This is a genomic window from Rhizobium sp. BK312, assembly GCF_014193605.1.
Classification (GTDB): Bacteria; Pseudomonadota; Alphaproteobacteria; order Rhizobiales; family Rhizobiaceae; genus Rhizobium.
This window is the reverse complement of the sequence record NZ_JACHZP010000001.1, coordinates 680674-793502: the sequence shown is the minus strand read 5'-3', so window position 1 is coordinate 793502 and position 112829 is coordinate 680674. Positions and strand designations below refer to the sequence as shown.

The following is a 112829-nucleotide window of genomic DNA, read 5'->3' as shown; positions in this document are numbered from 1 at the left end:
AGCAGGCGGCACCCATGTCATAGGCTGCGAGCGACGGCCGCACACCGTCTTCGGCGACGGCAACCGCGACGCGGCTTGCGAGCGATGGCGTGGCGATGTCAGGCGTGCCGGTGGCGGCGATCACCAGATCGACATCGTGGATCGACATCTGGTTCTGCCTGAGGAGATCGCGCGCCGCCTTGGTGGCAAGGCTCAACGTGCCTTCGTCGGGTCCGATCCAGAAGCGGCTCTTGATGCCCGTCAGCGCGAGGATTTCGTCGGCCCGGCGGTTCGGCCAATTGTGGATGATTTCTTCGTTGGTGACGCGGCGGGCACCGGTCGCGATGCCAATGCCGTTGATGACGACTTCCGAGAAGCTACCGGTATGGCGGCGCAGCGCCGGGATGACATGCGATTTCAGCCGCCGCAGCACGAATTTATTTTGGATTTCAGAGGCGAGCGCGAAATTCTGCTCGCTCAGATCGCGATTGGCATCGACGGTCAGAAGCGGGCTGTCCGTGGCGATCTGGTCGCCGATCTTGGCGAAGACTTCCTGCACGACGCCGCCGATATTGGCGCAGATTTCGACCGAGGCTTTCGTCGCCTCGACGACGGCCACCAGCTGGCCGACTTCGATCTTGTCGCCGGGCTTGACGAGCATATCGGTCACGAGGACGTTCTCGTCGGCGGGGCCGGAGCCGATCGCCTTGATCGCTGCCGTCGGGCCGCTGTCATCCTCTTCGTGCCAGGTGACCTCGCATTCGAGGACCTCTGCCATCAGGTCCACCAGCTTGCGATAGGAGGGCAGGGTCTCGAGCTGATTGCGGAAATTGAAGGGAATGTGAGCGTCCGAGCGGGCAAGCCGGCGCACGACGACCGGGACATCGGTCTTTTCGGTGACGGTCGCGATGATTTCCGCACCCATGCCGACAGTGCGGTTGTCTTCATGCACGACGATCAGGCGGCGGGTGCGCCGCGCGCTCGCCAACACTTCCTTCTCGTCCCAGGGCGAGATCGAGCGCAGATCGATCACCTCGACGGAGAAGCCCTGAGCCTCGAAAGCGCTTGCGGCATTGGCGCAGAGCGAAACGGTGTTGCCGTAGCTGACGAGGGTAATGTCGCGACCGCGGGTAACATGGCGCGACAGGCCGGGATGGACGAAATGCTTGTGCAGATCCTCGGAGGTGCGGCCGTCGGAATTGTTGAGTACGGCCTTCGGATAGAGGAAGACCGTCGGACGTCGCGACTCGAAGGCGGCATTCAGCAGACCGGCAGCATCGCCGGCGCTGGAGGGCATGACGACATCAATGCCGGGCGTATGCGCCAGCATTCCCTCGAAGCTCTGGGCGTGGAAGGGGCCGAGGCCGGGCTTGTAGCCGCCGCAGCTCACCATCAGGATGACGGGTGCTTCCCAGGCGCCATTGCTGCGCCAGAACATGCTGCCCATTTCCGAGACGATCTGGTTATAGGCAAGCGGCAGGAAATCTGCGAACTGCAGGAAGGCGACCGGGCGCTGGCCGGCCAATGCTCGGCCGACGGCAGTGCCGACGATTGTCGATTCGGTGAGGGCGGCGTTGCGCACACGGTCGGGATATTTCGTGCTGAGGCCGCGAGTGACGCCGAAAACGTCGCCCTTCGGATCCTCGATATCCTGGCCGAACAGGACGATGTCGGGATTTGCGGCCAGCTGCTTGTCGAGAACGACATTCAGCGCCTCGCGCATCGTCAGTGTCGATGCGTTCTCGTTGCCGCGATATTCCGCCTTGCCATTGAACGATGCGGGGTAGGGAGCCTTAGCTTCCGGCTCCACCTTTGGAGCGTCTTCCTTGCGGGCAAGGGCGGCTTCCGCCTGCACTTCCGCAATCAGTTCCTGTTCGATCTTCTGTAGCGCATCGGCGTCGACACCGGCTTTGTGCAGCATTGCCCGCAGGTTCGGCAGCGGATCGCGCGAAGAGCCTGCCTCGATTTCGAGCAGGGTGCGATAGGTCTTCTGATCGTCGGCGTTGGTATGATCGGAGAGGCGCTCGACGTTCAAAAGCACGATGCTGGGCGTGCGGTTGTTGCGGCTATGGCGCACGGCCTTGTGGAAGGCGTCGCGCGATGCGGTGAGATCGTCGCCATCCGTGCGGATGATATCGATGCCGTAGAAAGAGGAGGCGGGGCCGGCGGGCAGATCGAAGAAGGTCTGCTTGCCTGTGCGTGTCGAGATGGAGAAGCTGTTGTCCTCGATGATGAAGACGACAGGATATTGGCTGCGCACGGCTTCGGCCACGGCTTCGAGGAATTCGCCCTGCTGCGTGGTGCCGTCGCCAACGCAACAGATGGCGATCGGCATTCCCGGCTTGTGCTTCAGGGATGCTGCGACGCCAACGGCATGCAGAGCATTGTTGCCGACCGGTCCGACGATCGATGTGATATTGAGGGCGCGGGAGGAAAGATGCGCGCTCATCTGCCGGCCGGCGGAATGGGAATTGGCTGTCGCAAGCAGGCTGGAGAAGAACTCACGAATGGGCATGCCGCGTGCCAGCATGAGGGCTTTGTCGCGATAATGCAGATGCAGCCAGTCGTCGTCCTGAAGGAATTCGTTGAGAAGCGCCGTGGACTCGTGTCCGGCGCCGGAAACATGGAAATGTGCTATGCCCTGCTTGATGAATTCTCGCTCAAGACGGTCTATTTCTCTGGAAACGAAAAATATTCTGTGAAGTTGCTTGAGGTATTCTGTTGTAAACCTCCCTTCCATCTCAATGATTTTCCTAATCTTTCGTCTAAAACCGCTGGAGGGACCTAGGTAGACCCCTAGGCTGCCTTTTTCAATACACGTTAAATGACAATATTTTCTCGGTTTGAAACGGAAATAAGTGAATTATCAGGCTGCAAATTTTCGCGATGTTTCTATCCGTGGCCACGCGCCCGTAAACGCACCGTCGGCGCGCCGCGCGATTGGCACGTTTATCGAAAGCGATCCTAGCCTGATTTGCGGATCCTAGCGTTGGCGTTCCGCCTTGCCGCAGCGGCCTTTGCGGCCTGTTCTTCCTGAAGGATCAATTCCTTCGGCTTCTTGCCGATGATCTCCTTGCGGCCTTTCCGGGAGAAGGGTTGCGCGAGTTGAGCGAGGAAGCCCTTGGCGACCTTGCCGGTGATGCCGATATCCGTGGAGGAGGGACGCGGCGGGTTATGGAAGGTGCCGAGAAGCTGATCCCAGATCACGAGGTTTTCCCCATAATTCGTATTGCCTTCAGCAAGCACCTTGGAATGATGCCAGCGATGCAGGCGGGGAGTCGAGAATATGAGATCGAGCGGGCCGGTGCGCATATCGACATTGCAATGCGTCAAGAGGCCGATGAAGGCCGTGACCGCGCCGATCCAGAGGAAGATCGGTAACGGCGCACCGAGCAAATAAAGCGGGATCTGGCCGAGCGCGATCTTGAAGAGCGTATCGATGAAGTGGAAACGGCCGGTGTTGATGACCCAAAGACGCTCGACGCTGTGATGAAGGGCATGGAAGCGCCACAGCGACAGATGCTCATGCGCCAGGCGGTGCGCCATATAGAGACCGAACTCCGCAATTACGAGGCCGAGCACCACCTGGAAGGCCATAGGCCATTGATCCGGCCAGAAATGCGAATGGTAGCTGAGCGCCGGCTGCGCGACCGTCGCGACGGCCATCGGGAAGGAGGTCCCGATCGCAGCGGCGATCTGCACGCCGCCCTTGCTTAGTAGCGTATGGGCGATATCGTTGAAGGTCTCGCCATCGCGCTTCTGCCAAGTCTTCTCGTAAGGCATCAACCGCTCGAAGAGGGCGATGATGGCTACCGTCGAAAGATAGACGACATTGAACCAGAGAAGATGCATATCCGACCGGAAGGCGAAATAGGCTCCCGTTAGTCCACCGCATAGGATGGCTGGCCACAACAGGGAGGAAACAGCAGCGTAAAGACGCGAACTGCTTTGAAATGTCATTCCATCATCCTCAGATTCTGATCGGCGAAATAGCGCGTGAATATGCGCGATATGTAGCGCGATGATTGTGGAGTCGAAAGCGAAATTTTTCCGTTGGCCGGCAACAGGCAGTTGGATAGGAGATCGAGACATGCGCATAGAGCAGGCGGCAGACGAACATCTGGAGGCGTGGGCGCGGTTGCGCTTCGAACTTTGGCCCCATAGTTCGCTCGAACATCATCGGGCGGAACTGGCGCAATTTCGCGCTCATGAAAATGCTTCTGCGTTTGTCACGATCGATTCTGCCGGTCATGTCGTCGGTTTTGCCGAAGCGACATTGCGGCACGATTACGTCAATGGCTGCGAGACTTCGTCGGTCTTGTTCCTGGAGGGCATCTATGTGCGTCCCGAAGATCGGCGCGGAGGGGCGGCGCGGGCGCTTTGCCAGGCTGTCGCCGCATGGGGGCGGGAGGCTGGCTGCACTGAGTTTGCCTCGGATGCACTGATCGGCAATCTTGCGAGCCACGCCTTTCATGCCGCGCTCGGTTTCGTCGAAACCAGGCGCGTGGTCTACTTCCGAAAGCTGCTTTAGGCCGAAGCTGCAGGACTGTGCCTAGCCGAATGTCAATTTCGTCTTCTGCTGGCCAGCCTCGTCGAAATTCTCCGGGCTCAGCCAGCGCTCGTAGCCGGCCTTAAGGCGCGGCCAGTCGGCGTCGATCATGGCGAACCAGGCGGTGTCGCGGTTCTGGCCCTTGGCGACCATGTGCTGTCGGAAAATGCCTTCGTAAACGAAGCCGAAACGCTCGGCTGCCCGCTTCGAAGGTTCATTGAGATTGTTGCATTTCCATTCAAAGCGGCGATAGCCGAGCGTGTCGAAGACGTAGGATGCGAACAGATAGAGCGTTTCGGTCGTCACGCGGCTGCGGGCAATGGCAGGTCCCCACAGGATGCTGCCGATTTCGATGACGCCATGCACGTTGTCGATGCGCATCAATGCCTGCCGGCCCTCGGCGCGTCCGGTCCGCTTGTCGATCGTCGCGAAGAAGAGCGGATCGGCGCTGGATACGGCTTTCTCGAGCCAGGGCGAAAAGGCGGCGCGATCGGCCGGGGCATCCTCGAAAAGATAGCGAAAGCGATCTTCCGCGCCGGGTGCGCGGGCCGAGGCAAGGAGATCGTCGCCATGACGGGCCGCGTCGAGCGGCTCGATCCGGGTGTAGCGGCCTTCAAGGGTGATGCGCTCGGGGCGGGCGACGCCCTTCCAGTTCGTCAGATCCATATCAAAATCCTTTGGTCATCAAATGTAGTTCAGCGAAGCCGGCCGGATTGTATCAGGTCCGCAAGGGATTGTGGCAGTTCCATTCCATCGCGCAAGCCGGGAGCGGGCTGTGGTGATACCAGGCGGCTTTCGATGGGCAGAACGCCAGCCCAGACGGGATGATCCGCTTCGTCCATATCGCCCGGCGGCCCATTGCGGATCTTGGCGGAGGCCTCGTCGATTTTCATCCGCATGACCGAAGTCGCCTTGACCTCCTGCTTGGTCATTGGCCTGAGGCTATCCCAGCGGCCGGGAAACAGGTCTTCGATCAGGCGGCGCAGTGCATCGGTCTTTTCCTCGATATCATCGACGAGACGGGCCGTTCCGAAGACCATGGCTGAGCGATAGTTGACCGAATGGTTGAAGGCCGAGCGGGCGAGCACATAGCCATCGATGATGCTGCAGGTCAGACAGACCGGCATGTCTTCGGCGGCGCGCAGGAAGCGGCTGGCAGACGAGCCGTGCCAATAGACGTGGTCGCCCTCGCGCCAATGCAGGGTCGGCGTTACATAGGGCGCGCCGTTAATGACATAGCCGACGTGACAGAGCGGGGAGGCATCCAGAATGGCGTGGACATCGGCATGGGCGTGGCTGCCGCGCTTCGGGCTGCGCCGCACGCGGGTGCGCTCGGTGGTCGGGTAGTTGCTGGTATCAGGCGGATAGTGATCGGCCATGTCTTCCTCACAGATCGGGCGTTGATCTCTGCCAGCAAAGAGGTAGGCTATAAACAGCCAGTTTTTTGATTTTTAGCAGACCAGTTGAGGTTTCATGACATCGGTGGCGCAGTGGCCAGCACTGGACCGGTCTTCGGGCGATCTGGAGGGGCAAGTCTACCGCCTGATGCGCGATCGTATCCTGCGCGGGCAGATGCCGGCAGGGCAGCGCGTGCCGTCGACGCGGGTAATGGCCGTCTCGTTCGGCGTTGCGCGCTCGACCGTGGTCAACGCCTATGATCGGCTCAAGGCGGAAGGCTATCTTCACTCGACATCTGGCGCGGCGACACGCGTCGCGGCATTCCCGATGACGCCATTGTCGGGGCAGGCCGTACCACCGCCGCCAAATCTGCCGCGCGTTACGGAATTCAAAAGGGGAGGATTGTTCGAGCCGGGAGTGCCCGATGTCTCGACCTTTCCCCATGCCGCCTGGGCGCGCTGTCTTGGTGCTCGGGGTCGATCGCTGCGGGTGCATGATCTCGGCTACAGCGATCATGGCGGCATTCGCGAGTTGCGCGAGGCGATCCTCGAACACATCTCGGCGACGCGTGGCGTGGTCGCCCGGCCTGAGCAGATCGTGATCGTGCCGTCGACGGGGGCTGCAATCGGGCTGCTAGCGAGCGTATTGCTTCAGCCGGATCATCGGGGTGACATCGCCTGGATGGAGGACCCCGGCTATGCCAGCGCGCAGGCGATCCTGCGGATGGCCGGCGCCAGCCTCGTGCCGGTGTCTTGCGACGCCGAGGGTGTCGATATCGCGCAAGGGGCCGGGCCACCGCCGCGCCTGATCTATGTCACGCCCTCGCATCAATATCCGACCGGCGTGACCATGAGCCTGCAGCGTCGTCTCGCCTTGCTGGAATTTGCCCGCGCCAATGGCGCGATCGTGCTGGAAGACGACTATGACAGCGAGTTCCAATATGCGTCGCGCTCGATCGCCGCCCTGCAGGGCATCGATCACGGTGAAGTGGTCGCCTATATCGGCACCTTTTCGAAGACTCTCGCGCCCGGTCTGCGCGTCGCTTACGCCGTCATTCCCTCGCGGCTTCTGGCGGCGACGGAAGCGGCGCAGCGGCTGAGAGGCGCCGTCGTGCCCGTTCATATGCAGGCGGCTTTGGCCGATTTCATGCGTGAGGGGCGGTTTCGTGCTCATCTGAGGCAGATGAACGCCATTTATGCGGAGCGCATGGCAGCAACCGTTGAGGCGCTTCGTCGCCATTGCGGCGATTGGCTGGAGGTTGGAGTGGGTGGCGGCGGGTTGCAGCTGGCCAGCTGGTTCCACGACGGAAAGACCGATGATGTCGCCCTCGCGCGCGCAATTAACTCCAACGGTTTCGCCGTGCGGCCGATATCGGCGCTGTATCTGGGACCTGCTCGACCCGGGCTGCTGCTTGGTATCGCGCGCGTGGAGGCTCAGGCCGCGGATGCTGCAGCGGCAAGTATTGCCAGGCTGCTTGCGACGATGCTCGTCAACGCCTGAGGAACATTGCCCGATATTCGCGCGGTGTCATGCCTTTCAGCACCCTGAATTGCCTGTTGAAATTGGCAAGCGAGAGATAGCCGACGGCATCGCTGATATGATGGATCGCCTGGTCGGTAGAGGAGAGGCGAGCGCAGGCGTCGCCGATACGCATGCGCATGAGATAGTCCGATATCGTTCCGCCGGTATGGCGGCGAAACATGCGGTGCAGACCGGAGACGCTGAGTGCCGCGATATCGGCCAGCTCATCGAGGCTGATCGCACGGGCATAGTGAAGATGCATATGCGTCAGCACGCGGTCGATGCGCTCGCGGCTTTCCTTGAGATCCGGTGCTTGCGCCGGCGCGCTTGCGAGCGGCGTCGCCTGCCGATCCTCCGCGACCCTCACCAGAATGCCGAGCAAAGCCAGAAGGCGCTCGACGGGTGGCTTTTCGAAAATGGTTTCGAACGAGGAGCGGACGGCGGCCGAGGTCGTCTGCGAAAAGCGAAGGCCGTTGTCTCCACGCTGCAGCATCGCTTCGATGGATCGGAATTCGACGGCGCCGCCTGTTATCTGCAACAGCCAGTCGCGATTGAACCAGAGAACCAAGGCAATATGCGGCTTTTCTTCCTCGATCTTGGCGCGCGAAACCCAGCTATGCGGCAGGTTGGGGCCGACGAGAACGAGATCGCCGTCACCATAGTCGCCACTGTGATCGCCGATGAAGCGCTGGCCGATGGAATTCAGCGTCAGCGTCAGCTCGAATTCCGGATGGTGATGCCACTGGAACGGAATGCAGTCGTCAAGCCTGCGGTTGAGCATGCTCCAGGAGGCTTCCGGCGAACGGGGCAGAACTTCGAGATAGGGCCTCATGGGGCGTCCGCAACATCATTGATGCCAGAATAGTAACAGAATTAGCCAAAGGTGGGCAACATGGAAACTCTGGTTAGAGCTACAACTTCCCCCGTCACCCGAAACCAAAGGGGCCAGCGAGATGGAGGAAACTTATGCAGCCTGCCTTGAAACGAGACGCGCACCCGACCGCGTCAGCAGTCACAACGCAATTGAAGGATATCCAGAAGACATTGCCGCTCAGGGTGCTGTCGAAGGAAGATTGGCAGCATTGGATCACGAAAGGCTATGTGATCGTGCGGCAGGCTGTGCCGGCAGCGAATGTCGAGCGGCTTGTCGACCTTTTGTGGCGTTTTGACGAGAAGGACCCGAACGATCCCTCCACCTGGTATGCGCCGCAGCGGCGCGAGCACAAGATGAAGGAGCTCAACAATACCGGCATGCTGGAGATCTACAATCACCAATACCTCTGGGACAACCGGATGGAGAAGCGGATCTATGATGTCTTCGTCGACATCTGGGATCGGGAGGATCTCTGGGTCACGATCGATCGCGCCAATCTCAATCCGCCGAAGAAGGTGAAGGGCAACCCAAATGGCTTCATTCATTGGGATGTCGACACCTCGATCCGTCCGCTGCCGATCGGCGTCCAGGGTGTTTTGAGCCTGAAGAAGCAGGACGGCGACGTCGGCGGATTCCAGTGCGTGCCGGAGCTCTTCGAGCATTTCGAGGAATGGGAAAAGACGCAGCCGGCCGATCGCGATCCCATGCATCCCGACATGACCGGCCTCTCGGTCGTCAATATCGATATGGAGCCGGGTGATCTAATGATCTTCAATTCGCTGCTGGCGCATGGCGTCCGCCCCAACCATTCGGATAACCGCGTTCGCATGGCGCAATATATCTCCATGCATCCCGCCGAATACGACAATGTCGGCGAGCGCGAGGAACGTATCCGCCTATGGCGGGAGCTAGACTCTCCGAAGCGCGACGCCTTTCCTGGCGATCCCCGTGAATGGGAAAAGCACAACGCCACGACGGCCAAACTCACGCCGCTCGGTGAAAAGCTGCTGGGTCTCAAGCGCTGGTGAGCGACCGCAACTAACCTCTCAAAAAATATCGAGCGGCTTGTGGCCGCTCGATTCGGTTATGCCGATGCGAGGATCAGTGCGCGGCCGTCAGATTTCGTTCCAGCGGCGGATGACCGGCTCGGTCAGGTCGTGCTCATAACCAAGCACGCTGATGCTCGTGGTATCGAGAACCAGATGCGCGCCACCTTCCGGCGGCAGGCCGACCCAGCGGGCGGCGAAGACGCGCAGGAAATGGGCGCTGGAGAAGATCAGGACGGAGCCGTCGATGCCGCGAAGTTCGCCGATGATCCGGTCGGCACGCGCGCCGACATCGGCGGCATATTCGCCGTTCGGGCAGCCGTCGCGAAAGACCTGCCAGCCGGGGCGTTCGGCAAGGATCGCCTTCGTGGTGATGCCCTCATAGGCGCCATAATCCCACTCCGCCAAATCGTCCTTGACGACGCGGCGGTCGCCGAAGCCAGCCAGCGCGCAGGTGTTTTGCGCGCGCTGCGAGGGGCTCGACCAGACGGCGGCGAAATCGATGAGGGGTAGGCGGCCCGCGAGTTTGCGGGCGGCTTCCTCGCCTGCAGCGGTCAGGGGAATATCGGTCCGGCCGGTATGCCTGCCGGAGAGGCTCCACTCCGTCTGTCCGTGGCGTACCAGATAGACTTCGGGATAGGCGCTGCTCATGCCGTTTCTCCTTTTCGCTACAGCATCGGCCTGAAAATCGGGATCGCCTTTCGGAAAGCCTGATGCGCAGATTCAAACATTGAGAGCGTCCATTGTGCGTCCGTACGGACGCACGGCGCTCTCGCGTGCGAAATTCTTCGCATCTGCGAAGGGTTCTGTCGAGAGTTAAGGCTGTTCAGTAAGTGTCGCGACAACCCTCTGCAAATCCAAGCTCTTGCAGAGAGTTGTGAATCTCATCGTTTCACGGCGCGGCGGACACTGTAGAGCAGAATGGCGAGGCAGCCGATCAGCAGGAGAAGGCCACCTGCGAGCGGTGGCAAGGCGAGAAACTCCACCGCTCCGGCAATGACGAGAATGAGGATGAGGCAGAGCGTGGCGAGACTGCCATCATCGATGAACATGCCGATAAGCTCGGAGAGGGCGATGCGCAGGACGGTCATTGGGCTGCCTTTGCTGTTGGGTTGCCGCGCATGGCGCGGATGATGGCGTAGGAGGCGAGCGAGACGATCGCGAAGATGGCGATCAGTGCGAGGTCCTCGCCCGGCCAGTGCGCGCCGATGCCTTCACCGGTCCAGAAGATGCCGAAGCTTGTCAGCATCAGGCCGACGACGAATTTGAGTGTGTTTTCGGGCACGGTGGCGAGTGGGCGATGGACCAGCAGCCCGATCAGCATGACCAGCACGAAGGCGGCAAGGGCGCCGAGACCGGCATAGAGCGTCAGGCCATGGGCACCGCCGACGGCAATCACGATGAAGACCACTTCGACACCTTCGAGCAGCACCGCCTTGAAGGCGGCAAGGCCGGCGAGATAATCGGCCCGGCGGTCGGTGGACTGCGCCTGCAAGGCGGCCGTCTCCTTCGAGAAGGCCGCTTCCTCGTCGTGCAGGGCGATGACGCCGAGCGACCGGAGGATGGCTTTGCGCAGCCAGCGCATGCCGAACAGGATGAGGAGAACGCCGACGACGAACTGCAGGATTTCGATCGGTATCAGCGCCAGCAGCGGTCCGAAGATGAGAACGAGGGCCGCCAGCACGGCAAGCGCAAGCGCAGCACCCGTGAGGGCCGGGCGCCAGCTTCGCGTGATGCCGACGGCAAGAACGATGGTGAAGGCTTCCACGACTTCGACAAACGAGCCGAGGAAAGATGCCGTCACGGTGGAAAGAATGGGCGTGAGGCTGTTCATGAATTGATTCCCGAATGACGGTTAGGGCGTTGAATGCGAATGGTATTTTCCGGACGATTATTCTTCATGTCTTGGATGAGCCGAGGCTTGGTCATATGCCGATATTGCGTGCGCGCTGCACTTCGCCGTCGTTCACTTGCGTTTCCTCGTGCCGCGCTTGCTCCATGTCTTGTCGATGGCACCGCGCAGCTGGCTGAGCTGATCGAGGCTATTGATGGCGGAATCCTTGGCCTTCGCGGCAAGCGCGACGATCAAGGATTCGATCAGAACCAGCGTGCCGGCATGCATGGCGAGGTGACCGGCGTTGCCGCGCGGCACGGGCAGGACTTCGGCCACCTTGTCGGTCGTGAGCGGGCCGAGATCGTCGCTGATGAGGATGACCGGAACGCCATGTTTGCCCGCATGGTCGAGAAGCACTTCGACTTCACGATAGAGTGGCGCATAGGCCATAACCAGTACCGCATCACCTTTGCCGATCCAGAGCATGCGATCCGCAAGCGCTATGCCAGATGCCGAGAGCGCGCTGCTCGGCAGGCCGATGCGGTTGAACTGCAGGCTGGCATAATCCGCCATGGCGCCCGAGGGGCCGATGCCGAAGACATGACGTCGGGCTGCCTTGGCAAGAATATCGACACAGCGCTCGAAACTTACGGCAAATTCCTCGCGCCGCAGAACATCCAAAGCCTGCTCGTGCATACCGATGACATGGTGAAGCACATCGCCGGCCTGGCTGCCCGTTTCAGCCAGCGTGCGTTGCATCCGCATTCCGGGTGATGGTGCTCCGGTCAGCTCCTCAAGCAGCGCGGCCCGCAACGTCGACAGGCTTTCGAAGCCGAGGTTGCGCGCCGTGCGGACGACCGTCGCGTCGCTGGTGCCGGCGAGCTGCGCGATCTGAGCGGCCGAATTCAACAGTGCGGCCTGCTTCTGATCGACGAAGAAACGCGCGATGCGTTGCTCGGCCGGTGCCAGCGTTTCGATCACATCGAGAACGCGGTCTTCGAAAGCGCGAGGTTTCTGCGTCGTTTCTGCCATCGGGGATGCCTTTCGTAGTGAATGCTACCAATTTCATTATCTGTAGCATTTGCTGCAAAAGAATGACAGCACAAAACAAAGGGCGCTTCGCTGTATTGCGAAGCGCCCTTTTTGATCACGTTGAAAGGCAAGCGCGAGAGCTTGCTGTGACTATGCCGCCAATGCCGCGCGCACCGCCGGGATCACCTTCTGGCCGTAGAGTTCGATACAACGCAGCATCTTCTCGTGGCCGAGCGCGCCGGCGCTGTATTTCAGCTGGAAGCGGCTGATGCCGAGTGTCTTGACCACTGGAGCAAGCTTGGTCGCGACCGTTTCCGGCGAGCCGACATAGAGCGAACCCTTTTCGATCTCGTTGTCGAATTCCGCGCGCGTCATGGGCGGCCAGCCGCGCTCGCGGCCGATGCGGTCGCGCATTGCCTTGAAGCAGGGCCACAGCTCCTCGCGGGCCTGTTCGTCCGTTTCGGCGATATAGCCCGGTGAGTGGATGCCGATGGGCCGCACGGGCTTGCCGAGCTGTTCGAAGGCGCGGTGATAGAGGTCGACATAGGGCTGGAAGCGATAGGGGCTTCCGCCAATGATCGCCAGCATCAGCGGCAGATCGTAGTGCGCGGCACGCACCACCGATTCCGGGCTGCCGCCGACGCCGATCCAGGTCTTCAGCTGGCCGCTTTCGATGGTCGGGAAGACCTTCTGGTTGCGCAGCGGCGGGCGGATGCTGCCCTCCCAGTTCACAGGCTCGTTTTTAAGGAGAGCCGCGAATAGATCGAGCTTTTCCTCGAAGAGCTGCTCGTATTGCGACAGCTCGAAACCGAACAGTGGAAAGGACTCCGTAAACGAGCCACGGCCGAGAATGACCTCGGCGCGGCCGTTCGAAACCGCGTTCAGGCTGGAGAAGCGCTGAAATACGCGGATCGGATCGTCCGAGCTCAGCACGGTAACGGCGGATCCCAGATGGATTTTTGATGTGCGGCTGGCGATGGCGGCCAGGATCGTCTCGGGCGAGGAGACGGCGAAATCCTCGCGGTGATGCTCGCCTATGCCGAAGAAGTCGATGCCGAGCTGATCGGCAAGGACGCCTTCCTCGACGACATTGCGCAGCACCTGCGCATGCGGCAGCGGCGTGCCCTTGTCGTCAAAGGTCACGTCGCCGAAAGTATCCAGGCCGAATTCGACATTGTTTGTCGTCATGATTTTTCCTGTCATGTGTCGAAATGATAATGTTGAGACAGCATGTAGTGCCGCTCCCGACCATCCACTACCCGGAAAGTTTCGGCTGAAATCTTCGAAGAATTCGATATGCCGATGGCAACCGGCGATATTCGGCAACGCCGCCGTTGCGATCAGTGGCACTCAATCCGATATTACTTCAACGTCAGCACAGTCGGATCAGGAGAGGAAACACATGGTCGCACTGAAAAAGGTCAATCTTACCAAAGCCTTTGCAGCCTTCGATGAGACATGGAGTCCGCGCGTCGGCGGCGATATCAACGATTTCCAGGTGAAGCTCACGAAGCTGGAGGGCGCCTTCCATTGGCACCATCATGAAGAGGAGGACGAGCTCTTCCTGGTCGTCAAAGGCACGCTGCGCATGAAGCTGCGCGAGGAAAACGGCGGTGACGTCGTGCTCGGGCCGGGCGAATACATCATTGTTCCGCATGGGGTAGAACATTGTCCGGTCGCCGAGCCGACCTGCGAAGTCGTGCTGTTCGAGCGCAATACGACGCTCAATACCGGCAATGTCGAAAACGAGCGGACGATCCGCGAGCCCAAGCGTCTTTGAGCGATCCTGATGCTCCGGCGACCCTTAAAAAAGGCCGCCGGACATCATCTAGCCCATCATTTCAGCGCCAGCTTGTTCGACGGCGTGCGGCAGGTGGCGAAAACATCCAGCTTCGGATCATAGACCTTCGTCGAGACATCCATCATGCCAAGAACGCTGTGGAAGATGTTGTCGTGAGAGTAGGTACCCTCGGCGGCCTGCTTGGCGAGGCAGGCCATATCGAAACCGGCGACCTTGGCGAGATCGTCAGCCATCCATACCAGCATCGGCACATGCGTCTGCTGTGAAGGGGCGATGATATAGGGCGTGCCGTGCAGATAGATGCCGTTTTCGCCGAGCGACTCGCCGTGATCGGAGAAATAGAGCACGGAGCCGGATATCGAGTTCGAGCGCTGCTTCAGCTTGTCGATAACCATGGCGACGATGTGATCCGTGTAGAGGATCGTATTGTCATAGGCGTTGGTGATCTCCTCCTGCGAACAGGAGCTGAAGTCGTTGGAGCGGCAATCCGGCTGGAACCGGCGGAATTCTTCCGGGTAGCGCTGATAGTAGGCCGGGCCATGGCTGCCGAGCTGGTGTAGCACCAGCACGCTGTCGCCCTTCACCTTGTCCAGCCAGCCGTCAACCTTATCGACGAGGATCTCGTCCTTGCATTCGCCGTCCTGGCAGAAGCGCGGATCGGCAGAGTGTGGCAGGAAGGTGTATGAAACGCGATTGGTGACGTCATAGCTGCCTGTGTCGTTGTCGAGCCAGGTCACATCGACCTTGGCGTGGGTCAGCACATCGAGCAGATTTTCCGTCTCCAGCCCCTTGCGATGGCTATATTGTTGGCGCGTGTAGACCGAGAACAGGCAAGGTATCGAGGTGGCCGTCGCGGTACCGCAGCTGCTCGTATTCGGGAAATAGACGACGTTGCGCTTTGCCAGCTCCGGATTGGTCATCTTGGCATAGCCGCCAAGCGAGAAGTTCTGGGCGCGGGCCGTCTCTCCGGCAACGATGATCGTCACACGCGGCTTGCCGTTGTCGACGGCGCCGACCCTGCGGGCATCCGTGCCCAGTGGCTCAGCCACGACATTTGCATTCCTTTGCGCATCGATGACGTACCGCACCGCGCTTGTGATCGGCATCACAGGATTGAGGGTATCCATCATGTCTCGGTGAGCGCGGCCGATGCCGGCATAGGTCTTGTAGAACGTCGTTCCGGCGGCGACGAAGATCGCCGAACAGGCAAGGATGACGGCAGTATTGTAGGCAAGCTTCTTGAGGATCGGGCGATGGACGATCCGAATCCACACGATGACCAGAGACGGCAAGATACCCGTCAGCAAAACATAGGTGATGAAGCGCGTCGTGATCAGATGGCTGCTTTCCGCGCCTGTCGAAACAGCCGCGTTGCGGATCATCTCCTTGTCGATAATGACGCCGAACTGGTCGTTGAACCAGGAAGATACCGAAGCCACCAGCACGAAGAAGATAAGAACCGGCTTCGTGACGTATTTGGCGGAGAAGAACGTGAAGAGCGCCATGATCGCCGCGGAGATACCAATGACGAAAGCGGCAAAGGCGGCCGGCTCGGCGATGAAATAGCCGTAAGCCTTGGTCCAGAACATCCGGTTTGTCACAAGGAGTACATAAAGCGTCGCTACAAGGCATAGCGTGATGCTGCCGATTGCTGGCGCGAACTTTTGTCGGCCAGGTGCTATTTTTTCGTTGGTCAATGATTGTCTCCGAGGCATGGGCTGGCGGCTGACGCAGAAAAGCCCATCACTACAGGTGTGCTTTGGCGGTCAAAGCACGCCACCATGGTGATCAATCCTGACATTTACCTGAACGGCGATTTGCCGAGCGGAGCCGGTTTGGCTCGAATTCAAGCTGTCTTTCCTTTTTGTCGATGTTGTGTCGAAAGTTCAGGTTGTCGTCAGAAATACGTCCCATAGGTTCCCGATTGCAACTGGGGATGCAATCGTGCGGCTTCTATTGGTCGAAGACAACACACTGATAGGCAATGCCGTGCAGGATCATCTGAATGCGGACGGCTGGTCGGTGGACTGGTCCGTGGATTTGGAATCCGCCAAGCTTGCCGCTGCAGCCGAAGCCCACGACGTGATGCTTCTCGATCTTCGATTGCCCGATGGCAGCGGCCTCGATCTGCTCAAGCTCATGGAAGCGCGCGGGGATAGAACCCCCATCATTGTCATGTCGGCCTATGATCAGCTGTCGGATCAGATGACGGCCATGAATATCGGTGCCGTCGATTATCTGGTGAAGCCTTTTGCACTGAGCGAAATGGCGGTTCGTGTGCGCAAGGCGGCAAGGCGCGGCCGCTTGATCCGGATGCGCACTGCCAGCTGAACCGAGCCAGCTTCAGGATCAGGCCCGCGTTCCCGACCGCAGGAAATCGACGGTCGCCATCGCCGCGGCAAAGACCACCAGAGACAAAAGCCAGCCAAGTACTGCGTCCGAGAGGTAATGGGCTCCCGTCATCACGCGCATAGTCGGCATCATGATCGAGATGATGGCGAGCGGGATACCAACGGAGAAGCGCAGCCGCGGCGGCAGAAGCAGCACAAGGCAAAGCAGCCAGCCGCCAGACGACGCTTCGCCCGAGACGAAGGAACAGTTTGCAAGACATCGACCGGCGAACGAACCTGCTTGAACGAAATCCAGCGAACCGCCGAAGAGATCCGTGCTGCGCGGTCTTGGCCTGCCGCCATAGGTTTTGAGCAGCGCGTTGACGATGAGGCCGCAGCCGACGCCAAGCGATATCAGTGCGGCGATATACCGATCCGCTTTCAATGTCCGCCAGCCTGCGCCGTATTTATACCGAGATGAAATCAGGGCGGCGAACAGGACAAGAATGGCGATGTATGGCAGGGCGAGCGTCACGTTTCGCACCATGCGAAGGAGAGGATTTTTGGCGAGGGCAAAGGTACCGCAGACGTTGCCGACGGGGGAGGTCGATGCACAAGGCTCCGCCGTGAAGACGCTTTTTGCAACGGCGAGATCGATGCCCGGAAATCGATAGAAGACAAACAGCAGTGTCCACCAAAGCACGAACAGCGCAAGAAACACAAAAAAGTATCTGCTTACCGGAGCGTTCCGTTTTGTGTAGGCAATGGAGTTGTCGTACATCTAAAAGTCGGCCGCTGTCTGAACACGTTCAAAGTGGATGCCCGCCCGCGTTGTGAAGGCGTCAGGAAACCACAATCGAGCGACTATTATGACAGAAGCCTTAAGCCAGGCTGAAAGGCAATGATCGGTAAGGCCTATCAAGGCCGCACAACCGCGCCGGATGCATGCGGCAAAGTGTTTGCGTTCTCTTTTGTCCCGGGCGGCGATCTATTCGCCGGTCTTGAAATAGGCCTCCAGCCGATAGCCGTCGGGATCGATGACGAAGGCGGCATAGTAGAATTGGCTATAGTCCGGCCTGATGCCCGGCTTGCCGTTGTCTTCGCCGCCATTGGCGATGCCTGCTGCATAGAAGGCGTCGACGGCTGCCTGGCTCGGGGCCACGAAACAGAAATGCAGCCCGGAGCCGCGATCGGCCGGCACGGGACGTTCCACCTCGCTCACCCAGAATTGCGCGCGTTCCGCGCCATATCCGACCGTACCGTCGAAGTTGGTGACGCGCTCATAGCCGAGAGGAGAAAGGGCCGCGTCATAAAATTTCTGCGCCCGCGCCAGATCTTTGACGCCGATCGAAATATGGTCGAACATGAAACAAGCTCCTGCCGTGTTGTCTGCGAAGCTTTACGGAAGGCCCGCTCCTGGGGAAGCGTCGGCTTTCGAAACTCCGCGGATCGATTTCGTCTCACCATCTTGCAACGATCATGGGAAGTCAACAAAACGAAGGGAGGGTTTGTCTGGTCGCTTGATCCGGCTGCTTCTTCTATAAAGCGGTCCGGTGCCGCCGCGCCGCCGAGATAAACGGATGGGTGTCGAATTTACGGCTGTGCGGCTGCGATCTGATTTTTTTGCAACGACTGTCGATTTCCAGAGCGCTGCTTCGTCGTCAATATGAGCGGGTTTGTTGAGCGGCAATGGTGCCGGCACCTCGCTTCCGGAGGAATTTTCCTATGCGTTTCATGTCTATCGTCACTGCCAAGGATTTCATGCATCCGACGCCGGAGCTTGCCGAGGCCATTCACAAGATCGCCGATCGGGAAATCAAGGCCGGCCGTATGATCGATACGGCGGGGCTGATGCCGCTTGCGACGGGCGCCCGCGTCACGATCAAGGATGGTAAGTTGAGCGTGGTCGACGGCCCCTTCGTCGAGGCCAAGGAGGTTGTCGGCGGCTATGCCATCTTCGAGCTGCAAAGCAAGGAAGAGGCCGTAGCGCTCGCGGTCGAGTTCATGCAATTGCACAAGGATTTCATGCCAGGCTGGGAAGGCACATGTGAAGTACGCGCCTACTTCGAGCCAAATGCCGAGGGTGTATGCGACCCGCTCGCCGAAGCAAGGGCATAATGCTTTCGATCTGTCATCGGGGCGGGCGGCCTTGAAAGCCGCCGGCGCCCATCAGGCGATCCTGGCCGTCTGGCGGATCGAACAGCCGCGGCTGATCACCAGTCTCGCACGGTTGCTACGCGACGTGCCGCTGGCTGAAGATCTGACGCAGGAAGCGTTGATTGTCGCCTTGGAACGATGGCCGAAGACGGGCATCCCCGAGCGACCTGGTGCGTGGCTTATGACCACAGCTAAGCGCCGGGCGCTCGACCATTTGCGGCGGCGTCGGATGCTGGACCAGAAACACGAAATGATCGTTCGGGAGATGGAGGAGGACGAGCAGATCATGCCCGATCTAGATACTCCTCTCGACGACGATATCGGTGATGAAATGCTGCGCTTGATCTTCACGGCATGCCATCCGCTGATCTCGCGCGAGGCACGGGTGGCGCTTGCCCTGCGAATGATCTGCGGCTTGACGACCGAGGAAATCGCCCGGGCGTTTCTGGTGTCTGAGGCAACGATTGCCCAGCGCATCGTCCGCGCCAAGAAGACCTTGTCGGAATCCGGACTTTCCTACGAGACGCCGCACGGCGAGGAGCTCTCGCAGCGCCTCGCCTCGGTGTTGGAGGTCGTCTATCTGATCTTCAACGAGGGATATACGGCTGCGCGCGGCGAGAATTGGATGCGGCTGCAATTGTGCGGCGAGGCGCTGCGGCTCGGGCGAATATTGACGTCTGTGGCACCGCAGGAGCCGGAGGCACATGCTTTGCTGGCGCTGATGGAGATGAATGCGTCCCGAGCGGCGGCTAGGACGGACGCCGACGGTAATCCGATTTTGCTGCTCGATCAAAATCGTGACCGCTGGGATCGGCTGCAGATCCAGCGCGGCCTGAAAGCGCTGATGCGGGTGCATGAACTCGGCGGTGCCGGTGGAGTTTACGCGTTGCAAGCCGCGATCATCGCATGTCACGCAAAAGCGGGAACGGCCGATGAAACCGACTGGAGGCGGATTGCCGATCTCTATGCGAAGCTTGCCTTGCTTGTTCCTTCCCCGATCGTCGAACTCAATCGCGCTGTCGCGGTCGGCATGGCCGACGGTCCTGAGATGGCATTGGAGATCATCGATGATCTCCGCGATGAGCCTGCATTGAAGGATTATCATCTTCTGCCGAGCGTTCGCGGCGATCTTCTTTACAAGCTCGGCCGATATGATGAAGCGCGGCAAGCCTTCGAGACGGCAGCCGCGCTTGCTGAAAATCAGAGGGAGCGTGATCTCCTCCTGCGCCGCGTCGCCGAAGCCGCTGGCGCCGAGAAGAATTGACCCGCCGGAGAGGCGGGTCATCTTGCTTCGAGCTATTCCGCAGCCTGATAATTTGCGGCCTTGGCGGCCGACGAACGCGGGCCGACCGCTGCGAGCAGCGTGATGGCGGTAGCAAGGATCGTCACGAAACCGATGCCAGCGACATAGGGATTCCAGCCGAAGTTCGGAGCTGCACTGAAGACGGCTGATGCAGCCGCCAGGATGATGCCGCCGCCGATCTGGAAGGAGGCAAACAGCATGCCCGAAGCCAGGCCGGATTCGTCGTCGCCGACGTCAGAAAGGGCCGCGACCTGGATCGACGGATAGGTCATGGCATAACCGACGCCGAGCAGGAGCTGCGAGATGGCGACGAGCACTATCGTATCAATATGCCCAGCCGACAGCACCCAGAAGAGATAGCTGATAGCCTGCAGTCCAACGCCGAAGGTCATGAGAAGTGTCGTGCCGCGGTTCTGGCCTATCGTCGCAAAGCGTGGTGCCAGGAACATGACGCAGGTGCCACCGATGGCGAAAGCGAAGCCGGTGGCGAAGGCCGACCAGCCGACGACGGTCTGGTAGTAGAGCGTCGCAATGAACTGGAAGCCGACATAGGCTCCCTGATACAGCGCAGCGATGGCATTGGCATGGCTCAGCTTGGTGCGGCGGAACATGGCAAGCGGCACCATCGGATCATGATGGCGCGATTCCACGATCAGGAACAGCACGATCAGGATCAATGCGGCGAGGAGCGAACCCCAGGTCGCGAAGGCCTGCCAGCCATCGGCGGCGGCATTGGTGACGCCGAAGACGAAGAGCAGCAGGCCGGGCGTGATCGTCAGGGCGCCGGCCCAATCGAAGCGGCCTCGAGGGCCGGTACGCTTATGGTCCGCAGGCAGGACGAAGGGGGCGATGATCAGCGCCAGGATAGCGACGGGAGCCCCCATGACGAGCGTCGCGCGCCAGCTGATGAGCGTTGCCGCTCCGCCCAGCACCATGCCGAGCACGAAGCCGGCAGCACCGGTGGAGGAGAAGACGCCTAGGGCCTTCGCGCGAGCATTGCCTTCTCCAAAGACGGAGAGAAGGAGGGCCAGCGCCGCCGGCGCGGTGAAGGCCGCGGCAATGCCCTTGATCAGACGAGCGGCGATCAGGGTCGGGGCGCTGTCGACGAAACCGCCGGCAATACTGGCGGCGGCGAAGACGCCGAGCGACCAGAGGAAGACGCGGCGGTGGCCGAAGAGATCGGCAACACGGCCGCCGAGCAGCAGGAAGCCGCCATAGCCGAGCACATAGGCGCTGACGGCCCACTGCAGCGAGGTCGCCTGCATACCTAGCTCTTTCTGGATTGCGGGCAGGGCCACGCCAATGGTGGAGACGTCCATGGCGTCGAGGAAATTGGCGGCGCATAGCAGCAGCAACGCCAATCCCGCCCCGCTTCGGGTTTGGGAAGAAGTCATCGGGATCGTTCCTTTCTAGGCTGCCACCTCTTGGGAGGGTGAAAGCGGCAGGGAACGAGAAAATGTACATCTTCAAACCCTATTGCAAATTGATAGTAACCATGTCAGGTATTACTCATAATGATGAATGATGCCACGCTTCGAAAAATCGATCTCAATCTGCTGCTCGCCTTCTCCGTGCTGATGCAGGAGCGGAATGTGAGCCGTGCGGCCGAGCGGCTGCTGCTCGGTCAGCCTGGTCTTTCCGCCGCACTTAAGCGCCTACGCGAGACACTGGATGATGAATTGTTCGTGCGCGTCGGACGCGGCTTGCAGCCTACGCCGCGGGCGCTATCCATCGCGCCGGCGATCGAGGATGCGCTCTCCGGCATCGAGCGCGCCATTCGCCCGCCGGCAGCCTTCGATCCTGAAAACTGGCACGGCGAGTTCCGCATCGGGCTCTGCGACAATCTCGAATCGTCCTTCTTCGGACCGCTGGTGGCGCGGTTGCGTCAGCTTGCGCCGAATGCGCGGCTGACCAGTGTGGCGTTCGACCGGCGCGACGCCGTGCGTCTGTTGGACGAGGGCGTCTTCGACTTCAGCATCTCGGTGCATGACGAACCGGCCTCCTGGCATGTTCGCGCGCCGCTGTTCCAACAGGCGTCGCTCTGCATCTACGACGGCCGGCATCTGAAATGCGCTGCGCCGCTGAGCCTGAAGCATTTCGCCAACGCGCCGCATGTCACCGTTTCGCTTGAGGGTGCCATATCCACCAGTGTCGATGTCGCTCTCTCGCGGCTCGGCCATCGCCGGCAAGTCGTGGCGACTGTTCCTCGTTTTTCCGCACTGCCGTCGACGTTGCGAGCGATCCCTGCCATTGCGACGGTTCCCGAAGCCATTGCCCGCTGCATGGCGCAACTGCACGACTTGACGATTTCGGAGCCGCCGTTCGAACTGCCGGCCGACCCGGTGACGATGCTCTATCGCCGCGTCGATCAGGCCGACAGCCGCTCGGTATGGTTCCGCCGGCTTTTCGTTGAGGTTGTCAAGGAAGCGCTCGAGGCCAGCGGGTGCCGCATAGGCGTTTCCACGGATGCTTGCTGCTACGATCCGCCTGAACTCGCAGAAGCTGTGTGACCCTTCGAGCGGAGGCGCCATGATCCGTCGTACCTCACGCCTTTCCTTGCGGAAGCCGGAAGAGGGGGACATCGGCTTCCTCACAGCCTTGTTCTTACGGCCGGAACTGGTCGCCCATAGGCCTGATCCCAAACCGGATTCTCCCGAAGAGAGTGCTCGGCGTCTGGCTCGTGACCGGACGCATTGGCGCCTGCATGGATTCGGGCGCTGGGCGATCGAAGCGGAGGGGCAGCTGATCGGTTTCGGAGGCGTTACCGTTTCAACGGAATTTGAGGGGCTCAATCTCTCCTATCATTTGCATCCTGATTATTGGGGAAAGGGCTATGCGACAGAACTGGTAACCGAGGCGCTGGCTTTCGCCCGCGGCGATCTGCAGGCAAAGCGCGTCATCGGACTTGTCCGGCCCGTCAATATCGCCTCCCGGCGCGTGCTGGAAAAGTGCGGTTTCGGTTTCGAGCGGGAAGTCATGCTCCATGGAGCGCCGACTCATCTGCTTTCCTATCGGATGGCAGCGGCTGACATCGACCGGCCGGCTTAGCCGTCCGGATAGGGCATGCCATCCTTGTGCACGAAACGCCCATCCGTGCTGGAGCTCATCATATCGACATCGGAACAGGTGATGAGGTCGGTCGGAGAGCGCGTTCCGACCTCGAGATAAACAGCCGTCCTAGTGGATTTGTTGATCATATGATGCCCGTTACCCGAGCTTTTCGGGAAGGCGGCGCAATCGCCTGCGCGCAGCACGGTTTCGCCGTCGTCTTCTATCAGCGTCAGTTCGCCCTCCAGCACATAGACGAACTCATCCTCCTCCGAATGCCAGTGCCGTTGGCTCGACCAATTGCCCGGCGGCAGCCGCATGAGGTTGATACCGAAATCCCTGAGGCCTCCCGCATCACCCAGCCGCTGGCGTATGCGTTCAGCGCAAGGGTCGCTGAAGGGAGCCGGATAACGTGTACCCTTGATTTCGGGTATGGCTGCAATATCGATCTTCGGCATGACGATCCTGCCTGCGATTTGCTAGGGAAGGATGAGCTGCTTATCGTTGGAAGTCTAGCAAGACTCATCGCTATCAGTCCAGCAATGTATCTCGGCAGAGCATGGCAAACGGGGCTTAGCTGCCTGTTTTTGTCATCTAGTTGTCACTCGGTTGTCATCGTTCATGCGCATGTGCGTCGTTTGCGCAACACGCCATATGAAGCTGCTGTCATATATGTTTGCGGCCTCTCTAAACCCTTGTCAGAACAAAATAGTAAATGCAGCTTACTAATCGAAGTGAAGCTTATGCTTCGAATTAGGCACTGGAACTTGATGTCGAGCGACCCCCAGGTTCGTCCATCGCGCAAGTTCATTTGACGGATGGAGTTACCATGAACATCAAGAGCTTGCTTATCGGTTCTGCTGCTGCGCTATGCGTCGTATCCGGCGCGCATGCTGCCGATGCTATCGTTGCCGCAGAACCGGAGCCGCTGGAATATGTGCGCATCTGCGATGCGTTCGGCGCCGGCTACTTCTTCATTCCCGGTACGGAGACCTGCTTGCGCGTCGGCGGCAAGGTCCGCACGGAGGGCCAGTGGAAGGATCCCTACAATCGCGACAGCAACTTCGGGACCAAGTGGCACACCCGCGCCGAGCTCAACCTTAATACGGCGACCGACACCGAATATGGTCCGCTGAAGACCGAAACCATCGTTCGTTGGGACTGGAACGACGGTGGCTCCACCGGCACGAACCTGCTGTGGGCCTACATCACCCTCGGCGGCTTCAGTGTGGGTAAGACGGACTCGCAGTACAACCAGTTCATCGGCTATGCCGGCGACGTGATCCAGGACGACGTCATCTATGACGGTCCGTATGAACTGAACCAGCTCACCTATAACTACGACAGTGGAACAGGCTTTACTGGTGTCATCTCGCTCGAAGACAGCAACTCCGGAACCACCACCAGCGCGTATGGCGGAAGCTGGCAGCTTTCCAAGAGCGATCATTACGCTCCGAACGTTGTTGCCGGTCTCGGCTACAAGGCCGGCGCCTGGCAGTTCCGCGTGGTCGGCGGTTATGACTCCATCGTCGAAGAGGGTGCCATCAAGGCGCGTATCGACGCCGATTTCGGCGTCTTCTCCGCCTTCCTGATGGGTGGCTGGAACACCGACGGCGACAAGCTCAACCAGTATGCCGGCTCGAACCAGAACGTCTCGGCCTGCACGACTTCCGACGGCGTCGTTCACGGCGCGGATTGCGGCTGGGGCGACTGGGCAGTCTGGGGCGGCGTCGGCGTTCCGATCAACGACAAGCTGAAGTGGAACCTGCAGCTCGCCTATACCGACTCGAAGATCTTCGAAGCGACCACGAACGTCAAATTCAATCCGGTCAAGAATCTGCTGGTCGAGCCGGAATTCACCTACGTTCACTACGATCTGCCGAGCGACGATACCTTCTCGGGTATCCTGCGCTTCGAGCGGACCTTCTGAGGCTTCTGGTCTCGGCTGATCTTCACAGAAATGAGGCCCGGTCTTCATATCGGGCCCTATCTGGCGTGACGGACGATTTCTAAATCTCCGTTCGCACCGCATCCTGCCGACAGGCACCATGCGGTGCTTAATGACCTCCAGCGCAATCGTACCCAAACGGGCGCCAGGTCACCCTTGGCAGTGGTCAAACAGCCGATAAAGGGAAGTCGGTTCACTGTCACAAATCCAATGCTAATCAACGACTATCTCATTTTCGATAGCGCCCTTCGGCGCGACCAAAGGAAGCCCCATGAAGACGATCATCATACTTGCCGCAATCGGAATGTTCTCCACGAACGCGATGGCCATGTCGGCCTATAATTCCAAGTCGATGACCTGCGCGGCCGTGCATGAAAAGATGGCTCAGGAAGGGTCGATCGTGCTGCGATATCCCTCACACCATCCGGGTCTGATGATGTACCATCGGACCGTTTCGAATTCGATGGCTTGCCTGGGTCAGGGCTCGATGGCCAGCGCCAGCGTGCCTACGAGCGACGATCCTAGCTGCAAGATCAAGACCTGCAGCTTTGCGACCGGCAAGGGGCCGAACAAGAACCATTAGGTTGAGGAAAAGCCGCCTCCCTTTCGAGACCAAATACCGGTTTGGCGGAAGGTTTTCTGCTGGCCGGCGTGGCGCCGGTGGTGACAAGCGTGCGCATGGTGGTCCACATAGTCTTGATCCGATCACGACCTCTCGGGTGCTCGGGAAGGTCAGTCAAAGATTGCATGTGCGTCGCGAAAGGTATTTAATCCGCTTAAGAGTGGACCACTGCAATGGCCCACTCCCTCGCGCGGTTGCAGTAGCCTGCATACCCGTACCAAGGCCGAGGTGCGACGTCGCAGTGTTCGTGAGACACGGTCGTTGCCTCGGCCTTTTACTATCAGAACCGAAAATTCAACAAAATCAACGATGAATTTTACACAAAATTAAGAGGCGTCCATTGACTCGGGACAACGTTTTTGACTCTTACAAGCGCTCCAAAAAAGAATTGCTGTTAGATCAAAGATCTGTAGGCGCAACCGTTTTGTGACTGCTTTCAGAATAAAATAAATAAAAAATCCCTAGCGAATGCTGAAAAGCCAAAATCAGCGATTCGCTGCACCCAATCTCAACGGTATGTGTAAAGTCTTTGTCTGTACATTTAACGGATCTGCAACCGATTACGCCGACATTGTTTCTTTTAGCAATGTACCAACGCATCTTCCGCCACCTGGGATAGCGGATTAGAGCAGCGCAGGCCATTTGAGAGACCTGTAGCGACCCGGTAGCATCTGCTCCATCTTTTAAGCAAAAAGGGATAGGCGCCCGAAGTGGACGCCTATCAAAGCTCACTTAATTGAAATCTGCATGGTCAAACGCCCGCGCCTCGCCTATCGCGAAGCGGAAATTCTGCGTATTTCCACGTTGAGAGTTTTGGAAAATGCTTCCGACGCCTTCTCCGCGACTTCCTTAGCAGCCTCTTCTATCTGGCGCTTTTGAACGACGAGGGGCAAACGTGAATCTGATGGTTCCCTGCGTCCAGTAATAACTTCCCTTTGATCAAGCGTTGCCATTGCTGTCTCCATGTGGCTGGTTTTTCCCATACTCAGAAAAATATCCACTTACAAATCGTATGTTACGATCCGCCGAAAAATAATGCTTCCGCTTTACCCATATGAACCCATCTCCCTTGGATATGACGGCCACATCAATCGCTCCACCAACAGTCTCAATTTGACGCGACACGCGCCTCTGTAACGAAGTAAGACTCACAAGGGCCTCTGCAAGATGGGCAAGTTCATCTTTCGGCAGGCTCATAGTCATATCAATGATTGGTTGTGCGAAACGTTCCCACTGAATGCCCTTATCCGCTTGCCAGAACGCTTTCATCGACTCTTCCACAGCGGCCGCAAATGCAGGCCCGAGCGCTGTTATTTCTTGGTCAGAATGGCCTAGAGCCTTAGCCGTATCAACTATGGTTCGGTTTAACATCACCGTGATGTTTTCTGCCAATTGAACCGCGTAATCGGGATCAACGCCTGACATAAACCTATGAACCATGTCGCTTTGGGCAAAGGGCTGTATTAGGCCATGATTTTGGCGAGTCGCGTCAAACTTGCTATTCTCGATGCATTTCAGATTTCCTGCAAGAACCCCGTCGATCTCGAAAGCTATCAGAGACGGGAGCAGCTCGTCTTCCCCAAAACCGGCGACAACCAGCCCAGAATGGGATGGCGAAGAAACATTTTTGCGAACGGATAGTTCGACAAGCCTTTCTAAACGCTCCGAAAGTCCGGCAATGTCGTCCAAGTAACCGTTCTTTGCTATCGACTGTACTATCCCATCAAACTGCTGAATCATGGTGGCCCAATTGTCAGCACTAAGGAAATCTTCTGCAGTTTCAAGGTTCGCGAGGTGAAGGTCAACTTCCTCGATCAAGCCAGCGAAAATCTCCTCGCTATTCAGGCCCCTCTGCAAAAATGCGAAGTAGCGACGGGTGATCTGCTCGACTGCCGTGCCGCCTACGCGCCGTATCATGCGCTCATCATCTTCGGGGTTAAAGGGGAAAAAAGAGATGAGGAAGGTTTTTAAGTCGGCAGCCCAATCGAATATCGTTGAAAAGACCTTCGTTGGATTGCGACGCCGATATTCCTTAAGAATAGTTTCCCAGGGGAAACCCATGAAATCAGCGCTGCCATAGATCATTGCGCCGACGGGTTCAGTCTTTGAAAGAGAGAAAATTTTATCGACGGTATCGTACGTCTTTTGCTGGCCGCCATTGGATAGCGTAACCTTACTATCCGCAGCAAGTGCTATGGCTGTTTTGTTCGCTATGGCAATTTCAGCTGTCATAGAATCACGCCCTCCACCACGTCTCTCATGATAAACTTAAGATTTAGTTTGTCAGGAGTTTTTCAAACTCGTTTGGGAGTTTCTGGCGAATTTAAGAGTACTGTGGAGAGGCCATGTTCGAACGCCTGCTTCCCATGCGCTTCCCACGCAAAAAAGCTCCAAGTCAATGAGGCTAGGTGATTGAAATTATTGGCGCACCCGACAGGATTCGAACCTGTGACCTTTGGAATCGGAATCCAACACTCTATCCAGCTGAGCTACGGGTGCATGCCGTGGCGATATGAATCGCCTGTCCGATGGCTGGTTCTTAGCCCAGGAAAGGCTTGGCTTCAATGCGGAAAATTCAGGAAAGCGTGAGATCGGACGTTTTGTTTGGATAAGGCCGCGGGCTTTGAGCGCGCGGCCTTGGTGTCATCGGCCGTTCCGGCTCATTCCTTCATCGCGCCAGGGCCGGGGATGGCTTTGGGCGGCACCTTGCCGAGGATGATCATGCCAAGCACTTCGTCCTTGGTGACGTCTTCGGTGCGGGCGTGGCCGACGACCTGGCCGTTCTTCATGACCGAGACGCGGTCGGCGAGGTCGAAGACGTCATGGATGTCGTGGCTGATGAGGAAGATGCCGATGCCTTCCTTCTTCAACTGTTTAATGAGTTCGCCGACCTGCGCGGTCTCCTGGGGCCCGAGAGCTGCGGTCGGCTCGTCCATGATCAGGATGCGGGCGTCGAAGAGAATGGCGCGGGCGATCGCCACCGACTGGCGCTGGCCGCCGGAAAGCGCCTTCACCGGCTCCTTGAAGCGCTTGAAGTTGGGGTTGAGGCGTCCCATCACTTCTCGTGCCTTGGCCTCCATCGCGACGTCGTCGAGCGTACCCCAGCGGGTCTGCAGTTCGCGGCCAAGATAGAGGTTGGCGGCGGCGTCGACATTGTCGGCGACGGCGAGCGTCTGGTAGATCGTCTCGATGCCGTATTTCTTGGCGTCGCGCGGGGTGCGGATATCGGCGGGCTCGCCGTTGATCAGGATATCGCCGCTGTCGCGCTTGTAGGCGCCGGAGAGAATCTTGATCAGCGTCGATTTGCCGGCGCCGTTATGGCCGAGAAGGGCGACAACTTCGCCGGGGTAGAGGTCCACCGAGGCGTTGTCGACCGCGTGGATGCCGCCGAAGGAGATGGAAATGTTCTTCATTTCCACAAGCGGAGTAGTTTGATCCGTCATGGTTCAGAATTCCTTTTACTTGGCGCGCGAGCGGTAGACGATGTCGAGCCAGACGGCGACCACCAAGACCACCCCGACGACGACGTTTTGAATCGGTGTGTCGACATTGGCGAGCCCCATGCCCGATTGCAGCGACTGCATGACCAGCGCGCCAAGCATGGCGCCGGCGACCGTGCCGCTGCCGCCGGCGAGCGACGTGCCGCCGATAACCGCAGCAGCGATGGTGAAGAGTTCGTAGGTGGTTCCCTGTGAGTTCACAGCCGAATTGAGGCGAGCGGTCGAAATCGCGGCTGCGACGGCGGCGAGCAGGCCCATCAGCGCGAAGATCTTCACGATGACCCAGCGGGTCTTGATGCCGGCAAGCTCTGCCGCTTCCGGGTTGCCGCCGATCGCGAAGACATAACGGCCGAAGCGCAGGCGGGTCGCGATGAAAGTCATCGCGATGCCGATGAGAACGGCGATGAGGACCGGCACCGCGATCCCGTAAGGGATATCGAGGCCGTTCTCGGGCCACGTGATATTGTGTTCGGTGGCGTAGCGCTTGGCGATGCCGACCGGCCAGTCATAACTGTTGAAGAGATAGACGGTACCGAGGACGAGCAGGGAGCCGAGGCCGGCAAGGAAGTATTCCGCCCAGAGCGGGCGGCGCGGAAAGTGGAAGCGCTTTCTTTGCTGGCGTGAGCCGACGATGCCGACAATGATCAGCAGGCAGGAAATCACGCCGACCACCCAGCTCCAGGTGGCGCCGATCGAGCCGGTGGCGCCGCTGCCGCCCATGATGACGAAGGTGGAATCCATCGGCGCCACGGTCTGACCGCTGGTGACGTACCACGCAAGGCCGCGCCAGACGAGAAGGCCGCCAAGCGTCACGATGAAGGAGGGAACGTTCATGAAGGCGATGATCGCGCCCTGGAAGGTGCCGATGGCCGTGCCAATCGCCAGGCCGCAGAGGAGGGTGATGATCCACGTCCAGGAGCTGTCGAAGCCGAGATATTGCGGCAGCCATTTTGCCTGCATGACGCCCATGATCATGGCGACGAAACCGAGCACGGAGCCTACCGACAGGTCGATGTTGCGCGTGACGATGACCAGTACCATGCCCGTGGCGAGAACCGCGATTTCGCAGGTCTGCACCGAAAGGTTCCAAAGGTTTCTCGCCGTCAGAAATTCCCGGCCGTCGAAGACCCTGAGATAGAGATCGAAGCCGATCCAGATGATCAGTAGCGCTCCTATCATGCCGAGCAGGCGGGTATCGATTTCCGTGGCGCGCAGAAACCGGGTGATCGCGCCGGCATCCGCGTTCCTAGGCCCGCTCGATGTGGTGGACTGTGTCATGTCGGCCATCGCTTTGCCGTTCTCCCTCTGTCGGGCGCGGCCGGCGACGCATTCTGGCAATCGCTGGCAATCGCGCCAATCTCAAAAATGTCTGCCATCGCCTGCAACCCGGCCTTTATCCGGTCCCGATGACCGCCGTCCGACGGACCATGGGATGCGGCGGCATACCACACTGCGGGGAAGCTCGGCCTCCAGCTGCAAGGGAGGGTTGTCTGCTTCCAATCCGCATTCGACGCCGCAACGGTGTGCCGCTGCGGCGTCGCTCTTTCGATGAGTAAGCTCGTTCTAAAGTCGGTTTATTTGCAGGCCGCGACAGCGCCTGCCTTGACACCCTGGCAGGCTTCAGCCTTGGAAATCCAGCCGGCGTCGATGACGACGTTCAGATTGTCCTTGGTGATAGCAACCGGGGTCAGGAAGACCGACTTCATGGCGACGTGCTTCGGGCCGCCGTTGAAGGTCTGAACGCCGGAGATCTCGTCGAGCTTCTTGCCCTTGGCGAGGTCGATGGCGATTTCAGCGGCGCGCTTGCCGAGTTCACGCGAGTCCTTCCAGATGGAAACGGTCTGCGTGCCAAGCGCGATGCGGTTCAAGGCTGCCTTGTCGGCATCCTGGCCTGAAACCGGAACGGAACCGGCAAGGCCCTGGGCGTCGAGAGCGGCAACAGCGCCGCCGGCGGTGCCGTCGTTGGAGGCGACGACCGCGTCAACCTTGTTGTTGTTGGCGGTCAGGAACTGCTCCATGTTGCGCTGCGCATTCTGCGGCAGCCAGCCGTCCGTATAGGCTTCGCCGACGTTCTTGATCTTGCCGGCGTCGATGGAAGGCTTCAGCACTTCCATCTGGCCGGAGAAGAGAAAGTCGGCGTTCGGATCGGACGACGAGCCCTTGATGAAGACGTAGTTGCCAGCCGGCTTTGCCTTCAGGACTTCGCGAGCCTGCATGCGGCCCACTTCCTTGTTATCGAAGGTGATGTAGAAGGCTGCCGGATTTTCGATCAGGCGGTCATAGCCGACCACCGGAATGCCTTCGTCGGCAGCCTTTTCAACGGCCGGGCCGATGGCATCGGAATCCTGGGCGAGAATGATGAGGGCGTTGGCACCCTGCGAAATCAGCGACTCGACGTCGGTCAGCTGCTTGGAAGCGGACGACTGGGCGTCGGCGGAAATGTATTTGGCCCCGACGGCTGCCAGAGCCTTCTTGATGGCTGCCTCATCGGTCTTCCAACGTTCTTCCTGGAAATTCGACCAGGAAACGCCGACGACGAGATCCTTGGCGAAGGCGGCCGTCTGCATGGTCAAAACGATGGCCGCGCCCGCAGCCAGCTTGATGAAAGCTTTCATGTGATCCTCCCGAGTGAATGCGACCGCACGTATCCTGAACTCCCGTCGGCCGCGGCGAAATGCTGACAAGAAAAGTCTTGGACTTTTTTCTCGACAGTCGAGAAATTTAGTGTCAGAGATTTTTTCAGCTGTCAACACCCGCGCCGCTAGGTTTCATCGGTCGTCCGAAAAAGCTATCAGGGGCTGCGCAGGAGGAGGGTTGAATGAGCAGGGAGTTTGCCAATGCTGGCCAAATCGAGCACCGAATTGGTCCGTCAGAAGAACAGCGCCTTGGTCTTGTCGGCGCTGCGCCGGCACGGCCCGCTCGCCCATACCGAGCTCTCTGATTTCACTAGGCTCTCTTCCGCGACCGTATCGGTCATCACTGCCGATCTTGAGCGGGCGCAGATCATCGAAAAGGCGGAGCAGCAGCCGGCCAGCGGCCGTGGGCGGCCGCGTGTTTTGTTTTCGCAGCGGCGCGATTGCGGCTATCTCATCGTCGTCGTCATCTCGTCGGATGCCGTGCAATATTCTCTCGTCGATTATACCGGCCGCCTGATCGACCGCTTTACCGAGGACAGGCAGCAGAACGTTGCGGGCGTCGAGCGCTTCGTGGCAGCCTTGCGCGATGCCTTGAACCGCATTGTCATCCGATCGCGATTGCCGCGCGACAAGGTGCTGATGATCTCGATCAGCAGCAAGGGGCTCGTCGATATTTCAGCGCCGGTGCTGCGCTGGTCTCCGATCTTCGGGCGCGACGAGATCGATTTCGCTGACGTGCTGCGCGATGAATGGCCCGCGCAAGTCATTCTCGGCAACGAAACCCTGCTTGTGGCTGCAGCGCTTGGGCGGCAGGAGGAAATCAACACCCGCGGCGACTTCCGCTCGCTGGCGGCGCTGTCGCTCGGCCATAGTATCGGGCTTGGCATCGTGCGCCGGGAACATGAAGGCGGCCATCATATATCGGCGCCCAATTTCGGGCATATGATGCATGTGCCCGGCGGCGGTCTTTGCCGCTGCGGCGCGCGGGGATGTATCGAGGCCTATGCCGGTTTCTACGCGATGCTGCGGACGGCCTTCGACGTGCCGCTGGACACGATTCCGGCGAAGTTCGTGCCGATTGCCGAGCTCGACAAGATCGCTACGAGTGCGCGCCAGGGCGGGCGCCGCAACGTACTGGCCTTCCGCCAGGCGGGCCTGGCGCTCGGCAATGGCCTTTCGCGTGTCTTGAGTCTGCACGAGCGGATGCCGATCGTCATCACCGGTCCTGGCGTGAGGTACTACGATCTGCTGATCGAGGGCATAACCGAGGGCCTGGCGGAATCGCATGTCGTGCGCATGGAGGGCATGCCGGAGCTGCGCGTCATCGCCGACGAGCCGACGCTCGTTTTCGAAGGGCATCTGAACCGCGCATTTTCGATCATCGACAATGACATCGTGAAGAGGGGAGCCTCGGTCGTCGAGCTGCGCGACCAGGCGGGTTGAGAGGCGAGGGCGCCGCAAGCTGTGGCCCTGCGCTTGGCCGCAGGATTGTCATCTCAATCAATCCGCCAAGCCCAAAGGCTGTTCGTCTTCGCGGACCTGAAGAATACGGTCGATCAGCCCCCATTCCAGAGCCTCTTCCGCCGTCATGAAGTGATCGCGGTCCATGGCGCGTTCGAACTCCTCATAGGAGCGTCCGCAATGCTCGGCATAAAGCCGCGTCATGCGATGCTTCGTTCGTCTCATTTCTTCGGCGTGGATAAAGATGTCCGATGCCTGTCCCTGGAAACCGCCCAATGGCTGGTGAATATGGATGCTGGCATTTGGAAGCGCAGTGCGCTCACCCGGCTGACCAGACATCAAGAGGAAGGAGCCCATCGAACGGGCCGTTCCCATGCAAAGCGTATGCACCGGCGCACGAACGTAACGCATGGTGTCATACATCGCGAGACCGCTGGTTACGACGCCACCGGGCGAATTGATATAAAGGTGGATCGGTCTCTTTGGATTTTCGGCCTCGAGAAACAGCAGTTGCGCGCAGACGAGGGCCGAGACGTCGTCGTTCACCTCACCATTCAGGAAGATGATTCTCTCGCGCAGCAGGCGGGAGTAGATGTCGAAAGATCGTTCCCCTCTGCTAGACTGCTCAACGACCATAGGGACGAGCTGCATCGCTTCGCGCATCGGCGAACTCCCATATTCTTGAGATTTGATGTGTAGCCGATGCCGTCAGGCGGCGCGCATGACGGTCAGGCGGTTATTGTTTGCTGCAGTTCTTTCCGTTTCGCGAAGCCGAACGTCATCGAGCTCGTGGATGATCCGCAGGCTGGTGCCGCCGTTTGCATTCGAAGATATTTTGAAAGTCACGGTGCTTTCGAGGAAGGGCGCTGCATCGTCCCGCAGCCTGTAGGTGACTTCCTTGCCCGGCGTGACCGATATAGCCTCGGGATTGGCCAAGGCCTCCTGCGGCAGCCAGTTTTGGCGAAGCTCAGGGGTGCTGATTGCACGCCAAACTTTTTGCGGCGGTTCGTCGAGCTGGTATTCCAGCTCGATGCCGTTCTTTCGCTCGGGGATCTTGGGATTGTTCATTGATCCATATCCTTCAGCAACACCTTGAGAGCTTCGATACGAGCAGGCCAATATGCGCGGTATTTCGCCAGCCATTGGGCGATGAGGGCAAGCCCTTCCGGATCGACTTCGTAGTTCACGAAACGCCCCTGTCGTTCTTCCCTGACCAGCCCGGCGCTCCGCAGAACTGCGAGATGCTGGGACATGGCCGGCTGGCTGATGTCGATACCGTCTCGCAGGGCGCTGGCATTCATGCCGCCTGTCGCCAGCTTCTCGAAGATGGCGCGGCGGGTCGGATCGGCCAAAGCCCGGAATATCTCATTCTCTACCATGACGACAGATAAGCATGTACTTATGTGATTCGCAAGAGGTTTTTATCGAAGCCTCTTCGTGAGCTCTGGATCGCGCCAAAGAAATCGCGCCAAAGAAAAAGTCCGCCGCGAATGGAGATCGCGGCGGACTTTTGGGAGGATCGCATTCCTGGAGGAATGGAGACGGCTCAGTTAATCTTGACGAGGCGGCCTTCCTTGACCGACTGCAAGGCGGCATCCGCCAGCTTCAGTGCAGCAAGACCATCGGCGCCCGATGGTGTGATGGCGGCGCCCTTTTCGATCGCGGCGATGAAGCTTGCGATCTCGTTGGCATAGGCTTCGGTGTAGCGCGTCATGAAGAAATCATGCAGCGGCGGGCGGGTGTAGCCATCGCCGTTGGCGACTTCGATGGAGAAGGGGCGTTGGTTTTCAGCCGAAACCAGACCCTTCGAGCCATGGATTTCGATCCGCTGATCGTAGCCGTAAGTGGCGCGGCGCGAATTGGAGATGATCGCCTGCTTGCCCGATGCCGTCTGGAGGATGACCGAAACGCTGTCGTAATCGCCGGCTTCGCCGATCGCCTTGTCAACGAGAACAGCAGCAGTCGCGGTGACGGCAACCGGTTCTTCGCCGAGCAGGAAGCGCGCCATGTCGAAGTCGTGGATCGTCATGTCGCGGAAGATGCCGCCGGAGCGCTTGATGTAATCGACCGGCGGGGCGCCCGGATCGCGCGAGGTGATCGTCACCATTTCGACCGTGCCGATGCGGCCTTCGTCGATGGCTTTCTTGACAGCCATGAAATGTGGGTCGAAGCGGCGGTTGAAGCCGACCATCAGCTTGCCCTTGGTCTCATTGACAACCTTGATGCAGGCCTGAACGCGCGCGACGTCGAGATCGACAGGCTTTTCGCAGAAGATGGCCTTGCCGGCGCGGGAGAAGCGCTCGATCAGATCGGCATGGGTATCCGTCGGCGTGCAGATGACGACGGCATCGATATCCTTAGCGGCTTCGATCGCTTCGATGGTGCGGACTTCGCAGCCATAGGCGGCCGAGATTGCTTCCGCAGCCGCCGGAAAGGCATCCGCGACGGCGACGAGCTTGGCGTTGGCATCGCCGCTGACGGCTTTCGCATGCACCTTGCCGATGCGTCCGGCGCCGAGCAGACCAAATCTGACAGTCATTATTACCTCCCTGAATTCGGAATAAATGGACCGAATATCAATTGCTATGGAATTTTCATTCCATTTTCCGGCGGCGGCGTCAAGCCGCCTGGACTTCACAATTCTGAAAAATTCCGGCTCTCGGCTTAGCCGAAATCCGGACGTGAAACCTTATTTTATGCGGACGACTTCACAATTTTCCTGAGGATGCGCTAAAGACATGTCTTCTTAAACAGGCAAAAGTGACCCATGCAACTGATCGATCCCAGCCATCCCATCTACAAGCCGCTTTGGGTGCGCATTCTCATCGTGGCTGTCTGCTTTGGCTGGGCAGCCGTCGAAACGCTGGGCTCGCAGCCGTTCTGGGCAATGCTGTCTGGCGCGCTCGGCGCCTATTCGGCGTGGATGCTGCTCTTGAATTTCAAGCCGCAACCGCCCGCGGCGACTAGCGATGCGCCAGTGCAGGACGATGCTGCCGAGGATGATGAGCCGCCCTCCGAAGACAAGAAATAATCATCGTCTGAGGCGGCGTATGGCTTCGTCGATCAGCTGATTGGCGAGCGTCATGCGGATTGTCGCCTGTTCGCGAAAGAGGGCTGCGACGCTGTCGGGGTGATTGGCCTTGGCAAAACTGCGGCGTTTTTCCTGCAGGGCTTCGCGCGTGAGGTCAGAGGTGATTGCGAGCTCAGTGGCGACTTCTTCCCGCGATGTTCGTGCCAGATGCTCGGGCATGACCGGCAGTACCGGTTCTTGCGGGGCGGGTTCGGGTTCCGGCAGAATGTTAGGGTCGCCGAGATTGTCGCGGTAGGCTTCGTCCGGCCGATGGGCGTCCGGCGTCTCGCCGCCCAGCACCGTTGCGGCAAAGCTGACGTTCAGGCCGCGGATGCGGTGCGCGGCTTCTTCCTGTTCCGCAGGCTCCTCTTCGCTATCGAGGCGATCGAGCACGGATTGAAACAATGATTGCTTGAACAGCATGCGTGGTCTCCACGCCAAGCTTCATAGGAGCGCAAGTTGGCGTGGAGCTTATGGCGGCAACGGTTCTCCGCTCATGTCGGCGAGAGATGCCGGCTCTCTTCCAGGATCATGTCATGCAGCAGCCGCGCGCTCGGCGGCATGGCGCGTTCGCGGGCGGTGATGAGGCTATAGGGCCTGACGTCGATATCGAAATCGATCGGCAGGATGGAGGATTCGCCTGCCTGGGACGTCTGCCCGCAGATGAATTGCGCCATGTCGAGCGCAATCGGCGCGATCGCGTCCGTCTTGCAGACCACCGCCAGCGTCAGCAGCAAGGATGAGGTGTTGACGACATTTTCCGGCAGGGGCACGCCAGCAGCGAGGAAAATGTCTTCCACCTTGCGGCGAAGCAATGTGCCCGGCGGTTGGAATACCCAGTCGTAACCGGCCAGATCGTGCAGGCCGGCTACACCTCTTTCAAGCAGCGGATGGCCGTTGCGAACCACCAGGCAGGCCTTTTCGACACCGATCTCATGGGCCGTGAACAGACGCGGATCGAGATCGTCCGGGATGCGGCTGATGATGAAGTCATGGCGGGCCGCCAGCAGCTCGCGCGCGAGCACATTGCTGTTCTCGACTTCGATATTGATCTCTATACCGGGATAGGTGCGCGTCACGCGCTGGATCGCCGGGACGACAAGGCTGATTGCCGGCGCGGTCACCGCCCCCAGAAAGACCGAGCCACCCCTGCCGGTTCGCAAGGCGCCAAGCTCCCGGCCTGCCTCGCGCAGCTCCAGCAGGATCTTGCGTGCTCGCTTGGCCAAAGCGAGCCCGAAAGGGGTCAAAACGACGCCCCTGGCGACGCGCTCGTAAAGCGGGCTTTTGACAATCGACTCCATTTCTGAGAGCATGCGTGAAGCCGCAGGTTGTGACATGTTCATGGACTCAGCGGCCGCGGAAATTTGCCCGTGATCCTCGATCGTGACGATCATCCGCAGGTGATTGAGCTTCAAACCGGCTTTCAACAACGCATCGTCGCGAAAATTATCGGAATGAATCTCGATGCCTTCGCTCAAATAATCGTTATATATTTTCTCCATAACGGCCATTTTTCCCCTTCGCCGGCAAAAAAGTACTATTTTTTAACATTATACCAAAGTTGGTATATGTTTAGCCAGTTATTCTATTTGACAGTTATACGAAATCGTACGAGTTTGCCGATTGTGGGCTGGGTACAGCTCATAAACCGTGAGAGCGTGGAGGAGACCTACTTCGTTTCTCACAATTAGAAGTAAATCATTCCTTCTACGGAACCTGCCGCAGTTTCGGGCGGGCATTTTTTGTCCGCCGCATTTAACAACAAGGGAGAGAGTAATGAAATCCATTATCTCATTGATGGCCGGCGCTGCGTTCGGCGTCGCTACGCTGGTGGTACCTGCCTTCGCGGCGGATAAGGGCACGGTAGGCATCGCCATGCCGACCAAGGCTTCGGCGCGCTGGATCGACGACGGCAACAACATCGTCAAGCAGCTCCAGGCTGCTGGTTACGGCACCGACCTTCAGTATGGCGACGACGATATCCCGAACCAGCTCTCGCAGATCGAGAACATGGTCACCAAGGGCGATAAGGTCCTCGTCATCGCTTCGATCGACGGCACCACGCTGTCCGACGTCCTGCAGAAGGCTCACGATGCCGGCATCAAGGTCATCGCCTATGACCGTCTGATCCGCAACAGCGGCAACGTCGACTATTATGCGACGTTCGACAACTTCAAGGTCGGCGTTCTGCAGGCAAACTCGATCGTCGACGCCCTCGGCCTCAAGGACGGCAAGGGCCCGTTCAACATCGAGCTGTTCGGCGGTTCTCCGGACGACAACAACGCCTTCTTCTTCTATGACGGCGCAATGTCGGTCCTGAAGCCCTACATCGACAGCGGCAAGCTGGTCGTAAAGTCCGGCCAGATGGGCATGGACAAGGTCGGTACGCTGCGTTGGGATCCGGCAACGGCCCAAGCCCGCATGGACAACCTGCTGTCGGCCTACTACACCGACAGCCACGTCGACGCCGTTCTGTCTCCGTATGACGGCCTGTCGATCGGCATCCTCTCGGCGCTCAAGGGCGTCGGCTATGGTTCCGGCGGCGTAAAGCTCCCGATCGTTACCGGTCAGGACTCCGAAATCCCGTCCGTGAAGTCGATCATCGCTGGCGAGCAGCACTCGACGATCTTCAAGGACACCCGTGACCTCGCAAAGGTCACAGTCGGCATGGTCAACGCGCTGATGGAAGGCAAGACGCCCGAAGTCAACGACACGAAGACCTACGACAACGGTGTGAAGGTTGTTCCGTCCTACCTGCTGACCCCGGTCGCAGTCGACAAGACCAACTACGAGAAGGTCCTCGTCGAGGGCGGTTACTACAAGGCTGATCAGCTGAAGTAATCTTCCGACATAGCGGTCAGGGCTCGCTCAATGCGAGCCCTGGCTTTGATATTTAAGACGATCGCGTGGTCTGCTATGTTTGATCGCGGCGTTGGATACGGACAATGGACAATACCATTCTCGAAATGCGGAACATAACCAAGTCGTTCCCCGGTGTGAACGCCTTGGAAAATGTGAATTTGAAAGTCCGTCAGGGCGAGATTCATGCTTTGGTCGGTGAAAACGGAGCCGGCAAATCCACCCTCATGAAGGTGCTGTCGGGTGTCTATCCGGCCGGCACGTACGACGGCGATATCTACTACGATGGCGCGGTTCGTCAGTTCAAGACCATCAGGGATTCCGAAGATATCGGCATCATCATCATTCACCAGGAGCTGGCGCTCGTTCCGCTTCTGTCGATCGCTGAAAATATCTTCCTCGGCAATGAAGTTGTCGCCAATGGCATGATCAATTGGCAGGAAACCTTCAGCCGAACCAAACAGCTTCTTTCCAAAGTGGGCCTCAAGGAATCTCCGAACACGCTCGTGACCGACATCGGTGTCGGCAAGCAGCAGCTCGTCGAGATCGCCAAGGCTCTGTCGAAGAGCGTCAAGCTGCTTATTCTCGACGAGCCGACGGCTTCGCTGAATGAAAACGACTCCGACGCTCTGCTCAATCTCCTCATGGAGTTCCGCAACCAAGGCATCACCTCGATCATCATCACGCACAAGCTCAACGAAGTGCGGAAGGTGGCCGACCAGATCACTGTGTTGCGCGACGGCATGACGGTGAAGGCGCTGGACTGTCATGAGGAAGAGATCAGCGAAGACATCATCATTCGCAACATGGTCGGCCGTGAGCTGGCGGATCGCTATCCGCCGCGCTCGGTGCCGATCGGCGAGACGATCTTCCAAGTGAAGAACTGGAATGCCTTCCACCAGCAGCATCGCGATCGTCAGGTGCTGCACGATATCAACATCAATGTGCGCAAAGGCGAGGTGGTCGGCATTGCCGGCCTGATGGGCGCAGGCCGTACCGAGTTCGCTATGAGCGTCTTCGGCAAGTCCTATGGCCACAAGATCAGCGGCGAAGTCTTCCTTGACGGCAAGCTGGTCGATACCAGCACGGTGCGCAAGGCGATCGATGCCGGTCTTGCTTATGTGACCGAAGACCGCAAGCAGCTTGGCCTGGTTCTGACCAACAGCATCCTGCACAACACGACGCTTGCCAATCTGCTTGGCGTTTCCAAGGCGACCGTCATTGATGACGTGCGGGAACTGCAGGTGGCGACGAACTATCGTTCCAAGCTGCGTATCCGTTCGGCCGGCGTCTTCCAGGAAGCGGGCAATCTTTCCGGCGGCAACCAGCAGAAGGTAGTGCTGTCGAAATGGCTGTTCTCGGATCCGGAAGTGCTGATCCTCGATGAGCCGACGCGCGGTATCGACGTCGGCGCCAAATACGAAATCTATTCCATCATCAACCAGCTTGCCGCCGACGGAAAGGGCGTTCTGATGATTTCATCGGAAATGCCCGAGCTTCTCGGCACCTGCGACCGCATCTACGTCATGAACGAAGGTCGCATCGTCGCCGAACTGCCGAAGGCAGAGGCAAGCCAGGAGAGCATCATGCGCGCTATCATGCGCTCAGGGGAGAAACAACAATGAGTTCGGCCAACCCAGCCACAGAAAGCAGCCACGTGGTTTCCATCGGCGACCACATCCGCAACAACATCCGCGAATATGGCATGTTGATCGCGCTCGTGGTCATCATGTTGCTGTTCCAGTACCTGACGAACGGCGTTCTGTTCAGGCCGCAGAACCTGACCAACATCGTGCTGCAGAACTCGTTCATCGTCATCATGGCGCTCGGCATGCTGCTTGTTATTGTGGCCGGCCATATCGATCTTTCCGTCGGCTCCGTCGTCGGTTTCGTCGGCGCGGTCGCCGGCGTTCTTGTCGTGCAAATGCATATGAATCTCGCACTCGCGACGGTCATTTGTCTGCTGATGGGTGCCGCGGTCGGCGCCTGGCATGGATATTTCATCGCCTATCACCGCATTCCGTCATTCATCGTGACATTGTCGGGCATGCTGGTTTTCCGCGGCCTGACCTATACCATCATCAATACGACCGGCAACGGCAGCAGCATCGGTCCGTTCCCGCCGGCGTTCCAGATCGTCGCAACGGGCTTCATTCCGGATTTCGTCGATATGGGCGGTATCCATTCGACATCGATGTTGCTGACGGTCGCCATCCCGATCATCATGTTCTTCCTGTCATGGCGTCGCCGCAGTGTGAACGAGAAGCACGGTATCGATGTCGAGCCGTTCAGCTTCTTCGTCGCCCAGAATCTGGTGGTTGCTGCCGCCGCCATCTTCATCGGCTATCAGATCTCCTCCTACAGGGGCTTGCCGAACGTTCTGGTTCTTATGCTGCTTTTGATCGCGCTCTACAGCTTCGCCACACAGCGCACGACGATCGGCCGCCGCATCTATGCCATGGGCGGCAATGAGAAGGCGACGAAGCTTTCGGGTATCGATACCCGCCGCCTGACCTTCTACACCTTCATCAACATGGGTATCCTGGCGAGCATCGCCGGCATCATCATCGCGACGCGCCTGAATTCGGCAACCGCAAAGGGCGGTGACGGCCTCGAACTCGACGTCATCGCGGCCTGCTTCATCGGCGGCGCTTCGGCCTCCGGCGGCGTCGGCAAGGTAACGGGTGCCGTCATCGGCGCCTTGATCATGGGTGTCTTGAACCAGGGCATGTCGATCCTCGGCTACCAGACGGACTCCCAGAAGATGATCAAGGGTGCGGTGCTGCTCGCTGCCGTGTTCATCGACGTCTACAACAAGAACAAGGGTTGATCGTCTAGCGATCAACCCAGCTTTTAAAACCAAATCCATGACAGAGTCCGGCTTTCGCTGAGAGCCGGAACGGTAGAACGCATCCGATCTCTGTCTGTTAGGAAAGGATGAAAGACATGCTCATCTCGCAGATCAAGGGTTCGAACGGCGAGATCGTCGTTGCGGTCCGCAATGGACCCGGCGAAGCTGCCAAGGCCGTCGTCAATGGCGGCAGCGTCTACAAGCTTGCGATCGAAGCCGCCGATAGCGGCAAGTCGCTGGCATCGGTCATCGAGGCCCATGGTCTCGGCGAGTCAATCGATCTCGAAAAAGCCTATGCCCAAGGCCACTTCCTGCCGCCGATCACGCATCCCGACGCAGCTCACCTGCACCTGACAGGCACCGGCCTGACGCATCTTGGCTCCGCTGCCACGCGCGATTCCATGCACAAGAAGACGACGGAAGCCGCCGAGGAGACGCTGACCGACTCCATGAAGATGTTCAAGATGGGCATCGAGGGCGGCAAGCCGAAGGCGGGCGAGAAGGGCGTGCAGCCAGAGTGGTTCTACAAGGGCAATGGCTACGGCGCTGCGGCCCCGGGTGCGGCACTCGTGTCTCCATCCTTCGCGCTCGACGGTGGCGAAGAGCCCGAAATGGCCGGCATCTATGTCATCGCCAAGGACGGCACGCCGTTCCGTATCGGCTTTGCACTCTCGAACGAATTTTCCGATCACGTCACCGAGCGGATCAACTATCTTTATCTCGCCCATTCCAAGCTCCGTCCGGCAAGCTTCGGCCCGGAAATCCGCGTTGGTGTGGCGCCGGAAGATATTCGCGGCACGTCGCGCATCAAGCGCGGCGACAAGGTAATCTTCGAAAAGCCGTTCCTATCGGGCGAAGCGAACATGTCGCACACCTTTGCGAACCTTGAATATCACCACTTCAAGTACGGCATCTTCCGTGTTCCCGGCGATGTGCACGTGCACATGTTCGGCACGGCGACGCTTTCCTTCGCGGAAGGCATCAAGCCCGAAGTCGGCGACGTCTTTGAAATCGAAGTTGGCGAATTCGGCCTGCCGCTGCGCAATCCGCTGGCGATCGATGCCGAGGAAGAAGTGGCTGTTCGCCAGCTGTAATGCATCGAGCCCGGCCGCAAGGGATCGGCCGGGATTTCCAATACGATCCAGGAAGGCATGACGCCATGACCATTCATCAGAACTTGATCGCCGGGGAGTGGACGGGGACGAACGGCACCGAGAACATCAACCCGTCGGATACGAACGAGGTCGTCGGCCTCTATGCGAGCGCAAGCGCGCAGGATGTCACGGACGCGATCGCTGCCGCCAAGGCCGCTTTTCCAGCCTGGTCGCGTTCTGGTATTCTGGAGCGCCACACGATCCTGAAGAAGGCCGGCGACGAGATCCTGGCACGCAAGGATGAACTCGGCGCGCTGCTCGCCCGCGAAGAGGGCAAGACGCTGCCGGAAGCGATCGGCGAGACCATCCGCGCCGCGCAGATCTTCGAATTCTTCGCCGGCGAGGCGTTGCGCCTGGCAGGCGAGGTACTTCCTTCCGTGCGCCCGAACATCGGTGTCGAGATCACCCGCGAGCCGCTTGGCGTTATCGGCGTCATCACCCCCTGGAACTTCCCGATCGCCATTCCTGCCTGGAAGATCGCGCCGGCGCTCTGCTACGGCAACACCATCGTCTTCAAGCCGGCCGATCTCGTGCCCGGCTGCTCGTGGGCAATCGTCGATATTCTGAATCGCGCCGGTCTGCCGAAGGGTGTGTTGAACCTCGTCATGGGCAAGGGCTCGGTCGTCGGTCAGGCGATGCTCGACAGCCCGGTTCTTTCGGGTATCACCTTCACCGGCTCGGTCGGCACCGGCAAGCGCGTAGCGCTTTCCTCCGTCGAGCACGGTCGTAAGTACCAGCTCGAAATGGGCGGCAAGAACCCGATGGTCGTGCTTGACGATGCCGATCTGACGGTCGCCGTCGAAGCGGCTGCCAATTCCGCCTTCTTCTCGACCGGCCAGCGCTGTACAGCCTCGTCGCGCCTGATCGTCACCGAAGGCATTCACGACAGGTTCGTGGCGGCGCTGACGGAAAAGCTGAAGACGCTCAACGTCGATAACGCCATGAAGTCCGGCACGCATATCGGCCCCGTCGTCGATGCCAAGCAGCTGAAGACGGATACGGACTATATCGAGATCGGCCGCCAAGAAGGCGCCAAGCTTGCCTTCGGTGGCGAACTCGTCAGCCGCGACACGCCCGGCTTCTACCTGCAGCCGACGCTGTTCACGGAAGCGACGAACCAGATGCGCATCAGCCGCGAAGAGATCTTCGGCCCGGTTGCTTCCGTCATCCGCGTCAAGGATTACGAAGAAGCCTTGGCAACAGCCAATGACACGCCGTTCGGCCTGTCCTCGGGCATTGCCACGACGAGCCTGAAGCATGCGACGCATTTCAAGCGCAATGCGGAAGCGGGTATGGTGATGGTCAACCTACCGACGGCCGGCGTCGACTTCCATGTGCCGTTCGGCGGCCGCAAGGGTTCGTCCTTCGGTCCGCGCGAGCAGGGCAAATATGCCGCCGAATTCTTCACCACCGTCAAGACGGCTTACACGCTCGCCTGATCATCGATTTTAAAGTCCAGGCGCGAACGAGGCGGCCTGGGCGACGCAAAGGGTACTGAGACATGAAAAAGAAAGCTGAATGGCCGCGCAAGCTGCGCTCCTACGATTGGTTCGGCGGCACCGGCAAGAATGCGATCATGCATCGCTCCTGGATGAAGAACCAGGGCCTGCCGGCCGATACGTTCGACGGCCGTCCGATCATCGGCATCTGTAACACCTGGTCGGAACTGACGCCCTGCAACGCGCATCTGCGCGATCTTGCAGAGCGTGTGAAGCGCGGTGTCTACGAGGCGGGCGGTTTCCCCGTGGAGTTCCCGGTCTTCTCCGTCGGCGAAAGCACGCTGCGCCCGACGGCCATGATGTTCCGCAACCTCGCTGCCATGGACGTGGAAGAAGCGATCCGCGGCAATCCGGTCGATGGCGTCGTGCTGCTCGGCGGCTGCGACAAGACCACGCCGAGCCTGCTGATGGGCGCGGCTTCCGTCGACATTCCGGTCATCCTCGTCTCCGGCGGCCCGATGCTGAACGGCAAGTGGCGGGGCAAGGATGTCGGCTCCGGCACGGCGATCTGGCAGTTCTCGGAAATGGTGAAGTCCGGCGAGATGTCGCTGGATGAATTCATGGATGCAGAGCAGGGCATGGCCCGCTCGGCCGGTAGTTGCATGACGATGGGTACGGCCTCCACCATGGCGTCGATGGCCGAAGCGCTCGGCATGACCTTGCCCGGTAATGCCGCCATTCCGGCTGTCGATGCGCGCCGTCGTGTTATCTCGCAACTGTCAGGCCGCCGCATCGTCGACATGGTCAAGGAAGACCTGAAACCATCGGACATTCTGACCAAGGAAGCCTTCGAAAACGCTATCCGCGTCAACGGCGCCGTCGGCGGCTCGACCAACGCCGTTCTGCACCTGCTGGCGCTCGCGGGCCGCATCGGCGTCGACCTGTCGCTTGACGATTGGGATCGTCTGGGCCGCGAAGTGCCGACCATCGTCAACCTGCAGCCTTCGGGCAAGCACCTGATGGAAGAGTTCTACTATGCCGGCGGTCTGCCCGTTGTCATCAAGGCAGTCGGCGAAATGGGCCTGCTCCACAAGGACGCCATCACGGTCACGGGCGACACGATCTGGGCAGGCGTCAAGGACGTCGTCAACTACAATGACGACGTTATCGTCCCGCGCGAAAAGGCACTGACGCAGTCGGGCGGCATCGCTGTTCTGCGCGGCAATCTCGCGCCGAAGGGTGCCGTCTTGAAGCCATCGGCCGCTTCGCCGCATCTGATGCAGCACAAGGGCCGCGCCGTTGTCTTCGAAAGCATCGAGGACTACCACGCCCGCATCAACCGCGACGATCTTGATATCGACGAGAACTGCATCATGGTGCTGAAGTATTGCGGTCCGAAGGGTTATCCGGGCATGGCCGAAGTCGGCAACATGGGCCTTCCGCCGAAGGTACTGAAGAAGGGCATCACCGACATGATCCGCATTTCCGATGCGCGCATGTCCGGCACCGCTTACGGCACCGTTATCCTGCACACGGCTCCGGAAGCAGCCGATGGCGGCCCGCTGGCGCTGGTTCAGAACGGCGACATCATTGCCGTCGACGTTCCCGCCCGCACCATCCAGCTCGAAGTTTCGGATGAGGAGCTGGCAAAGCGCCGCGCTGCCTGGGTTTCCCCGGTCAAGCCGCTCACCGGCGGTTACGGCGGTCTCTATGTGAAGTCGGTCATGCAGGCCGACACCGGCGCCGACCTGGACTTCCTTGTCGGCCCGCGCGGCTCGGAAATCCCGAACAATCGCGACAGCCACTAAGATTTGTGTTTTGAATTAAGAATGGGGGCGGGGCGAAAGCTCCGCCCTTTTTCTTCTGTGAGCCGCTAACTCTGGCTCTGGCTTTGACTCTGCCCTTGGGTCGCGACTGTTACCTTGACCATAAGGGTTTCGCCCGGCGTGCCGATCCGCATGCCGGACACGGGAGCGGCGTCGCGATAGCAGAGGCCGGTCGCGATGCGGACGTAGCGGGCGTCGGGGCAGACGTCGTTGGCCGGATCGAAGCCGACCCAGCCAAGGCCGGCAATATGCGCCTCTGCCCAGGCATGGGTAGCAGCCTGCTCGTTCTTGCCTTCCATCATCAGGTAGCCGGAGACGTAACGGGCAGGGATCTGCAATGCACGGGCGCCGGCTAGAAAGATGTGCGCATGGTCCTGGCAGACGCCGCTCTTTGCCTCCAGTGCCTGTTCCGCCGTTGTCTCCGTATTGCTTGTGCCTGGCTTGTATTCCACGGTCTCGTGGATCGCTTTCATCAGCGCATGCATCTTGCCGAGTTCGTTGTCGCCTGAAACGCTGCGTAGCAGTTCCTTCGTCAGCTTACCCGCCTTGGTGCGCGGCGATTCCCGCAGGAAGAGCCAGAGCGGGCTGAAGCCCTGATGCGGCCCGACAACGCCGTTGAGGTCCTGCGTCTCGACTTCGCCTGAGGCAATGATCTTCGTTGCGTCCTGCTGCCCGTCGAGGGAAACCAGCGTGGCGCGATTGCCGAACTGGTCGTCATATTCCACTTCCGGCTTGGCGCCTTCGACCGAAAGCTTCCAGTCGATAACCGTCTGTCCGACGCCCGTCAGCGGCGTCAGGTGAAGCCGTTGCAGGGAAAACTGCGCCGGCTCGTCGTAGCGATATTCCGTGATATGGCTGATCGTCAGTCTCATGATATCGCCCGCCTATTCGTAGAACCGGTAGCCGTCGGAGATCTCGGCGCCCAGCTTGTTGTTGTGGGCGACGAAATCCTCGAGGAACTCATGCAGGCCCTGGTCCATGATGCGCTTGATCGTCAGCTTCTGCAGCGACTGGCGGATGGCCTCCGCGGTATCGTGCGCCGGCAGCCGTTTTTCATGTTCGGCGCTGAGATAGCCGATATTGCTGACGATCTTCTCATAGCAATAGGCAAGCGAGCGCGGCATTTGCCCGTTGAGGATCAGGAAGTCGGCAATGTTGGCCGGCTTATATTCGGGATCGTAAGCCCATTTATAGGCCCGGTGCGCGGAGACCGATCGTAGGATCGACTCCCATTGCGCATTGTCGAGCGAGGAGCCGACATGCGAGACGGATGGCAGCAGCACGTAATATTTGACATCGAGGATGCGGGCCGTGTTATCGGCGCGCTCGATGAAGGTGCCGATGCGGGCGAAATTATAGAGTTCGTTGCGCAGCATCGAGCCGTGGAAGGCGCCGCGGATCAAGCCGGCGCGCCGCTTGATGACGTCGATCGTCTCCGGTAGCTCTGCCGTCTTCAGCTTCTTGCCGAGCAGCGATTTCAGCTCGATCCAGCATTCGTTGGTCGCTTCCCAGGTGTCGCGGGTCAGCGCCGTACGCACCATGCGGGCATTGTTGCGGCCATATTCGATGCAGGACATGACGCTCGATGGATTGGAGCGGTCGCGCATCAGATAATCGATCGCGTCGGTCCCGGTCAGCTTGTCGTGCACCTCATCGTAGGCTTCGCGCACTCCGGCGCTTTGCAGGACGCCGTCCCAGTCATCATCGACGGCGTCGCTGCGGGTCAGCGACATGCGCTGGCCGGCGTCGACCAGGCGGGCTATGTTTTCGGCGCGCTCGATGTAACGGAACATCCAGTAGAGGCCATTCGCGGTTCTTCCCAGCATGTCCGATCAGTCCTCCAGAACCCAGGTGTCTTTGGTGCCGCCGCCCTGGCTGGAGTTGACCACCAGCGAGCCTTCCTTCAGCGCCACGCGGGTCAACCCGCCGGGGATGATCCGCACCTTGTCGGAGACGAGGACATAGGGCCGCAGATCGACATGCCTCGGCGCAATGCCCTTGTTGACCAGGATCGGCACGGTCGAGAGCGAAAGGGTCGGCTGCGCGATGTAGTTGTTCGGCTTGCTCTTGAGCTTTTCGGCAAAGGCCGTCCGCTCCTTCTTGCTGGCGGTCGGTCCCACAAGCATGCCGTAGCCGCCGGAGCCGTGGACTTCCTTGACGACGAGATCGGCAAGGTTATCGAGCACATATTGCAGGCTGTCGGGCTCGGAACAGCGCCATGTCGGCACGTTCTCGAGGATCGGCTTGCGGCCGGTGTAGAATTCGACGATTTCAGGCATGTAGGAGTAGATCGCCTTGTCGTCGGAAATGCCGGTGCCGGGCGCATTGGCGATGGTGATGTTGCCCGCGCGGTAGACGTCCATGATGCCGGGAATACCGAGCGCGGACTCCGGACGGAAGGTGAGGGGATCGAGGAAATCGTCGTCGACGCGGCGGTAGAGCACGTCGATCGCCTCATAGCCACGTGTCGTGCGCATCTTCACCTTGCCGTCGATGACGCGCAGATCGGAGCCTTCCACCAGCTCCACGCCCATCATGTCGGCGAGGAAGGAATGCTCGTAATAGGCGGAGTTATAGATGCCCGGCGTCAGCACGGCGACACGCGGCTTGCCCTTGCATCCGGGAGGGGCGAGCGATGCCAGGCTCTGGCGTAGCAGTAGCGGATAGTCCTCGACGCGCTGCACCTTGTTCTGGTGAAACAGTTCGGGGAACATCTGCATCATCGTTTCGCGGTTTTCCAGCATGTAGCTGACGCCGGAAGGCGTGCGGGCATTGTCCTCGAGCACATAGAATTGGTCTTCGCCGGTGCGCACGATGTCGGTGCCGACGATATGGGTGTAGACACCGCCCGGCGGACGAAAGCCGATCATTTCAGGCAGGAAGGCGTCGTTCTTTTCGATCAGCTCGCGCGGGATGCGGCCGGCGCGGATGATTTCCTGCTTGTGGTAGATGTCGTCGAGGAAGGCGTTGAGGGCGACGACCCGCTGTTCGATGCCCTGGGCGAGCTTGCGCCATTCGCGGCCTGATATGATGCGGGGGATGATGTCGAAGGGAATGAGCTTTTCGGAGGAGTCTGCGTGTCCGTAGACCGCGAAGGTAATGCCCGTTTTTCGGAAGATGGTTTCCGCATCGCGGGATTTGGCAATGAGGTGGCCCCTGTCCTGGCCTGAGTACCACTCGAAGTATTTCTCGTAAGGCGCGCGCGGACTTTCATCCGCAGTAATCATTTCATCAAATGCCAAAGGTGCGGTCCCCGTGTTTTTACCCATTTGAATACAACGGTTTTTACAATGCAAGAACTATGCGCAATTGCCATCGCGAATTTCTGAATATCGAAAAATGCCGGATTTACAGGCATTTAAGAGTAATGGCGCTGTTGCCTGCCGGCTCTTGTCGCAATGTTCGGATCAAAATTTAAGCATCTGCTTCTTTTGCGGACTGAGCGCCTGCGTGGTGGCTGAGGCTTCTGAAACCAGGGCGGTAGCTCGCCGGACGTGAAGAAAAATTGATTGCTGTGTTCAGCAGATCGATTTTGACCGCTCCACCGCCATCGGCTATCAGCCTTCAACCCCTCCGCGCGACACCCCGAGTTCGACCAGGATTCCGGCTCCGAAGCGCCAAATATATCGGTCCGATTTTCATGTCCCTCGATAAACTCGCGCCGGCGATTTTTGTCCTTCTCTGGTCCACTGGCTGGATCGTCGCCAAATATGCCTCGCAGCATGCGGGCCCCTTCACCTTCCTGATGATCCGCTACAGCCTTTCGGTTCTCGCCTTCGTGTTGCTCTGTTCGATCGTCGGCGCGAAATGGCCGCGCGATTGGTCGAGCGTGTTCCGGGCCGTCTATTCCGGAATTTTTCTGCATGGCATCTATCTGGCGGGCCTTTGGTGGGCGATTGCCGAGGGCGTGCCGGCCGGCATTGCCGGCGTCATTGCGGCGCTGCAGCCGCTGATGACCGCCATGGCCGCACCGCTTCTCGTCGGTGAGCGGCTGGGGCCGATCCAGAAGGTCGGCCTGCTGCTCGGCTTCTTGGGCATTGCCATCGCGATCTCGCCGAAACTTCTAGCGACGGATACGGCCAATCTCTGGCAATCGGCGGCGCCACTCGTCGTCAATCTGTTGGCTATGGTTTCTGTGACTTACGGTACGCTCTACCAGAAGCGGCACCTGCAGACCGGCGACCTCAGAACCATTGCGACCTTGCAATATGTCGGCGCGCTGATCGTCACCGTGCCGCTCGCCTTCATTTTCGAAGGCCTGCGCTTCGACGGCACACAGACGGCGATCCTGTCGCTGCTCTGGTCGGTTTTCGGCCTGTCCATGGGCGCCGTCGGTCTGCTTCTCTATCTCATCCGCCGCGGGCAGGTGTCGCGCGCCGCGTCGCTCATCTACCTGATGCCGCCCGCTGTCGCCATCGAGGCGGCACTCGCCTTCGGCGAGCCGCTGACACTGCCGATTGTTGTCGGCACGGTGATTGTGGTGATCGGTGTTTACCTCACCAACCGGCGTCAGGTGGAAATCGTGCCGGAATAGATCTGCATCATTCTGAAAAAAGGGGGCCGGTAGGCCCCCTTAACTCTATCAGGCACGTTCGCGGCGCTGGCCGCCATTGCCTGGGCCACGACGCTTCATGCGGCCATTGCCGCCATTGCGCTGTTCGCCCTGGGCGCCGCGCTCTTCGTTGTGGCGGCCTGCGGGACGGCCATGGGAGTGGCGTTGGCCGCGATGGGCTCCGCCCTCATGCGCGGCACCGTTGCCGTTGGACTGGCCGTTGTGCTGCTTGCGAGCGGGACGGAAGTCCGAGGTCGAGGCGAGGTCGTTGTCGGGTTCCGGACGCGGCGTCGGTTCGTTGCGACGCTGGCCACGAAAATCGGCATTGCGATTGTTTTCACGCTGCGGGCGATCGTTGCGCGGGCGGCGTTCCTGGCGTTCGCCAGCCTCAGCACGAGCCTCGCCGTTTTCCTTGTCGAAGAACGGACGGCGGGCCGGACGAGCCGGGCGACCTTCGGCGCGACCCTGGCCTGCGCCACGGCCTTGGCCCTGACCCTGACCACCGCGACCCTTACCGCGAACGGGGCGACCGCGATCGGCGGGCGCTTCGCCACTGGCAACTGCGATTTCGATGCCCATCAGGCGCTCGATGTCGCGCAGCAGGCGGATTTCATCGGGCGCGCAGAAGGCGATGGCGATGCCGTCGCGGCCGGCGCGGGCGGTACGGCCGATGCGGTGAACGTAGGCGTCGGGCACTTCGGGCAGATCGAAGTTGTAGACATGGGAAACGCCAGGAATGTCGATGCCGCGGGCGGCGACGTCGGTTGCGACGAGAACGCGGACGTCACCATCACGGAAGCCCTTGAGCGCTCGCTCGCGCTGGCCCTGGCTCTTGTTGCCGTGAATGGAGGCAGCGGCGAAGCCGACGTGATCGAGGTGCTTCATCAGCTTCTCGGCGCCATGCTTGGTGCGCAGGAAGACGATGGCGCGGCCATCCGGATTGGCCGAGATCGTTTCCTTGAGGATTTCGGTCTTGTGGTTCTGGCCGGCAACGAAGTGGACATATTGCTCTACCTTGTCGGCCGCCTTGCCCGGAGGCGAGACTTCGACCTTGACCGGATTGGTCAGGTAGTCGGATGCGAGGTCAGCGATCGCCTTCGGCATGGTGGCCGAGAAAAGCAGGGTCTGGCGCTTGGCCGGAACCATCTTGGCGATCTTGCGCAGGTCGTGGATGAAGCCGAGATCGAGCATCTGGTCGGCTTCGTCGAGGACGAGGTGGGTGACATGGCCGAGCGAGAGGGCGCGGCGGTTGATGAGATCGAGGAGGCGGCCGGGCGTTGCGACTAGAATATCGGTGCCGCGCTCGAGTTGAAGCTGCTGTTTGTTGATCGACGCGCCGCCTACCACGAGGTTGATCCGCAGCTGCGTCTTGCGCATGAAGAGACGGAGGTTATCAGCGATCTGGTTTACCAGTTCGCGGGTCGGAGCGAGGATCAGCGTGCGGACGGTGCGATTGTCGGGACGCTTGGCTTCCTTCAGCAGCATCTCGATGATCGGCAGGCCGAAAGCGGCCGTCTTGCCGGTGCCGGTTTGGGCGAGGCCGATGAGATCACGGCCCTGGAGAACGAGCGGGATGGCCTGAGCCTGGATGGGCGTTGGCGTCGCAAAGTTGTTCTGCGACAGTGTATCGACGATCTGCTTGGAGAGACCAAGCGAGTGAAAATCGGTCAATTCAATACCTTTCGGGGCGCCAAAGCAAATAGGCCGGATCGCACCATGCGGTCCGGTCTGTCTCTGGCGTCAAGAACCCCGCGTGAAGTGGGAACTTGTAAGTTGGAAATAGCTTTCCCAGCGCATCGGCCGCAGCGCTTGGCGCGGCCTCATTCATAAAAGCGCTTTTGTCCTTCTCTTGCGTACAGATTGTCCCGCAGGGCACGCTCACGCGGCGGCCGGAAGGTGAAAGCTGAGGCGCATTTGGTCTTAAACGTGAGGAATGTCAAGAGGTGTAAGCGAAAGCTTTTCATTAGGCGTACAAAAATGCCGCCGAAATCCGGCGGCATCCGAGATCCGATAAGGGCGATGCGCTCAATGCGGAGATTGCTGATCCTAGCGGCAAACCTCGACGCGATAAGGACGGCCCCAGCCATCGTGACGCCATGCCCAGTAGCAGCTGGGATAGGGGCGTATATAGACGCGCTCGTAAACCGGGCCGTCGTAGTAGGCCGGATATGCCGGATAATATGCGGGGTAGGCGGGTCGCGCAGCCCCGGCTATCAAGGCGCCGCCCACAACACCGGCGGCAAGACCACCAAAGAAGGCGCCGCGGCCGGACGCGTTGGCGGAAGTGGCGGTTGCGGTGGCGGCGCTGCCAAGCGTCAGCGCGATCAAACCGGCCGTCGTTAATGTGCGAAGCACAGACATTGACATCCCTTTCCCAAAAATACGGGCTAGGCTCCTAGCCTAAGCCGAGTTTGACGTTGTGCAGGAAAGGGGGCGAAGTCGCGGCCAAAAAGAGGTTCGCGACATTAAATTTCGTCCATGATTTGAGGCGTAAAGCCTTTGTTTTCAATTAGAAATCTGTGGGAACGCCGCCCTCTGCCTTGCGCTTAGCGACAAAGGCATCGAGTTCCTCCTCGATTGCGGGATCGAGCGGGGGCCGTTCATAACGCTCGAGCGTTTCCTTATAGACGCGGTTGGCGTGATCGTAAGTCGTAGGGCTCCCGGCTTCCATCCATGTCTCGTTGTTTCGCCAGTCCGACAGGATCGGCGAATAGAAGGCGGTTTCGTAGCGGGCAAGCGTGTGCGCCGTGCCGAAATAGTGGCCGCCGGGGCCGACATCGCGCACGGCATCCAGCGCCAGGGCGTCGGCGCTGACATCGAGCGGCTTAAGGAATTCCGCGACCATCTGCAGCATGTCGACATCGAGGATGAATTTCTCGAAGGAGGCGGTCAGCCCGCCCTCGCTCCAGCCGGCCGCATGCAGCACGAAATTGCCGCCGCCCTGGGTCAATGCCCACAATGACAGCGCTGATTCGTAGGCGGCCTGCGCATCGAGCGTGTTCGAGGCGTTGGTGTTCGAAGTGCGGTAGGGGATGCCGTAGCGGCGGGCGAGCTGGCCGCCCGCGATGACCGCCTTCATATATTCCGGCGTGCCGAAGGCGGGTGCGCCCGTCTTCATGTCGACGTTCGAGGTGAAGCCGCCATACATGACCGGTGCGCCCTTGCGCACCATCTGCGTGAAGGCGAGGCCGCAGAGCGCCTCGGCATTCTGCTGCACCAGCGCACCGGCGATCGTCACCGGCGCCATGGCGCCTGCCAGCGTGAACGGGGTGACTACCACGACTTGGCCGCGCGAGGACATTTCGATGATGCCCTGCAGCATCGGCCCGTCGAGACGCAGCGGCGAGGAGGAGTTGATGATGGTAAAGAGCGAGGGTTCGCGCTCCATCTGTTCCATGCTGATGCCGCGGCCGATGCGGGCGATCTCGATCGCGTCGAGATTGCGCTGCTGGCCGAGCGAATAGCAATGAAAGGCCTTGTCGGTGAGCTTCACGATGTCGGAAAGGCAATCGAGATGGCGCACCGAGGCATGGATATCGATGGGTTCGACCGGATAGCCGCCGGTCATATGGATGATATCGAAGGACTGTGCGAGCTTGATGAGCTTGCGAAAATCCTCCTGATTGCCGGCTCTCCTGCCGCCGTCGCGGTCGGCGACGAAGGGGGCGGAGGCAACCTGCGCGAAGACGAGATTGCGGCCGCCGATCTCTACGTTTCTCATTGGGTTGCGGGCATGCAACGTGAAGTTCGAGGGGATCGAAGCGATCAGCTCCATGATCATGTTGCGGTCGAAACGAACGCGTTCCCTGCCGGGCGTAACGTCCGCGCCGGCAGCCTTCATGCGCTCGCGCGCTTCCGGCAGAATGATATCCATGCCGATCTCTTCGAGAATGGTCAGCGATGCCTCGTGGATATCGTCGAGCGCTTCGGGCGACAGCAGTTCCGTGCGAGCGAGATTGTTGACGAGGTTGAGGTATTTCGTGCCGCTCGGTTTGCGGCTGCGCTCGGCCCCACGTCCTCCAGCCCGCCGCCGCCGTTCGCCCGTTGCCGTTGCGATCTGCGCTTCGTTCAAGGTCAGGCTTTCTTCGTCGCTCATGGCGCTCGCTCCCAATGATCCGTTGACGGATTCTTGGCAGAGTTTCCCCCGGTATGCCGCCGTCGTTTGCGACCAAGGCGTGACCGTTATAGGACAGTGCATGGTCTGAACGCGACGTCGGCGCGATGGTTTAAACATGGTTAACGCCTTGTTAAAGCCAATTGTGCTAGAGCGTCGTTCCATGAACTATCATGCGCGGTGAAAAGAGAGGCTCCGTTTGACTTTGGACGGTGAACTGCTCGACATAGCGTGCCGCCGGATCGCCAGTCTGGACAGGCCCGCCTACATCAAGAACAGCGAGCTTCGTTACGTTGCCGTCAACGATGCCTATGCGCGGTTCTTCGGGCACGATATCTCTGATTTCATCGGCAATCGCAGTCACGATCTTCTCGATGCCGGGGAGAGCGCCGACAGGGAAGATAGGGAGCGCCGGGCACTGGTCTTCGGTTCGGAAGAGGTGGCACTCTGTTTCGACGCATCTGGCCGTGAGCGATCGCGCATTCAGATCGAGAGTTTTTCTCCATCGGAAGACCGCGTCTATATTTTCGGTGTGTTTCTGGAAGCGCCTGCGAGGAGACTGCATCAGGATCTCGACAATATTCTTCGCTCGATGCCGATCGGTGTTCTGATCCATGACAGCGGCTACGTTGTCGAATACGTGAATGATGCCTTCTATGACATTTTCGAATTTTCGAAGGACGAGCGCTTCGAAGGCCGCCCCTATCGGGATCTCATCGCCAAACATTATGAGCTGGCGCGTTTCGATTCCGACGGTCGTAGCATCGACGACATTTATCAGGCGCGCCTGGCGGCACTGCGCAAGGCTGGCGAGCATCTGCAAACGGAAGTGAATTTTACCGACGGCAAATCCGTCATCATCGATGCGCGCCGCATCGCCAATGGGCGGACGCTGATGTCTTATACGGACATCTCCGCCGTCAAGCAGCAATTCCGCGAGATCACCGAAGCCCGGCTGGCGCTGGAGCGCCTCGGCGAGCTGATGGCGGATGCCATGCAGGCCATGTCCCAAGGCCTGCTGATCGTTCAGGACGGTACGATCATGCTGGCCAACGACCGGCTGAAGGATATGCTAAAGCTGCCAGCCGATTTCTTCGAGGTCGGTAAAAACTGGTCTGCGGCGTTCGATTATTGCGCGCAACGCGGAGACTTCGGTGAGGATGCCGAGGTGTTGCGGGCGTCCTGGGGGGAAAGCATTGCTGGCGGCAAGCCGATCTCCTGTGTATTCCAGATCAAAGGCGACCGCTGGATGCAGCTCGATGCCGCCCTCGGCGAGCATCGCCGCTGGACCGTGGCGCTGACTGATGTCACCGAGATGAAGGAGCGCGAGGCGGATTTGCAGCTGCTCCTGGCGCGCAGCAATGCCGCCGATCGCGCGAAATCCGAATTCCTGACCCATATGAGCCATGAAATCCGCACGCCGATGAACGGCGTTCTCGGCATGGCGGAACTGCTTGGCAAGACCGATCTCGATGCGAGGCAGAAGACCTTCGTCGATATCATCGTCAAGTCGGGCAATGCGCTGCTGACCGTCATCAACGACATTCTCGATTTTTCCCGCATCGATACCGGCGAAATGCATCTGCGCAAGATGGCATTCGATCCCGCCGAGGCTGTCGAAGATATCGCGACCCTGTTGGCTGCGGCCGCATCGGAGAAAAATATCGAGCTGATGGTGCGCATCGCTCCCGGTGTGCCGGCGGCGATACTCGGCGATGCCGGTCGTTTTCGGCAGATCGTGACCAATCTCGTCGGCAATGCGATCAAGTTCACAGAGCGCGGTCATGTGCTGGTCGAGCTGGATAGCCAGCCCTCATCGGACGACAACATATTGCTCATGCTGCGTGTCGAAGATACCGGGATCGGCATACCGGAAGAAAAGCTCGATACGATCTTCGACAAATTTTCATTGGCGGATTCGTCTTTTGCGCGGCGGCTTGAGGGCTCGGGTCTTGGTCTCGCCATCACGGACGGTCTCGTCGATCTGTTCGGCGGTTCGCTGTCGGTGGAGAGCGAATGGGGCAAGGGATCGGTTTTTACCGTCCATCTGCCGATGCCGCTGGTTGCCGCGCGCGGCAAAGTCGCGGAGCTGCCGGCCAATGTCAGGGATGCCCGCGTCCTGATCGTGGAAGACGACGCGATCCATCGGCGCATCTTGAGCGAACAGTTGCTGCAATGGGGTTTCGACGGGCATGTCGCCGAGGATGGCAGGACCGCGCTCGCCATTCTGGAAGCTGCCTTCGATATGGGCGTGTCGGTCGATGCGATTATCGTCGACTACAGCATGCCCGGCATGAATGGCTATCAGATCGCGAGCGCATTGCGTGCCGATCCGCGTTTTTGCGCTCTGCCGATCGTGTTCCTGACGTCGATGGGCGTCGCCGGTGGCGATAGGGAATTCGCCGCCGTCAACGGCCAGGCACATCTTATGAAGCCTGTGAGGGCCAATGTGCTGCGCGGCACGATCATCGATGTCGTGCGCGCGTCGCGGCGGAAGAAACTGGGGGAGCGATTGGCCCCGGTTGAACGCCGGCTACCGATAGAGACGGAAGCCGCAGCCGCGATCGAGGCCACCGATCGGATGACGTCGGCCAAGTCAGGTAATGCCATCGACGTCCTCGTCGCCGAGGATAATGAGGTGAACCAGATCGTCTTCACGCAGATCCTGCAGGCGACCGGCCTGCGGTTTCTCGTCGTGGAGAATGGCCAGGCGGCCGTGGACGCATGGCGCCAGCTCCGGCCGTCGCTGATCCTCATGGATGTGTCCATGCCGGTCATGAACGGTCATCAGGCGACCCGCATGATCCGGCAGTTCGAGACGCAGGCCGGGCAGGGATGGCATGTTCCCATCGTCGGGGTGACCGCGCAGGCCCTGGACGTCGATCGCATGATGTGCATGCAGTCGGGCATGGACGATTGCATATCCAAGCCGATCAGCCCCGAACTCCTTGAGACGAAGATCCAGCAATATCTCGGTGATATCGTTTTCCGGGAGGATCGGTCCAAGAACTAGGGTTTCGATCTTTAGACTTGAGCGCATGGCTGGATGCGGCCTTTGTGCAATCGCAACCGTCGCAGCCATCAGCCATCGGTGCAAACGGTAACGGCCTTCCAGGCTTCGATCTCCTGCTTGAGGCGCTCGATCCTGTCCGACACAAGTCCAAGAGCATCGCTGCCCAGCAGGAGTTGCGGTGGGGGCGTGTCGGACTCGATCAAGTCCAGAACGGCAGCCGCAAGCTTGTCGGGATCGCCGAGCTGCTTACCGCTTTTGGATTGCCGCGCCTGCCGGATTGGATCGAACAGCGCGTCATAATCCGCGATTGATCGTTCGGTCCGGACCATCGAGCGCCCGGCCCAGTCGGTCCGGAAGGAGCCGGGGCAGAGGGCGGTCACCCGAACGCCGAATGGTGCCATCTCCGCTCGCATGACCTCCGAGATGCCCTGAAGGGCGAACTTGCTTCCGCAATAATAGGCGATGCCGGGCATGGTCATCATGCCGCCCATGGAGGTGACGTTGACGATGAAGCCGCTGCGCCTTTCGCGGAAGCGCGGCAGGAAGGCCTTGGCGACCGCAACGGCGCCGAAGACGTTCACGTCGAACTGGCGGCGCATTTCCTCGAGAGGCGACTCCTCAAGAATTCCCTCGTGGCCGTAGCCGGCATTGTTGATCAGTACGTCGACCGGTCCATAAGTTTCCTCCGCCTGGCGAACGACATCCGCTATGCGGTCGAACTCCGTCACATCGCATAGGATGGGCCGCACTGCCGGCAAGCGCTCCGCCAGGGCCATCCGCGACTGTTCCGAGCGGATGGTGCCAATAACCTTGTGGCCATTCCGGATCGCGGCGGCTGCGATTGCGAAACCGAAGCCCGAGTTCGCTCCGGTGATGAAAAAAGTCTTCTGTGACATGGTCGAAATCTCGTCTTGATTGCTTGATGCCTATGACAGATAATCTTCGAAATCATCGCCTGCGATTGCAAAAGCTATGGATATCTTGCCAAATCCTATGAAACCGAGCGATGAGGGTTCAAGGCGCCGGGAGTTGGTAGAGCTGGCAGGCCTTCTTGCTCCCAGCCAAGGATACAACCCCACGGCACTTGGCGGTGTCCGCATTCTCAGGACCGAAGCGATCCTTCATGATGTTCCCGTGCTCTACAAACCTGGCGCGGTCTTCGTCCTGCAGGGCCGAAAGCAGGGCGTGCTTGAAGGCGAGGTCTATCTCTACGATGAGGAGCATTATCTGGCCGTGTCGGTGCCCATTCCGTTCCGGATGGAATCGTCAGCCAGCGTAGAATGCCCTTTGCTTGCCGTTTATCTCGAGTTCGACATGCTTCTCGCTGCGGAGATCGCCTCGGACGTAGGCGCGAGACAGTCCGGAGTAGCGACCGGCAAAGTGAGAAGCCTGATATCGAGCAGAATGGAGCCGATGATCGAGGATGTCTTGCTGCGTTTGCTGCGGGCGCTCAGCGATCCTATGGAACTTGCAATTCTGGGAAGAGGCATCCTGCGCGAGCTCCACTACCGGGTTCTGGTCGGCCCGCAAGGCGGAGCGATGATCTCAGCTCTTCAGCAACAGGGCATTTCCGGGAAGATCGTGCGAAGTCTGACCCGATTGCGCGAAGCCTACAATTCCGAGATTTCGGTTGCCGCGCTGGCGCGTGAGGCGGGGATGAGCGTTCCCTCTTACCACGTCCATTTCAAAGCCCTGACGGGCAGCAGTCCGATGCAATATGTGAAGGCGATGCGGCTCCACGAGGCGCGGTTGATGATCGCGCGTCACGACAAAACGATTGCGGAGGTGGCTGCATCGGTCGGCTATGCCAGTCCTGCTCAGTTCAGCCGAGACTTCAAACGGCACTTCCGGCGGACGGCCTCGGAAGAGGCCAAGTGGGTTCGCCAGCATCTTGGCGAGCTCATCTGAATCTCACGAAATGGTTGCCGCCTGGCCTGTACATCGGCCTCAGGCCGGCTTGATGCCGCAGAGCATTTCGCGCTTGCCGGCGAAGCCTTGGCGTCGTTCCACCACAAATCCTGCCGCCCGCAGGTTTCGTCGCACGAAGCCAGCCGCCGCATAGGTGGCGAAGGTGCCGTTCGGAACCGTCTTATCGTGGAGCGTCCGCATCAGTTCCGGCGACCACATGTCGGCATTGCGGGAGGGCGCGAAACCGTCGAGATACCAGGCGTCAAAGCCCTGTTCGGCGCGGCTGACACCTTCGAGAGCCGGACCGCAGACGACGCTGAGGCGCGTATGCGCATCTAGCCTCAGGGACACGGCACCCTGCGGCTTGTCCGGCCACGCGGCGGCAAGCGCCTGGCGCTCCCTGTTAATCTCGGGCCAGTGCGACAAGGCACGGTCGATTTCCTCGGCCCGCATCGGATAGAGTTCGAAGGACATGAAGTGCAGGTTCGAACCGGGGGCAGCCTTCTGCTGCCACTGGCGCCAGGTTTCGCAGAAATTCAGGCCGGTGCCGAAACCGAGTTCACCGATGAGAAAATCCTGCCGTCCCTGCCAGCGGCCGGGAAGGCCATTGCCGGCCAGGAAGACATGGCCGCATTCCAGCCGGCCGTCGGTCTGGCAATAAAAATGGTCGCCAAATGCAGTCGAATAGGGCATATCGCCGTCGCGCCATTCGAGCTCCGGGCTTGCCACATTGGTTTCGGACGCCTTGGTCCGATCGGAAACTGGATCTGTCATGGAAAGAGCGGATAATCCTCCAAGACCTGCCGGTCAATCGTTCGTCGATCTGCTGATCGTCGGTGGCGGCATCATGGGGTTATGGGCAGCTGTTCATGCCGAGCGTCTTGGTATCCAAGCGCTGCTCGTCGAAGCGGGCCGTCTCGGGCAGGGGGCGAGCGGTGGCCTGCTTGGCGCGCTGATGCCGCACATGCCGGATAAATGGTCGGACAAGAAGCAGTTTCAGTTCGATGCGCTTGTCGCACTTGAGGAAGATATCTCGGCCCTGGAAGCGGAGACCGGGCTTTCGGCTGGTTATCGCCGCGCCGGCCGGTTGATTCCGCTGCCGAAACCGCATCTGAGGCAGATCGCGCTTGGCCATTCCCGGGATGCGGAGGTGCATTGGCACCATGGGGAGCGGCAGTTTCATTGGCACGTGATCGATGCGGCACCTGTTGAAGGCTGGATCGAACCTTCAGCCGGAGAAAGCGGATTTGTCCACGATACACTGGCGGCCCGCGTCGCGCCGCGCGCGTTTCTGGAGGTCCTGCGGAGGTTTCTCGCAGCGGCACGACATGTTCGGCTTTGCGAGGGCGTTACCGTCGAGAATATCGATCCGGAGCGGGGCATTGCGCGTTCAAGCGATGGCGACATTCGCTTCGGCCGTTGCATCCTTTCTGCCGGTTTTCGCTCGTTTCCGATCCTTGATGAATTAACGGAGGGACGCAAAGCCTCGCTCGGCCAACCGGTCAAAGGGCAAGCGGCGATGCTCAAGGCTGATGTCGACGGCGACATGCCTGTTATCTTCCGCGATGGCCTCTACATCGTTCCGCATGAGAATGGATTGGTCGCGGTCGGCAGCACGAGCGAGAACCGATTTGACGATCCCTTATCGACGGACGGGCAGCTCGATAACTTGCTCAATGCGGCGCGCATCATGGCGCCGCTGCTGGCTGGCGCGGACGTCGTTGAGCGTTGGGCGGGCTTGCGTCCGAAGGCTGCGGATCGTGATCCGATGGTGGGCGCGCATCCCGATCATCCCTCGCTGATTGCCCTGACTGGTGGCTTCAAGGTGAGCTTTGGGCTGGCGCATAGGCTCGCGGAGGCGGCGGTGCGTGAGGCGGTGGGCACACCCGGTTGCTTCAACTTGCCGCCGAGTTTCACTTTAGCGAGTCATATTTCAGTCATATCACATAAAACGTGAATTCAAGCCTCTTTCGGGTCGTCAATCTGTCACGCAAATCACCTATCTCCTTGGCCATCGGTGCCGGTTCGGTCTGCCTGACGTTACGCCCTGGAGGAATTTTATGCGGTATGCCATTTGCTTCACACCGTCTGCGAGCGATCCGCTGACGCTTGTGGCGGCGAATTGGCTCGGCCGCAACGTCTATTCCGGCGAGATGGTCGATCCGCCGGCGGTCCGTGGGCTTGGTATCCATGAGATCGCCTTCTACACCGCGGTTCCGCGCCGCTATGGCTTCATGGGAATTTTAAAGGCGCCGTTCCGGTTGGCCGAGGATATGTCCGAGGCGGGGTTGCTGCGCGATCTGATGCGGTTCTCCGGCACGGTCGCGCCCTTCGAAATCCCGAGGCTTGAGGTCGCGCGGCTCGGCGGCGCGCTGGGCCTCGTTCCCTCCGCTCCAAGCCAGCAGATGCATTTCCTGGCGGCATCGCTGGTGCAGACCTTCGATCAATACAGGGCCCCTTTGAGCGAAGCGGAGATCGAACGCATCGATCCGGATGGCCTGTCGGCGACGCAATTTGCCAATCTGCATCGCTGGGGGCATCCGCACGTCATGGACGAGTTCCGCTTTCAGATGATGCTGACGGGTACGGTAAGCCCCGCCGATATGGCGCGCATCGAGCGTGCGCTGCGCGATTTTTTCGAGCCCGCCTTGGCTGCGCCTATCCCCGTTTCCAACATTGCGCTCATGATGGAAGAAGGCGCCGGCGGTCCCTTCCGGGTACACTCGCTGCATCCTATGGGAAAGGTCAGCGCCCGCAAGATCGCCTAGATTAGCGGATGGCGTTCACGCCAATACCCCGCTTTGAAGCGAAAGTGATTTTCCCACTTTCCGTCTCGACTTTCGCGGCGTGGATGCTACCGTTCCGCGATCAGAGAAGGTGCTTCAATGTCGGAAATCTATCCCCGTAATCTTATCGGCTACGGCCGCCACACGCCGGATCCGAAATGGCCTGGCGATGCCCGCATCGCGGTGCAGTTCGTGATCAATTATGAGGAGGGCGGGGAAAGCTGCATTCTCGACGGTGATCCTGGGTCGGAAAACCTGCTGTCCGAGATCGTTGGCGCGGCCTCCTGGCCGAACCAGCGTAATCTCAATATGGAATCGATCTACGAATATGGCTCGCGTGCCGGCTTCTGGCGGCTGTGGCGCATGTTCACCGAACTCAAGGTTCAGGCGACGGTCTATGGCGTGACGCTGGCCATGGCGCGCAATCCGGAAGCGGTTGCCGCGATGAAGGAAGCCGGCTGGGAAATCGCCAGCCACGGCTATCGCTGGCTGGAATACAAGGATTTCTCCGAGGATCTGGAGCGCAAGCACATTCTCGAAGCCGTTCGGCTGCATACCGAACTCACCGGCGAGCGGCCCTACGGGATGTACCAAGGCAAGCCGTCCGACAATACGCTGCGGCTCGTCATGGAGGAGGGCGGTTTCCTCTATTCCTCCGATTCCTATGCCGACGATCTACCCTTCTGGGTCGATGGTCTCAACGGCAAGCCGTTCCTGATCATCCCCTATACGCTTGAGACCAACGACATGCGCTTTGCGACGCCGCAGGGCTTCAATTCCGGTGACCAGTTCTTCACCTATCTCAAGGATGCCTTCGACACGCTCTATGAAGAGGGCAAGCATGGTAGCCCGAAGATGATGTCCGTCGGCCTGCATTGCCGTCTCGTCGGCCGCCCCGGTCGCGCCGCGGCCCTGCGCCGGTTCATCGAATATGTGCAGAAGCACGACAAGGTCTGGATCCCGAAGCGCATCGAGATCGCCAACCATTGGTATGAGAATCACCTTCCCGGGGGCGCGCGCTGATATGATCTCGCGGGACGATTTTGTCGGCCGCTTCGGCGGTGTCTTCGAACATTCGCCTTTCGTTGCCGAGCGCGCCTATGATGCCGGCGCCATAGTCGGGCCGCTGACCTCCGGCGGCGTGCATGCCGCGCTGGTGCGGGCCTTCCGTGCCGCCAGCGAGGCGGAGCGACTTGGCGTGCTGCGGGCACACCCCGATCTCGCCGGCCGGCTGGCGATTGCCGGCCAGCTGACCGAGGATAGCCGCAAGGAACAGGCCGGTGCCGGGCTCGACCGGCTGAGCCCCGAGGAGCACGCCCGGTTTACCGAACTCAATGCTGCCTATGTGACGAAATTCGGCTTTCCGTTCATCATCGCGGTCAAGGGGCTCGGCAAGGACGATATTCTTGCCGCCTTCGAGACGCGGATCGACAATAGCAGGGATGCGGAGTTTGCGACCGCAGCAGCGCAGGTCGAAAAGATCGCTCTCTTGCGTCTGCAATCCATGCTGCCTGAAGCCTGACGCTTGGTCTCAGGACCGTGATCCTTCCTGATCATGTCCCTGGGCTGATTTCCCGTCGAGATACGCGCTATTTTTCGGTCTACTCATGGCTTAGTATCCGCTTGGCAGGATACTGAGCCATGGGGCCACGGAACGCATTGGACAGAGATAGAAGCGGATGGATGATTGGTGACGCCAAAAGGCGCGTCATCGCACCGGAATCGGGTATTGCTGGCGGAGGAAAGCCAGCATGAGCCTGGATCGACTGATTACCTACCTCGAACGCATGCAGCATGCTGCATCCGAAACTGGCCATTTCCTCAGGGAAACCAATCAAGCGACATTCTCAAAGAATGCCGAGAAACAGCGCGCCGTCGGCATGAATCTTCTGCTTATCGGCGAGGTCGCCGCACGCATTGCCGAGGACTATCCGGAGTTTGTCGTTGACCATCCTGACGTGCCTTGGCATGTGATGAGCGACTTCCGGAATCGGATTGCGCAAGGGTATGTCGACATCGAGTTGGTGGCCCTGTGGGATATCGCTCACAAATCTCTTCCGGAGTTGCTCCTGCAACTGGACTCCATTCGCCACTGGCGAGCGGAAGGCGAATAATCATTCAATGACACAGCATCTCGATATCAATCCTTTGACAAAGGTCGCATTCGCGCCGTTCGGCGATGTCATCGAGGCCGATCCAGCAACCATGCGGTACATTAATGGCGGCACGACAGAGCGTTTCCATGCGTTGTCCAGCGCCGAGGCTATCGGAGAGGGAGCGCGGGTTATCCTGAACCTCTTTCGCGGCCAGCCGCGGGCTTTTCCCTTCTCGATCGACATGATGGAGCGCCATCCGTTCGGCAGCCAATGCTTCGTGCCGCTGAACGGCCGTCCGTTCCTCGTCGTTGTCGCAGAGGATGAGAGCGGCAAGCCGGGCAGGCCGAAGGTTTTCCTGGCGCGTGGCGACCAGGGCGTGAACTATCGGGCCAACGTCTGGCATTATCCGTTAATGGCACTCGACGAGCCGAGCGATTTCCTTATCGTGGATCGCGATGGGCCTGGAAACAACTTGGAAGAGTATTTCTTCGACACGCCCTTCATCATCGGAGCACCGACGCTATGACCGGACTGACCACCCACGTGCTCGATACCGCTCTCGGCAAGCCGGCCGAAGGCCTGGTGATCGATCTCTTTAGGATCGAGGGCAATGTCCGCAGGCATGTGAAGACGGTCACGACCAATTCGGATGGCCGCGTGGATGGTGGTCCAATCCTCATCGGCGAAAGCTTCGTTGCAGGCACCTATGAGCTGCTGTTTCGGGCCGGGGACTATCTGCGTGCCACTGGCGCCAAGCTGCCGGAGCCGGCTTTCCTCGATCTCGTACCAATCCGCTTCGGCATCGCCGATACGACGGCGCATTACCACGTGCCGCTGCTGATCTCGCCCTACGGCTATTCCACCTATCGCGGGAGCTGAGACATGCGCTTTGCAGCCATTGCGGACATCCACGGCAATCATTTAGCGCTCGAGGCAGTGCTTGCCGATATCCGCAGGCAGGGCATCACTGAGATCGTCAATCTCGGCGACTGCTTCAGCGGGCCGCTTACGGCGGGCAAGACGGCGGACATGTTGCTGGAATTGAATGCGCCGACGGTGCGCGGCAATCACGACCGCTATCTGATCGAGCTGGCGCCCGAAGCGATGCATGTTTCAGATCGGGCAGCGCATTCTGAATTGACGGAACGTCACCTTGAATGGCTGCGCGCCTTGCCGGTCAGCACAGTTTATCTGGATGAGGCTTATCTCTGCCACGCGACACCGGCTGATGACAATGTCTATTGGCTCGAATCCGTCTCTACGGACGGTCAGGTCTATCTGAAGCCTCTGGAAGAGATCGAGGCGCTGGCTGCCGGCATCGATTTTCCGGTTATCCTGTGCGGGCATACCCATATTCCGCGTGCCGTCAGGCTTTCCGATGGGCGCCTGATCGTCAATCCCGGCAGCGTCGGCTGCCCGGCCTATGACGATGATCTGCCCAATTTTCATAAGGTGGAAGCCGGCCATCCCTTTGCTTCTTACGCCATTCTGGAAAAGACTGGTGATCATTGGCTGCCGGTCTTCCGGCAGGTCGTCTATGATCACTTGGCGATGGCGAAGCTCGCGGCGCAGAACGGCCGCGAGGAGTGGGCGAGCGGTCTTGCGACGGGCTGGCTGCGTTAGAAATCAGCTAGAATCGACCGATCCACGGCCTTGATGTCCCGCTTGCCGCAGAGGGCCATGGAAATATCCAGCTCCTTGCGGATGATCTCGAGTGCGAGCGTCACCCCTTCCTTGCCCATGGCGCCGAGGCCATAGAGGAAGGGGCGGCCGATGAAGGTGCCCTTGGCGCCGAGTGCTACGGCCTTGAGCACGTCCTGACCTGAGCGTACGCCGCCATCCATATGCACCTCGATCTTGTCGCCGACGGCATCGACGATCCGCGGCAGCATGCTGATGGAGGAATGGGCGCCGTCAAGTTGCCGGCCACCGTGATTGGAGACGATGATGGCATCGGCGCCAGTATCGACGGCTGCTTTTGCGTCCTCGACATCGAGAATGCCCTTGATGATCAGCGGGCCACCCCATTGCTCCTTGATCCAGGCGACGTCGCTCCAGGAGAGCTTGGGGTCGAACTGCGAATGCGTCCAGTGCGACAGCGTCGTCATGTCGGAAATATCCTTGGCATGGCCGATGATATTGCCGAAGGAGCGGCGCTTGGTCTTCAGCATACCCATGCACCAGCCCGGCCGCGTGGCCATCTGCCAGATGTTCCTTGCGGTCATTTTCGGCGGTGCCGACAATCCGTTGCGGATATCGTTATGGCGCTGGCCGAGGATCTGCAGGTCGGCCGTCAGCACAAGCGCCGAGCATTTTGCCGCCTTGGCGCGATGGATGAGATCGAGGACGAAATCGCGATCCTTCATCACGTAGAGCTGAAACCAGAAGGGCTGCTTCGTCACCGAGGCGATGTCCTCGATCGAGCAAATGCTCATGGTTGAAAGCGTAAAAGGAATGCCGAATTCCTCGGCCGCGCGCGCGGCTAGCATTTCGCCGTCGGCGTGCTGCATGCCGGTCATCCCTGTCGGCGCCAGCGCCACCGGCATCGAGGCCTTTTGGCCGACCATCGTGGTCGCCAGCGACCGGTCGGAAATGTCGACGAGCACGCGCTGGCGCAGCTTGATCTTGGCGAAATCCGCCTCGTTCGCCTCATAAGTCGACTCCGTCCACGAACCGGAATCGGCATATTGGAAGAACATTTTCGGCACGCGCCGCTGCGCAAGCGTCTTCAGTTCGGCGATGGTCAGCGGCGCGGTCATGGCTCTTTGCCTTCTGAATAGTTATACGGAGGTGGGTTCGGATTGCCTCATGGCAGGGTCGATTTCATCGGCTTTCCGGCGACATAGGTTTCGAGGATGGCGCGGTCGTCACCCATGGTCTGCAGCAGGAACAGTTCTTCGGTGAGGCTCTTCGTCACCTCCATCTTCAGCGCCATGGCCGGGGTTGCGGCTGCGTTGAGGACGATCAGATCGGCTTCGGTTCCGGCGTCGAGCGTGCCGATCTTATCGACGAGGGAGAGAGACTCGGCATTCCCACGGGTCATGTAATAAAAGCTCTCCAACGGGTTCAGCCGCTCGCCGAGCAGTTGCTGAATTTTGTAGGCCTCGTCCATGGTGCGCAGCATGGAATAGCTGGAGCCGCCGCCGATATCGGTGGCGACACCGATGCGAACGGGTTTCTCGCGGCGGGCCAGCGCCTTCAGCGGGAAGAGGCCGGAGCCGAGGAAGAGGTTCGAGGTCGGGCAATGCACGGCGACGGCACCGGCTTCGCTCATCGCGTCGGCTTCGCGCTCGGAAAGATGGATCGCATGGCCGAACAGGCTCTTGGGACCGAGCAGTCCGTAGCGGGCATAGATGTCGGTATAGTCGATCGCGTCCGGATAGAGTTCGCAGGTGAACTTGATCTCGTCGTGGTTCTCGGAAAGATGTGTCTGGATATGTAGATCCGGGAATTCGCGGGCAAGCGCGGCCGTTGCCTCCATCTGCGCCGGTGTGGAGGTGATGGCGAAGCGCGGAGTGATGGCGACATGGTTGCGGCCCTTGCCGTGCCAGTCAGCGATCACCTGCCGGGTCTCGTCATAGCCCATCTCGGGCGTATCGAGCAGGCCCTGCGGGGCATGGCGATCCATCATCACCTTGCCTCCTACCATGCGCATGTTGCGGCGCATAGCTTCGGCAAAATAGGCGTCGGCGGAGGTTTTATGGACCGAGCAGTAGGCGACGGCCGTCGTTGTGCCGTGGCGGATCATCTCGTCATAGAAATGCGTGGCGATACGCTCCGCATGCGCACTTTCCACGAAGCGACATTCCTCGGGGAATGTATAGGTGTTCAGCCATTCCAGAAGGTTGGCGGCGTAGGAGGCGATCACCTGCATCTGCGGGAAATGCAGGTGCATGTCGATGAGGCCAGGCAGGATCAGATGCGGCCGATGGTCGATTTCGGTTGCACCTTTCGGCGCCTGTGCCTTGATATCGGCATAGCGGCCCGTCGCGACGATCAAGCCGTTTTCGATCAGCAGCCCGCCATCGCTTTCATAAGCGTAGCTGTCGGTATCATCGAGGCTTTGCGGCAGGCGCTTGAAGGAAAGCAGGCGGCCGCGCAGAAGGGTGGTCATTGGCTCTTTTCTCCGATGGAGCTTTCGAACCAGGCGACCAGCAGCTTGCGTTCCTCCGGCGTGACGTCGGTGACGTTGCCGGGCGGCATGGCATGGCTGCGGCCGGCCTGGATATAGATCTCCCGGGCATGCATAGCGATTTCCGCGTCATTTTCCAGCGTTACGCCCTTCGGCGGGCGGACAATCCCCTCATAGACGGGTTCGACCGCATGGCACATTGAACAGCGTGTCGAGACCATCTGCTTGACCGCTGGGAAATGGGCGTCGGAGGCGAATTGCTGGAAGGCGGGAGTGACTGCGTTCGCTTCCTTCTCGCCAGTCAGCACCTTCGGAACGGTGGAGAGCCACATGATGACGATGAAAAGGACTATCGTGACGATCCAGGTCCAGGTCGGGCGGCCTTTGCGCGCATGCGTGGTGTTGAACCAGTGACGGATGGTGACGCCCATCAGGAACACCAGCGCTGCAATAATCCAGTTGAACTGCGTGCCGAAGGCCAGCGGATAGTGGTTCGACAACATGAAGAAGATGACGGGTAGCGTCAGGTAATTGTTGTGGAGTGAGCGCTGCTTGGCGATGCGGCCATATTTCGGGTCCGGCGTGCGGCCGGCGATGAGGTCGGCGACGACGATCTTCTGGTTGGGGATGATGATCATGAAGACGTTGGCAGACATGATCGTCGCGGTAAAAGCACCGAGATGCAGGAAGGCGGCGCGGCCGGTGAAGAGATGCGTATAGCCCCAAGCCATGAAGACCAGGACGGCATAAAGCACGATCATCAGCCCCCAGGTGTTGTTGCCGAGCGGCGACTTACACAGCAGGTCGTAGATGATCCAGCCGATGGCGAGCGACGCCAGCGAAATCAGGATCGCGACGGGAACGCTGACATCGAGCACGTGGCGATCGATGAGGAAGAGGTTGGCGCCGCCGTAATAGACAATGCACAGCATCAGGAAGCCGGATAGCCAGGTGAAATAGCTCTCGTACTTGAACCAGGTCAGGTGTTCCGGCATCTGCGCGGGGGCGACGAGATATTTCTGGATGTGATAGAAACCGCCGCCGTGAACCTGCCATTCCTCGCCATAGGCGCCGGGCGGAAGATGCGGGCGCTTCACCAGTCCGAGATCGAGCGCGATGAAGTAGAAGGACGAACCGATCCAGGCAATGGCGGTTATGACGTGGAACCAGCGGGCGGCAAAGGCCAGCCATTCCCACGCTATGGCGTATTCGTACATTCAGTTCCCCTTTTTCTTCCTCCGACTCGATACCTTGCAGAATGTTGAGTGCGGATGGAAGAGGGGTTTTGATGTGCCGGTAAAAAGCAGCAGTCTTGTCTAGCGTCCGGGGCGCATTAGATCAGATTATGGCAGTTATTTAATAAAATGCCCCTGGCTGCTTGGAGCGGGCCGTGTCCGCGGCAGCCGTCTATTTTTTCGACGGAGAATTGCCCATGCGTGGTATTCTGGCGTTCGTATTTTTTCTTCTCTCAGCAACCTTTGCTCTGGCGCACGAGGCGCCCTCCGGCTGGTCCTACGACCCTTATTGTTGCAATGGCGACAGCAAGACGGGCGATTGCGAGATGATTCCGTCGCGCACCGTCACCATCGTGCCCGGCGGCTATCGAGTGACGCTCAATCCCGGCGACCATCGCTATGTAACGCACGCGCATATCTTCAATCTGCCGCAGGGTAAGACGATGCGCTCCCCGGACGGAGCCTATCATCTCTGTCTGTTTCCGGACGAGAACACCCCGCGTTGCTTTTATGCGCCCGACATGGATTACTGAGCGCTATTCCAGCGGCATGCCGAATTCGCAGAGGAGCCAATCCCTGAAGGCGCGGATTCGCGGCGTATGACGCCTGTTTTCCGGATAGGCGATCCAGTAGTCCGTATTGTCGGACGAAAGAATATCAAAGGGCTGGATCAGCCGGCCGGAAGCTAGATCATCCGCATAGAATTCCGGGGTCAAGATGGCCACGCCCTGACCGGCCAATGCTGCGCTCGCCTCGAAGGACTGGGCGCCGAGCCTGCTGCGCGGCCGGCCCTGAAGGCCAGGGTCGGGAACACCGGCTTCCTGAAACCATTGAGCCCACCATGGGTCGCCTGCGTCGATGATGCGGAGCTTCAGGAGATCGGCCGGTTCGTGGATGCCGCCGATCGACTCCGCAAGCGCCGGGCTCAGCATCGGCGTAAAATAGACCTTCATCAGGAGGTGCGAGCGCAGGCCGGGCCATTGGCCGCGCCCAGTGCGGATGGCGATGTCGGCGGACTCCCGGGCGAAGTCTATGATCGAACCCGAGGTATCCAGCCGGACGGCGATATTGGGATGCTTCAGCTGAAACGAACCGAGATGACGGGCCAGCCATTGCGAGGCGAAGGTAGGGGTCGAATGGATGCATAGCGTCGTTTCGACTTCGCCTCTGATCGAAGTCATGGCCTCCTGCAGCATGGCAAAGGCTTCCGACACTTTCGGTGCAAGCTGTTCTCCGGCCTTGGTCAACAGGATCTGCCGCGGGCGGCGCAGGAATAGCGGCTCGCCCAAAGTCTCTTCCAGCAGCTTGATCTGATAGCTGACCGCCGTCTGTGTCATGCCAAGCTCCTCGCCGGCCCGCGTGAAACTGCCGTGCCGGGCGGCGGCCTCAAAGACGCGGAGCGCATTCAGCGGAAAGCGCATGGACAATTTCATGGATAAGTTCTCTTTATGCATGCAGACGATAGTTCGATTGGAATTTCAGCATTTTTCGCGCCAGACTGCAATTCATATCATTGATCTGACTGAGGTATCGTCATGGATTGCTATGTCGTGGAACAGGTGGAAACCGTAAGGCCAAGCATTCTGGCTCGTCTTCTGGAATCGGTGACGCAGGCCTTTGTCAGCCACGCGGAGCCGTCGCCGCATCTCGATCTCAATGAGATGCCGGACCGCCTGAAGCGGGACCTTGGATTTCTTGATGGGCGGGAGCCGCGTTATGAAGACTGCCGACTGTTGTAGGGGGTAGGGAGTGAAAGCCCAGAGAAGGACAATCACATCCCCTTCAGCCGCTCGACCGCCATGAGCACCCGTTCCGGTGTTGCTGGCGCATCGAGGCGCGGGCAGACGCGATAATCCGCGACGCTGGCAACCGCCATCGATAGTGCCTCCAGCACGGATATGCTGAGCATGAAGGGCGGCTCGCCCACGGCCTTCGAGCGGCCGATGGTGGCCTCGGTATTTTCGGACCATTCCGCCAGCCGCACATTGAAAATCTTCGGACGGTCGGAAGCGAGCGGAATCTTGTAGGTGGACGGCGCGTGCGTGCGCAGCCGGCCCTTCGCATCCCACCAGAGCTCCTCCGTCGTCAGCCAGCCCATGCCCTGCACGAAGGCACCTTCCACCTGGCCGATATCGATCGCTGGGTTGAGGGAGCGACCGACGTCATGAAGGACATCGGCGCGGTCGATCAGGTATTCGCCCGTCAACGTATCGATCGACACTTCCGAGCAGGCAGCGCCATAGGAGAAGTAGTAGAAGGGCGTGCCGCGGCCGGCCTTGCGATCCCAATGGATCTTCGGCGTCTTGTAGAAACCGGCAGCCGAGAGCTGGACGCGGGCGAAATAGGCCTGCTTGACGAAATCGGGGAAGGGGATTTCCGTTTCTCCGATGCGAACGCGATTGGGGAGGAACTGCACTTCGTCAGCGCCGACGCCCCATTTCTCTGTCGCAAAGGCGACGAGCCTTTCCTTGATCTGCCGGGCAGCGTCATAGGCGGCCATGCCGTTCAGGTCCGAGCCGGAGGAGGCAGCGGTTGCCGATGTGTTCGGCACCTTGCCTGTTGTCGTCGCGGTGATCTTTACCCGGTCGATATCGACTTGGAAGCTGTCGGCCAGAACCTGCGCCACCTTCGTATATAGGCCCTGGCCCATCTCGGTGCCGCCGTGGTTCAGATGGATGGAACCATCCTGATAGATATGCACCAGCGCGCCGGCCTGGTTGAAGGCGGTCATGGTGAAGGAGATGCCGAATTTCACCGGCGTCAGCGCGATGCCCTTGCGGATGAAGCGGCTGGAACGGTTGAATTCGATGATGGCCTTGCGCCGCGCCTGATAGTCGGAACTCTGTTCGAGCTCGTCGACGACGCGGTTGATAATGTTGTCCGTGACCTCCTGATGATAGGGGGTCAGCGTCAGGCCCGAGCCCGGCTGGCCGTAGAAATTGGCGCGGCGGATTTCGAGCGGGTCCTTGCCGAGCGCATAGGCGATCTCCTCGATCATGCGCTCGCCGCCGACCATCCCTTGCGGGCCGCCGAAGCCGCGGAAAGCGGTATTGGAGACGGTATGCGTCTTCAGTGGTTTCGAGACCAGATGCACATGCGGGTAGAAATAGCTGGAATCCGCATGGAACAGCGCGCGGTCGGTGACGGGGCCGGAAAGGTCGGAGGAAAAGCCGCAGCGCGCGGCATAGGTGGCGTCGACGGCGTGGATGCGGCCTTCTTCGTCGAAACCGACTTCGTAGTCCACGAGAAAGTCGTGCCGCTTGCCGGTGGCGCTCATGTCCTCGTCGCGATCGGGCCGGAATTTAACGGCACGCCCGAGCTTCTTGGCGGCGACGGCGGCCAGCGCTGCAAACTGGTTGCCCTGCGTTTCCTTGCCGCCGAAGCCGCCGCCCATGCGGCGCACATTGACGGTGACGGCGTTGGACGGGATGTTCAGGACATGGCCGACGATGTGCTGGATTTCGCTCGGATGCTGCGTCGACGACCAGACGGCGACTTCATCGTCCTCGCCGGGGATCGCCATGGCGATATGGCTTTCGAGATAGAAGTGCTCCTGACCGCCGATGCGCATCTGCGCCTTGATCCGATGCTTTGCATTCGCCATCTCGGTTTCGGGCTCGCCGCGCTTCAGGGTCATCGGCTCGTAGACGAGCGGTGCGCCATTGGCGAGCGCGCCATCGATATCGCTCCAATGCGGCAGGTCGCGATAATCGATCTTGGCAAGGCCCGCGGCACGCCGGGCGGCATCGCGGGTCTCGGCGATGACAGCGAAGATCGGCTGTCCGTGGAATTCGACCTTGGTCTCGGCGAGCAGCGGCTCATCATGCATACCGTTGGAGCTGGTGTCGTTGACGCCGGGAATATCGGCCCCCGTGAAGACCCAGACGACGCCCGGATAGGCTTTTACTGCCGAGAGATCGACGCCGGCGATCTCGGCATGAGCACGGTCGGAAAGGCCGAGCGCGCCATGCAGCAGGCCGGCCGGTTCGGGAATGTCATCGATATAATCGGCGGCTCCGGTCACATGCTTATGTGCCGAATCATGCCTCAGCGACCCATGCATCGAGCCGTTGATGACCTTGCGCTCCTCGAAGGTGGATTTGTCCATGGCTCAGACCTCCGCCATCGCGAAACGCTTCAATTCCTGCGGCGCACCCGATGTTTCCAGATAGAAGCGGATGAGGAGGTTCTTGGCGGTCAGCTGGCGATACTCGGCCGAGGCGCGCCAGTCGGTGAGCGGCGTGTAATCGGCGTCGAAGGCGTTGCGTGCGGCCATGACGGTTGCTTCCGTCCACGGCTTACCGATCAATTCCGCCTCGACCGTGCGAGCGCGCTTCGGCGTACCGGCCATGCCGCCGAAGGCGATGCTGATATCTGCGACATTACCGGCTGAATCCAGTGACAGATGGAAGGCGCCGCAGGCGGCCGAAATATCCTCGTCGCGGCGCTTGGAGATCTTGTAGACGGCGAAATGCGCATCCTTGGCCGGATAGGGCACGAAGATGCTCTCGACGAACTCGCCGGGATTGCGGTCCTGCTTGCCGTAATCGATGAAAAAATCTTCGAGCGGCAGGCTGCGCGCCCCCGCCGCCGAGCGCAGCTTGACCGTTGCGCCGAGGGCGATCAGCGGCGGCGGCGTGTCGCCGATCGGCGAGCCGTTGGCGATATTGCCGCCGATCGTGCCCATGTTGCGCACCTGCTCGCCGCCGATACGGTTGATGAGGTTGGCAAAAGCGGGGATCTTTTCGGCGATAACAGCAAAGGCGCGGCTGTAGGTGACGCCGGCGCCGATGGTCAGGCCTGCATCTTCAACGGTAATTTTCTGCAGATCGGTCAGATGGTTGATGAAGACGACCGGGTTCAGCCGGCGCATCTGCTTGGTGACCCAGAGGCCGACATCGGTCGACCCGGCAACGACGGTCGCGGTCGGCTCGTCGGCAAGCACCTGCGCCAGTGCCGATACTGAACCGGGCACGATGAGACGATCCTCGCCCTCGGAAATCTCGATGGTATCGCCACCCTGCATTGCCCAGAGGCGGGCGATGATATCGGCCCTGGTCTTTTCGAGCGGGTCGAAGAGCGCGCTCGGCCGCTTCTGGCTCACCTGTTCGGCGGCCTTGACGATCGGCTCATAGCCCGTGCAACGACAGAGATTGCCCTGCAGCGACTTTTCGATCTGCGCCCGGCTTGGCTTTTCCGTCGTCAGCCAGAGGCCATAGAGCGACATGACGAAGCCCGGCGTGCAGAAACCGCATTGCGAGCCGTGGCAATCGACCAGCGCCTGCTGCACAGGGTGAAGCGTGCCATTTTGAGCTGCAAGATGCTCGACGGTGACGACATGGGTCGCATGCAGCGAGCCGACGAAACGGATGCAGGCATTGACGGATTCATAGTACAGCCCGCCATCGATCAGCCGTCCCACAAGCACCGTGCAGGCGCCGCAATCGCCCTCCGCGCATCCTTCCTTCGTTCCCGTCAGCCGCCGGTTGAGACGCAGGAAGTCGAGCAGCGTCTCGGTGGGGCGCAGGCCGGATAGAGTGATATCCTCGCCGTTGAGGATAAAGCGGATGCTGTCGCTCATGTCGTTCCCGTTTATTGTCCATTTTGCGGGTCCGGAGGCGCTCACGCGAATCCGGCCCTAACCGTCAATGGTTATTCCGCGGTCCAGCCACCGTCAATCGAGACATGCGTGCCGGTCACCTGGCGCGCCTCGTCGCTCGCAAGGTAGAGCGACAGGGCGCCGATCTCTTCAGCCTTGACGAACTCATGCGTGGGCTGGGCCTTGAGGATGACTTCGTTCTTGACCTGCTCCTCGGTCATGCCGCGTGCCTTGGCCGTGTCCGGGATCTGCTTTTCCACAAGCGGGGTCAGGACGTAGCCAGGGCAAATGGCATTCACCGTCACGCCGAATTCGGCAAGCTCGAGCGCCGCCGTTTTGGTCAGGCCTAATATACCATGTTTTGCCGCGACATAGGCGGATTTGAAGGGCGAGGCGACCAAGCCATGCGCCGAGGCGATGTTGATGATGCGCCCGTATTTCTTCGCTTTCATCAGCGGAATGGCGGCGCGGATGGTGTGGAAGGAGCTGGAGAGATTGATCGCGATGATCTGATCCCATTTCTCGATCGGGAAATCCTCGATTTTCTCGACATGCTGGATACCGGCATTGTTGACGAGGACATCGACGCTGCCGAAGGTGGAGTTGGCAGTCGCGATCAGATCGGCGATCTCGGCGGGCTTCGTCATGTCGGCCGGATGATAGATCACCTTGCCGCCGCCGGAGGCTTCGAGCTTCGTCTTGATCGCATCGATTTCCTCGGGCTTTCCGAAGCCGTTGATGACGACGTTATCGCCCTTGGCGGCGAAGGCGGCCGCGATGGCGAGGCCGATACCGCTTGTGGAACCGGTGACGACAACTGTTCTTGCCATGATCTTCTCCTTGGACAGCGCAGCTTCCTGCTGCAGTGCAAAACCGTTTCAGCCTAGTCCCAAACCCGCGGATATGGCAATCGTAATGCTGCCAGCCCTTTGGCCACGATGCCGTGAACAGGAAAGCGCATATTTCAGCGAAAAATTTCGTTTTGCTTTCTTTTCACATTCGTTTTGCTCGCGTATCTGTTGTTTCGGGACGCAACAGGCGGGAGGAATGCATGAGCGGTTATGTCTTGGCGATCGATCAGGGAACGACGTCGACGCGGGCTATCGTTTTCGACGGCAAAATGAAGGTTGCTGGTGTCGGGCAGAAGGAATTCGCCCAGTATTATCCGAAGCCCGGCTGGGTGGAGCACGATCCGGAAGAAATCTGGTCCTCCGTCCTCGTCACCGTCCGCAAGGCGATCGAGGCTGCCGGCATCACCGCCAAGGATATTGCCGCACTCGGCATCACCAATCAGCGCGAGACCGTCGTCGTATGGGAGCGCGAGACCGGCAAGCCAATCCACAACGCCATCGTCTGGCAGGACCGCCGCACGGCGAGCTATTGTGAGAAACTGAAGCGTCAGGACCTGGAAAAGCTCTTTATCCGCCGTACCGGCCTGCTGCTCGATCCCTATTTTTCCGGCACCAAACTGTCCTGGCTGCTCTCCAACGTGAAGGGCGCGCGTGCCCGCGCCGCCAAGGGCGAGCTTTGCTTCGGCACCGTCGATACATTCCTGATCTGGCGTCTGACTGGCGGCAGGAGCTTCGTCACCGACGCCACCAATGCCTCGCGGACGCTGATGTATAATATCGGCGCGAACGAATGGGATGAGGAGCTGCTCGATATCCTGCGCGTTCCTGCTGCCATGCTGCCTGAAGTGAAGGATTGTGCCGCTGATTTCGGCGTCACGGAGGTCACGCATTTCGGCGCTGAAATCCCAATCCTCGGCGTTGCCGGCGATCAGCAGGCGGCGACGATCGGCCAGGCCTGTTTCGAACGCGGCATGATGAAATCCACCTATGGCACCGGCTGCTTCGCGCTGCTCAACACCGGCGCGGACATGGTGCGTTCGAAGAATCGCCTTTTGACCACCATCGCCTATCGGCTGAATGGCGAGACGACCTATGCCCTCGAAGGCTCGATCTTCATTGCTGGCGCCGCCGTACAATGGCTTCGCGATGGGCTGAAGGCCATCCAGCGCGCTTCGGATTCCGGCGAGTTGGCGGCCAAGGCCGATCCGCTGCAGGAGGTCTATCTGGTGCCAGCCTTTACCGGCCTCGGCGCACCGCATTGGGACCCGGATGCGCGCGGCGCGATCTTCGGGCTGACGCGCAATACCGGACCTGAGGAAATCGTCCGAGCGGCGCTGGAGGCCGTCTGCTATCAGTCGCGCGATCTCCTGGATGCCATGCATAGGGATTGGCGCAACGGCAACGGGGAAGGGACAGTATTGCGCGTCGACGGGGGCATGGTGGCTTCCGACTGGACCATGCAGCGGCTTGCCGATCTGCTGGACGCACCGGTCGATCGCCCGACGATCCTCGAGACGACCGCGCTGGGTGCCGCCTGGCTTGCTGGCAGCCGCGCCGGCGTCTGGCCGGATCGTGCCGGTTTTGCCAAAGCCTGGGCACGCGACAAGCGCTTCGAGCCCGGCATGGATAACAAGACCCGAAACGCGAAGCTCAAAGGCTGGAAGAACGCGGTCTCGCGCACCTTGAGTACACGGCAGGGGTGATCGGTACTCATCGACTGCTCACCCTAGGTTATGCCGTGTAAGATTTCTTTATTTTGCTTATATAAGTGCGCGCAGCGATACTCGTCTTGTTCGTGGCTCGGGGAAGATTGCGGGCCACGTTTCGCCGGACCGCGCCCTTTGAGGGCGGACGCCTTCTCAAGAGACGATAAAGCGAATAATGGCTGCTCAATTTTCCGAACTGAAGAAACATTACTATCGGCAGATCAAATATCATCTGACCCGGCCGAAGCCGCCGATGCTGGCCGAGCGGTTCGATGGACCTGTTCTGGTCGTCGGCTCGGCGCCGGTTTCGAACAAGCCGGTGGATTTCGATGAAAGCTTCAAGGTCATCACGATCAACGGTTCGCAGATGGTGACGAAGGCTTGGGGGATCGAGGCGCCCGATGTGACGCTCGTCCAGTTCAACCAGATCGAAGGCACGAACACCAATGCCGTCGAGGTGCGCCGCGTTCTGAACGGCGAACGGACCAAGATGCTCTACGTCCTGCTCTGGCGGAAAGAGCGTGAGCGGCTGGAAGAGGGGTTGCGGAAGTTCAATTACAGCTACGACAAGCTGGAGATCGTCGATCGCTACAAGCGCATGGCGCTGCTTGACCGCGTCGGCGGGGTGAAATGCAGCGAGCTCGGTGCGGACGACAAATGCTCGAACGGTATAAATGCCGTGCTCTTCGCGATCTATAACGGCGCGAGCGAAGTCATCATCACCGGCATCAATCCCGATTCCGGCGGGCACGTCTATAATCAGGAAAATCTGGCGCGGCTGCATGTGCGCAAGGACCGCGAGGTTCTCGAGCGGCTTCTCGAGCGCGGCTATCCGGTGTTTACAAGCGACCCAGCCGTGTCGCAATCGATCGGTCTACCTTTATGGAAGGGTAAGACGGAGGCCGGCCGGACAGTGGAAGCCGATGCCAAGGGTAAGCGGCCGGCACCGCTAACAGCTGCGGCCGTCATCAATTCTTGAGATAAGGGCTCGCCAACGCTCAATCTGCGGCTGACGCTGCGCTTGCCGGGCGATCCGGCGTGGAAACTCCTTACGCCCTCCTCCATATTTTTTTGACGTAGCCTGTCGGTGCAGGTGATATTCCTTCGTCTTTAAAGGGAGAAGGGAATCTCAATGCTTTACGCGATCCTATGCTACAACGACGAAGACACCGTGTTTGCCTGGTCCAAGGAACAGGAAGACGCGACGATGGCACGGTTGATTGCCGTGCAGGAGCCGCTGGCAAAGGCTGGCAAGCTAGGGCCCGTGGCACGGCTGATGCCGACGACGGCAGCAACGACCCTGCGCAAGGGCAAGAACGAGCCGATCGTCATTGACGGTCCCTTCGCTGAAACGAAGGAGCAGTTGCTCGGTTTCTACGTGGTCGATTTCGAAACTCTCGACGAAGCCATCGGTTTTTCGAAGGAGCTTGCCGCGGCCAATCCCGGTGCCGGCTCCTATGAAATCCGTCCGCTTTACGTCTTCCGGCCGGGAGCTGTTGCGACATGACCGACATTGCCTGGATCGACATCGCGCTTACCAATGCCCGGCCACAGGTGATGGGCGCGCTCTTGCGCTATTTCCGCAATCTCGACACCGCCGAGGAGGCCTTTCAGGAGGCCTGCCTCAGGGCCTTGAAGACCTGGCCTGACAAGGGGCCGCCGCGCGATCCCATTGCCTGGCTGATTTTCGTCGGTCGCAACAGCGGCATAGATACCGTGCGAAAGCAGGCCAAATTGCAGAGCCTGCCGGATGAGGAGACGATCTCCGATACGAGCGATGCCGAAAGCGATCTCGCTGAGCGGCTCGATGGCTCCGGATATCGCGATGATATTTTGCGATTGCTCTTCATCTGCTGCCATCCGGATCTGCCTGCGACGCAACAGATTGCGCTGGCGCTGCGCATCGTTTCCGGCCTTTCGGTGCAGCAGATTGCCCGCGCCTTCCTCGTTAGCGAAAGCGCGATGGAGCAGCGCATTACAAGAGCTAAGGCGCGCGTCGCCGCAGCAGGCGTTCCTTTTGAGACGCCGGGCGCGGTGGAGCGGAGCGAAAGGCTGGCGCTCGTCAGCGCCATGATCTACCTCATCTACAACGAAGGCTATTCGGCCGGCGGAACGCATCGCGAGGCGGCCGCCTTCGCCGACGAGGCGATCCGGCTTGGCCGGCTGCTGTTGCGGATCTTTCCCTCCGAGCCGGAGACCATGGCGCTGCTGGCGCTGATGCTCCTGCAGCAATCGCGCAAGGCAGCGCGGTTTGATGCCAATGGACAGATCATCCTTCTGGAAGATCAGGATCGTTCGCTCTGGGATCGCACGTCAATTGATGAGGCGCTGGCCCTCCTCGACAAGGCGATCCGCCATCGCCGGCCCGGCCCCTATCAGGTTCAGGCGGCAATCGCAGCGCTGCATTCCCGGGCAAAGCGGGCTGAGGATACGGACTGGGAAGAGATCGACCTTCTCTACCAGATGCTGGAGCGGCTGACGCCGTCACCCGTCGTCACGCTCAATCGCTCGGTTGCGCTCTCAAAGCTCAAGGGGCCGGAGGCCGCTCTGGCGCTGATTGCAACGCTGGAAGCACAGCTCGACAGCTATTTCTACTTTCATGGCGTCAGGGGCGGCCTGCTTGCACAACTGGGCCGCTCGCAAGAGGCACGCGTCGCCTTCGACAGGGCGATCGCGCTCGCCCGTTCGCCCGCTGAAGCAGCCCATATTCGTTATCAGCTCGATCGTCTGAGCGCGGATGCTCTTGCGGCTGCAAAATAATCAAAAAATTTACGTCAGTGCTGTCGGGAAATGGCAGTCTCGAACGTCATTAAGGTATAGGCCGAACAGGCCGCGTCAAACAGCAGAGAGAAACAAGACATGACTGAGCAGCCCCAGCGCCACGAGCTTTCCCTGACCCGCGTCATCGATGCGCCGCGCGAGAAGATTTTCCGTTGTTGGACCGAAGTGGAGCTTCTGAAGCAATGGTTCGCGCCGCTGCCATGGACAGTGTCGGCCGCCAGCGTCGACGTTCGAGCCGGGGGCTCAAGTTCGATTACCATGCGCAGCCCCGAGGGGGAGGATTATCCGGGCAACGGCGTTTATCTGGAAGTCGTTCCGAATGAGCGGATCGTCTTCACCGATGCCTTCGCCAGCGCCTGGGTGCCGTCGGCCAAGCCTTTCATGGTGGTGACGATCCAACTCGACGATCTCGGTGGCGGCAAGACCCGTTACACCGCGACTGTCCTGCATTGGTCGGCTGAAGATCGCGAAGCGCATGAGAAGATGGGCTTCCATCAGGGATGGGGCCAGTGCGCCGAGCAGCTCGCGGCACTGGCAGCCAGAATCTGAATTTCCGATTCAATTCCGGGGGATACGACAATGTCTTATGCAGTCGGTTCATCTTTGCCTTCGGTTACGCGGGCTCAGCGCGTGGCGGGCGCGATCCTTAGCGGACTGGTCATTGCCTTCCTGCTGTTCGATGGCGTGATCAAGCTCGTTCCGCTGCCGGCGGTGACGGAGACGATGGCGGGGCTTGGTTATTCGGCCGATCCGGCGCTCGCCCGGCTGCTTGGCGTCATCACCCTCGGCTGCGCCATTCTCTATGCGATCCCGAGAACGTCGGTTCTCGGCGCAATTCTGCTGACAGGTCTGCTCGGTGGGGCGATTGCGACGCATCTGAGGGTCGGCAGTCCGATCTTCTCGCATCTGCTGTTCGGCGTTTATCTCGGCATGATCGCCTGGGGCGGACTTTATCTTCGCTATGAAGCGGTTCGGAAAATGATTCCGCTCTTTCAGCGAAGCTTTTGATTTCGGATTCGATTTGCTAAGGCTCGCTCCCGAACAAGGACGGAGCGAGCCATGCCGCAAGTGATCATCGCACCGGTCAGGCAATCGGATGCAGACGAACTGATCGCCGCCAATATCGCCAGCCGTGCCTATCATGCGCCCTGGGCCTATCCGTTCCTCGATCGCGACGGTTTCGACGCATGGTTCGGCCAGACGGTGACAGGCCCGAATATAGGTCTCGTAGCGCGCGATCCGGGCTCCGGCGGGATTGTCGGCGTCGTCAATATCAGCCAGATGGTGTGGGGCGGCTTCCGCAGCGCCTTTCTCGGCTATCATGGCATGGTCGGATTTGCTGGCCAGGGATTCATGACCGAGGCCGTTCGGCTGGCGGTCGCCCACGCCTTCGACGCGGTCGGCCTGCATCGGCTGGAGGCCAATATCCAGCCGGGTAACCACCCCTCGATTGCGCTGGTCAAGCGTCTCGGCTTCCGCAAGGAGGGGTTCTCGCCCAAATATCTGAAGATCGGCGGCGTCTGGTGCGACCACGAGCGCTGGGCATTGCTGTCCGACGACCCGCGCTCCTGAGCTCTTTCGGAATCGGAAAGTCGCGCTATCTGGCAGAAAGCCTGAAAACGCCTCAGAAAAACGTTGACTGCCGGGAGGGAAGGGGCGAAAGCCACCTTGAGCCTCTCGCCGAACCGCTGCTGAGAGAGCGGGAGTGCCGGAAGCCGTAAATGATCGTTTCGACCGAAGAAGAACTGACCAAGCTCAAGGATATCGGCCGCATCTGCGCCAACGCGCTGCAGGCCATGGCCTCGGCCCTGGAGCCGGGCATCACCACGCTGGAGCTGGACGTTATCGGCCGCAAGGTGCTGGAGGATGCCGGCGCGCAATCGGCGCCTGAACTGGTCTACAAGTTCCCCGGCGCGACCTGTATCAGCGTCAACGAAGAGGTGGCGCACGGTATTCCCGGCCCGCGCGTCATCAAGGCGGGGGATCTGGTCAATCTCGATGTATCGGCCGAGAAGGATGGCTTCTTCTCCGATACCGGCGCATCCTTTACCGTGTCGCCGGTCAAGCCGAAGATCGAGCGCCTGTGCCGGGACGGCAAGCGGGCACTCTGGGTCGGCCTCAACCAGGTGAAAAGCGGTGCGCCGCTTGCGAAGATCGGGCAGGCTGTCGGCGCCTTCGCGCAGAAAAACCGCTACACGCTGATCGCCAATCTCGCCAGCCATGGCATCGGTCGCTCGCTGCACGAAGAGCCAGCCGAGGTTTCCACCTGGGCGGACCCTTCCGAGAGCCGGATCATTGAGGATGGGCTTGTCTTTACCGTCGAACCGTTTCTTTCACTCGGCGCGATCTGGGCAGAGGGCGGCGATGATGCTTGGACACTCTACGCCGATCCGCAGGCGCCCACGGTTCAATACGAGCACACGATCATTGCCACCCGCAACGGACCTGTCATTCTGACATTGCCGGACAAGTGAGGTCCCGACTTAGTCGTCGGCCTGTGTCGTGTCTTCGTTTTTCGTTTCGCCGCGGATAATGTCAGCGGCGGCGCGCTCGAGGATTGCCGCGATGCGGGCGCCTTCGGCCTTGCTCCAGGGGAACTTTGAGCGAAGCGCGGAACGCAGCAGGTGGCGAGCGCGATGAACGTCGCCGCTGCCATGGCGATCGAACGGATTGTCGCGACCGTCCTCATCCCCCCCGTCGAAGACCTCGCGAACGCGGGCCATTTTCTCGCCGATGGCGGTGAGCTTGGCGAGGGTCACCTCGACCAGATCACGATTGTCGTCGACACGCTTCTGGCCGCTTTCGGTGATACGGTAAAGCTTCTTCGTGCCGCTGACCTCGACTTCGGCCTGGCCCGTCTCCTCGAGATAGGTTAGCGCCGGATAGATGACGCCGGGGCTCGGAACATAGAAGCCGCCGGAACGCTCCTCGAAGATCTTGATCAGTTCATAACCGTGGCGGGGCTGCTCGGAGAGCAAAGCAAGGATGATGAGCTGCAGGTCGGCCGCATCGAACTTGCGGCCGGTGCGAAACCCGCCGCCGAACATGCCGCCCTTGAAGCCTCTCATGAAGTCTCTCCTATGCTCGCCGCGTGATTCACGGCCTCGGCCATGTCGTAGGATATATGCCTCGACGATGTCAAAGCCATCTCCGAACATGCGATCTCTGAAACCTCTCATATCGTTTCTCCTTGTGAAGTGTGAGAGTTTATATCGTTAGTCATGTCGTAAGATATATATCGTAAGATAGCATTCCGCAATGGGCGGTTTGCGGATGAGATGGGCTGGAGGAGAAAGTGTGACCGTATGGGGGAAGGAGTTCATCCCATGGGTGAAATTTCGTTGCTGAACAACTGCATCACGATCATGGGATAAGCGATTACATCTACGTAAGAATAGGCTTCTGGCGGTTGCCGCTCCCGGCGAACTGTCCTAGGCTTTGCATCAATAAACGCCACGGCGGTTCGACAATCCAATCAAGAAAGCTGCGCTTCTCGTGTTTCTGTCATTCTTTCCCAAGCCAAAACCCTTCTTCATCTCCGCCGCTCTCTGGTCACTTGCCGCTATACTTCTTTGGTATTTCGGCGGAGAGAAAGCGGGCGCCTATATCGGCCTGCCCCCCTTGGCGGACGGGCAGGATGCGCCGGTGGGCGTTTCGATTTTTTGGTCGGCACCCTTCATCTGGTTTTACATCTATTACATCGCAGCCGTTGCCCTGTTCGCGCTCTTCTGGTTCCGCTTCAGCCCGCATCCGTGGCAATATTGGTCGGTGCTCGGCACGGCGCTGATCATCTTCAACACCTACTTCTCGGTACAAGTCAGCGTCGCCGTCAACGCATGGTACGGACCTTTTTACAATCTGGTTCAAAAGGCACTGACAACCGTCGGCTCCGTATCCAGTTCTGAATTTTACATGAACATGCTCGTTTTTGCGGGCATTGCTTTCGTGGCCATCACTGTCGGCGTGTTTAACCTGTTTTTTGTGAGCCACTGGGTGTTTCGTTGGCGCACGGCAATGAACGATTATTACATGGCAAACTGGCAGAAGCTGCGACATGTAGAGGGTGCTTCACAGCGCGTGCAGGAAGATACGATGCGGTTTTCCCAAACGGTCGAATCCCTTGGCGTGAGCTTCATCGGCTCTATTATGACGTTGATTGCATTTCTGCCGGTGCTCTTCCGTCTCGGCGCCAACATCACGGACCTTCCGCTTATCGGCAACATTCCGCATGCGCTCGTCTGGGCCGCGATCTTCTGGTCGATTTTCGGAACAGTCTTCCTGGCGGCGGTTGGTATCAAGCTGCCTGGCCTACAATTCATCAACCAGCGCGTAGAGGCCTCCTACCGCAAGGAACTCGTTTATGGTGAAGACCATGACGACCGCGCCACTCCGCCGACGGTCGCGGAACTCTTTGCCAATGTGCGACGCAACTATTTCCGCATCTACTTCCACTATACCTATTTCAACGTTGCCCGTATCTTCTATTCGCAGGCCGACAATATCTTCAGCTTCGTCGTCCTGGTTCCTTCGATCGTTGCCGGCAAGCTGACGCTCGGCTTGATGACGCAGATCACCAACGTTTTTGACCAGGTGCGTGGTTCGTTCCAATATCTTGTAACTTCATGGACGACGATCATCGAACTGTTGTCGATCTACAAGCGCTTGCGGGCTTTCGAGGCGGCGATCTACGACGAACCTTTGCCATCGATCGATCAGCGCTACCTGGAGCGCGAGCCGGGGGTCGTTCACGTCGATGGTTGATAAAAGAGGCTCCGGAAATGGGGCCTTTTTCAACGGGAGGAGGCGGGTTTTGGGCTCCAGAGATAAGAGAAGGATCTCCCTTTGCCGCACCGCCGGCCTTTCGCTCCGGCTTCACCCGACCGCTCACCCTTGCTGCGGCTTACCGCGCGCCGCAATCAATGGAATTGCCTCGGAATAGCTGACGCAGGCGACATCCTGCTTGTGGCAGACGTCACTGACGAAGCGGTCGAGGGCGCGCCAGTAGGCGCCGTCGTTCATTTCGACGAAATGGAAGCCGAGCTGCAGCGGAATGCGCTCGCCGTCATATTGCTTGGCGAAGGCAGCTTCGAAGGCATCGAAGGTGCGGTCCTCATAGGTCTTGGCATTGGCCTTGTCCTCGACGCCCTTGGAATGGCGGACATAGAGATTGTAGTCCATGCCGATGACCGGGCGCTGCTGGGGGCCTTCGGGGATCAATGGCAGGCCGAAACGATAGATGCCGTCGATCACCTGCGGCAGGGCAGGGCCTTTGGTGACCAGGCTTGCATCATACTGAAAGCCCATCTCTTTTTCCGCCGGCACGAGACCGTCGCTGGTGGAAAGATAGGGTGCGCGAAATCCCTTGATGTCATTCTTGGCGAAGTCTTCCCAGCCCTGGGGCTCCTTGTCGGCGAGGCCGACATTCTTCCAGGCGTCGCGAAGCGCAATGCTGGCATTCATGAACTCCTGTTTCCAGTCGGAGGCACTCCAGCCCTTGCCGTCAAAATGGCCGCAGGCGTGACTTGAGATGTCGTGACCTTCCTGGTGTGCACCCCAGATGTTGGCGATGCGCGTGCGCACATCGTCCTCGCTCTTGGCAAAGCCGACATTCGATTTACCCGGGCGCTGCTTCGGCCCCTGATAGGCCTTGGCCTGCGCCTTGTTCATCAGGAAGGTGCAGGAGAGGAAATAGGTGAAATGCGCGCCGTTTCGCGAAGCGATCTCGCGACTCCTGGTCCAGAGCGCATTGTCATGAGCGCCATCGAAGGAGATCATGACGAGTTGCTTGGGCTTGCCATCGGCCAGGGCGGCTGCGGGCAACCCTAAGGAAATGGCGAGGGAGAGACAGGTAGCTAAGCGAAACATGGGCACCGAACACTGATTGGATCGAGCACGGCTTACGAGGGATCATCCGGCGATATCGGGTGGCGTGCTCCGGGTCGCTTCCTTCCTTTCGCGCAAATGCGGCGAAGCTGCGGTGATGCTGGCATTTTTTTACGGCAGCCGATAAGGATGTGACTACAAGACCATAAAGGATTTCATCCATGGCATTGCTCATTCTCGGCATTGTTCTTTTTCTCGGCCTCCATCTGATCCGCGTCGTGACACCCGGCTTGCGAACGTCATTGATTGCCAGCCTTGGCGAAGGCGGCTGGAAGGGTGCCTATTCGATCGCGAGCGTCATAGCTCTGGTCGTCCTGATTTACGGCTTCGGTCAGGCGCGTGACACGACGCCGGTCTGGTCGCCGCCGTTCTGGATGAGCCACATCACCATCCTGCTGATGCTGTTCGCTCTCATCTGTCTTGTCGCCTCGCTGCTGCCGGCGGGGCATATCGCGGTCAGGACCAAGCATCCGATGGTGCTTTCGGTGAAGATCTGGGCGCTGGCGCATCTTCTCTCCAATGGCGACGGTGCTGCCATATTGCTCTTTGCCGCCTTCCTCGCCTGGGGCGTGATCCTGCGCATTTCGTTCAAACGGCGCGAGCGGGCCGGCGAAATCACCGTGCGCCCCTTCGTCTCGGCGAAATACGATCTCTATGCTGTTGTCATCGGTGTGGTTGCCTGGGCCTTGATCATTTGGAAGCTTCATGCGTGGATTATCGGGGTTTCGCCGCTCGTTATATGACGATTTCCACCATTCCCCCTTACATAAGCCGCAAAATGGAGTAGAAGGCCCCACTAAACCTAAGCTTTGAACTATTTGGCCTGGGCCGGAGACAAGAATGGCATTCAATGACGATAGCTTCATCCGTGAGGTGAACGAGGAACTGCGCTCGGACCAGTTGCGGTTCATATGGCGCCGTTTCGGCAAGCTCATCATCGGTGCTGCGGTGCTCGTCGTTCTTGGTACCGCAGCCTACAGCGGCTATCGCTATTGGGCCGGCAATCAGGCTGGCAGCGGCGGTGATCAGTTCATTGCCGCGCTGACGCTGGCCGATCAGAACAAGACGGATGAGGCGCTCGCCGCATTCGCCGCCATCGAGAAAAACGGCCCTGGTTCCTATCCGGTGCTGGCGCGGCTGCGCGCCGCGACGCTGCAAGTGCAGAAGGGTAACAAGGCCGCGGCCATCGCCACCTTCTCGGCGATCGGCAAGCAGACGGACCTTCCGGTCGTTATCCGCGATGCGGCGCGCCTGCGGGCTGCCTATCTGCTCGTCGATACCGGCACCTATGACCAGGTCGCCGCCGAAGCGCAGGAGCTTGCCGTCCCGGCTGATGCCTTCCGGCATTCGGCGCGCGACGTTCTTGGCCTTGCCGCCTATAAGGCCGGCGATTTCGCCAAGGCGCGGCAATGGTTCCAGGCAATCGTCGACGATCCGCAGAGCCCGCGCAACGTTGCCAACCGTGCCCAGATGCTGCTCGATCTCATCACTGCATCCGGCAAGGCTCCGGTCGCAAAAGGCTGAAGGATCGCCCAATGAGTTTTACGGTCGCGATCGTCGGTCGCCCGAATGTCGGTAAGTCCACGCTGTTCAACCGTCTGGTTGGCAAGAAACTGGCGCTCGTCGACGATACGCCGGGTGTCACGCGTGACCGCCGCCCGGGTGAAGCCAAGCTGATCGATCTCCGCTTTCGCATCGTCGATACCGCCGGTCTCGAAGAAGCTGGCGAGGAGACGCTGGAGGGCCGCATGCGCGCCCAGACGGAAGCGGCGATCGATGAAGCCGATCTGACGCTCTTCGTTGTCGATGCCAAGATGGGCCTGACGCATGTCGACAAGACCTTGGCCGAAATGCTGCGCAAGCGCGGCCGGCCTGTCGTGCTCGTCGCCAATAAATCTGAAGCGCGCGGCTCGGACAGCGGCTTCTACGATGCCTATACGTTGGGCCTTGGGGAGCCTTGCCCGATCTCGGCCGAACACGGCCAGGGCATGATGGATCTGCGCGACGCCATCGTCGAGGCCATCGGCCCCGAACGCGCCTTCCCGGAGGACGAAGACGAGGCGGAGACGAATGTCAGTATTCCGCGCTCGGAAGTCGGCGAAGATGGCGAGGAGATCGACGAAGAACCGGCCTATGACGACACGCGCCCGCTGCGCGTTGCGATCGTCGGCCGCCCGAATGCCGGCAAGTCGACGCTCATCAACCGCTTTCTCGGCGAAGACCGGCTGCTGACCGGCCCGGAAGCCGGGATTACCCGCGATTCCATCTCCGTCGACTGGAGTTGGCGCGGTCGTACCGTCAAGATGTTCGATACCGCCGGTATGCGCCGCAAGGCGAAGGTCATCGAGAAGCTGGAGAAGCTTTCCGTCGCCGACACGCTGCGCGCGATCCGCTTCGCTGAAACCGTCGTCATCGTCTTCGACGCGACCATTCCCTTCGAGAAGCAGGATCTGCAGATCGTCGATCTCGTGATCCGCGAGGGGCGCGCCGCCGTGCTCGCCTTCAACAAGTGGGACATGATCGAGGATCGTCAGGCCGTGCTTGCCGATCTGCGCGAAAAGACCGACCGGCTGCTGCCGCAGGCACGCGGCATTCGCGCCATTCCGATTGCCGGCCAGACGGGCGAAGGGCTTGACCGCCTCATGCAGGCAATCGTCGATACCGACAAAGTCTGGAACAAGCGCGTCTCGACCGCGCGCCTCAACCGCTGGCTCGAGACGCAGCAGGTTCAGCATCCGCCACCGGCCGTTTCCGGTCGCCGCATCAAGCTGAAATACATGACGCAGGTGAAGGCGCGGCCTCCGGCCTTCATGATCTCGTGTACTCGCTCGGATGCTCTGCCTGAGTCCTATGTGCGTTATCTGATCAACGGTCTGCGCGCAGATTTCGCAATGCCCGGCGTACCGATCCGCATCCATTTCCGCACGTCGGAAAATCCTTACGAAAACAAGAAGAAGCGAACCTGACGCACCTTGCCCGACCGGATGGTCGGGGAGGGGGCATCCGATCAGGCTGCGTTCCTGCTGAGCGCCTGGCGCAAAGCGGTGATTTCACTCTTCAAGCGTGTCAGTTCGTCGGGCGTTTGCTCCGTGGCATCGAGAATGCAAGGGGGAACAGTTGCCGCCTTCTTCTTCAGCGCCTTGCCTTCGCCGGTCAGCTGAATCAACACCTGGCGCTCGTCTTCCTTGCTGCGGATGCGCTTGATAAAGCCAGCTGCCTCCAGACGCTTCAACAGCGGTGTCAGCGTGCTTGATTCCAGGAACAGCTTTTCACCGATACCGCCGACGGTCTGTCCGTCTTCTTCCCATAGCGTCACCATGACGAGATATTGCGGATAGGTGAGATTGAGCGCGTCCAGCATGGGTTTATAGAGCCGGTTCATCGCATGGTTCGCCGAATAGAGCGCGAAGCAGATGAAGTTATCCAGCTTTAACAGGTCGTCAGTCATCTCAAGAACTCCCTGAGAGGTCTTATGTAGGTCGTGCGATAAATAATTGTACACCCAAATTTATGCCTGGGCTATGGATTTCTTCTGCTTTAGGAAGCCAGCTCAGCGGACAATATCCCATTGCTCTCGTGACGATCGCCGATGTCCTAGAAATTTTCTTTTCAAGAATGCGTTCTGCTGTGTGACATGCGGAAAGCAGGAACGGCGAGCGACATCGGTAGGATTATGATCGCTGCCCTTCTCGAGGATCCGGCCACGCTGCTTCGACGATGAGACGGGCGTAACGGTCAGGGACATGATCGAGGACGTATAGCGCCCCGTTTGGACGGAACGCGCCCATCTTTCCACAGGGCAAAATTTATCCTTGTCAAACATAGGCTTAGATATCAATCTCGCGCCGGAACCGAGCTTCCGGCAGAACTTGTTATCTATGAGACGGCCTTTTGTCTCTGTTGCCAAGAAGGAAACCGACTTTGTTCTACTCCGCGATCGGGCAGGTTGAGAAGGTACAAGGAAATGAACGCGTGTCCGTCAAGAAGGGACAGGCGGGATGGGTGCTTTACGGCCCCTACGTCACCCTGTCCCCAGGACGTTATGTTGTCGAATTTCATATCGATGCTGACCCCTCCGCGCCATCGGAAGAGGTCTGTTGTTCTATCGATGTCACTGCGGGTTTTGGCGCCCGCCAATTGATACGAAGGGAGCTAACGGGCGCGGATATAGTGCGGTCTGGTAAGGGTGTGACCTTGCAGTTCGACGCACCGGAAGAGGATGTTTTCGAGTTCCGAATCGATTCAACTGGGGTTGGAGCATTCGCCGCTTATGCCCATCGGCCCCTGAAAAGAATTGATCAAGAGAGCGGGCGCATGTCGGATGTCGCATTGCCTGACATTGCCAATCAATTCTTCAATACACATGTCTATGATTTCAAGTTGCTCGAGAAAAACGGCTTCACTTTTCACGTCGGTGCGGAAGAGGTCATTGCCGAATTTTCAGGAACTCGGCTCTATGTCAACAATGCCGAAGATTTCCAGGTTCTAAGCGAAATTTTCATTCACAACGAATATAATTTCATCACCGGGCGCGACAAAATTATCATCGATATCGGCATGAATGCGGGTCTTGCGTCGCTCTTTTTGGCGAGAGACCCTTCGGTGCGGGAAATACATGCATTCGAGCCTTTCGCTCTACCCCATGCGCGAGCACTGAAGAATATCGCACTAAATCCGAAGGTGGCGGCCAAGATCAAGCCAAACCAATTTGGGCTTGGCGAGAGAGACGAGCAGATGGAGGTCATGGTCCGCTCAGATGCAACGATCGGCATCTCCGTAAGGGGAGCAGATTCTGGCAAGCCGGAAACGATCCATATCAAGGAGGCTGCTGGCGTCATCGCACCGCTTGCGGAGCGTGCGCGGAGAGCGGGCATGGATCTGGTCATCAAAATGGATTGCGAGGGATCCGAGTTCGGGATTTTCGAGACCCTGGCGAGACACGGTCTCTTCGGATCGATCAATGCCATGGTCATCGAATGGCACAAATGGTGGTCCAAGGACAAGAACCAGATGACGCTTATCGCACCGTTACTGAATGCGGGTTTCATCGTGCTGGACAAGACCCAGCTATCCAACCCGCATGCTGGCTTATGCTATGCTGTAAGAGCAGCGCGCTGATCTGCGAAGACACACGATTTGAGACGCGGTAAGCGAATTCCGGGTGGATCATCGGCCCGGAGTTCACTCCTTGTAGGCTTGTAATCGGCCCCGATGATTGGCAATGCGGACATTGCCGATAAATTGCGTTGTTGCCGCTTCCCAGGAGTAATTGAGTGCCAAGGAGCGCGCTGCCTGGCGTGAGCATGAGAGCGCGGCGAGGCAGGCGGTGGCCAGGTCCGCATCCACGACGCCAGCCGCCCTGTTTCCTCCCAGAATGTCCGCGGGGCCGGTAACCGGGTAGGCGGCGACCGGAACGCCGCTCGCCAGTGCTTCCAGAATGGCGTTGCCGAAAGTGTCGGTCTTGGACGGGAAGACGAACACGTCCGCCTGCGAATAGGCATGCGCCAATTCCTCGCCGAATTTCGCTCCCAGAAAATGGACGTCCGGATAGAGTGTCTGTAACTCCGCCCGCGCGGGGCCATCGCCGACCACTACTTTCGATCCAGGCAGGTCGAGGTCGAGGAAAGCGGGCAGGTTCTTTTCCAGCGCCACGCGACCTACAGTCATGAAAATCGGACGAGGCAGGTCGAAGGGTGTGTCGTCCTGGGCCTGCGGTCGAAACAGTGAGGAGTCGATGCCACGGCTCCAGGGCAGTAGGTTGCGGATGCCGCGTATCTTGAGTTCGTTTGCGAGACTTGGTGTCGCCACCATGCAGCCGTAGCCCGCATTGTGAAACCATTTGACGAAGGCGTAGAGCCAGCTTTCCGGTATCGGCAGGCGCGCCGCGACATATTCGGGAAAGCGGGTGTGATAGCTCGTGGAAAAAGGCATGCAATTTCTCAGGCACCAGCGCCTTGCGGTAAGCCCGAGGGGACCTTCAGTGGCAATGTGGATATAAGTCGGCCGGAGCGCCTCTATTCTCGCTGCAATCTTGCGATAGCTGGCAATCGAAAGCCGGATCTCCGGGTAGGTCGGGCAGGGGATGTTGCGAAAGCCGTCCGGCGTGATCATCGAAACCTCGATGCCCATGCGCGTCAGTTCGCGGTTGGTGTTCTCGATGGAGCGAACGACACCGTTGACCTGCGGATGCCAGGCATCGCTGACGATAAGCAGCCGTTCAGGTACTGCGACAGGTGTCGCCGCCTGCGCCCAGGTGGTTTGATCGATGTCTGACAAGCGTTGCAACATGCCCAAAACAGTCCATCCGCACCGCATCCTCATGATGACGGTGCCAGCGATTGCGGTGTTTCAAACATGATTCCCGCGCCCACTCTATTGTGGGGGGTGTCCATGATGGAAATATTACAGCGTTTAGCGGATGGATTTCAGCTTCTCGGGCGAGACGAGCGCACCGTATTCCTGAATGACCCTCGCTGCGATCTTTGCTGCGAAGCCGGCGGCGGTAACTGCATTTTTGTGCTGCAGATAGTGCGCCAGAAATGCACCGTTGAAACTGTCGCCGGCGCTGGTTGTGTCGATAACCTTGACGACCTTGACCGCCGGGACGAGCGTCTCCTGAACGCCGTCGCCAATGGTCGCGCCATCAGGGCCATTCTTGACGATGACCATCACTGCTCCGTATTGCCGATAGCGGCGGATCGTGGCGGCAATCGAATCGTCACTGAAATGCGCGGCTTCATCATCGAAGCTCGGCATGACGAGCGTCGCTGCACGCGCTCCCTCGGCGATCATCGTATGCATCGCGTCGAGGCTGGACCAGAGGCGAGGGCGCAGATTGGGATCGAATGCGACCAGCTTGCCGGCAGCTTTGGCGCGGCGCAGCTCTGCGAGCAAGGTGAAGGCATCTTCGCGCGACAGGATCGCGAGGGTAATGCCCGAAAAATAAAGGACGTCGGAGGCCTCGATTGCGGCACGCAGGGCATCGCCATCGGTCGCAAGCTGGCGGGCGGCAGAGCTGTCGCGCCAATAGCCGAAGGAGCGTTCGCCGTCTTTTAGATTGATCATGTAGAGGCCGGGCGTCTTGCCGCGAAGGCGGCGGATGCTCTGCGTGCCGATGCCGGCGCTGCCCATAAAGGCGATCATCTCGTCGGACATGGCATCGTCGCCGAGCGCGGTGAAGTAATCGATCGCCCAGTCCTTAGGCAGGCAGGCGCGGGCATACCAGGCGGTGTTGAAGGTGTCGCCGGCAAAGCCTTTGCGCAGGTGTCCGTCATCGGCCTGCGACAGTTCCACCATGCATTCGCCGATCGATAGAAAACGCCCGCCCAAGACTGCCTCCTGCATTTGCCTTGGTGCTGCATACGCGGAAGCGGCGGCTGGGGCAAGGTGGACGGCGGCAGCCGCCGTCCACTTTTGCTGGCGCTGCTTTACGGCCGGTCCATGTGATAGCAAGCCGCCGTCTGGCCTGGGCGCACGTGCTCGGTCGGTGGCATCTTCGTGCGGCAGATATCCGTCGCCTTCCAGCAGCGGGGTGAGAAGACGCAGCCCGGCGGCGGATTGAGCGGCGAGGGCGGATCGCCCTGCAGACGGATGCGCTCACGGCCGCGAGCCAGCTTCGGATCGGGGATTGGCGCGGCGGAGAACAGAGCCTGCGTATAAGGGTGGGCTGGATGGTCGAAGACCGTCGCGGCTTCGCCCGCTTCCACCACCTTGCCGAGATAGAGCACCAGCACGTCGTCCGAGATCAGGCGCACGACCGAGAGATCGTGGCTGATGAAGATCAAGGTGAGGCCGAACTCCTTGCGCAGGCGGCGCAGGAGCGTGATGACCTGCCCCTGGATCGAAACGTCGAGCGCCGAAACCGGTTCGTCGCAGATGATAAGCTTCGGCCGGGTGATGACGGCACGGGCAATGCCGATGCGCTGTGCCTGGCCGCCCGAGAATTCGTGCGGGTAGCGGTTGATCATCTCAGGCACTAGGCCGACTGCCGCCATGATCTCGCGAACGCGATCCTGCCGCTGCGCGCGGCTCAGTTTCGGTTCGAAGACCGTCAGCGGCTCGGCGATGATGTCGCCGACGGTCATGCGTGGGTCGAGCGAGGCGATCGGGTCCTGGAAGATGATCTGCATGTCGCGGCGCGCGGCACGCATTTCCTCTTCGGTAAGGTCGAGCAGGTTGCTGCCCTGCCAGAGAATGCGGCCCTTCTGGGCCTTGATCAGCCGCAGGATGGAGCGACCGAGCGTGGACTTGCCGCAGCCGGATTCGCCGACGATGCCGAGTGTGCGTCCGGTCTTCAGCTCGAAGCTGACATCGTTGACCGCGGTCAGGATCAGTGGCGGCTTGAAGAGGGATTTCGACGGCAGTTCGAATTCGGTCGTCAGATGCTCGACCTTCAGAAGCGTTTGCTCAGCCATGGACGAGGCTCCGTTCCTGATTAACCGAAAGGGGGTGGAAGCAGGCTGCGCAACGGCGCGGCGCCAGCGGATCGAGCGGCGGTGCTGCATCCAGACAATCGTCCTGCACATGGGCGCAGCGCGGCGAGAAGGAGCAGCCGCGCGGCAGGTGCATCAGGTTCGGCGGGCGTCCGGGGATGACGGTGAGGTCGTCGACATCCTGATCCGGCCGCGGGATCGCCGAGTGAAGCGCCGCCGTATAGGGATGAGCCGGATTTTCGAACAGCTCTTCGACCGGCGCTTCCTCGACGATACGGCCGGCATACATGACGGCAACGCGGTCGGCGAGGCCGGCGACGACACCGAGGTCATGGGTGATCATGATAAGCGCCGTATGCATTTCCGCCGTCAGCTCATTGAAGAGATCGAGGATCTGTGCCTGGATCGTCACGTCGAGTGCCGTCGTCGGCTCATCGGCGATGAGGAGTTTCGGTTTGGTCAGCAGCGCCATGGCGATGACGATGCGCTGGCGCATGCCGCCCGAAAGCTCATGCGGATAGAGGTTGAAGCGGCGTGTCGGATCAGGGATGCCGACCCGCTTCAGCATATCGAGCGCCGTGGCCGAAGCCGCGCGCGCCGTTAGGCCGCCATGGACTTCCAGCTGCTCCGTCAGCTGCCGTGAGATGCGCAGCGACGGGTTAAGCGCGGTCATCGGGTCCTGGAAGACCATGGCCATGTCCTTGCCGCGCACATGGTCGAGCTCGCGCGGCTTCAGGGTCAGCAGATCCTTGCCGTCGAGTAGCGCCTGGCCGCTGGTGCGGCCGTTTTTGGCGAGCAGGCCCATCAGGCCGAGGAAGGTCTGGCTCTTGCCGGAGCCAGACTCGCCGACGACGGCGATACGTTCGCCGCGGCCGATCTTGAGGTTCATCTTCGACACCGCGGCCACTTCGCCTTCTGGCGTGCGGAAGGTGATCGAATAGTCTTTGAGTTCGAGAAGTGTTTCTGTCATGTCAGCGATCCTTCGGATCGAATGCGTCGCGCAGACCGTCGCCGATGAAGAGCAGGCTCATCAGCAGCGCGACCAGGAAACCGGCCGGGAAGAACAGCAGCCATGGCGTCGTCTCCATACCGGCCGAACCTTCGGCAATTAGGGTGCCGAGCGATGTCAGCGGCTCCTGAACGCCGAAACCGAGATAGGAGAGGAAGCTCTCGGTCGCGATGATTTCCGGGATGGTGAGCGTCGCGTAGATGACGACCGGGCCGACGAGGTTCGGCACGATGTGTTTCAGGATGATCTTGAACGATCGCTGCCCCGATGCACGGGCGGCCTCGATGAATTCCCGCTGCTTGATCGACAGGGTCTGGCCGCGCACGATACGGGCCATGGTGAGCCATTCGAGTGCGCCGATCGCCGCAAACAGCAGATAGACGTTGCGGCCGAAGATCACCATCAGCAGGATGACGAAGAGGACGTAGGGCAGGGCGTACATGATATCGACGAAACGCATCATGATTGCATCGACGCGACCGCCGAAATAACCGGCAACGGCGCCGTAGAGCACACCGATGATGACCGAGACGAGGGTGGCGACAAGTGCGACCGTCAGCGAGACGCGGGTGCCGTAGAGCGTGCGCGCCAGCAGATCGCGGCCGTTGCCGTCGGTGCCGAAATAGTGGCCGGCGGCAAAATCCGGAGCGCCTCGGAAGGACGTCCAGTCCGGATCCTCATAGTTGAAGGGCAGGAAATACGGGCCGAATATGGCGACCAGAACCAGCACAGCCAGTATGACCAGCGAAAGTGCCGCCGCCTTGTTGCGCAGGAGACGACGCATCGCGTCGCCGGTGAGGGATCGCCCCTTGGGTGCGAGCCCCTCTGCCGAAAGCAATTCCGCTTCCAGCAATTCTCTCTTGGCGGAATTGAGGATCATCGCATTCTCACTTTCGGGTCGAGCCAGGCATAGGCGATGTCGACCAGTAGGTTGAGGACCACGATCAGGACCATGTAGAAAACGACCGTGCCGAGGACCATGCCGTAATCGCGGTTGAGCGCTGCGCCGACGAAGTAGCGGCCGACGCCGGGGAGGCCGAAGATGCTTTCGACCACCAGCGAGCCGGTGAGGAGGTAACTTGCCGCGGGTCCGAGATAGGAGACGACGGGCATCATGGCCGGCTTCAGCGCGTGGCGCATGATCGTCAGCCGCGGGCCGATGCCCTTGGCCTTGGCGGTGCGAATGAAGTTCTGGCTCATCACTTCGATCATCGAGCCTCGCATCAGGCGAGAGATGCGAGCCGCGTGCGGCAGGGTCAGGACGATGATGGGCAGGATCAGGAACTTGATCGAGCCGTCGCCCCAGCCGCCGACCGGCAGCCAGCCGAGCGTATTGCCGAAGATGAGCTGAAGGATGGGGGCGATGAGGAAGCTTGGCATGACCAAGCCGATGAGGAGGCCGCCGCCCAGCCAGTAATCCGCTGCGCGGTTCTGATAGAGCGCCCCGAGACAGCCTATGAAGACGCCGACGATAGTCGCGAGCACGAAGGCGGAGCCACCGATGGTCAACGTATAGGGGAAGCCGGACATAATCTGCTGGGTGACGGTGAAGTCCTGATTGGCGAAGGAGGGGCCAAGGTCGCCCTTCATGACATCGCCGACATAGATCAGGTATTGCTCAACCAAGGGCTTGTCGAGGTTGTAGTGAGCCGCGAGGTTGGCTTTGACTTCCGGCGGCAATGGCCTTTCGCCATCGAAGGGGCCGCCGGGAGCGAGGCGCAGAATGAAAAAACACACTGTCACGGCAATCCACAGAACGGGGATTGTCGACAGCAAACGACGGAGAGCGTAGCCAAACATGATCTTAGACGGCTCCCTCCCGGTTGTGTTCGGGAGGGAGCCTGTTCCCAATTATTCTTTAACCGACAGCCAGCGCGTACGGTGGATGTCCTGGATGTTGTCGACGAAGCCCTGGACCTTCGGGGCGACGATGTTCTGGGAAACGTAGTAGTAGATCGGGATTGCGGCGCTGTCGTCGAGGGCCAGCTGCTCGGCCTTCTTGTAGATCTCGGCGCGCTTCTTCAGATCGATCTCTTCATTGCCCTGCTTGATCAGAGCATCGTAGTCCTTGTTGCTCCAGCGGCCGTAGTTCATTTCGACGCCGGTGGACAGCAGGTTCAGGAAGTTGATCGGATCGTTGTAGTCGGCGAGCCAGCCGGCACGGCCGATCTGCACCTCGCCGCGCTGCATTTCATCGTAATGCACCTTGGTTTCGGTGTTGTAGAGCTCGATATCGACGCCGAGCGGCTTCCACATGGCGGCGATCGCAACGGCGATGCGCTTGTGGTTGTCGTTGGTGTTGTAGCGCAGCTGAGCCTTCAGCGGATGATCGGGACCGAAGCCGGCTTCCTTCAAGAGCTTCTTGGCTTCTTCGACCTTCTGCTTGTACGGTTCGTCCTTCCAGCTGACATAGGCCGGTTCACCGTAATTGGCGGTACCTGGCGGTACCCAGGAATAGGATGGCAGTTCGCCGGTGCCGAGAATCTTCGGGCCGATGACCTCGCGGTTGACGGCCATGGAGAGAGCCTGGCGCACGCGCTTGTCGTTGAAGGGCGGCTTGGTAGAGTTCAGGACGTAGTAGTAGGTGCCGAGGAAGGGCACCACATGCGCCTGGCCGGGCAGGTTCTTCTGGATCCAGTCGAACTGGTCGGCCGGGAAGGAGGTCAGGATATCGAATTCGCCGGCGCGATAGCGCTTCAAGGCAGCGGCCTGATCTTCCAGCGTGTAATAGTTGACGTTGTCGATCTTGATGTCCTTGGCGTCGTAATACTGGTCACTCTTGACCATGCTGACGTGCGAACCGGGCACCCATTCGGTGGGCTTGTACGGGCCGTTGGTGACGATGTTGCCGATCTTGACCCACTGGTCGCCCTTGGCTTCCACGACATGCTTCGGCAGCGGATAGGCCGTGTAGTGCATCAGGGCGTTGAGGAAGTAGGGTGTCGGGTTTTCAAGCGTGATTTCGAGCGTCTTGTCGTCGATCGCCTTGACGCCGAGCTGTGTCAGATCCTTGATCTCGCCCTTGTTGATCTTTTCCGCGTTCAGGATCGTGTACTGCAGATAGGCGTATTGCGCGGCGGTCTTCGGGTCCATCAGGCGCTGGAAGGCAAAGACGAAGTCCTGAGCCGTCACAGGTTGGCCATCGGACCACTTGATGCCGTCGCGAAGCTTGAAGGTATAGACCTTCTGGTCGGGCGAAATGGTCCAGCTTGCAGCCTGGCCGGGAATTGGGTTGTCCTTTGGATCCTCGGTCACCAGCCCTTCGAAGATATCGCCGTCGATACGGTTTTCCCAATCGCCGGAAATTTTTTGCGGATCGAGCGAAGTCGGGTCGCCGCCATTGTGGATATTGAGGGTCGCGGCATGCGCGGAAACGCTCAATATCGTGCTGACGAAAGCCGCAGCGATAAATTTTCTGGTGATATGCGCCATATGTTTTCCCACCTTTCTGGAGTTCTTGTCCTTGTTTTACAAGGGTGTTTTTGATCCGCAGGTGACCTGTACGTGCAGGTCAATGCGCGAAGTTATCGAAAGCGACGTCGCTTTCAAGTTAAAAAAAGTCGGGCATGCTTAGCGTGTGAACTTTCATATTGATAATTCGCTTAAATTGATACTGCGAATTTATCCGCCGATGGTTGAGCTTTTCGGATGGCCGATTTGCGGCTTGCCGCCTGCGCACGAGTGTGCAAACTGGAAGGCCTTGTGCGATATCGAGGCGGTTTGATGAAATCGACGAATAAAGCGGCGGGAGCCGACTGGTGGCGCGGGGCCGTGATCTATCAGGTCTATCCGCGGTCGTTTCAGGACACGGATGCCAACGGACTGGGAGATATCAAGGGGATCACCCGGCGCCTGCCTCACATTGCCGCACTCGGGGTCGACGCAATCTGGCTGGCGCCGTTCTTCACCTCGCCGATGGCCGATATGGGCTATGACGTCGCCGATTATTGCGATGTCGATCCGATCTTCGGCACGCTTGCCGATTTCGACGAGATGATGACGGCAGCGCACGACCTCGGGCTTAAGGTCATTATCGACCAGGTTATCTCGCACACCTCGGACCGACATCCCTGGTTCGTGGAAAGCCGCGCAAGCCGCGACAATCCCAAGGCGGACTGGTATGTCTGGGCCGACCCGAAGCCGGATGGCACCGCGCCGAACAACTGGCTGTCGATTTTTGGCGGGCCGGGTTGGGAGTGGGATGGCGTACGCCGGCAATATTACCAGCACAATTTTCTGACCTCGCAGCCGGACCTGAACTTCCACAATCTTGAGGTCCAGGATGCTGTGCTCTCGGCCGTCAAATTCTGGCTTGATCGCGGCGTAGACGGTTTTCGTCTGGATACGGTCAACTACTATTTCTGCGACAAGAAGCTTCGCGACAATCCGCCGGCGCTCGTCGCAACCGGCGGGCTCGATGCCCCCGAGAGCAACCCTTACGGGATGCAGAACCATCTCTACGACAAGACGCAACCGGAGAATATCAGCTTCCTGCGGCGGTTCCGGGCATTGCTCGACCAATATGAGGATCGCGCGACCGTCGGCGAAGTGGGGGATGGTGCGCGCTCGCTGCAGACCGTGGCCGCCTATACCAGCGGCGGCGACAAGCTGCATATGTGCTACACGTTCGACCTTTTGGGGCCTGATTTCACGCCGACGCATTTCCGCCGTTGCGTCAGCGATTTTCAGGACAATGTCGTCGATGGCTGGGTCTGCTGGGCCTTTTCCAACCACGATGTCCAGCGGCATGTCAGCCGCTTCGCCAAAACGGAGGAGGAGCAGCCGCGCGTTGCAAAGCTCGCGATTTCGCTGCTTTCCACATTGCGCGGTTCGATCTGCCTCTATCAGGGCGAAGAACTCGGTCTGCCGGAGGCAGAGTTAGCCTTCGAGGATCTGCGCGATCCCTACGGAATTCGCTTCTGGCCGGCATTCAAGGGGCGTGACGGATGCCGCACGCCGATGCCCTGGGAAGCGGGCCGTGCTCATGCGGGCTTCACGACGGCCGACAAGTCATGGCTGCCGGTTCCCTACCAGCATGCATCCCTTGCGGTGGACAAGCAGGAAGCGGATGAGCACTCCGTGCTGCATCACTACCGGCAGACGCTTGCTTTCCGTGCAGAACATGCGGTCCTGCGCGACGGCGATATGACCTTCCTCGACACGGAGGAAGACGTTCTCGCCTTCACGCGCTCCAAGGGTGACGAGACGCTGCTCTTCATCTTCAATCTCTTCCGCAAGCCTGTGAAAGTTGCTTTGCCCGAGGATATCAAGCTTGGCGTGACGGTCGCCATGCCAGGGTTTGGCACGGCTGATGCCGGGGCTGCGGTGACGCTTTCGGCGCTGGACGTTTATTGCGGCAAGCTTGCCTGATCAGCCGATCAGCATGAACTTGTCGACATCGACCAGGCCCTTGTCCGATATCTTCAGATGCGGGATGACGGGCAGGGGCAGGAAGGCGAGCTGGAGGAAGGGTTCTTCCAGCGTTGCGCCGAGGGCATAGGCCGCCTGGCGCAGATGATGCAGCGTGTCGCGCACGCTTTCATAAGGTTCGAGGCTCATCAGGCCGGCGACGGGCAGGGCGATTTCACCTGTCACGACGCCATCCTCGACGACGACGAAGCCGCCATTGATATCACTGAGGCGGTTGGCGGCGAGCGCCATGTCATCCTCATTGACGCCGACGACGCAGATATTGTGGCTGTCATGGCCGACTGTGGAGGCGATCGCGCCTTTCTTCAAACCAAAACCTTGGACGAAGCCGTTGGCATGGTTGCCGTTCTTGCCATGCCGCTCGATGACGGCGACCTTGATGATATCGTTACCGAGGTCGATAGCGGTCTGGTTGCCCTTAGTCGGCAGGCGATAGCGGCGATGTTGGGTGATGATCTTGCCGGGCGTCACGCCAATGACGGAGCTCTCGCCTTCTGCTACCGGCACACCGAAATCGGCGGCATTGATCGGGCGGGCCTTGACGCTGTCGAGGCCGACCGGCTCGACCGAACCGCGGGTCGCAAAGAGTTCGGCGGTAACGCGGCGGCCTGCGGAAAAGACGATCTCGGCCTTGCAGTTTTTCAGGCTATCGATGACGACCAGATCTGCGCGCCATCCAGGCGCCACGAGACCGCGATCCCGAAGGCCGAAGGCGCGGGCTGCGGAGATCGAGGAGGCGCGGTAGATCGCCAGCGGCTCGACGCCATGGGCAATCGCCGTGCGGATCATGTAATCGAGGTGGCCCTGTTCGGCGATATCGAGCGGATTTCGATCGTCTGTGCAGAGTGCGAGGTGGGGTGACAGGCGCTCGGTGATAATAGGCATCAGCGCGTGCAGATCCTTGGAGACGGAGCCCTCGCGCACGAGGATATGCATGCCTTTGCGGATCTTTTCCAGCGCCTCCTCTGATGTCGTCGATTCATGCTCGGTGCGGATGCCGGCCGCGAGATAGCCGTTGAGGTCATTGCCGCGCAAAAGCGGCGCGTGGCCGTCGATGTGGCCGCCCTGGAAGGCTTCGAGCTTCGCCATGCAGATGGGATCCTTATGGACCACGCCGGGGAAGTTCATGAATTCGGCAAGGCCGATGACCTTGGGATGGTTGCGGAAGGGCAGGAGCTTCTCGATTGGCAAATCGGCACCCGAGGTTTCCAGATGCGTTGCCGGCACGCAGGAGGAGAGCTGGACGCGGATGTCCATGATGGTCTCCTGCGAACAGTCGAGGAAGTAGCGTATGCCTTCCGTGCCGAGCACGTTGGCGATCTCATGCGGATCGCAGATGGCGGTGGTAACGCCATAGGGCAGGACGCAGCGATCGAATTCGAGCGGGGTTACCAGCGAGGATTCGATGTGAAGATGGGTATCGATGAAGCCCGGCACGACGATGCGGCCGGCAATATCGATCTCTTCGCGTCCCCGATAATCGCCGCAGGTGCCGACGATGCGATCGCCGCAGATGGCGATGTCCGAAGCGACCAGCTCTCCCGTCACCAGATCGAAGAAGCGGCCGTTCTTCAGCACGATATCCGCAGGCTCCCGGCCGACGCCCTGGTCGATATAGCGTTCGAGTTTGGTGGTCATGGCTTTCCTACCCGCTGTGATTCCGTATAGCCCCTCACCCTAGCCCTCTCCCCGTTCTACGGGGAGAGGGGATCTGTCCGAATTTGTTGATAGGGCAGTGTTTCTTACGGCCTGGCGAGAACTAAGACTCCCTCTCCCCGTAGAGCGGGGAGAGGGCTGGGGTGAGGGGCTATTTCGAACACGCTGCCGGAAGAAATTTGAAATCACGAGCCGCTACAGCTTCGGTCAACCTGCCTTCGCAGATCGCTACGATGGTTTCGAGAACTGCCGGCATGGCTGTGAGGACATCAATGTTCCAGAAGCGTGCGACAGACCAGCCTTCAGCGGTCATGAATGGTATCGTGCTTGCTGTTGGCATGTTGACCGCCATCGATCTCGATGACCAGGGATCGCTCTCGGCAGGCAAAGTCAGCGAAATAAGGACCGATTGGAAACTGCCGAACGAATTTGACGCTGTTCAGCCGACGGTTGCGAAGTTCCGACCAAAGTTTTGCTTCCGCATCGTTGTCCGATTGCCGAAGCATTCTTGCGCGCTGTGTCGTTTTAGGTTCCGGACCGCGCATCTCATTGTCCTCGTGAACGGCACCTCACCCTAACCCTCTCCCCGCAGGCGGGGAGAGGGGATACCTCGAATGCGCCGATATCACTGTGCCTCATTGGGAAGAGGCAATGAGATATTTCGCCTCAGATATTATTTTGCAAGATCTCTCTCAGCTTGCCGAACAGCTCGTCGATGTGATGTTTCTCGATGATCAGCGGCGGCGACAGTGCGATGATGTCGCCGGTGGTGCGGATCAGGAGCCCCTTTTCATAGGCCTTCAGGAAGGCGGTGAAGGCGCGCTTGGTGGGTTCGCCGGCGATGGGATCGAGCTCGATGGCGCCGATCAGGCCGGTGTTTCTAATGTCGATGACGTTCGGGCAATCCTTCAGGGAGTGCAGAGCGTCGGCCCAGTAGTCGGCGAGTTCGGCTGCGCGCGTGAGCAGGCCTTCTTCCTTGTAGGTGTCCAGCGTCGCCAATGCCGCGGCCGAGGCGATCGGGTTGCCGGAATAGGTGTAGCCATGGAAGAACTCGATCATGTGCTCGGGTCCCTGCATGAAGGCGTCGTGAATCTCCGAGGTGACGAAGACCGCGCCCATCGGAATGACGCCGTTGGTCAGACCCTTGGCTGTCGTGATGATATCCGGCTTCACATCATAATATTGGGCGGCAAAGGGGGTGCCGAGGCGGCCGAAACCGGTGATGACTTCGTCGAAGATCAGCAGGATGCCGTGCTTGGTGCAGATTTCGCGCAGCTTCTGCAGATAGCCCTTCGGCGGGATGAGCACGCCGGTGGAGCCGGCGACCGGCTCGACGATGACGGCCGCGATCGTCGAGGCGTCATGCAGAGTGACGATGCGCTCCAGTTCGCTGGCAATATCGCCGCCATGCTCCGGCTCGCCGCGAGTGAAGGCGTTCTTGCCGGGCACATGGGTGTGCGGCATGTGGTCGACACCAGTCAGCAGCGTGCCGAACATCTTGCGGTTGGTGACGATGCCGCCGACGGAGATGCCGCCGAAATTGACGCCGTGATAGCCGCGCTCGCGGCCGATGAGGCGGAGGCGCGAGCCATTGCCCTTCACGCGATGATAGGCAAGCGCGACCTTGAGCGCGGTCTCGACCGATTCCGAACCGGAGTTGGTGTAAAGAACGTGGTCCATACCCTCAGGGGCAATATCGACCAGCCGGTTCGCCAGTTCGAAAGCTTTGGGGTGGCCGAGCTGGAAGGCGGGTGCGTAGTCGAGTTCGCCTGCCTGCTGGCGGATGGCCTCGGTGATCTTCGGGCGGCAGTGCCCGGCGTTTACGCACCACAGGCCCGCAGTTCCATCCAGCACCTGCCGACCATCATGGGTAGTGTAATACATATCCTTGGCGCTGACGAAGAGGCGCGGTTCCTTCTTGAACTGGCGGTTGGCCGTAAACGGCATCCAGAAGGCGCGCAAATCGTTGGGGGCGGCATTCAAACGGTCCGACATGCTGTTCTCCAATGGCCAATTCGGGGGGCCATTTCCCGGCCACGGCCTACGCCGCGCTATTATATTTACTGCTTGGTCAAATTATCAGCCGCCTTTTTGGCGTCAAGGCAAAGATGGCGGTGAAAGCGACAGGTTGAGCGTCGAAGAATGCGTGTCGACATATCGGGGAGGAAAACGGACCACGAAGCACCGTGAGGTAGTCCCCATACGAAAAAACTGGCAAATCCAAGGATTTGCCAGTTAAAGCAGTAAAACACCTGGTAATGAAAGCAAGTCGATCTTTCGAGATTTAAATTGTCCCAAAAGATCATACGTCGACAGGCCGGGAGCTATCTTAGCTCTAGGCAGCCGATCTACTTTTTTCCGGCTCGCAATAAATGTCTTCCAGCGTTTCGAGAACACGGATCACGGATTCCGATGTGCTGGAGTAGTAAATAGTTTGAGCATCACGACGCGTCTTGACCAGCTTTTGGGCACGAAGCTTCGAAAGATGCTGGGAAAGTGCTGATTGGCTCAGTCCGACCTGATTGGCAAGAACGCCAACTGGAACTTCGCCTTTAACGAGACTGCAAAGGATCAAAAGACGCTTCGGGTTCGCCATTGCTGATAATAACGCTGCCGCAACATTAGAGTGTTCGGCCAAATCTCTTGTCTTCATCTTTTAAACTTCCCAATGCGGAGCGAACATCAGAAATTGTGCTATTTCCAACCCGGTCCTTACCGATATCTAACAATACCAAGAGCGGTCGAAGATTGTATATACCTAAATTTAAGGTATCGAGTATGCTGTTTTAGATATGTACGTATGATGCTCCGGCGATGATGCAGGCGTCCCTAACGTCCCATCTAGGGGCTCGATTAGACCAAAATAGGTCGATTCTTATCGTTTCGGAGCAGCAAATATGCCAAATTTGGTCACCGAAGATTTGCAACCCACCAATATCAGCCGTTTCTACTTCGAGCTGTCCGACTACTAATTCTCGCACTATTGTATGATTTATTGCCGGCGCGCTTTGTTTTCGGTTTAAAGCATCATCAGGTCCTGCGAGGACAAGATATAAGCCCTTCCGAAGCCGCCGTTCAGGCTGGCATCCAGAGGAACGAGGCGGAAGAAGCAGAAGTCCGGAAGGTCGATATAGAGCTTAGATTTCGGATGACGATCGAGAAAAAGCGTTCGGATGCGATTGTGAGCTTGGCTTTGCCGACCGATGCGCTCCGCGCTGCAACGTAGGGTCAGGCGAGGGTGGGCGAGAGGATCGCCCTTGCCAGGCTCGCCGAAGAGCGCCGAAGCGCGGCTGTCCTTCATCAAAGCCTTGGTATGTGAGGAGAGGCCGGAGACCAGGATGACCGGAGCGCCATCGGCATCCATGGCAGTCAGGACGCGGCTGACGGCGGGAAAGCCGGTGTCGGGATCGATGACGGCCAAGGCTGCATGTGCGGCTTTGTGCATGAGGTCGCGCGCCTGAATGCGCGCATCCTCATCCGTTTCCCTTAGCACCGATGGCTTGTCGTTCATTGCCTGCTCCATGAATTGAGGAGCGGTCGCGAACGACTACTCCTTTCGCCGGTGGCTGGTGAGGCCCGACACCACGTCTTGCGCGGAGATCGTTCCGATAATCGTGCCATTGTCAACAACGCCGATATTGCCCGGCTGGCGCGTCAGGGCGTCGAGGATATCGATGAGCGGTGTCGCGGCGGTTGCCGTCGCGGTGACGGAACCTGCATTGGCCGAATGTCCGACGCCCTGCTGCATGACATCCCGCGCCGTTAGCATGCTGATCGGGTTCATGTGCTGCACGAAGTCGGCAACATACTGATCGGCAGGGTTCTTGACGATCTCCTGTGGCGTTCCGCACTGGATGATATGGCCGCTTTCCATGATGGCGATGCGGTTGCCGATGCGGAATGCCTCGTCCAGATCGTGGCTGACGAACAGGATGGTGCGCTTCAGGCGGCGCTGGAATTCCAGGAGTTCGTCCTGCAGGCGGGTGCGGATCAATGGGTCGAGGGCCGAGAACGGTTCGTCCATCAACAGGATCGGCGCGCCTGTCGCAAAGGCACGGGCGAGGCCGACGCGCTGCTGCATGCCGCCCGAAAGTTCATTGACCTTGCGATTGGCCCATTGCGTGAGGTTCACGAGCTGTAGCTGCTCGTCGACGCGCTTCTTGCGCTCGGCATCCGGCACGCCGGCAAGCTCGAGCCCAAAGCCGACATTGTCGGCGACCGTCCGCCAGGGCAGCAGCGCAAACTGCTGGAAGACCATAGAGACGGTGTGCATGCGCAGGTCGCGCAGGGCCTTGGGGGTGCAGGAATAGGGGTTGACGGCGCCGTTCTTGGTGTTGACGGAGACCTCCCCACGCACCACAGGCGCAAGTCCATTGACGGCGCGCAACAATGTTGATTTGCCGGAGCCGGACAGGCCCATGAGCACGAGAATTTCGCCTTCTTCGATTTGCAGCGAGGCATTGGCGACGCCGAGCACCATGCCCGTGGACTTGCCGATCTCGTCGCGCGACTTGCCTTCGTCGACGAGTTTAAGTGCGGCATCGGAACGATCGCCGAAGATGATGCTGACATTTTTGAAATCGACGGCGACAGTCATGAGTGGTCTCCTTCGCCGGGCGCGCGGAACATACGGTCGAGAATGATCGCCAGGATGACGATGCAGGCGCCGGAATCGAAGCTCTTGGCGACATTGACGCTATTCAGTGCGCGCAGCACGGGCACGCCGAGCCCAGGGGCGCCGACGAGTGCCGCGATCGAGACCATCGAGAGTGACAGCATGATGGTCTGCGTCAGGCCAGCCATGATCTGCGGCGTGGCAAAGGGCAGCTCGACCTTGCGCAGAACCTGGCGAGGCGTCGCACCGAAGGATTCAGCTGCCTCCACGAGCGAAGGGGGAGTGGAAATAATGCCGAGGCGGGTCATGCGGATCGGTGCAGGAAGAGCAAAGACGACGGTGGCAACCAGGCCCGGGACCATGCCGAGACCGAGCAGGATCATTGCCGGCACCAGATACACGAAGGTCGGGATGGTCTGCATCAGATCGAGGATTGGTCGCATGATGGCGTAAAGCCAGGGACGGCGGGCTGCCGCGATGCCGAGCGGCACGCCCACCAGCATGCACACGAAGGTGGAGGCCAATACCAGTGCCAGCGTTTCGGTCGTCTCTTTCCAATAGCCCTGGTTGATGGTGATCAGCAGGCCGATCAGCGTGAGGACCGTGATGGTGACGCTCCGGCGCATCCAATAGGCAAGTGCCGTGAAGGCGACGACGACGATCAGCGGATGCGGTGCCTGCAAGAGGAACAGCAGCCCTTTGATTCCGTGCGCGACCAGGAAGGAAAGGCCGTCGAAGAACCACGTGACGTTGCTCGTCAGCCAGTCGACGACGGCTTTGGCCCATGGCCCGATGGGGATGCGGTAATCGGTTAACCAGTTCACATCTTTGCCCACGATTGGGGGCGGCGTTTCCGATTGTTGCGTATGATGCCGGAGATGCCGCCGTAGAATAACGGTCTGTCACGCCAGGCGGACCATTGTCCGAGTGATGGCGGGACGCGAAAGCAAGCAGTCCGTTCAAGGAAGAGAAAGGGGCGGTTTGGCCGCCCCTCCATCCATCCTCGTATTACAGGCCGAGCTTGGCCTTGACCGCCGCCAGGCCGTCACCGCCATCCTTGGTGGTGACGCCGGCAAGCCAGGGCGTGACCGCCGACGGATTGGCCTTCAGCCATTCGGTGGCAGCCGCTTCCGGCTCCTTGCTGTCGTTCAGGATCTTGCCCATGATTTCGTTTTCCATCGGCAGCGAGAAGACGAGATTCTTGACGAAGGCGCCGACGTTCGGGCATTCCTGCAGGTAGCCGGCCCGGACGTTGGTATAGACCGTCGCGCCGCCGAAGTTCGGTCCGAACACATCGTCGCCGCCGGTGAGGTAGGTCATCTTGTAGGTGGTGTTCATCGGATGCGGCGCCCAACCGAGGAAGATGATCGGCTTGCCTTCCTTGTCGGCGCGGGACACCTGCGCCAGCATGCCCTGCTCGGAGGATTCGACCACTTCGAAGCCCTTGAGGCCGAAGGTGTTCTTGTCGACCATGTCGATCACCAGACGGTTGCCGTCGTTGCCCGGCTCGATGCCGTAGATTTTGCCGTCGAGATCGTCCTTATGAGCGGCGATATCCTTGAAGTCCTTGATGCCGAGCGCGGCACCCTTTTCGTTGGTCGCGAGCGTGTACTTGGCGCCTTCCAGGTTGGCGCGCACGGTTTCGACCGACTTGTCCGCGGCGAACGGCTTGATGTTCTCGGCCATGGAGGGCATCCAGTTGCCGAGGAAGACATCGATGTCCTTGTTCTTAAGCGACTGGTAGGTCACCGGGACGGCGAGCACCTTGACGTCGGTGTCGTAGCCGAGTGCCTTCAGAAGAATGGAGGCGGTTGCCGTGGTGGAGGTGATATCGGTCCAGCCCACATCGGCAAAATGTACGGTGCCACAGCTTGCCGGTTCGGCTGCGGAGGCCGTGGTGGCTCCCAATGTCAATGCGGAGAGAGTTGAAGCGAAAGCGAATGCAGTAAGGGTCATTTTTATCATTGCGTGACTCCCAGTCTAACGTTCCCAAGCAACCATCAATAACTGACATTTTCAAGCGACCACAGTGTATTTGCGGCGGTTTGAGGGGGCTGAATGCGACGCCCGTCTTTTTATGTCCGCCGGTGGCCAAGGCTTTTGCGCCCTGGGCCACGCCTGTCTGAATCCTGTGGTTTTCGCCAAGACTATCTTTTCTTATCGTCGCGCAGCTCCCATGAAGCATTCAAGGAGAATGTCATGGCCAAGCTCTACTTCCATTATTCGACGATGAATGCCGGCAAATCGACGATGCTGCTCCAGGCTGCCTATAATTATCAGGAGCGCGGCATGCGCACCGCAGCCTTCATCGCAGCCCTCGACGATCGCGCCGGCCGCGGCACGATCGCCTCGCGCATCGGCCTGACGATGGATGCCTTGCCGTTCGAAACGAGCGACGATCTCTATGCGATGGTCGATGAAATGCATGCAAGCGAACCGCTCGCATGCGTCTTCGTCGACGAGGCGCAATTTCTGACGCGCGAGCAGGTCTGGCAGCTTGCCCATATCGTCGATCGCCTCGATCTTCCGGTCATGACCTACGGGCTGCGCACGGATTTCCATGGACATCTGTTTCCGGGATCGCAGGAGCTGCTGACCATAGCCGACGAGTTGCGCGAGGTGCGCACCATCTGCCATTGCGGACGCAAGGCGACGATGGTGGTGCGCTTGGACGCTGCCGGCAATGTCGTCCGCGAAGGCGCGCAGATCGAGATCGGCGGCAGCGACAAATATGTTTCGCTCTGCCGTCGTCATTGGGAAGAGGCGATTACCTGCGAGTGAAGCAGCCGCTCGTGCAGGCTTTCGATAGCGGTTCTTACTATTTTCGGCACGTAATTGCGTATCGAAGTCGAGGCTGACGGGGAGAGACGATGAGACTGCAATGTCTGGCGGCGGTCATCCTGTTTGCTTCGGTTTCCTCTGTGCTCGCGGATGGCGATGCGGTCGCCGGTGCCGCCGTTTTCAAGAGATGCGGGTCATGTCACACGGCGACCGGCCCCGATAATCGCGTCGGTCCCTCGCTGATGGGGATCGTCGGACGAGCCGTCGCAAGCAAGCCGGATTACGCCTACTCGCCGGCGATGAGGGCATTCGGGGCTGACGGCAAGGTCTGGGATGAGGCGTTGCTGCGGAAATATCTGCCGGCGCCGCAATTCCTCGTCAAAGGCACCCGGATGGCGTTTCCAGGCCTGAAAAGCGACAAGGATCTCGACAATCTCATCGCCTATCTGAAGAACCCGGCCGCTGCTCAGTAGCTTTCGAGCATTTCCTTCGCCTCCGGAAGCAGCTAGTCTTGCGCCAAAGGTAGGGGAGGGAATGTTTTCATGCTCAGGCCTCATTCCTTCGATGGCATGCTCGACAGGGCGCGCACGACGCTCGAAGACGCTATGAACGACGCGAATTCGGCAGTAGCGACGCTCGCCCGCCACGCCAGGGACAGCGAGCACGCCGCAGCCGTTAATTTTCCTGTCGAAGAGGCATTTGTTCGCGAAGCGGTCGAATTGCTCGACCGTTGGAAATCAGTCGCCCTGTCGCTCGTCAAAGAGCTGGATCATGCGACCGACGAGGCTGATCTGCAGCATCGGCGATTGTTCAATGAGAAGCTTGGCCTTGAAAATGCAGGCTTGCTCAGCCGGGTGTTTGCACGCAGACCCATGGGGCCGGATGAGATCATCGTCAATGTCGACGCGGCCCTTGCTGTATCGGCCGAACTCGATCTTCTTTTCAAGCAGGCGAGACCCGTATTCTCCCGGTGCTTTCGTGAATGCGAACTTCAACTCGAAGGCGTGATCGAAAGGCGGAGGAAGCTCGATTTCGAGATAGAGGAGGTGCAGCGCAGGGCTGACGTCCTGGCGGAAAAGCTCATGTATCAGAGGCGCAACCGCCCATCTTCACGCCATGCCGATCTGCAGTCCGAACTCGAAGCGGACTATCGCGCTCTGGTGACCGAGCAGGATGATATTCGGCGGCAAGAACAGGGGCTTCAATCCCGCCGCACCGTGCGGCAGCGCCTCATAGACATTTACGAAGGGCTGGCGGCTGCCCTGAACAATCAGATCGCCGCCATCGGCGCGATGGCAGCCAAACTGAGCGTCGATATCGAACAGCGGATCGCCCTGCTCAAGGCATTGGCGTCAGAAGTGGAGCCGGCATCGATTAGGGTTTCGCGAACGGGAGTGGTCGAGAGCCTGATCCAGGCCTTCGAGGCGAATGTGCTGGCGGGGCATGATCTTGCCGTGCGCAAGGCTCATGTAGATGCTGTCTTCAAACGACGGTTGGAGCCTCATCCGCTGCCTGCATCCTCGGATTCGAGCGAAGTGGCGGAAGAGACGCAACCTGAAGGTTGATTGCTGTCCGTCACGGAAAATTCCGTTCGGACGGTTGTTGTTTTTCCCAAGAACACATATTTGCTGGAACGCGAGTGGCGATAAGGACTTAATGATCCGAGGACCGCGGCGATTTTCGCGGCGTCCATTGTGCAGGTTGGTGTGGTGCGTCCTTCGCGTGTCGGCAGGATGCGCGGTAGGGTTTAGGAGGCGTGTCCATGCTTGACTCGATCACGGCGTTCTTCAAGCGGATCTGGGCCGCTTTCGCGCGCTGGCTGGGATTGGTTTTCGTCGGGCTAAGCTGGCCATTTCTTGCCGCTCATGGCTGGTATCGGCAGCGCAACTGGCTGATCAAGCTGCCGCTTGCTGCCTTCGTGGCGTTGATGGCGCTGCTTTATGTCTATTTCGTTTGGCAAACGCAGGTCTGGACCGGGTTCAATCCGGCCTATCCGGACGTCTACAAATTCT

Annotated in this window: 106 protein-coding genes, 1 tRNA gene and 2 pseudogenes (2 of these 109 only partly in view); 50 read left to right on the top strand and 59 right to left on the bottom strand. The window is 59.7% G+C overall.

The window, feature by feature from the left end:
• Together FHT85_RS03820 and FHT85_RS03815 are read right to left on the bottom strand one after the other, a co-directional pair.
• A protein-coding gene (locus FHT85_RS03820; RefSeq protein ID WP_112411524.1) for a thiamine pyrophosphate-dependent enzyme crosses the window boundary here: on the bottom strand, positions 1-2719 show its 5' portion. 605 nt of this gene lie to the left of the window's left edge; only the first 2719 of its 3324 coding nucleotides appear in the window; the start codon lies at positions 2717-2719; the stop codon falls past the left edge of the window.
• 224 nt (positions 2720-2943) lie between these two features.
• Positions 2944-3939, bottom strand: a complete 996-nt coding sequence (locus FHT85_RS03815; RefSeq protein ID WP_112411525.1) for a sterol desaturase family protein — start codon at positions 3937-3939, stop codon at positions 2944-2946.
• 130 nt (positions 3940-4069) lie between these two features.
• Here FHT85_RS03815 and aac(6') point away from each other — a divergent pair, with 130 nt between their 5' ends.
• Positions 4070-4510 carry an aminoglycoside 6'-N-acetyltransferase gene (gene aac(6') / locus FHT85_RS03810; protein WP_112411526.1) on the top strand — a complete coding sequence of 147 codons (441 nt, stop codon included), beginning with the start codon at positions 4070-4072 and terminating at the stop codon, positions 4508-4510.
• 21 nt (positions 4511-4531) lie between these two features.
• On the opposite strand, the gene FHT85_RS03805 is transcribed toward aac(6'), so the two are convergent.
• The gene (locus FHT85_RS03805) at positions 4532-5194 is read right to left on the bottom strand and encodes a GNAT family N-acetyltransferase (RefSeq protein WP_112399183.1); all 663 of its coding nucleotides are present in this window, start codon (positions 5192-5194) and stop codon (positions 4532-4534) included.
• A 29-nt stretch (positions 5195-5223) separates the two neighbouring features.
• Positions 5224-5907 carry a pyridoxamine 5'-phosphate oxidase family protein gene (locus tag FHT85_RS03800; protein WP_112411527.1) on the bottom strand — a complete coding sequence of 228 codons (684 nt, stop codon included), beginning with the start codon at positions 5905-5907 and terminating at the stop codon, positions 5224-5226.
• A 94-nt stretch (positions 5908-6001) separates the two neighbouring features.
• On the opposite strand from FHT85_RS03800, the gene FHT85_RS03795 reads away from it, so the two are divergent.
• Entirely contained in the window at positions 6002-7426 is a 1425-nt protein-coding gene (locus tag FHT85_RS03795) for a PLP-dependent aminotransferase family protein (protein WP_183773969.1), read from the top strand.
• Here FHT85_RS03795 and FHT85_RS03790 read toward each other — a convergent pair.
• Positions 7416-8279, bottom strand: a complete 864-nt coding sequence (locus tag FHT85_RS03790) for a helix-turn-helix domain-containing protein (protein ID WP_112411529.1) — start codon at positions 8277-8279, stop codon at positions 7416-7418. The two genes, FHT85_RS03795 and FHT85_RS03790, sit on opposite strands and share 11 nt — an antisense overlap.
• A 134-nt stretch (positions 8280-8413) precedes the next feature.
• Here FHT85_RS03790 and FHT85_RS03785 point away from each other — a divergent pair, with 134 nt between their 5' ends.
• Complete coding sequence (locus tag FHT85_RS03785) at positions 8414-9349, top strand: phytanoyl-CoA dioxygenase family protein (RefSeq protein WP_112411530.1); 936 nt, start codon at positions 8414-8416, stop codon at positions 9347-9349.
• A gap of 87 nt (positions 9350-9436) precedes the next feature.
• Here the strand turns inward: FHT85_RS03785 and FHT85_RS03780 are convergent, their stop codons facing one another.
• The 5 genes from FHT85_RS03780 to FHT85_RS03760 all read right to left on the bottom strand — a co-directional run bounded on the left by FHT85_RS03780 (position 9437) and on the right by FHT85_RS03760 (position 13421).
• Entirely contained in the window at positions 9437-10018 is a 582-nt protein-coding gene (locus FHT85_RS03780; RefSeq protein WP_112411531.1) for a histidine phosphatase family protein, read from the bottom strand.
• A 233-nt stretch (positions 10019-10251) separates the two neighbouring features.
• Positions 10252-10458 (bottom strand): hypothetical protein, encoded by a 207-nt coding sequence (locus FHT85_RS03775; RefSeq protein WP_112334859.1) that lies wholly within the window; start codon positions 10456-10458, stop codon positions 10252-10254.
• On the bottom strand, positions 10455-11201 hold the full coding sequence (locus FHT85_RS03770) for a COG4280 domain-containing protein (protein WP_112411532.1): 747 nt from the start codon (positions 11199-11201) through the stop codon (positions 10455-10457). Before FHT85_RS03770 ends, FHT85_RS03775 begins: the two co-directional genes overlap by 4 nt.
• Positions 11202-11333: 132 nt before the next feature.
• Positions 11334-12233: a MurR/RpiR family transcriptional regulator gene (locus tag FHT85_RS03765; protein ID WP_112411533.1), complete on the bottom strand. Its 900-nt coding sequence runs from the start codon at positions 12231-12233 to the stop codon at positions 11334-11336.
• Between the two features lie 150 nt (positions 12234-12383).
• Entirely contained in the window at positions 12384-13421 is a 1038-nt protein-coding gene (locus tag FHT85_RS03760) for an LLM class flavin-dependent oxidoreductase (protein WP_112411534.1), read from the bottom strand.
• A 214-nt stretch (positions 13422-13635) separates the two neighbouring features.
• Between FHT85_RS03760 and FHT85_RS03755 the strand changes: the two genes are divergently transcribed.
• Positions 13636-14013: a cupin domain-containing protein gene (locus FHT85_RS03755; protein ID WP_112334855.1), complete on the top strand. Its 378-nt coding sequence runs from the start codon at positions 13636-13638 to the stop codon at positions 14011-14013.
• Between the two features lie 56 nt (positions 14014-14069).
• Here FHT85_RS03755 and FHT85_RS03750 read toward each other — a convergent pair whose 3' ends face one another.
• Positions 14070-15749, bottom strand: a complete 1680-nt coding sequence (locus FHT85_RS03750; RefSeq protein WP_112411535.1) for a phosphoethanolamine transferase — start codon at positions 15747-15749, stop codon at positions 14070-14072.
• 229 nt (positions 15750-15978) lie between these two features.
• Here FHT85_RS03750 and FHT85_RS03745 point away from each other — a divergent pair, with 229 nt between their 5' ends.
• Positions 15979-16365 carry a response regulator gene (locus FHT85_RS03745; protein ID WP_112399173.1) on the top strand — a complete coding sequence of 129 codons (387 nt, stop codon included), beginning with the start codon at positions 15979-15981 and terminating at the stop codon, positions 16363-16365.
• A gap of 18 nt (positions 16366-16383) precedes the next feature.
• Here FHT85_RS03745 and FHT85_RS03740 read toward each other — a convergent pair whose 3' ends face one another.
• Positions 16384-17085, bottom strand: coding sequence for a phosphatase PAP2 family protein (locus FHT85_RS03740; protein ID WP_312861324.1), 702 nt, complete (start codon positions 17083-17085; stop codon positions 16384-16386).
• Positions 17086-17352: 267 nt separating this feature from the next.
• A complete protein-coding gene (locus FHT85_RS03735; RefSeq protein ID WP_015340769.1) occupies positions 17353-17730 on the bottom strand; it encodes a VOC family protein in 378 nt (125 codons plus the stop codon).
• 359 nt (positions 17731-18089) lie between these two features.
• Here FHT85_RS03735 and FHT85_RS03730 point away from each other — a divergent pair, with 359 nt between their 5' ends.
• Entirely contained in the window at positions 18090-18482 is a 393-nt protein-coding gene (locus FHT85_RS03730; RefSeq protein WP_112334850.1) for a YciI family protein, read from the top strand.
• A gap of 31 nt (positions 18483-18513) precedes the next feature.
• A complete protein-coding gene (locus FHT85_RS03725; protein WP_112411735.1) occupies positions 18514-19785 on the top strand; it encodes an RNA polymerase sigma factor in 1272 nt (423 codons plus the stop codon).
• A 32-nt stretch (positions 19786-19817) separates the two neighbouring features.
• Here FHT85_RS03725 and FHT85_RS03720 read toward each other — a convergent pair whose 3' ends face one another.
• On the bottom strand, positions 19818-21218 hold the full coding sequence (locus tag FHT85_RS03720) for an MFS transporter (protein WP_112411537.1): 1401 nt from the start codon (positions 21216-21218) through the stop codon (positions 19818-19820).
• A gap of 120 nt (positions 21219-21338) precedes the next feature.
• On the opposite strand from FHT85_RS03720, the gene FHT85_RS03715 reads away from it, so the two are divergent.
• Positions 21339-22334 carry a LysR family transcriptional regulator gene (locus FHT85_RS03715; RefSeq protein WP_112334848.1) on the top strand — a complete coding sequence of 332 codons (996 nt, stop codon included), beginning with the start codon at positions 21339-21341 and terminating at the stop codon, positions 22332-22334.
• Between the two features lie 19 nt (positions 22335-22353).
• Positions 22354-22872, top strand: coding sequence for a GNAT family N-acetyltransferase (locus FHT85_RS03710; RefSeq protein WP_112334847.1), 519 nt, complete (start codon positions 22354-22356; stop codon positions 22870-22872).
• Here FHT85_RS03710 and FHT85_RS03705 read toward each other — a convergent pair.
• The gene (locus FHT85_RS03705; protein WP_112411538.1) at positions 22869-23330 is read right to left on the bottom strand and encodes a cupin domain-containing protein; all 462 of its coding nucleotides are present in this window, start codon (positions 23328-23330) and stop codon (positions 22869-22871) included. The genes FHT85_RS03710 and FHT85_RS03705 overlap by 4 nt on opposite strands.
• Before the next feature lie 371 nt (positions 23331-23701).
• On the opposite strand from FHT85_RS03705, the gene FHT85_RS03700 reads away from it, so the two are divergent.
• Entirely contained in the window at positions 23702-24802 is a 1101-nt protein-coding gene (locus FHT85_RS03700) for a porin (protein WP_112411539.1), read from the top strand.
• Between the two features lie 289 nt (positions 24803-25091).
• A complete protein-coding gene (locus FHT85_RS03695; RefSeq protein WP_112411540.1) occupies positions 25092-25403 on the top strand; it encodes a hypothetical protein in 312 nt (103 codons plus the stop codon).
• A 978-nt stretch (positions 25404-26381) separates the two neighbouring features.
• Here the strand turns inward: FHT85_RS03695 and FHT85_RS03690 are convergent.
• From FHT85_RS03690 to xylF, 5 genes are all read right to left on the bottom strand, one after another.
• Positions 26382-27674 (bottom strand): hypothetical protein, encoded by a 1293-nt coding sequence (locus FHT85_RS03690; protein ID WP_112411541.1) that lies wholly within the window; start codon positions 27672-27674, stop codon positions 26382-26384.
• Positions 27675-27864: 190 nt separating this feature from the next.
• A tRNA-Arg gene (locus FHT85_RS03685) sits at positions 27865-27941 on the bottom strand.
• Between the two features lie 161 nt (positions 27942-28102).
• On the bottom strand, positions 28103-28885 hold the full coding sequence (locus FHT85_RS03680) for an ATP-binding cassette domain-containing protein (protein WP_015340760.1): 783 nt from the start codon (positions 28883-28885) through the stop codon (positions 28103-28105).
• A gap of 15 nt (positions 28886-28900) precedes the next feature.
• A complete protein-coding gene (locus tag FHT85_RS03675) occupies positions 28901-30229 on the bottom strand; it encodes a sugar ABC transporter permease (RefSeq protein ID WP_015340759.1) in 1329 nt (442 codons plus the stop codon).
• Between the two features lie 287 nt (positions 30230-30516).
• Positions 30517-31557 (bottom strand): D-xylose ABC transporter substrate-binding protein, encoded by a 1041-nt coding sequence (gene xylF, locus FHT85_RS03670; RefSeq protein WP_112334204.1) that lies wholly within the window; start codon positions 31555-31557, stop codon positions 30517-30519.
• Between the two features lie 222 nt (positions 31558-31779).
• On the opposite strand from xylF, the gene FHT85_RS03665 reads away from it, so the two are divergent.
• Positions 31780-33021, top strand: a complete 1242-nt coding sequence (locus FHT85_RS03665; protein ID WP_112411542.1) for an ROK family transcriptional regulator — start codon at positions 31780-31782, stop codon at positions 33019-33021.
• Between the two features lie 57 nt (positions 33022-33078).
• On the opposite strand, the gene FHT85_RS03660 is transcribed toward FHT85_RS03665, so the two are convergent.
• From FHT85_RS03660 to iolG, 4 genes are all read right to left on the bottom strand, one after another.
• Positions 33079-33702: an ATP-dependent Clp protease proteolytic subunit gene (locus FHT85_RS03660; RefSeq protein WP_015340756.1), complete on the bottom strand. Its 624-nt coding sequence runs from the start codon at positions 33700-33702 to the stop codon at positions 33079-33081.
• A gap of 45 nt (positions 33703-33747) precedes the next feature.
• Complete coding sequence (locus tag FHT85_RS03655; RefSeq protein ID WP_112411543.1) at positions 33748-34107, bottom strand: SRPBCC domain-containing protein; 360 nt, start codon at positions 34105-34107, stop codon at positions 33748-33750.
• Complete coding sequence (locus tag FHT85_RS03650; protein ID WP_112334207.1) at positions 34104-34418, bottom strand: ArsR/SmtB family transcription factor; 315 nt, start codon at positions 34416-34418, stop codon at positions 34104-34106. Before FHT85_RS03650 ends, FHT85_RS03655 begins: the two co-directional genes overlap by 4 nt.
• A gap of 167 nt (positions 34419-34585) precedes the next feature.
• Positions 34586-35578, bottom strand: a complete 993-nt coding sequence (gene iolG / locus FHT85_RS03645; protein WP_112411544.1) for an inositol 2-dehydrogenase — start codon at positions 35576-35578, stop codon at positions 34586-34588.
• Positions 35579-35806: 228 nt separating this feature from the next.
• Between iolG and FHT85_RS03640 the strand changes: the two genes are divergently transcribed.
• Positions 35807-36070, top strand: coding sequence for a hypothetical protein (locus FHT85_RS03640; RefSeq protein WP_112334209.1), 264 nt, complete (start codon positions 35807-35809; stop codon positions 36068-36070).
• Here the strand turns inward: FHT85_RS03640 and FHT85_RS03635 are convergent, their stop codons facing one another.
• Both FHT85_RS03635 and FHT85_RS03630 read right to left on the bottom strand, forming a co-directional pair.
• A complete protein-coding gene (locus FHT85_RS03635) occupies positions 36071-36532 on the bottom strand; it encodes a hypothetical protein (protein WP_112399161.1) in 462 nt (153 codons plus the stop codon).
• A gap of 71 nt (positions 36533-36603) precedes the next feature.
• Positions 36604-37611: a LysR family transcriptional regulator gene (locus tag FHT85_RS03630; protein WP_112411545.1), complete on the bottom strand. Its 1008-nt coding sequence runs from the start codon at positions 37609-37611 to the stop codon at positions 36604-36606.
• A gap of 274 nt (positions 37612-37885) precedes the next feature.
• Here FHT85_RS03630 and chvE point away from each other — a divergent pair, with 274 nt between their 5' ends.
• From chvE to araD, 6 genes are all read left to right on the top strand, one after another.
• Positions 37886-38950, top strand: coding sequence for a multiple monosaccharide ABC transporter substrate-binding protein (gene chvE, locus FHT85_RS03625; protein WP_112334212.1), 1065 nt, complete (start codon positions 37886-37888; stop codon positions 38948-38950).
• A gap of 104 nt (positions 38951-39054) precedes the next feature.
• Positions 39055-40593 (top strand): multiple monosaccharide ABC transporter ATP-binding protein, encoded by a 1539-nt coding sequence (gene mmsA, locus FHT85_RS03620; RefSeq protein ID WP_112334213.1) that lies wholly within the window; start codon positions 39055-39057, stop codon positions 40591-40593.
• Positions 40590-41798 carry a multiple monosaccharide ABC transporter permease gene (gene mmsB / locus FHT85_RS03615; RefSeq protein ID WP_112334214.1) on the top strand — a complete coding sequence of 403 codons (1209 nt, stop codon included), beginning with the start codon at positions 40590-40592 and terminating at the stop codon, positions 41796-41798. Before mmsA ends, mmsB begins: the two co-directional genes overlap by 4 nt.
• A gap of 116 nt (positions 41799-41914) precedes the next feature.
• On the top strand, positions 41915-42913 hold the full coding sequence (araD1, locus tag FHT85_RS03610) for an AraD1 family protein (RefSeq protein ID WP_112411736.1): 999 nt from the start codon (positions 41915-41917) through the stop codon (positions 42911-42913).
• A 65-nt stretch (positions 42914-42978) separates the two neighbouring features.
• Positions 42979-44412, top strand: a complete 1434-nt coding sequence (locus tag FHT85_RS03605; RefSeq protein WP_112411737.1) for an aldehyde dehydrogenase family protein — start codon at positions 42979-42981, stop codon at positions 44410-44412.
• Between the two features lie 62 nt (positions 44413-44474).
• Complete coding sequence (araD, locus tag FHT85_RS03600) at positions 44475-46220, top strand: L-arabinonate dehydratase (RefSeq protein WP_112411546.1); 1746 nt, start codon at positions 44475-44477, stop codon at positions 46218-46220.
• 65 nt (positions 46221-46285) lie between these two features.
• Here the strand turns inward: araD and FHT85_RS03595 are convergent, their stop codons facing one another.
• The 3 genes from FHT85_RS03595 to FHT85_RS03585 are packed head-to-tail and all read right to left on the bottom strand — an operon-like array spanning position 46286 to position 49480.
• Positions 46286-47110 (bottom strand): transglutaminase domain-containing protein, encoded by an 825-nt coding sequence (locus tag FHT85_RS03595; RefSeq protein ID WP_112334217.1) that lies wholly within the window; start codon positions 47108-47110, stop codon positions 46286-46288.
• Between the two features lie 12 nt (positions 47111-47122).
• Complete coding sequence (locus tag FHT85_RS03590) at positions 47123-48064, bottom strand: alpha-E domain-containing protein (protein WP_112334218.1); 942 nt, start codon at positions 48062-48064, stop codon at positions 47123-47125.
• Between the two features lie 6 nt (positions 48065-48070).
• Positions 48071-49480, bottom strand: a complete 1410-nt coding sequence (locus FHT85_RS03585; RefSeq protein ID WP_112334219.1) for a circularly permuted type 2 ATP-grasp protein — start codon at positions 49478-49480, stop codon at positions 48071-48073.
• Positions 49481-49878: 398 nt separating this feature from the next.
• On the opposite strand from FHT85_RS03585, the gene FHT85_RS03580 reads away from it, so the two are divergent.
• The gene (locus FHT85_RS03580; RefSeq protein WP_112411547.1) at positions 49879-50772 is read left to right on the top strand and encodes a DMT family transporter; all 894 of its coding nucleotides are present in this window, start codon (positions 49879-49881) and stop codon (positions 50770-50772) included.
• A gap of 48 nt (positions 50773-50820) precedes the next feature.
• On the opposite strand, the gene FHT85_RS03575 is transcribed toward FHT85_RS03580, so the two are convergent.
• The 3 genes from FHT85_RS03575 to FHT85_RS03565 all read right to left on the bottom strand — a co-directional run bounded on the left by FHT85_RS03575 (position 50821) and on the right by FHT85_RS03565 (position 54886).
• Positions 50821-52461, bottom strand: coding sequence for a DEAD/DEAH box helicase (locus FHT85_RS03575; protein ID WP_112411548.1), 1641 nt, complete (start codon positions 52459-52461; stop codon positions 50821-50823).
• Between the two features lie 375 nt (positions 52462-52836).
• The gene (locus FHT85_RS03570; RefSeq protein ID WP_112411549.1) at positions 52837-53151 is read right to left on the bottom strand and encodes a hypothetical protein; all 315 of its coding nucleotides are present in this window, start codon (positions 53149-53151) and stop codon (positions 52837-52839) included.
• A 148-nt stretch (positions 53152-53299) separates the two neighbouring features.
• Positions 53300-54886 (bottom strand): trimethylamine methyltransferase family protein, encoded by a 1587-nt coding sequence (locus tag FHT85_RS03565; protein ID WP_112411550.1) that lies wholly within the window; start codon positions 54884-54886, stop codon positions 53300-53302.
• A gap of 217 nt (positions 54887-55103) precedes the next feature.
• On the opposite strand from FHT85_RS03565, the gene FHT85_RS03560 reads away from it, so the two are divergent.
• Entirely contained in the window at positions 55104-57917 is a 2814-nt protein-coding gene (locus FHT85_RS03560; protein WP_112411551.1) for a response regulator, read from the top strand.
• A gap of 68 nt (positions 57918-57985) precedes the next feature.
• Here FHT85_RS03560 and FHT85_RS03555 read toward each other — a convergent pair whose 3' ends face one another.
• On the bottom strand, positions 57986-58813 hold the full coding sequence (locus tag FHT85_RS03555) for an oxidoreductase (protein ID WP_112411552.1): 828 nt from the start codon (positions 58811-58813) through the stop codon (positions 57986-57988).
• A gap of 82 nt (positions 58814-58895) precedes the next feature.
• On the opposite strand from FHT85_RS03555, the gene FHT85_RS03550 reads away from it, so the two are divergent.
• Complete coding sequence (locus tag FHT85_RS03550; RefSeq protein ID WP_112411738.1) at positions 58896-59825, top strand: AraC family transcriptional regulator; 930 nt, start codon at positions 58896-58898, stop codon at positions 59823-59825.
• Between the two features lie 39 nt (positions 59826-59864).
• Here FHT85_RS03550 and mnmD read toward each other — a convergent pair whose 3' ends face one another.
• Positions 59865-60599, bottom strand: coding sequence for a tRNA (5-methylaminomethyl-2-thiouridine)(34)-methyltransferase MnmD (gene mnmD, locus FHT85_RS03545; RefSeq protein ID WP_112411553.1), 735 nt, complete (start codon positions 60597-60599; stop codon positions 59865-59867).
• Here mnmD and FHT85_RS03540 point away from each other — a divergent pair.
• The 8 genes from FHT85_RS03540 to FHT85_RS03505 all read left to right on the top strand — a co-directional run bounded on the left by FHT85_RS03540 (position 60598) and on the right by FHT85_RS03505 (position 66330).
• A complete protein-coding gene (locus FHT85_RS03540; protein ID WP_112334228.1) occupies positions 60598-61782 on the top strand; it encodes an NAD(P)/FAD-dependent oxidoreductase in 1185 nt (394 codons plus the stop codon). The two genes, mnmD and FHT85_RS03540, sit on opposite strands and share 2 nt — an antisense overlap.
• A 103-nt stretch (positions 61783-61885) precedes the next feature.
• The gene (locus tag FHT85_RS03535; RefSeq protein ID WP_112334229.1) at positions 61886-62593 is read left to right on the top strand and encodes a DUF1045 domain-containing protein; all 708 of its coding nucleotides are present in this window, start codon (positions 61886-61888) and stop codon (positions 62591-62593) included.
• Between the two features lie 117 nt (positions 62594-62710).
• A complete protein-coding gene (gene puuE, locus FHT85_RS03530; protein ID WP_112411554.1) occupies positions 62711-63634 on the top strand; it encodes an allantoinase PuuE in 924 nt (307 codons plus the stop codon).
• Position 63635: 1 nt separating this feature from the next.
• Entirely contained in the window at positions 63636-64133 is a 498-nt protein-coding gene (uraD, locus tag FHT85_RS03525; RefSeq protein ID WP_112334231.1) for a 2-oxo-4-hydroxy-4-carboxy-5-ureidoimidazoline decarboxylase, read from the top strand.
• A gap of 229 nt (positions 64134-64362) precedes the next feature.
• The gene (locus FHT85_RS03520; RefSeq protein ID WP_112411555.1) at positions 64363-64725 is read left to right on the top strand and encodes a DUF86 domain-containing protein; all 363 of its coding nucleotides are present in this window, start codon (positions 64363-64365) and stop codon (positions 64723-64725) included.
• Between the two features lie 7 nt (positions 64726-64732).
• Complete coding sequence (locus FHT85_RS03515) at positions 64733-65233, top strand: ureidoglycolate lyase (RefSeq protein WP_112411556.1); 501 nt, start codon at positions 64733-64735, stop codon at positions 65231-65233.
• Positions 65230-65586 (top strand): hydroxyisourate hydrolase, encoded by a 357-nt coding sequence (uraH, locus tag FHT85_RS03510; protein WP_112399148.1) that lies wholly within the window; start codon positions 65230-65232, stop codon positions 65584-65586. The genes FHT85_RS03515 and uraH overlap by 4 nt, the downstream gene beginning before the upstream one ends.
• 3 nt (positions 65587-65589) lie before the next feature.
• On the top strand, positions 65590-66330 hold the full coding sequence (locus FHT85_RS03505) for a metallophosphoesterase family protein (protein WP_112411557.1): 741 nt from the start codon (positions 65590-65592) through the stop codon (positions 66328-66330).
• Here the strand turns inward: FHT85_RS03505 and FHT85_RS03500 are convergent.
• The 3 genes from FHT85_RS03500 to puuD are packed head-to-tail and all read right to left on the bottom strand — an operon-like array spanning position 66327 to position 70056.
• Positions 66327-67466 (bottom strand): alpha-hydroxy acid oxidase, encoded by a 1140-nt coding sequence (locus FHT85_RS03500; protein WP_112399146.1) that lies wholly within the window; start codon positions 67464-67466, stop codon positions 66327-66329. The two genes, FHT85_RS03505 and FHT85_RS03500, sit on opposite strands and share 4 nt — an antisense overlap.
• Before the next feature lie 47 nt (positions 67467-67513).
• Positions 67514-68821, bottom strand: coding sequence for a guanine deaminase (gene guaD, locus FHT85_RS03495; protein ID WP_112411558.1), 1308 nt, complete (start codon positions 68819-68821; stop codon positions 67514-67516).
• Positions 68818-70056, bottom strand: a complete 1239-nt coding sequence (gene puuD / locus FHT85_RS03490) for a urate hydroxylase PuuD (RefSeq protein WP_112411559.1) — start codon at positions 70054-70056, stop codon at positions 68818-68820. Before puuD ends, guaD begins: the two co-directional genes overlap by 4 nt.
• A gap of 215 nt (positions 70057-70271) precedes the next feature.
• Here puuD and FHT85_RS03485 point away from each other — a divergent pair, with 215 nt between their 5' ends.
• Positions 70272-70607, top strand: a complete 336-nt coding sequence (locus FHT85_RS03485) for a hypothetical protein (RefSeq protein WP_112334790.1) — start codon at positions 70272-70274, stop codon at positions 70605-70607.
• A 3-nt stretch (positions 70608-70610) separates the two neighbouring features.
• Here the strand turns inward: FHT85_RS03485 and FHT85_RS03480 are convergent, their stop codons facing one another.
• A complete protein-coding gene (locus tag FHT85_RS03480) occupies positions 70611-71507 on the bottom strand; it encodes a LysR substrate-binding domain-containing protein (protein WP_112334239.1) in 897 nt (298 codons plus the stop codon).
• A 102-nt stretch (positions 71508-71609) separates the two neighbouring features.
• Between FHT85_RS03480 and FHT85_RS03475 the strand changes: the two genes are divergently transcribed.
• Positions 71610-71813: a hypothetical protein gene (locus FHT85_RS03475; protein WP_112399144.1), complete on the top strand. Its 204-nt coding sequence runs from the start codon at positions 71610-71612 to the stop codon at positions 71811-71813.
• A gap of 32 nt (positions 71814-71845) precedes the next feature.
• Here FHT85_RS03475 and xdhB read toward each other — a convergent pair whose 3' ends face one another.
• The 3 genes from xdhB to FHT85_RS03460 all read right to left on the bottom strand — a co-directional run bounded on the left by xdhB (position 71846) and on the right by FHT85_RS03460 (position 76503).
• Positions 71846-74182: a xanthine dehydrogenase molybdopterin binding subunit gene (gene xdhB / locus FHT85_RS03470; RefSeq protein WP_112411560.1), complete on the bottom strand. Its 2337-nt coding sequence runs from the start codon at positions 74180-74182 to the stop codon at positions 71846-71848.
• Between the two features lie 3 nt (positions 74183-74185).
• Complete coding sequence (gene xdhA, locus FHT85_RS03465) at positions 74186-75655, bottom strand: xanthine dehydrogenase small subunit (protein ID WP_112411561.1); 1470 nt, start codon at positions 75653-75655, stop codon at positions 74186-74188.
• A 71-nt stretch (positions 75656-75726) separates the two neighbouring features.
• The gene (locus FHT85_RS03460; RefSeq protein ID WP_112334243.1) at positions 75727-76503 is read right to left on the bottom strand and encodes a 3-hydroxybutyrate dehydrogenase; all 777 of its coding nucleotides are present in this window, start codon (positions 76501-76503) and stop codon (positions 75727-75729) included.
• A 221-nt stretch (positions 76504-76724) separates the two neighbouring features.
• On the opposite strand from FHT85_RS03460, the gene glpK reads away from it, so the two are divergent.
• The 8 genes from glpK to map all read left to right on the top strand — a co-directional run bounded on the left by glpK (position 76725) and on the right by map (position 83485).
• Positions 76725-78227: a glycerol kinase GlpK gene (glpK, locus tag FHT85_RS03455; RefSeq protein WP_112411562.1), complete on the top strand. Its 1503-nt coding sequence runs from the start codon at positions 76725-76727 to the stop codon at positions 78225-78227.
• 178 nt (positions 78228-78405) lie between these two features.
• Entirely contained in the window at positions 78406-79209 is an 804-nt protein-coding gene (locus tag FHT85_RS03450) for a membrane-anchored protein (RefSeq protein WP_112411563.1), read from the top strand.
• A gap of 153 nt (positions 79210-79362) precedes the next feature.
• A complete protein-coding gene (locus tag FHT85_RS03445; protein ID WP_112334246.1) occupies positions 79363-79737 on the top strand; it encodes a YciI family protein in 375 nt (124 codons plus the stop codon).
• Positions 79734-80990 (top strand): RNA polymerase sigma factor, encoded by a 1257-nt coding sequence (locus FHT85_RS03440; protein WP_112411564.1) that lies wholly within the window; start codon positions 79734-79736, stop codon positions 80988-80990. The genes FHT85_RS03445 and FHT85_RS03440 overlap by 4 nt, the downstream gene beginning before the upstream one ends.
• Positions 80991-81089: 99 nt before the next feature.
• Positions 81090-81560, top strand: coding sequence for an SRPBCC family protein (locus tag FHT85_RS03435; protein WP_112334248.1), 471 nt, complete (start codon positions 81090-81092; stop codon positions 81558-81560).
• Between the two features lie 30 nt (positions 81561-81590).
• Complete coding sequence (locus FHT85_RS03430; protein ID WP_112411565.1) at positions 81591-82019, top strand: DoxX family protein; 429 nt, start codon at positions 81591-81593, stop codon at positions 82017-82019.
• A gap of 51 nt (positions 82020-82070) precedes the next feature.
• Complete coding sequence (locus FHT85_RS03425; protein ID WP_112411566.1) at positions 82071-82583, top strand: GNAT family N-acetyltransferase; 513 nt, start codon at positions 82071-82073, stop codon at positions 82581-82583.
• A 149-nt stretch (positions 82584-82732) separates the two neighbouring features.
• Positions 82733-83485 (top strand): type I methionyl aminopeptidase, encoded by a 753-nt coding sequence (gene map, locus FHT85_RS03420; protein WP_112411567.1) that lies wholly within the window; start codon positions 82733-82735, stop codon positions 83483-83485.
• Positions 83486-83494: 9 nt separating this feature from the next.
• Here map and FHT85_RS03415 read toward each other — a convergent pair whose 3' ends face one another.
• A complete protein-coding gene (locus FHT85_RS03415) occupies positions 83495-84079 on the bottom strand; it encodes a PadR family transcriptional regulator (RefSeq protein WP_112411568.1) in 585 nt (194 codons plus the stop codon).
• 427 nt (positions 84080-84506) lie between these two features.
• Between FHT85_RS03415 and sbmA the strand changes: the two genes are divergently transcribed.
• Complete coding sequence (gene sbmA, locus FHT85_RS03410) at positions 84507-85772, top strand: peptide antibiotic transporter SbmA (protein ID WP_112411569.1); 1266 nt, start codon at positions 84507-84509, stop codon at positions 85770-85772.
• A 123-nt stretch (positions 85773-85895) separates the two neighbouring features.
• On the opposite strand, the gene FHT85_RS03405 is transcribed toward sbmA, so the two are convergent.
• Complete coding sequence (locus FHT85_RS03405; protein ID WP_112411570.1) at positions 85896-86876, bottom strand: polysaccharide deacetylase family protein; 981 nt, start codon at positions 86874-86876, stop codon at positions 85896-85898.
• Between the two features lie 179 nt (positions 86877-87055).
• Between FHT85_RS03405 and FHT85_RS03400 the strand changes: the two genes are divergently transcribed.
• The 3 genes from FHT85_RS03400 (at position 87056) to der (ending at position 89860) form a co-directional block, all read left to right on the top strand.
• The gene (locus tag FHT85_RS03400; RefSeq protein ID WP_112411571.1) at positions 87056-87637 is read left to right on the top strand and encodes an NnrU family protein; all 582 of its coding nucleotides are present in this window, start codon (positions 87056-87058) and stop codon (positions 87635-87637) included.
• Positions 87638-87734: 97 nt separating this feature from the next.
• Positions 87735-88418, top strand: coding sequence for a tetratricopeptide repeat protein (locus FHT85_RS03395; protein ID WP_112411572.1), 684 nt, complete (start codon positions 87735-87737; stop codon positions 88416-88418).
• 11 nt (positions 88419-88429) lie between these two features.
• Positions 88430-89860: a ribosome biogenesis GTPase Der gene (gene der, locus FHT85_RS03390; protein ID WP_015340696.1), complete on the top strand. Its 1431-nt coding sequence runs from the start codon at positions 88430-88432 to the stop codon at positions 89858-89860.
• A gap of 41 nt (positions 89861-89901) precedes the next feature.
• Here der and FHT85_RS03385 read toward each other — a convergent pair whose 3' ends face one another.
• Positions 89902-90342 (bottom strand): MarR family winged helix-turn-helix transcriptional regulator, encoded by a 441-nt coding sequence (locus tag FHT85_RS03385; RefSeq protein WP_112334257.1) that lies wholly within the window; start codon positions 90340-90342, stop codon positions 89902-89904.
• 524 nt (positions 90343-90866) lie between these two features.
• On the opposite strand from FHT85_RS03385, the gene FHT85_RS03380 reads away from it, so the two are divergent.
• Positions 90867-92012, top strand: a complete 1146-nt coding sequence (locus tag FHT85_RS03380) for an FkbM family methyltransferase (protein WP_312861322.1) — start codon at positions 90867-90869, stop codon at positions 92010-92012.
• 63 nt (positions 92013-92075) lie between these two features.
• Here FHT85_RS03380 and FHT85_RS03375 read toward each other — a convergent pair whose 3' ends face one another.
• The 7 genes from FHT85_RS03375 to FHT85_RS03345 form a co-directional block, all read right to left on the bottom strand.
• The gene (locus tag FHT85_RS03375; RefSeq protein WP_183773966.1) at positions 92076-93182 is read right to left on the bottom strand and encodes a glycosyltransferase family 4 protein; all 1107 of its coding nucleotides are present in this window, start codon (positions 93180-93182) and stop codon (positions 92076-92078) included.
• Positions 93183-93305: 123 nt separating this feature from the next.
• Positions 93306-94223 carry a sugar kinase gene (locus tag FHT85_RS03370; RefSeq protein ID WP_112411739.1) on the bottom strand — a complete coding sequence of 306 codons (918 nt, stop codon included), beginning with the start codon at positions 94221-94223 and terminating at the stop codon, positions 93306-93308.
• A gap of 98 nt (positions 94224-94321) precedes the next feature.
• A complete protein-coding gene (locus FHT85_RS03365) occupies positions 94322-95308 on the bottom strand; it encodes an ABC transporter ATP-binding protein (RefSeq protein WP_112334261.1) in 987 nt (328 codons plus the stop codon).
• A complete protein-coding gene (locus FHT85_RS03360) occupies positions 95301-96296 on the bottom strand; it encodes an ABC transporter ATP-binding protein (RefSeq protein ID WP_112334262.1) in 996 nt (331 codons plus the stop codon). Before FHT85_RS03360 ends, FHT85_RS03365 begins: the two co-directional genes overlap by 8 nt.
• A gap of 1 nt (position 96297) precedes the next feature.
• The gene (locus FHT85_RS03355) at positions 96298-97215 is read right to left on the bottom strand and encodes an ABC transporter permease subunit (protein WP_112411575.1); all 918 of its coding nucleotides are present in this window, start codon (positions 97213-97215) and stop codon (positions 96298-96300) included.
• Entirely contained in the window at positions 97212-98135 is a 924-nt protein-coding gene (locus tag FHT85_RS03350) for an ABC transporter permease subunit (RefSeq protein ID WP_112411576.1), read from the bottom strand. The genes FHT85_RS03355 and FHT85_RS03350 overlap by 4 nt, the downstream gene beginning before the upstream one ends.
• 51 nt (positions 98136-98186) lie before the next feature.
• Positions 98187-99767 (bottom strand): peptide ABC transporter substrate-binding protein, encoded by a 1581-nt coding sequence (locus tag FHT85_RS03345; RefSeq protein WP_112399129.1) that lies wholly within the window; start codon positions 99765-99767, stop codon positions 98187-98189.
• Between the two features lie 291 nt (positions 99768-100058).
• Between FHT85_RS03345 and FHT85_RS03340 the strand changes: the two genes are divergently transcribed.
• Positions 100059-101705 (top strand): alpha-glucosidase family protein, encoded by a 1647-nt coding sequence (locus FHT85_RS03340; protein WP_112411740.1) that lies wholly within the window; start codon positions 100059-100061, stop codon positions 101703-101705.
• Here the strand turns inward: FHT85_RS03340 and ade are convergent, their stop codons facing one another.
• The 8 genes and pseudogenes from ade to FHT85_RS03300 form a co-directional block, all read right to left on the bottom strand.
• Positions 101706-103403: an adenine deaminase gene (gene ade, locus FHT85_RS03335; RefSeq protein WP_112411577.1), complete on the bottom strand. Its 1698-nt coding sequence runs from the start codon at positions 103401-103403 to the stop codon at positions 101706-101708.
• 169 nt (positions 103404-103572) lie between these two features.
• Positions 103573-103966, bottom strand: a pseudogene (locus FHT85_RS03330) (endonuclease domain-containing protein).
• 121 nt (positions 103967-104087) lie between these two features.
• Positions 104088-105416, bottom strand: coding sequence for an aspartate aminotransferase family protein (locus tag FHT85_RS03325; RefSeq protein ID WP_112411578.1), 1329 nt, complete (start codon positions 105414-105416; stop codon positions 104088-104090).
• Positions 105417-105756: 340 nt separating this feature from the next.
• A complete protein-coding gene (locus tag FHT85_RS03320) occupies positions 105757-106074 on the bottom strand; it encodes an ArsR/SmtB family transcription factor (protein WP_015340680.1) in 318 nt (105 codons plus the stop codon).
• Between the two features lie 372 nt (positions 106075-106446).
• A pseudogene (locus FHT85_RS03315) lies at positions 106447-106932 on the bottom strand (HugZ family protein); the annotation flags it as partial.
• 36 nt (positions 106933-106968) lie between these two features.
• Positions 106969-108018: a choline ABC transporter ATP-binding protein gene (gene choV, locus FHT85_RS03310; protein ID WP_112411580.1), complete on the bottom strand. Its 1050-nt coding sequence runs from the start codon at positions 108016-108018 to the stop codon at positions 106969-106971.
• Positions 108015-108860, bottom strand: a complete 846-nt coding sequence (gene choW, locus FHT85_RS03305) for a choline ABC transporter permease subunit (protein ID WP_112334793.1) — start codon at positions 108858-108860, stop codon at positions 108015-108017. The genes choV and choW overlap by 4 nt, the downstream gene beginning before the upstream one ends.
• Before the next feature lie 184 nt (positions 108861-109044).
• Complete coding sequence (locus tag FHT85_RS03300; protein ID WP_409527319.1) at positions 109045-109992, bottom strand: choline ABC transporter substrate-binding protein; 948 nt, start codon at positions 109990-109992, stop codon at positions 109045-109047.
• A 243-nt stretch (positions 109993-110235) separates the two neighbouring features.
• On the opposite strand from FHT85_RS03300, the gene FHT85_RS03295 reads away from it, so the two are divergent.
• From FHT85_RS03295 to FHT85_RS03280, 4 genes are all read left to right on the top strand, one after another.
• Positions 110236-110817, top strand: a complete 582-nt coding sequence (locus FHT85_RS03295; protein WP_112411581.1) for a thymidine kinase — start codon at positions 110236-110238, stop codon at positions 110815-110817.
• An 89-nt stretch (positions 110818-110906) separates the two neighbouring features.
• Positions 110907-111290 carry a c-type cytochrome gene (locus tag FHT85_RS03290; protein WP_112411582.1) on the top strand — a complete coding sequence of 128 codons (384 nt, stop codon included), beginning with the start codon at positions 110907-110909 and terminating at the stop codon, positions 111288-111290.
• Between the two features lie 69 nt (positions 111291-111359).
• The gene (locus FHT85_RS03285; protein WP_112411583.1) at positions 111360-112382 is read left to right on the top strand and encodes a hypothetical protein; all 1023 of its coding nucleotides are present in this window, start codon (positions 111360-111362) and stop codon (positions 112380-112382) included.
• A 197-nt stretch (positions 112383-112579) separates the two neighbouring features.
• Positions 112580-112829, top strand: the start of a protein-coding gene (locus FHT85_RS03280) for a DUF2333 family protein (RefSeq protein WP_112411584.1). The gene runs 890 nt beyond the window's last position; 250 of the gene's 1140 nt are visible here — the first part of the coding sequence; the start codon lies at positions 112580-112582; its stop codon lies beyond the right edge, outside the window.

What these genes read in the sequence shown, in the direction of transcription:
- FHT85_RS03815 (WP_112411525.1), bottom strand. Translation starts at nt 3,939, where the DNA reads ATGACATTTCAAAGCAGTTCGCGTCTTTACGCTGCTGTTTCCTCCCTG.
- FHT85_RS03805 (WP_112399183.1), bottom strand. Translation starts at nt 5,194, where the DNA reads ATGGATCTGACGAACTGGAAGGGCGTCGCCCGCCCCGAGCGCATCACC.
- FHT85_RS03800 (WP_112411527.1), bottom strand. Translation starts at nt 5,907, where the DNA reads ATGGCCGATCACTATCCGCCTGATACCAGCAACTACCCGACCACCGAG.
- FHT85_RS03795 (WP_183773969.1), top strand. Translation starts at nt 6,002, where the DNA reads ATGACATCGGTGGCGCAGTGGCCAGCACTGGACCGGTCTTCGGGCGAT.
- FHT85_RS03790 (WP_112411529.1), bottom strand. Translation starts at nt 8,279, where the DNA reads ATGAGGCCCTATCTCGAAGTTCTGCCCCGTTCGCCGGAAGCCTCCTGG.
- FHT85_RS03785 (WP_112411530.1), top strand. Translation starts at nt 8,414, where the DNA reads ATGCAGCCTGCCTTGAAACGAGACGCGCACCCGACCGCGTCAGCAGTC.
- FHT85_RS03780 (WP_112411531.1), bottom strand. Translation starts at nt 10,018, where the DNA reads ATGAGCAGCGCCTATCCCGAAGTCTATCTGGTACGCCACGGACAGACG.
- FHT85_RS03775 (WP_112334859.1), bottom strand. Translation starts at nt 10,458, where the DNA reads ATGACCGTCCTGCGCATCGCCCTCTCCGAGCTTATCGGCATGTTCATC.
- FHT85_RS03770 (WP_112411532.1), bottom strand. Translation starts at nt 11,201, where the DNA reads ATGAACAGCCTCACGCCCATTCTTTCCACCGTGACGGCATCTTTCCTC.
- FHT85_RS03765 (WP_112411533.1), bottom strand. Translation starts at nt 12,233, where the DNA reads ATGGCAGAAACGACGCAGAAACCTCGCGCTTTCGAAGACCGCGTTCTC.
- FHT85_RS03760 (WP_112411534.1), bottom strand. Translation starts at nt 13,421, where the DNA reads ATGACGACAAACAATGTCGAATTCGGCCTGGATACTTTCGGCGACGTG.
- FHT85_RS03755 (WP_112334855.1), top strand. Translation starts at nt 13,636, where the DNA reads ATGGTCGCACTGAAAAAGGTCAATCTTACCAAAGCCTTTGCAGCCTTC.
- FHT85_RS03750 (WP_112411535.1), bottom strand. Translation starts at nt 15,749, where the DNA reads ATGCCTCGGAGACAATCATTGACCAACGAAAAAATAGCACCTGGCCGA.
- FHT85_RS03735 (WP_015340769.1), bottom strand. Translation starts at nt 17,730, where the DNA reads ATGTTCGACCATATTTCGATCGGCGTCAAAGATCTGGCGCGGGCGCAG.
- FHT85_RS03730 (WP_112334850.1), top strand. Translation starts at nt 18,090, where the DNA reads ATGCGTTTCATGTCTATCGTCACTGCCAAGGATTTCATGCATCCGACG.
- FHT85_RS03720 (WP_112411537.1), bottom strand. Translation starts at nt 21,218, where the DNA reads ATGACTTCTTCCCAAACCCGAAGCGGGGCGGGATTGGCGTTGCTGCTG.
- FHT85_RS03715 (WP_112334848.1), top strand. Translation starts at nt 21,339, where the DNA reads ATGATGAATGATGCCACGCTTCGAAAAATCGATCTCAATCTGCTGCTC.
- FHT85_RS03710 (WP_112334847.1), top strand. Translation starts at nt 22,354, where the DNA reads ATGATCCGTCGTACCTCACGCCTTTCCTTGCGGAAGCCGGAAGAGGGG.
- FHT85_RS03705 (WP_112411538.1), bottom strand. Translation starts at nt 23,330, where the DNA reads ATGCCGAAGATCGATATTGCAGCCATACCCGAAATCAAGGGTACACGT.
- FHT85_RS03700 (WP_112411539.1), top strand. Translation starts at nt 23,702, where the DNA reads ATGAACATCAAGAGCTTGCTTATCGGTTCTGCTGCTGCGCTATGCGTC.
- FHT85_RS03695 (WP_112411540.1), top strand. Translation starts at nt 25,092, where the DNA reads ATGAAGACGATCATCATACTTGCCGCAATCGGAATGTTCTCCACGAAC.
- FHT85_RS03690 (WP_112411541.1), bottom strand. Translation starts at nt 27,674, where the DNA reads ATGACAGCTGAAATTGCCATAGCGAACAAAACAGCCATAGCACTTGCT.
- FHT85_RS03680 (WP_015340760.1), bottom strand. Translation starts at nt 28,885, where the DNA reads ATGACGGATCAAACTACTCCGCTTGTGGAAATGAAGAACATTTCCATC.
- FHT85_RS03675 (WP_015340759.1), bottom strand. Translation starts at nt 30,229, where the DNA reads ATGGCCGACATGACACAGTCCACCACATCGAGCGGGCCTAGGAACGCG.
- xylF (WP_112334204.1), bottom strand. Translation starts at nt 31,557, where the DNA reads ATGAAAGCTTTCATCAAGCTGGCTGCGGGCGCGGCCATCGTTTTGACC.
- FHT85_RS03665 (WP_112411542.1), top strand. Translation starts at nt 31,780, where the DNA reads ATGCTGGCCAAATCGAGCACCGAATTGGTCCGTCAGAAGAACAGCGCC.
- FHT85_RS03660 (WP_015340756.1), bottom strand. Translation starts at nt 33,702, where the DNA reads ATGCGCGAAGCGATGCAGCTCGTCCCTATGGTCGTTGAGCAGTCTAGC.
- FHT85_RS03655 (WP_112411543.1), bottom strand. Translation starts at nt 34,107, where the DNA reads ATGAACAATCCCAAGATCCCCGAGCGAAAGAACGGCATCGAGCTGGAA.
- FHT85_RS03650 (WP_112334207.1), bottom strand. Translation starts at nt 34,418, where the DNA reads ATGGTAGAGAATGAGATATTCCGGGCTTTGGCCGATCCGACCCGCCGC.
- iolG (WP_112411544.1), bottom strand. Translation starts at nt 35,578, where the DNA reads ATGACTGTCAGATTTGGTCTGCTCGGCGCCGGACGCATCGGCAAGGTG.
- FHT85_RS03640 (WP_112334209.1), top strand. Translation starts at nt 35,807, where the DNA reads ATGCAACTGATCGATCCCAGCCATCCCATCTACAAGCCGCTTTGGGTG.
- FHT85_RS03635 (WP_112399161.1), bottom strand. Translation starts at nt 36,532, where the DNA reads ATGCTGTTCAAGCAATCATTGTTTCAATCCGTGCTCGATCGCCTCGAT.
- FHT85_RS03630 (WP_112411545.1), bottom strand. Translation starts at nt 37,611, where the DNA reads ATGGAGAAAATATATAACGATTATTTGAGCGAAGGCATCGAGATTCAT.
- chvE (WP_112334212.1), top strand. Translation starts at nt 37,886, where the DNA reads ATGAAATCCATTATCTCATTGATGGCCGGCGCTGCGTTCGGCGTCGCT.
- mmsA (WP_112334213.1), top strand. Translation starts at nt 39,055, where the DNA reads ATGGACAATACCATTCTCGAAATGCGGAACATAACCAAGTCGTTCCCC.
- mmsB (WP_112334214.1), top strand. Translation starts at nt 40,590, where the DNA reads ATGAGTTCGGCCAACCCAGCCACAGAAAGCAGCCACGTGGTTTCCATC.
- araD1 (WP_112411736.1), top strand. Translation starts at nt 41,915, where the DNA reads ATGCTCATCTCGCAGATCAAGGGTTCGAACGGCGAGATCGTCGTTGCG.
- FHT85_RS03605 (WP_112411737.1), top strand. Translation starts at nt 42,979, where the DNA reads ATGACCATTCATCAGAACTTGATCGCCGGGGAGTGGACGGGGACGAAC.
- araD (WP_112411546.1), top strand. Translation starts at nt 44,475, where the DNA reads ATGAAAAAGAAAGCTGAATGGCCGCGCAAGCTGCGCTCCTACGATTGG.
- FHT85_RS03595 (WP_112334217.1), bottom strand. Translation starts at nt 47,110, where the DNA reads ATGAGACTGACGATCAGCCATATCACGGAATATCGCTACGACGAGCCG.
- FHT85_RS03590 (WP_112334218.1), bottom strand. Translation starts at nt 48,064, where the DNA reads ATGCTGGGAAGAACCGCGAATGGCCTCTACTGGATGTTCCGTTACATC.
- FHT85_RS03580 (WP_112411547.1), top strand. Translation starts at nt 49,879, where the DNA reads ATGTCCCTCGATAAACTCGCGCCGGCGATTTTTGTCCTTCTCTGGTCC.
- FHT85_RS03570 (WP_112411549.1), bottom strand. Translation starts at nt 53,151, where the DNA reads ATGTCTGTGCTTCGCACATTAACGACGGCCGGTTTGATCGCGCTGACG.
- FHT85_RS03565 (WP_112411550.1), bottom strand. Translation starts at nt 54,886, where the DNA reads ATGAGCGACGAAGAAAGCCTGACCTTGAACGAAGCGCAGATCGCAACG.
- FHT85_RS03555 (WP_112411552.1), bottom strand. Translation starts at nt 58,813, where the DNA reads ATGTCACAGAAGACTTTTTTCATCACCGGAGCGAACTCGGGCTTCGGT.
- FHT85_RS03540 (WP_112334228.1), top strand. Translation starts at nt 60,598, where the DNA reads ATGGAAAGAGCGGATAATCCTCCAAGACCTGCCGGTCAATCGTTCGTC.
- mnmD (WP_112411553.1), bottom strand. Translation starts at nt 60,599, where the DNA reads ATGACAGATCCAGTTTCCGATCGGACCAAGGCGTCCGAAACCAATGTG.
- FHT85_RS03535 (WP_112334229.1), top strand. Translation starts at nt 61,886, where the DNA reads ATGCGGTATGCCATTTGCTTCACACCGTCTGCGAGCGATCCGCTGACG.
- puuE (WP_112411554.1), top strand. Translation starts at nt 62,711, where the DNA reads ATGTCGGAAATCTATCCCCGTAATCTTATCGGCTACGGCCGCCACACG.
- uraD (WP_112334231.1), top strand. Translation starts at nt 63,636, where the DNA reads ATGATCTCGCGGGACGATTTTGTCGGCCGCTTCGGCGGTGTCTTCGAA.
- FHT85_RS03520 (WP_112411555.1), top strand. Translation starts at nt 64,363, where the DNA reads ATGAGCCTGGATCGACTGATTACCTACCTCGAACGCATGCAGCATGCT.
- FHT85_RS03515 (WP_112411556.1), top strand. Translation starts at nt 64,733, where the DNA reads ATGACACAGCATCTCGATATCAATCCTTTGACAAAGGTCGCATTCGCG.
- uraH (WP_112399148.1), top strand. Translation starts at nt 65,230, where the DNA reads ATGACCGGACTGACCACCCACGTGCTCGATACCGCTCTCGGCAAGCCG.
- FHT85_RS03505 (WP_112411557.1), top strand. Translation starts at nt 65,590, where the DNA reads ATGCGCTTTGCAGCCATTGCGGACATCCACGGCAATCATTTAGCGCTC.
- FHT85_RS03500 (WP_112399146.1), bottom strand. Translation starts at nt 67,466, where the DNA reads ATGACCGCGCCGCTGACCATCGCCGAACTGAAGACGCTTGCGCAGCGG.
- guaD (WP_112411558.1), bottom strand. Translation starts at nt 68,821, where the DNA reads ATGACCACCCTTCTGCGCGGCCGCCTGCTTTCCTTCAAGCGCCTGCCG.
- puuD (WP_112411559.1), bottom strand. Translation starts at nt 70,056, where the DNA reads ATGTACGAATACGCCATAGCGTGGGAATGGCTGGCCTTTGCCGCCCGC.
- FHT85_RS03485 (WP_112334790.1), top strand. Translation starts at nt 70,272, where the DNA reads ATGCGTGGTATTCTGGCGTTCGTATTTTTTCTTCTCTCAGCAACCTTT.
- FHT85_RS03480 (WP_112334239.1), bottom strand. Translation starts at nt 71,507, where the DNA reads ATGAAATTGTCCATGCGCTTTCCGCTGAATGCGCTCCGCGTCTTTGAG.
- FHT85_RS03475 (WP_112399144.1), top strand. Translation starts at nt 71,610, where the DNA reads ATGGATTGCTATGTCGTGGAACAGGTGGAAACCGTAAGGCCAAGCATT.
- xdhB (WP_112411560.1), bottom strand. Translation starts at nt 74,182, where the DNA reads ATGGACAAATCCACCTTCGAGGAGCGCAAGGTCATCAACGGCTCGATG.
- xdhA (WP_112411561.1), bottom strand. Translation starts at nt 75,655, where the DNA reads ATGAGCGACAGCATCCGCTTTATCCTCAACGGCGAGGATATCACTCTA.
- FHT85_RS03460 (WP_112334243.1), bottom strand. Translation starts at nt 76,503, where the DNA reads ATGGCAAGAACAGTTGTCGTCACCGGTTCCACAAGCGGTATCGGCCTC.
- glpK (WP_112411562.1), top strand. Translation starts at nt 76,725, where the DNA reads ATGAGCGGTTATGTCTTGGCGATCGATCAGGGAACGACGTCGACGCGG.
- FHT85_RS03450 (WP_112411563.1), top strand. Translation starts at nt 78,406, where the DNA reads ATGGCTGCTCAATTTTCCGAACTGAAGAAACATTACTATCGGCAGATC.
- FHT85_RS03445 (WP_112334246.1), top strand. Translation starts at nt 79,363, where the DNA reads ATGCTTTACGCGATCCTATGCTACAACGACGAAGACACCGTGTTTGCC.
- FHT85_RS03440 (WP_112411564.1), top strand. Translation starts at nt 79,734, where the DNA reads ATGACCGACATTGCCTGGATCGACATCGCGCTTACCAATGCCCGGCCA.
- FHT85_RS03435 (WP_112334248.1), top strand. Translation starts at nt 81,090, where the DNA reads ATGACTGAGCAGCCCCAGCGCCACGAGCTTTCCCTGACCCGCGTCATC.
- FHT85_RS03430 (WP_112411565.1), top strand. Translation starts at nt 81,591, where the DNA reads ATGTCTTATGCAGTCGGTTCATCTTTGCCTTCGGTTACGCGGGCTCAG.
- FHT85_RS03425 (WP_112411566.1), top strand. Translation starts at nt 82,071, where the DNA reads ATGCCGCAAGTGATCATCGCACCGGTCAGGCAATCGGATGCAGACGAA.
- map (WP_112411567.1), top strand. Translation starts at nt 82,733, where the DNA reads ATGATCGTTTCGACCGAAGAAGAACTGACCAAGCTCAAGGATATCGGC.
- FHT85_RS03415 (WP_112411568.1), bottom strand. Translation starts at nt 84,079, where the DNA reads ATGAGAGGCTTCAAGGGCGGCATGTTCGGCGGCGGGTTTCGCACCGGC.
- FHT85_RS03405 (WP_112411570.1), bottom strand. Translation starts at nt 86,876, where the DNA reads ATGTTTCGCTTAGCTACCTGTCTCTCCCTCGCCATTTCCTTAGGGTTG.
- FHT85_RS03400 (WP_112411571.1), top strand. Translation starts at nt 87,056, where the DNA reads ATGGCATTGCTCATTCTCGGCATTGTTCTTTTTCTCGGCCTCCATCTG.
- FHT85_RS03395 (WP_112411572.1), top strand. Translation starts at nt 87,735, where the DNA reads ATGGCATTCAATGACGATAGCTTCATCCGTGAGGTGAACGAGGAACTG.
- der (WP_015340696.1), top strand. Translation starts at nt 88,430, where the DNA reads ATGAGTTTTACGGTCGCGATCGTCGGTCGCCCGAATGTCGGTAAGTCC.
- FHT85_RS03385 (WP_112334257.1), bottom strand. Translation starts at nt 90,342, where the DNA reads ATGACTGACGACCTGTTAAAGCTGGATAACTTCATCTGCTTCGCGCTC.
- FHT85_RS03375 (WP_183773966.1), bottom strand. Translation starts at nt 93,182, where the DNA reads ATGTTGCAACGCTTGTCAGACATCGATCAAACCACCTGGGCGCAGGCG.
- FHT85_RS03365 (WP_112334261.1), bottom strand. Translation starts at nt 95,308, where the DNA reads ATGGCTGAGCAAACGCTTCTGAAGGTCGAGCATCTGACGACCGAATTC.
- FHT85_RS03360 (WP_112334262.1), bottom strand. Translation starts at nt 96,296, where the DNA reads ATGACAGAAACACTTCTCGAACTCAAAGACTATTCGATCACCTTCCGC.
- FHT85_RS03355 (WP_112411575.1), bottom strand. Translation starts at nt 97,215, where the DNA reads ATGATCCTCAATTCCGCCAAGAGAGAATTGCTGGAAGCGGAATTGCTT.
- FHT85_RS03350 (WP_112411576.1), bottom strand. Translation starts at nt 98,135, where the DNA reads ATGTTTGGCTACGCTCTCCGTCGTTTGCTGTCGACAATCCCCGTTCTG.
- FHT85_RS03345 (WP_112399129.1), bottom strand. Translation starts at nt 99,767, where the DNA reads ATGGCGCATATCACCAGAAAATTTATCGCTGCGGCTTTCGTCAGCACG.
- FHT85_RS03340 (WP_112411740.1), top strand. Translation starts at nt 100,059, where the DNA reads ATGAAATCGACGAATAAAGCGGCGGGAGCCGACTGGTGGCGCGGGGCC.
- ade (WP_112411577.1), bottom strand. Translation starts at nt 103,403, where the DNA reads ATGACCACCAAACTCGAACGCTATATCGACCAGGGCGTCGGCCGGGAG.
- FHT85_RS03325 (WP_112411578.1), bottom strand. Translation starts at nt 105,416, where the DNA reads ATGTCGGACCGTTTGAATGCCGCCCCCAACGATTTGCGCGCCTTCTGG.
- FHT85_RS03320 (WP_015340680.1), bottom strand. Translation starts at nt 106,074, where the DNA reads ATGAAGACAAGAGATTTGGCCGAACACTCTAATGTTGCGGCAGCGTTA.
- choV (WP_112411580.1), bottom strand. Translation starts at nt 108,018, where the DNA reads ATGACTGTCGCCGTCGATTTCAAAAATGTCAGCATCATCTTCGGCGAT.
- FHT85_RS03300 (WP_409527319.1), bottom strand. Translation starts at nt 109,992, where the DNA reads ATGACCCTTACTGCATTCGCTTTCGCTTCAACTCTCTCCGCATTGACA.
- FHT85_RS03295 (WP_112411581.1), top strand. Translation starts at nt 110,236, where the DNA reads ATGGCCAAGCTCTACTTCCATTATTCGACGATGAATGCCGGCAAATCG.
- FHT85_RS03290 (WP_112411582.1), top strand. Translation starts at nt 110,907, where the DNA reads ATGAGACTGCAATGTCTGGCGGCGGTCATCCTGTTTGCTTCGGTTTCC.
- FHT85_RS03285 (WP_112411583.1), top strand. Translation starts at nt 111,360, where the DNA reads ATGCTCAGGCCTCATTCCTTCGATGGCATGCTCGACAGGGCGCGCACG.